This window comes from Kitasatospora viridis (genome assembly GCF_007829815.1).
GTDB lineage: Bacteria > Actinomycetota > Actinomycetes > Streptomycetales > Streptomycetaceae > Kitasatospora > Kitasatospora viridis.
In genome coordinates this window covers 4,472,230-4,582,891 of record NZ_VIWT01000001.1, presented here as the reverse complement: position 1 = coordinate 4,582,891, position 110,662 = coordinate 4,472,230, and the positions used below count along the sequence as shown (strand labels likewise).

Annotated in this window: 105 protein-coding genes and 4 tRNA genes (2 of these 109 running past the window's edge); 56 read left to right on the top strand and 53 right to left on the bottom strand. The window is 73.9% G+C overall.

All coding sequences use genetic code 11. From position 1 onward, the window contains the following. From FHX73_RS20645 to FHX73_RS20630, 4 genes are all read right to left on the bottom strand, one after another. Positions 1-481: the beginning of a radical SAM protein gene (locus FHX73_RS20645; protein WP_145906408.1), read on the bottom strand. Its footprint begins 737 nt before the window's first position; 481 of the gene's 1,218 nt are visible here — the first part of the coding sequence; the start codon lies at positions 479-481; the stop codon falls past the left edge of the window. Beyond that, positions 478-1,485, bottom strand: a complete 1,008-nt coding sequence (locus FHX73_RS20640) for a CHAT domain-containing protein (protein WP_170304979.1) — start codon at positions 1,483-1,485, stop codon at positions 478-480. The genes FHX73_RS20645 and FHX73_RS20640 overlap by 4 nt, the downstream gene beginning before the upstream one ends. Before the next feature lie 89 nt (positions 1,486-1,574). Next, the gene (locus FHX73_RS20635) at positions 1,575-2,429 is read right to left on the bottom strand and encodes an MBL fold metallo-hydrolase (protein ID WP_246213615.1); all 855 of its coding nucleotides are present in this window, start codon (positions 2,427-2,429) and stop codon (positions 1,575-1,577) included. A 76-nt stretch (positions 2,430-2,505) separates the two neighbouring features. Then, positions 2,506-3,423, bottom strand: a complete 918-nt coding sequence (locus FHX73_RS20630) for a LysR family transcriptional regulator (protein ID WP_145906405.1) — start codon at positions 3,421-3,423, stop codon at positions 2,506-2,508. Between the two features lie 120 nt (positions 3,424-3,543). Here FHX73_RS20630 and FHX73_RS20625 point away from each other — a divergent pair, with 120 nt between their 5' ends. The 6 genes from FHX73_RS20625 (at position 3,544) to FHX73_RS20605 (ending at position 9,575) form a co-directional block, all read left to right on the top strand. Further along, complete coding sequence (locus FHX73_RS20625; RefSeq protein WP_145906404.1) at positions 3,544-4,593, top strand: NADP-dependent oxidoreductase; 1,050 nt, start codon at positions 3,544-3,546, stop codon at positions 4,591-4,593. Between the two features lie 291 nt (positions 4,594-4,884). Then, positions 4,885-5,043 carry a hypothetical protein gene (locus FHX73_RS44800; RefSeq protein WP_170304978.1) on the top strand — a complete coding sequence of 53 codons (159 nt, stop codon included), beginning with the start codon at positions 4,885-4,887 and terminating at the stop codon, positions 5,041-5,043. 161 nt (positions 5,044-5,204) lie between these two features. Next, positions 5,205-5,879, top strand: a complete 675-nt coding sequence (locus tag FHX73_RS20620; RefSeq protein ID WP_145906403.1) for a class I SAM-dependent methyltransferase — start codon at positions 5,205-5,207, stop codon at positions 5,877-5,879. 129 nt (positions 5,880-6,008) lie between these two features. Continuing rightward, positions 6,009-7,295, top strand: a complete 1,287-nt coding sequence (locus FHX73_RS20615; protein ID WP_145906402.1) for a hypothetical protein — start codon at positions 6,009-6,011, stop codon at positions 7,293-7,295. Positions 7,296-7,298: 3 nt separating this feature from the next. After that, positions 7,299-8,300, top strand: coding sequence for an N-acetylmuramoyl-L-alanine amidase (locus tag FHX73_RS20610; RefSeq protein WP_246213614.1), 1,002 nt, complete (start codon positions 7,299-7,301; stop codon positions 8,298-8,300). An 87-nt stretch (positions 8,301-8,387) separates the two neighbouring features. After that, positions 8,388-9,575 (top strand): DUF5336 domain-containing protein, encoded by a 1,188-nt coding sequence (locus FHX73_RS20605; RefSeq protein ID WP_145906401.1) that lies wholly within the window; start codon positions 8,388-8,390, stop codon positions 9,573-9,575. Positions 9,576-9,677: 102 nt separating this feature from the next. Here the strand turns inward: FHX73_RS20605 and FHX73_RS20600 are convergent, their stop codons facing one another. From FHX73_RS20600 to FHX73_RS20580, 5 genes are all read right to left on the bottom strand, one after another. Then, positions 9,678-10,757 carry a prenyltransferase/squalene oxidase repeat-containing protein gene (locus FHX73_RS20600; RefSeq protein WP_145906400.1) on the bottom strand — a complete coding sequence of 360 codons (1,080 nt, stop codon included), beginning with the start codon at positions 10,755-10,757 and terminating at the stop codon, positions 9,678-9,680. Next, positions 10,754-11,488 carry a class I SAM-dependent methyltransferase gene (locus FHX73_RS20595; protein ID WP_145906399.1) on the bottom strand — a complete coding sequence of 245 codons (735 nt, stop codon included), beginning with the start codon at positions 11,486-11,488 and terminating at the stop codon, positions 10,754-10,756. The genes FHX73_RS20600 and FHX73_RS20595 overlap by 4 nt, the downstream gene beginning before the upstream one ends. Positions 11,489-11,566: 78 nt before the next feature. Further along, the gene (locus FHX73_RS20590; RefSeq protein WP_145906398.1) at positions 11,567-12,889 is read right to left on the bottom strand and encodes a glycosyltransferase family 4 protein; all 1,323 of its coding nucleotides are present in this window, start codon (positions 12,887-12,889) and stop codon (positions 11,567-11,569) included. Between the two features lie 156 nt (positions 12,890-13,045). Then, positions 13,046-13,885, bottom strand: a complete 840-nt coding sequence (locus FHX73_RS20585; RefSeq protein WP_145906397.1) for a hypothetical protein — start codon at positions 13,883-13,885, stop codon at positions 13,046-13,048. A gap of 134 nt (positions 13,886-14,019) precedes the next feature. Next, complete coding sequence (locus FHX73_RS20580; RefSeq protein WP_145906396.1) at positions 14,020-14,739, bottom strand: Crp/Fnr family transcriptional regulator; 720 nt, start codon at positions 14,737-14,739, stop codon at positions 14,020-14,022. A gap of 282 nt (positions 14,740-15,021) precedes the next feature. Between FHX73_RS20580 and FHX73_RS20575 the strand changes: the two genes are divergently transcribed. The 3 genes from FHX73_RS20575 (at position 15,022) to FHX73_RS20565 (ending at position 16,162) form a co-directional block, all read left to right on the top strand. Next, complete coding sequence (locus FHX73_RS20575; RefSeq protein ID WP_145906395.1) at positions 15,022-15,165, top strand: LPXTG cell wall anchor domain-containing protein; 144 nt, start codon at positions 15,022-15,024, stop codon at positions 15,163-15,165. Between the two features lie 103 nt (positions 15,166-15,268). Continuing rightward, complete coding sequence (locus tag FHX73_RS20570) at positions 15,269-15,517, top strand: SCO4226 family nickel-binding protein (RefSeq protein ID WP_145906394.1); 249 nt, start codon at positions 15,269-15,271, stop codon at positions 15,515-15,517. Positions 15,518-15,556: 39 nt separating this feature from the next. After that, entirely contained in the window at positions 15,557-16,162 is a 606-nt protein-coding gene (locus FHX73_RS20565) for an HAD family hydrolase (protein WP_145906393.1), read from the top strand. Here FHX73_RS20565 and FHX73_RS20560 read toward each other — a convergent pair. Then, complete coding sequence (locus tag FHX73_RS20560) at positions 16,159-18,216, bottom strand: MFS transporter (protein ID WP_145906392.1); 2,058 nt, start codon at positions 18,214-18,216, stop codon at positions 16,159-16,161. The two genes, FHX73_RS20565 and FHX73_RS20560, sit on opposite strands and share 4 nt — an antisense overlap. Before the next feature lie 201 nt (positions 18,217-18,417). Here FHX73_RS20560 and FHX73_RS20555 point away from each other — a divergent pair, with 201 nt between their 5' ends. Next, positions 18,418-19,428: a peptidoglycan-binding protein gene (locus FHX73_RS20555; RefSeq protein WP_145906391.1), complete on the top strand. Its 1,011-nt coding sequence runs from the start codon at positions 18,418-18,420 to the stop codon at positions 19,426-19,428. A 7-nt stretch (positions 19,429-19,435) separates the two neighbouring features. Here FHX73_RS20555 and FHX73_RS20550 read toward each other — a convergent pair whose 3' ends face one another. From FHX73_RS20550 to FHX73_RS20535, 4 genes are all read right to left on the bottom strand, one after another. Beyond that, positions 19,436-20,020: a TMEM165/GDT1 family protein gene (locus FHX73_RS20550; protein WP_145906390.1), complete on the bottom strand. Its 585-nt coding sequence runs from the start codon at positions 20,018-20,020 to the stop codon at positions 19,436-19,438. 195 nt (positions 20,021-20,215) lie between these two features. After that, complete coding sequence (locus FHX73_RS20545; protein ID WP_145908415.1) at positions 20,216-20,935, bottom strand: ABC transporter permease; 720 nt, start codon at positions 20,933-20,935, stop codon at positions 20,216-20,218. A 62-nt stretch (positions 20,936-20,997) separates the two neighbouring features. Then, on the bottom strand, positions 20,998-22,566 hold the full coding sequence (locus FHX73_RS20540) for a dolichyl-phosphate-mannose--protein mannosyltransferase (RefSeq protein WP_145906389.1): 1,569 nt from the start codon (positions 22,564-22,566) through the stop codon (positions 20,998-21,000). 67 nt (positions 22,567-22,633) lie between these two features. Further along, a complete protein-coding gene (locus tag FHX73_RS20535; RefSeq protein WP_145906388.1) occupies positions 22,634-23,914 on the bottom strand; it encodes an MFS transporter in 1,281 nt (426 codons plus the stop codon). A 114-nt stretch (positions 23,915-24,028) separates the two neighbouring features. Here FHX73_RS20535 and FHX73_RS20530 point away from each other — a divergent pair, with 114 nt between their 5' ends. Together FHX73_RS20530 and FHX73_RS20525 are read left to right on the top strand one after the other, a co-directional pair. Beyond that, positions 24,029-24,571, top strand: coding sequence for a MarR family winged helix-turn-helix transcriptional regulator (locus FHX73_RS20530; RefSeq protein WP_145906387.1), 543 nt, complete (start codon positions 24,029-24,031; stop codon positions 24,569-24,571). Between the two features lie 92 nt (positions 24,572-24,663). Beyond that, positions 24,664-25,458 carry a VOC family protein gene (locus FHX73_RS20525; protein ID WP_145906386.1) on the top strand — a complete coding sequence of 265 codons (795 nt, stop codon included), beginning with the start codon at positions 24,664-24,666 and terminating at the stop codon, positions 25,456-25,458. A gap of 65 nt (positions 25,459-25,523) precedes the next feature. Here the strand turns inward: FHX73_RS20525 and FHX73_RS20520 are convergent, their stop codons facing one another. Then, positions 25,524-27,359, bottom strand: coding sequence for a glycosyl hydrolase family 18 protein (locus FHX73_RS20520; RefSeq protein WP_145906385.1), 1,836 nt, complete (start codon positions 27,357-27,359; stop codon positions 25,524-25,526). A gap of 449 nt (positions 27,360-27,808) precedes the next feature. On the opposite strand from FHX73_RS20520, the gene FHX73_RS20515 reads away from it, so the two are divergent. Genes FHX73_RS20515 through FHX73_RS20495 form a run of 5 tightly spaced genes read left to right on the top strand, consistent with a single transcriptional unit; the run spans position 27,809 to position 32,685 of the window. After that, a complete protein-coding gene (locus FHX73_RS20515) occupies positions 27,809-28,753 on the top strand; it encodes an ABC transporter ATP-binding protein (RefSeq protein ID WP_145906384.1) in 945 nt (314 codons plus the stop codon). Then, complete coding sequence (locus tag FHX73_RS20510; RefSeq protein WP_145906383.1) at positions 28,750-29,580, top strand: ABC transporter permease; 831 nt, start codon at positions 28,750-28,752, stop codon at positions 29,578-29,580. The genes FHX73_RS20515 and FHX73_RS20510 overlap by 4 nt, the downstream gene beginning before the upstream one ends. Before the next feature lie 37 nt (positions 29,581-29,617). Beyond that, positions 29,618-30,901 (top strand): sensor histidine kinase, encoded by a 1,284-nt coding sequence (locus tag FHX73_RS20505; RefSeq protein WP_246213613.1) that lies wholly within the window; start codon positions 29,618-29,620, stop codon positions 30,899-30,901. Further along, on the top strand, positions 30,898-31,563 hold the full coding sequence (locus tag FHX73_RS20500; protein WP_145906382.1) for a response regulator: 666 nt from the start codon (positions 30,898-30,900) through the stop codon (positions 31,561-31,563). The genes FHX73_RS20505 and FHX73_RS20500 overlap by 4 nt, the downstream gene beginning before the upstream one ends. Positions 31,564-31,581: 18 nt before the next feature. Then, positions 31,582-32,685, top strand: a complete 1,104-nt coding sequence (locus FHX73_RS20495) for a threonine aldolase family protein (RefSeq protein ID WP_145906381.1) — start codon at positions 31,582-31,584, stop codon at positions 32,683-32,685. A gap of 7 nt (positions 32,686-32,692) precedes the next feature. Here FHX73_RS20495 and FHX73_RS20490 read toward each other — a convergent pair whose 3' ends face one another. The 3 genes from FHX73_RS20490 to FHX73_RS20480 all read right to left on the bottom strand — a co-directional run bounded on the left by FHX73_RS20490 (position 32,693) and on the right by FHX73_RS20480 (position 35,055). Continuing rightward, complete coding sequence (locus tag FHX73_RS20490) at positions 32,693-33,292, bottom strand: hypothetical protein (RefSeq protein ID WP_145906380.1); 600 nt, start codon at positions 33,290-33,292, stop codon at positions 32,693-32,695. A 110-nt stretch (positions 33,293-33,402) separates the two neighbouring features. Next, positions 33,403-34,314: an undecaprenyl-diphosphate phosphatase gene (locus FHX73_RS20485; protein ID WP_145906379.1), complete on the bottom strand. Its 912-nt coding sequence runs from the start codon at positions 34,312-34,314 to the stop codon at positions 33,403-33,405. Positions 34,315-34,512: 198 nt separating this feature from the next. After that, positions 34,513-35,055, bottom strand: a complete 543-nt coding sequence (locus FHX73_RS20480; RefSeq protein ID WP_145906378.1) for a DoxX family protein — start codon at positions 35,053-35,055, stop codon at positions 34,513-34,515. Between the two features lie 194 nt (positions 35,056-35,249). On the opposite strand from FHX73_RS20480, the gene FHX73_RS20475 reads away from it, so the two are divergent. Beyond that, positions 35,250-35,891, top strand: coding sequence for a MarC family protein (locus FHX73_RS20475; protein ID WP_145906377.1), 642 nt, complete (start codon positions 35,250-35,252; stop codon positions 35,889-35,891). A gap of 37 nt (positions 35,892-35,928) precedes the next feature. Here the strand turns inward: FHX73_RS20475 and FHX73_RS20470 are convergent, their stop codons facing one another. Further along, positions 35,929-36,378, bottom strand: coding sequence for an Lrp/AsnC family transcriptional regulator (locus FHX73_RS20470; protein ID WP_145906376.1), 450 nt, complete (start codon positions 36,376-36,378; stop codon positions 35,929-35,931). Between the two features lie 154 nt (positions 36,379-36,532). On the opposite strand from FHX73_RS20470, the gene FHX73_RS45645 reads away from it, so the two are divergent. Both FHX73_RS45645 and kynU read left to right on the top strand, forming a co-directional pair. Continuing rightward, positions 36,533-37,381: a tryptophan 2,3-dioxygenase gene (locus tag FHX73_RS45645; RefSeq protein ID WP_145906375.1), complete on the top strand. Its 849-nt coding sequence runs from the start codon at positions 36,533-36,535 to the stop codon at positions 37,379-37,381. Next, complete coding sequence (kynU, locus tag FHX73_RS20460) at positions 37,378-38,613, top strand: kynureninase (RefSeq protein WP_145906374.1); 1,236 nt, start codon at positions 37,378-37,380, stop codon at positions 38,611-38,613. The genes FHX73_RS45645 and kynU overlap by 4 nt, the downstream gene beginning before the upstream one ends. A 107-nt stretch (positions 38,614-38,720) precedes the next feature. Here the strand turns inward: kynU and FHX73_RS20455 are convergent, their stop codons facing one another. Beyond that, entirely contained in the window at positions 38,721-40,091 is a 1,371-nt protein-coding gene (locus FHX73_RS20455) for a choice-of-anchor A family protein (RefSeq protein WP_145906373.1), read from the bottom strand. A 292-nt stretch (positions 40,092-40,383) separates the two neighbouring features. Here FHX73_RS20455 and FHX73_RS20450 point away from each other — a divergent pair, with 292 nt between their 5' ends. Next, a complete protein-coding gene (locus tag FHX73_RS20450; RefSeq protein WP_145906372.1) occupies positions 40,384-40,863 on the top strand; it encodes a hypothetical protein in 480 nt (159 codons plus the stop codon). Between the two features lie 61 nt (positions 40,864-40,924). Here FHX73_RS20450 and FHX73_RS20445 read toward each other — a convergent pair whose 3' ends face one another. Further along, entirely contained in the window at positions 40,925-41,902 is a 978-nt protein-coding gene (locus FHX73_RS20445) for an Lrp/AsnC family transcriptional regulator (protein WP_145906371.1), read from the bottom strand. 128 nt (positions 41,903-42,030) lie between these two features. Here FHX73_RS20445 and FHX73_RS20440 point away from each other — a divergent pair, with 128 nt between their 5' ends. Beyond that, a complete protein-coding gene (locus FHX73_RS20440; protein WP_145906370.1) occupies positions 42,031-42,816 on the top strand; it encodes an inositol monophosphatase family protein in 786 nt (261 codons plus the stop codon). 168 nt (positions 42,817-42,984) lie between these two features. Here the strand turns inward: FHX73_RS20440 and FHX73_RS20435 are convergent, their stop codons facing one another. Then, entirely contained in the window at positions 42,985-43,620 is a 636-nt protein-coding gene (locus FHX73_RS20435) for a nucleoside/nucleotide kinase family protein (protein ID WP_145906369.1), read from the bottom strand. 144 nt (positions 43,621-43,764) lie between these two features. Next, positions 43,765-44,712, bottom strand: coding sequence for a zinc-binding dehydrogenase (locus FHX73_RS47255; protein WP_145906368.1), 948 nt, complete (start codon positions 44,710-44,712; stop codon positions 43,765-43,767). A gap of 91 nt (positions 44,713-44,803) precedes the next feature. Between FHX73_RS47255 and FHX73_RS20425 the strand changes: the two genes are divergently transcribed. Together FHX73_RS20425 and FHX73_RS20420 are read left to right on the top strand one after the other, a co-directional pair. Then, entirely contained in the window at positions 44,804-45,688 is an 885-nt protein-coding gene (locus tag FHX73_RS20425; RefSeq protein WP_145906367.1) for an aminoglycoside phosphotransferase family protein, read from the top strand. A 6-nt stretch (positions 45,689-45,694) separates the two neighbouring features. After that, the gene (locus FHX73_RS20420; RefSeq protein ID WP_145906366.1) at positions 45,695-46,639 is read left to right on the top strand and encodes a serine hydrolase domain-containing protein; all 945 of its coding nucleotides are present in this window, start codon (positions 45,695-45,697) and stop codon (positions 46,637-46,639) included. A 69-nt stretch (positions 46,640-46,708) separates the two neighbouring features. Here the strand turns inward: FHX73_RS20420 and FHX73_RS20415 are convergent, their stop codons facing one another. The 3 genes from FHX73_RS20415 to FHX73_RS20405 are packed head-to-tail and all read right to left on the bottom strand — an operon-like array spanning position 46,709 to position 50,009. Next, a complete protein-coding gene (locus tag FHX73_RS20415) occupies positions 46,709-47,590 on the bottom strand; it encodes an SGNH/GDSL hydrolase family protein (RefSeq protein WP_145906365.1) in 882 nt (293 codons plus the stop codon). Continuing rightward, the gene (locus FHX73_RS20410) at positions 47,587-48,738 is read right to left on the bottom strand and encodes a glycosyltransferase (RefSeq protein WP_145906364.1); all 1,152 of its coding nucleotides are present in this window, start codon (positions 48,736-48,738) and stop codon (positions 47,587-47,589) included. Before FHX73_RS20410 ends, FHX73_RS20415 begins: the two co-directional genes overlap by 4 nt. After that, a complete protein-coding gene (locus tag FHX73_RS20405; RefSeq protein WP_145906363.1) occupies positions 48,735-50,009 on the bottom strand; it encodes a glycosyltransferase family 4 protein in 1,275 nt (424 codons plus the stop codon). Before FHX73_RS20405 ends, FHX73_RS20410 begins: the two co-directional genes overlap by 4 nt. Positions 50,010-50,263: 254 nt before the next feature. On the opposite strand from FHX73_RS20405, the gene FHX73_RS20400 reads away from it, so the two are divergent. Then, complete coding sequence (locus FHX73_RS20400; protein WP_145906362.1) at positions 50,264-53,110, top strand: penicillin acylase family protein; 2,847 nt, start codon at positions 50,264-50,266, stop codon at positions 53,108-53,110. Positions 53,111-53,177: 67 nt separating this feature from the next. Here the strand turns inward: FHX73_RS20400 and FHX73_RS20395 are convergent, their stop codons facing one another. Further along, positions 53,178-54,725, bottom strand: coding sequence for an MFS transporter (locus tag FHX73_RS20395; protein ID WP_145906361.1), 1,548 nt, complete (start codon positions 54,723-54,725; stop codon positions 53,178-53,180). A gap of 150 nt (positions 54,726-54,875) precedes the next feature. On the opposite strand from FHX73_RS20395, the gene FHX73_RS47250 reads away from it, so the two are divergent. Together FHX73_RS47250 and FHX73_RS20385 are read left to right on the top strand one after the other, a co-directional pair. Next, a complete protein-coding gene (locus FHX73_RS47250; protein WP_145906360.1) occupies positions 54,876-55,919 on the top strand; it encodes a GntR family transcriptional regulator in 1,044 nt (347 codons plus the stop codon). Positions 55,920-56,007: 88 nt separating this feature from the next. Next, complete coding sequence (locus tag FHX73_RS20385) at positions 56,008-56,715, top strand: DUF899 family protein (protein WP_145906359.1); 708 nt, start codon at positions 56,008-56,010, stop codon at positions 56,713-56,715. Between the two features lie 19 nt (positions 56,716-56,734). Here FHX73_RS20385 and FHX73_RS20380 read toward each other — a convergent pair whose 3' ends face one another. Together FHX73_RS20380 and FHX73_RS20375 are read right to left on the bottom strand one after the other, a co-directional pair. Further along, entirely contained in the window at positions 56,735-57,469 is a 735-nt protein-coding gene (locus FHX73_RS20380) for a polyprenol monophosphomannose synthase (RefSeq protein ID WP_145906358.1), read from the bottom strand. A gap of 155 nt (positions 57,470-57,624) precedes the next feature. After that, positions 57,625-57,696: transfer RNA gene (locus tag FHX73_RS20375), tRNA-Val, on the bottom strand. 163 nt (positions 57,697-57,859) lie between these two features. Here FHX73_RS20375 and FHX73_RS20370 point away from each other — a divergent pair. After that, on the top strand, positions 57,860-59,212 hold the full coding sequence (locus FHX73_RS20370) for a hypothetical protein (RefSeq protein WP_145906357.1): 1,353 nt from the start codon (positions 57,860-57,862) through the stop codon (positions 59,210-59,212). 29 nt (positions 59,213-59,241) lie between these two features. Then, on the top strand, positions 59,242-59,463 hold the full coding sequence (locus FHX73_RS20365; protein WP_145906356.1) for an FmdB family zinc ribbon protein: 222 nt from the start codon (positions 59,242-59,244) through the stop codon (positions 59,461-59,463). Positions 59,464-59,523: 60 nt separating this feature from the next. On the opposite strand, the gene FHX73_RS20360 is transcribed toward FHX73_RS20365, so the two are convergent. Genes FHX73_RS20360 through FHX73_RS20350 form a run of 3 tightly spaced genes read right to left on the bottom strand, consistent with a single transcriptional unit; the run spans position 59,524 to position 63,774 of the window. After that, positions 59,524-60,324 carry an HAD family hydrolase gene (locus FHX73_RS20360; RefSeq protein WP_145908413.1) on the bottom strand — a complete coding sequence of 267 codons (801 nt, stop codon included), beginning with the start codon at positions 60,322-60,324 and terminating at the stop codon, positions 59,524-59,526. Between the two features lie 5 nt (positions 60,325-60,329). Further along, on the bottom strand, positions 60,330-62,690 hold the full coding sequence (locus FHX73_RS20355; protein WP_145906355.1) for a phosphoribosyltransferase: 2,361 nt from the start codon (positions 62,688-62,690) through the stop codon (positions 60,330-60,332). Then, positions 62,683-63,774, bottom strand: coding sequence for an HpcH/HpaI aldolase/citrate lyase family protein (locus tag FHX73_RS20350; protein ID WP_145906354.1), 1,092 nt, complete (start codon positions 63,772-63,774; stop codon positions 62,683-62,685). The genes FHX73_RS20355 and FHX73_RS20350 overlap by 8 nt, the downstream gene beginning before the upstream one ends. A 334-nt stretch (positions 63,775-64,108) precedes the next feature. Between FHX73_RS20350 and FHX73_RS20345 the strand changes: the two genes are divergently transcribed. Next, complete coding sequence (locus tag FHX73_RS20345; RefSeq protein ID WP_145906353.1) at positions 64,109-65,092, top strand: TerD family protein; 984 nt, start codon at positions 64,109-64,111, stop codon at positions 65,090-65,092. Between the two features lie 31 nt (positions 65,093-65,123). On the opposite strand, the gene FHX73_RS20340 is transcribed toward FHX73_RS20345, so the two are convergent. Further along, on the bottom strand, positions 65,124-65,804 hold the full coding sequence (locus FHX73_RS20340) for a Tellurium resistance (RefSeq protein WP_145908412.1): 681 nt from the start codon (positions 65,802-65,804) through the stop codon (positions 65,124-65,126). Positions 65,805-66,156: 352 nt separating this feature from the next. Here FHX73_RS20340 and FHX73_RS20335 point away from each other — a divergent pair, with 352 nt between their 5' ends. Further along, a complete protein-coding gene (locus tag FHX73_RS20335; RefSeq protein WP_145906352.1) occupies positions 66,157-67,233 on the top strand; it encodes a DUF2637 domain-containing protein in 1,077 nt (358 codons plus the stop codon). Between the two features lie 72 nt (positions 67,234-67,305). Here the strand turns inward: FHX73_RS20335 and FHX73_RS20330 are convergent, their stop codons facing one another. From FHX73_RS20330 to FHX73_RS20310, 5 genes are all read right to left on the bottom strand, one after another. Further along, on the bottom strand, positions 67,306-68,430 hold the full coding sequence (locus FHX73_RS20330; RefSeq protein ID WP_145906351.1) for a DUF475 domain-containing protein: 1,125 nt from the start codon (positions 68,428-68,430) through the stop codon (positions 67,306-67,308). Positions 68,431-68,480: 50 nt separating this feature from the next. Further along, on the bottom strand, positions 68,481-69,065 hold the full coding sequence (locus FHX73_RS20325) for a TerD family protein (RefSeq protein ID WP_145906350.1): 585 nt from the start codon (positions 69,063-69,065) through the stop codon (positions 68,481-68,483). 267 nt (positions 69,066-69,332) lie between these two features. Beyond that, a complete protein-coding gene (locus tag FHX73_RS20320; RefSeq protein ID WP_145906349.1) occupies positions 69,333-69,908 on the bottom strand; it encodes a TerD family protein in 576 nt (191 codons plus the stop codon). Between the two features lie 160 nt (positions 69,909-70,068). Beyond that, positions 70,069-70,527 carry a peroxiredoxin gene (locus FHX73_RS20315; protein WP_145906348.1) on the bottom strand — a complete coding sequence of 153 codons (459 nt, stop codon included), beginning with the start codon at positions 70,525-70,527 and terminating at the stop codon, positions 70,069-70,071. Positions 70,528-70,780: 253 nt separating this feature from the next. Further along, positions 70,781-71,218 (bottom strand): DUF3052 domain-containing protein, encoded by a 438-nt coding sequence (locus tag FHX73_RS20310; RefSeq protein WP_145906347.1) that lies wholly within the window; start codon positions 71,216-71,218, stop codon positions 70,781-70,783. A 456-nt stretch (positions 71,219-71,674) separates the two neighbouring features. Here FHX73_RS20310 and aceE point away from each other — a divergent pair, with 456 nt between their 5' ends. The 3 genes from aceE to FHX73_RS20295 all read left to right on the top strand — a co-directional run bounded on the left by aceE (position 71,675) and on the right by FHX73_RS20295 (position 76,664). Continuing rightward, positions 71,675-74,425 (top strand): pyruvate dehydrogenase (acetyl-transferring), homodimeric type, encoded by a 2,751-nt coding sequence (gene aceE, locus FHX73_RS20305; protein ID WP_145906346.1) that lies wholly within the window; start codon positions 71,675-71,677, stop codon positions 74,423-74,425. 139 nt (positions 74,426-74,564) lie between these two features. Beyond that, positions 74,565-75,251 carry a TetR/AcrR family transcriptional regulator gene (locus FHX73_RS20300; protein ID WP_145906345.1) on the top strand — a complete coding sequence of 229 codons (687 nt, stop codon included), beginning with the start codon at positions 74,565-74,567 and terminating at the stop codon, positions 75,249-75,251. Between the two features lie 228 nt (positions 75,252-75,479). Then, entirely contained in the window at positions 75,480-76,664 is a 1,185-nt protein-coding gene (locus FHX73_RS20295; protein ID WP_145906344.1) for an alpha/beta hydrolase, read from the top strand. A gap of 21 nt (positions 76,665-76,685) precedes the next feature. On the opposite strand, the gene FHX73_RS20290 is transcribed toward FHX73_RS20295, so the two are convergent. Further along, positions 76,686-77,699 (bottom strand): aldo/keto reductase, encoded by a 1,014-nt coding sequence (locus FHX73_RS20290; RefSeq protein ID WP_145906343.1) that lies wholly within the window; start codon positions 77,697-77,699, stop codon positions 76,686-76,688. Further along, a complete protein-coding gene (locus FHX73_RS20285) occupies positions 77,696-78,136 on the bottom strand; it encodes a MerR family transcriptional regulator (protein ID WP_145906342.1) in 441 nt (146 codons plus the stop codon). The genes FHX73_RS20290 and FHX73_RS20285 overlap by 4 nt, the downstream gene beginning before the upstream one ends. 330 nt (positions 78,137-78,466) lie before the next feature. Here FHX73_RS20285 and FHX73_RS20280 point away from each other — a divergent pair, with 330 nt between their 5' ends. Beyond that, positions 78,467-79,300: a serine hydrolase domain-containing protein gene (locus tag FHX73_RS20280; protein ID WP_145906341.1), complete on the top strand. Its 834-nt coding sequence runs from the start codon at positions 78,467-78,469 to the stop codon at positions 79,298-79,300. Between the two features lie 22 nt (positions 79,301-79,322). Here FHX73_RS20280 and FHX73_RS20275 read toward each other — a convergent pair whose 3' ends face one another. Continuing rightward, the gene (locus tag FHX73_RS20275) at positions 79,323-80,336 is read right to left on the bottom strand and encodes a zinc-dependent alcohol dehydrogenase family protein (protein ID WP_145906340.1); all 1,014 of its coding nucleotides are present in this window, start codon (positions 80,334-80,336) and stop codon (positions 79,323-79,325) included. Between the two features lie 122 nt (positions 80,337-80,458). Between FHX73_RS20275 and FHX73_RS20270 the strand changes: the two genes are divergently transcribed. Both FHX73_RS20270 and FHX73_RS20265 read left to right on the top strand, forming a co-directional pair. After that, entirely contained in the window at positions 80,459-81,244 is a 786-nt protein-coding gene (locus FHX73_RS20270) for a helix-turn-helix domain-containing protein (RefSeq protein WP_145906339.1), read from the top strand. Positions 81,245-81,359: 115 nt separating this feature from the next. After that, positions 81,360-82,322, top strand: a complete 963-nt coding sequence (locus FHX73_RS20265; protein WP_145906338.1) for a hypothetical protein — start codon at positions 81,360-81,362, stop codon at positions 82,320-82,322. A gap of 11 nt (positions 82,323-82,333) precedes the next feature. Here FHX73_RS20265 and FHX73_RS20260 read toward each other — a convergent pair whose 3' ends face one another. After that, on the bottom strand, positions 82,334-83,173 hold the full coding sequence (locus FHX73_RS20260; RefSeq protein WP_145908411.1) for an imine reductase family protein: 840 nt from the start codon (positions 83,171-83,173) through the stop codon (positions 82,334-82,336). Between the two features lie 198 nt (positions 83,174-83,371). On the opposite strand from FHX73_RS20260, the gene FHX73_RS20255 reads away from it, so the two are divergent. Together FHX73_RS20255 and FHX73_RS20250 are read left to right on the top strand one after the other, a co-directional pair. Then, a complete protein-coding gene (locus tag FHX73_RS20255; RefSeq protein WP_170304975.1) occupies positions 83,372-84,157 on the top strand; it encodes an alpha/beta fold hydrolase in 786 nt (261 codons plus the stop codon). A 58-nt stretch (positions 84,158-84,215) separates the two neighbouring features. After that, entirely contained in the window at positions 84,216-85,016 is an 801-nt protein-coding gene (locus tag FHX73_RS20250) for a phytanoyl-CoA dioxygenase family protein (protein WP_246213610.1), read from the top strand. Here the strand turns inward: FHX73_RS20250 and FHX73_RS20245 are convergent. Next, on the bottom strand, positions 85,007-85,702 hold the full coding sequence (locus tag FHX73_RS20245) for a pirin family protein (protein ID WP_246213609.1): 696 nt from the start codon (positions 85,700-85,702) through the stop codon (positions 85,007-85,009). The two genes, FHX73_RS20250 and FHX73_RS20245, sit on opposite strands and share 10 nt — an antisense overlap. Before the next feature lie 351 nt (positions 85,703-86,053). Here FHX73_RS20245 and FHX73_RS20240 point away from each other — a divergent pair, with 351 nt between their 5' ends. The 5 genes from FHX73_RS20240 to fabF all read left to right on the top strand — a co-directional run bounded on the left by FHX73_RS20240 (position 86,054) and on the right by fabF (position 90,948). Then, entirely contained in the window at positions 86,054-87,202 is a 1,149-nt protein-coding gene (locus FHX73_RS20240) for a PucR family transcriptional regulator (RefSeq protein WP_145908408.1), read from the top strand. Positions 87,203-87,297: 95 nt separating this feature from the next. Further along, positions 87,298-88,242, top strand: a complete 945-nt coding sequence (locus FHX73_RS20235; RefSeq protein ID WP_145906336.1) for an ACP S-malonyltransferase — start codon at positions 87,298-87,300, stop codon at positions 88,240-88,242. Next, on the top strand, positions 88,239-89,273 hold the full coding sequence (locus tag FHX73_RS20230; RefSeq protein ID WP_145906335.1) for a beta-ketoacyl-ACP synthase III: 1,035 nt from the start codon (positions 88,239-88,241) through the stop codon (positions 89,271-89,273). The genes FHX73_RS20235 and FHX73_RS20230 overlap by 4 nt, the downstream gene beginning before the upstream one ends. Before the next feature lie 80 nt (positions 89,274-89,353). Then, entirely contained in the window at positions 89,354-89,602 is a 249-nt protein-coding gene (locus tag FHX73_RS20225) for an acyl carrier protein (RefSeq protein WP_145906334.1), read from the top strand. A gap of 80 nt (positions 89,603-89,682) precedes the next feature. Then, a complete protein-coding gene (gene fabF, locus FHX73_RS20220; protein WP_145906333.1) occupies positions 89,683-90,948 on the top strand; it encodes a beta-ketoacyl-ACP synthase II in 1,266 nt (421 codons plus the stop codon). Between the two features lie 80 nt (positions 90,949-91,028). Here the strand turns inward: fabF and FHX73_RS20215 are convergent, their stop codons facing one another. Next, on the bottom strand, positions 91,029-91,523 hold the full coding sequence (locus FHX73_RS20215; RefSeq protein WP_145906332.1) for a DUF3145 domain-containing protein: 495 nt from the start codon (positions 91,521-91,523) through the stop codon (positions 91,029-91,031). A gap of 373 nt (positions 91,524-91,896) precedes the next feature. Beyond that, positions 91,897-92,919 carry an NADP-dependent oxidoreductase gene (locus FHX73_RS20210; protein ID WP_145906331.1) on the bottom strand — a complete coding sequence of 341 codons (1,023 nt, stop codon included), beginning with the start codon at positions 92,917-92,919 and terminating at the stop codon, positions 91,897-91,899. A gap of 107 nt (positions 92,920-93,026) precedes the next feature. On the opposite strand from FHX73_RS20210, the gene FHX73_RS20205 reads away from it, so the two are divergent. Continuing rightward, entirely contained in the window at positions 93,027-93,479 is a 453-nt protein-coding gene (locus FHX73_RS20205; protein WP_145906330.1) for a MarR family winged helix-turn-helix transcriptional regulator, read from the top strand. Positions 93,480-93,511: 32 nt separating this feature from the next. On the opposite strand, the gene FHX73_RS20200 is transcribed toward FHX73_RS20205, so the two are convergent. Together FHX73_RS20200 and FHX73_RS20195 are read right to left on the bottom strand one after the other, a co-directional pair. Then, the gene (locus FHX73_RS20200) at positions 93,512-96,127 is read right to left on the bottom strand and encodes an HAD-IC family P-type ATPase (protein ID WP_281292692.1); all 2,616 of its coding nucleotides are present in this window, start codon (positions 96,125-96,127) and stop codon (positions 93,512-93,514) included. Beyond that, a complete protein-coding gene (locus FHX73_RS20195; RefSeq protein WP_145906329.1) occupies positions 96,120-96,479 on the bottom strand; it encodes an ArsR/SmtB family transcription factor in 360 nt (119 codons plus the stop codon). Before FHX73_RS20195 ends, FHX73_RS20200 begins: the two co-directional genes overlap by 8 nt. Positions 96,480-96,721: 242 nt before the next feature. On the opposite strand from FHX73_RS20195, the gene FHX73_RS20190 reads away from it, so the two are divergent. The 6 genes from FHX73_RS20190 (at position 96,722) to FHX73_RS20165 (ending at position 102,918) form a co-directional block, all read left to right on the top strand. Continuing rightward, positions 96,722-98,362 carry an FtsW/RodA/SpoVE family cell cycle protein gene (locus FHX73_RS20190; protein ID WP_145906328.1) on the top strand — a complete coding sequence of 547 codons (1,641 nt, stop codon included), beginning with the start codon at positions 96,722-96,724 and terminating at the stop codon, positions 98,360-98,362. A gap of 182 nt (positions 98,363-98,544) precedes the next feature. Further along, complete coding sequence (locus FHX73_RS20185; RefSeq protein WP_145906327.1) at positions 98,545-100,140, top strand: LCP family protein; 1,596 nt, start codon at positions 98,545-98,547, stop codon at positions 100,138-100,140. Between the two features lie 31 nt (positions 100,141-100,171). After that, on the top strand, positions 100,172-100,456 hold the full coding sequence (locus tag FHX73_RS20180) for a hypothetical protein (RefSeq protein WP_145906326.1): 285 nt from the start codon (positions 100,172-100,174) through the stop codon (positions 100,454-100,456). 69 nt (positions 100,457-100,525) lie between these two features. Then, positions 100,526-100,900, top strand: coding sequence for a BlaI/MecI/CopY family transcriptional regulator (locus FHX73_RS20175; protein ID WP_145906325.1), 375 nt, complete (start codon positions 100,526-100,528; stop codon positions 100,898-100,900). After that, positions 100,897-101,784: a M56 family metallopeptidase gene (locus tag FHX73_RS20170; RefSeq protein ID WP_145906324.1), complete on the top strand. Its 888-nt coding sequence runs from the start codon at positions 100,897-100,899 to the stop codon at positions 101,782-101,784. The genes FHX73_RS20175 and FHX73_RS20170 overlap by 4 nt, the downstream gene beginning before the upstream one ends. An 84-nt stretch (positions 101,785-101,868) precedes the next feature. Then, on the top strand, positions 101,869-102,918 hold the full coding sequence (locus FHX73_RS20165) for a C40 family peptidase (RefSeq protein ID WP_145906323.1): 1,050 nt from the start codon (positions 101,869-101,871) through the stop codon (positions 102,916-102,918). 7 nt (positions 102,919-102,925) lie between these two features. Here FHX73_RS20165 and FHX73_RS20160 read toward each other — a convergent pair whose 3' ends face one another. Both FHX73_RS20160 and FHX73_RS20155 read right to left on the bottom strand, forming a co-directional pair. Further along, on the bottom strand, positions 102,926-103,249 hold the full coding sequence (locus tag FHX73_RS20160; RefSeq protein ID WP_145906322.1) for a hypothetical protein: 324 nt from the start codon (positions 103,247-103,249) through the stop codon (positions 102,926-102,928). 250 nt (positions 103,250-103,499) lie between these two features. Further along, positions 103,500-103,573: transfer RNA gene (locus tag FHX73_RS20155), tRNA-Ile, on the bottom strand. Between the two features lie 235 nt (positions 103,574-103,808). Here FHX73_RS20155 and FHX73_RS20150 point away from each other — a divergent pair. Continuing rightward, positions 103,809-104,684 (top strand): trypsin-like serine peptidase, encoded by an 876-nt coding sequence (locus FHX73_RS20150; protein ID WP_246213608.1) that lies wholly within the window; start codon positions 103,809-103,811, stop codon positions 104,682-104,684. A 103-nt stretch (positions 104,685-104,787) separates the two neighbouring features. Continuing rightward, positions 104,788-105,546: a trypsin-like serine peptidase gene (locus FHX73_RS20145; protein ID WP_145906321.1), complete on the top strand. Its 759-nt coding sequence runs from the start codon at positions 104,788-104,790 to the stop codon at positions 105,544-105,546. Between the two features lie 74 nt (positions 105,547-105,620). Here the strand turns inward: FHX73_RS20145 and FHX73_RS20140 are convergent. Continuing rightward, positions 105,621-105,696, bottom strand: a tRNA-Asn gene (locus FHX73_RS20140). A gap of 47 nt (positions 105,697-105,743) precedes the next feature. After that, a tRNA-Asn gene (locus tag FHX73_RS20135) sits at positions 105,744-105,816 on the bottom strand. Positions 105,817-106,042: 226 nt separating this feature from the next. On the opposite strand from FHX73_RS20135, the gene FHX73_RS20130 reads away from it, so the two are divergent. The 3 genes from FHX73_RS20130 to gad all read left to right on the top strand — a co-directional run bounded on the left by FHX73_RS20130 (position 106,043) and on the right by gad (position 109,319). After that, on the top strand, positions 106,043-106,348 hold the full coding sequence (locus tag FHX73_RS20130) for a hypothetical protein (protein WP_246213607.1): 306 nt from the start codon (positions 106,043-106,045) through the stop codon (positions 106,346-106,348). 81 nt (positions 106,349-106,429) lie between these two features. After that, positions 106,430-107,866, top strand: a complete 1,437-nt coding sequence (locus tag FHX73_RS20125) for an FGGY family carbohydrate kinase (RefSeq protein WP_145906320.1) — start codon at positions 106,430-106,432, stop codon at positions 107,864-107,866. Between the two features lie 43 nt (positions 107,867-107,909). Further along, the gene (gene gad / locus FHX73_RS20120) at positions 107,910-109,319 is read left to right on the top strand and encodes a glutamate decarboxylase (protein WP_145906319.1); all 1,410 of its coding nucleotides are present in this window, start codon (positions 107,910-107,912) and stop codon (positions 109,317-109,319) included. 41 nt (positions 109,320-109,360) lie between these two features. Here gad and FHX73_RS20115 read toward each other — a convergent pair whose 3' ends face one another. Together FHX73_RS20115 and dnaG are read right to left on the bottom strand one after the other, a co-directional pair. Continuing rightward, positions 109,361-110,482, bottom strand: a complete 1,122-nt coding sequence (locus FHX73_RS20115; RefSeq protein ID WP_246213606.1) for an RNA polymerase sigma factor — start codon at positions 110,480-110,482, stop codon at positions 109,361-109,363. Positions 110,483-110,585: 103 nt separating this feature from the next. Beyond that, positions 110,586-110,662: the end of a DNA primase gene (gene dnaG, locus FHX73_RS20110; protein ID WP_145906317.1), read on the bottom strand. It continues 1,819 nt past the right edge of the window; only the last 77 of its 1,896 coding nucleotides appear in the window; its start codon lies off the right edge, out of view — the gene reads right to left on this strand; it ends in the stop codon at positions 110,586-110,588.

The following is a 110,662-nucleotide window of genomic DNA, read 5'->3' as shown; positions in this document are numbered from 1 at the left end:
CCCCGGTGAAGACCACGCCGCTGACGGTGCCGATGGCGGCCGCCACCTCGACGGCGCGCACGGCCTGGTCCCGGGTGAGCCTCGGCTCGTGCCGGATCCACTCCGTGAAGCAGAACACGCAGGCGCTGTCGCACTGCCCGCCGAGCGAGAGGGACAGCCAGCTGGGATCGGTGAGGTTCCCGAACACCGGCAGGGCCTGCCGCTGTTCGGCCGACGCGGGGCTGGCGGCCGGCCGCAGCCCGGTCGCCTCGAACCGGGTGAGCACCGCCGCGACCGCCTCGTCGGGCACGGCGTACGGGCGGATCTCGTCGCGGATCACCTGGACGGCCTCGCCGGACGGCAGAGCCGTGCAGGCCACCATCCGCCGATCCGGCGCGCCGCCCCCGGTGTCCGACAGGACGACGCACCGCAGGGCGTGCACGGGCACCAGGTGCAGCCGCCGGTCGGTGGCGGTCAGCAGCAGCAGCTCGTTCGCGGTCACGGGGAGCTCAACATCTGCGGCGCCCACTGCGGCATTCGATGATTGCCCACCAGCAGCACCCGGTCGCCGGACCGCAGGCCCGCCATGGCCAGGCTGAGGGAGCCCGCGAGGGGGTTGCCCTTGACGACCAACGTCCAGTCGTAGCTGTGGGTTTCCCGCGGCACCAGCCGTTCGGCCAACACGGTCGCCGCTGTCGCGACCTCCGCGAAGCGGTTCACCTCGACCACGAAGACCGCATCGGACTGGCGCATCCCGAGCTCCAGGAAGATCCGGTTCTCCTCCTCCGCGTGCCGTTGCGGCAGGCGGGTGGCCTGGTCGGACAGCAGCAGGAACTCGCACCCGTCCTGCAGCAGCCCCCGCAGCCGCTCCGGCACCCGCGGGTCCTCCGCCCGCCGGATGGAGATCGCGACGTCCGACGCGCCCGCCAGGACCAGCCTGGCCGGGTCGACCCCGGCGCGGTGGATCAGCTTGGGCACGTCCGCGTCGGGCAGACCGCGCACCGTCAGCATCGCCACCCCCTGGGAGAAGGCGTCCTGCACGGAGCGGCCGAAGCCCAGCGCCCGGTAGAAGCCGGCGGCGAACTCGACCGCCGCCGCGTCACCGACGGCGCTGGTCATGCCGATCACCGCGTCGGCGTGCTCCGCCAGCGACTCCGCCTGGTCGGCCGAGTAGCACGCGTTCAGCACCACGAGCTGGAGCCACTGGCGGAAGTGGGAGAAGATCGTGGCGAGTGCCGCCTGGCTCAACGGCCGGCTCGCGCCCGACGCCGTCTCCAGGATGATCTCGCCGGACTCGCCGTGGCCGACGAAGTGCACCACGTTCGGCTCGAAGGAGTTGAGCTGGTAGAGGAGTTCGTCGACGGTGACGGCCCAGGCCGAGCGGATGGTGAACCGGCCCGCGGCGTTGCTCTCGCGGATCCTCCCCTCGATCCAGCGGGCCTCTCTGCCGAGCCGCAGCGGTTGGGTGTCGCGTGGATTGGCGGCCAGGATCAGCAGCTTGATCAACGTACGTCCATCCTTCGAGCGCCCGAGCGTCAGCCGACAGGACTCTCAGTATCCCCTGCACCGTAAGCAAACTGACGATATGTCGGGTCTCACCACTGGTGCGCGGTGAAGTCCACCGGACGGGGTCGCAGTTCGGCCACCTGTGCGACCAACTCGGCCAGCCGCTGCGCCATCTGATCGGCCGGCAGCCGCTTGCGGTCGCCGTGGCCGGGCAGCACCCACTCGAACCGCAGCGACGGGGCGACCCGGGCCAGCGAGGCGGCCTGCTCCTCGATCGAGTACCAGGTGACGTGCTCCGCGACGGCCAGGCCGCCCTTGGCCCGCGACCAGTACAGGCTGTCCCCGCTGAAGCAGTAGGTGTCGTCGGCCAGGTAGAGCACGCTGCCCTCGGTGTGCCCGGGGACCGGGTGGGCGATGACGCCCTCGCCGATCTCCACCGGGTCCAGCCCGCGCAGCACTTGGTCGGCGTCCGGGGCCGCACTCAGGTCGCCCTCGTGGATCCACAGCCGCGCGCCGAACCGGTCGGCGTACCGGCGACCGTGCGCGGCGTGGTCCCGGTGGGTCAGCAGCACGTCCGTGACCTGGCCCGATGCCTCGTAGCGGTCGGCCAGTTCGGCCGACCAGCGGGGCGTGTCCACCATCATCTGGGTGCCGCCGGGCCGGCGCAGCAGGTAGGCGTTGGCCGCCGCGGTGTGCCGCGAGTTGTGGCCGCAGAGCAGCACGCGTTCGTCCAGGGCCAGCGCGAACGGGTCCGCCGCGCTGTCCAGCGGCTCGGCCAGCCGCCGGATCGAGCGGGTGTGGCAGGCGAAGGCGGCGGCGGCGACCTGCGCCTCCTCCTTCTCGTCGGCCGGCTGCCGGACCACCTCCGAGCGGCCGCCGACCTCCTCGATCAGGCCGGGCGCGAGCTGCCGCGCCACGTCGCAGTTGGTGCAACGGTCGTCCACGTACCAGTCATCGTGCAAAGCGGTGCCCCTCGATGCGGAAACGGGTGGGTGCTTCCAGGGGTACCCCGCGCGGCGGTCAAAGCGGAAGGGGGTTCGGGCCTTGTGCTTCGCCGGGCACCATGTTCCCCCGCACGGCGCGTAGTTCGCGCACCACCGCCCGCACCGCCGCCGACCCGGCCAGTTCCGGCGTGGTCACGTACCCCACCTGGCGCACCGGGCGGTCGGCGCCGAGGTCGGTGACGGCGACGGTCGGCGGGGCGTCCGCGAGCGAGAGGGCGGGCATGATCGCCATGCCGTGGCCGCCGGCGACCAGGGCGAGCACCGCGCCGTCGTCCTCGGCCTTGATCGTCGCGGCCGGGATCCAGTCCTGGGCCTGCCACCAACTGCGGGTGTAGGAGCCGCAGTTCTCGTCCCAGTCGATCAACGGCAGGGAGCGCGGCGCGGGGTGGCCCGGCGGGTGCGCGAGCGAGTAGGGCTCGTCGATCAGCACGGTGGAGAGCAGGCCGGGCGGCAGCGGGCTGGAGCCGGACACGGTGGCGATCGCCAGGTCGGCCCGGCCGTCGGCGACTTCGCCGGCCGTGCCCCGCCCGACCTCGCGGACGATCCGCACCTGCGGCTCCAACTCGGGGTAGCGGGCCCGCAGGCTGCGCAGCACGGGGGGCAGCAGGTGCAGGGCGGCGCTGCGGAAGGCCGCGATCCGCACCGGGCCGCCGACCTGCGTCGAGCGGGCCGGGTCGCGGGCCTCCGCGGCCATCAGCTCCAGCAGGTGCAGCACCCGCCGCGCGTAGCCGAGCACCCGCTCGCCCGCCGCGGTCGGCTTGGCGCCGCTGCGGCCGCGGTCGAAGAGCAGCGCGCCGAGCTTGCGCTCACTGCCCCGCACGGAGTGCGAGACTGCGGACTGGGTCAGCCCGAGCGCCACGCCGGCGGCGGAGAACCCGCCGCGGTCGGCGACGGCCACCAGCACCCGCAGTTCCTGCGGCGCGAGGTCATTCACGCGGCTCCGCCTTCCACTCGGGCTTCTCACCTCGAAGTATGAATGTCATTCATGGGACAGCATGACGGATGAACGAAAGCATCTGCCCGGCACCCCCACCCCGCGCCTAGCGTCGCAGCCATGAACAGCGCAGCCGCCGACACCACCGCCCGCACCGTCCAGCAGACCGCCCGCCCGCACGGCTTCCCGACCCCCGAGCACTTCGAGGTGGTCGAGCACGCCGTCCCCGAACCCGCCCCCGGCACCGCGCTGGTCGAGAACCTCTACTGGTCGGTCGACCCCTACCACCGGGAGATGATGGACGACCTCCCGGGCGCCTTCGACCTGCACGCCCCGCTGGAGGGCCGCACCATCGGCCGGGTCATCGCCTCCCGCACGCCGCAGTTCACCGAGGGCGAGCTGGTCTTCCACCGGCGCGGCTGGCGCACCCACTCGGTGATCGCCCCCGGCGAGGCCCGCAAGCTGCCGCACTTCGACGGCGTGCCGCTCACCACCCACCTCAGCCTGCTCGGCGGCACCGGCCTGACCGCCTACGTCGGCCTGACCCGGATCGCCCGCCTCCAGCCGGGCGACGACGTCTTCGTCTCCGGCGCCGCCGGCGGGGTCGGCACCGCCACCGCCAGGTTCGCCCGGCTGCTCGGCGCGGGCCGGCTGATCGGCAGCGCTGGCACGGCCGCCAAGGTCCGCCACCTGCTCACCGAGGTCGGCTACGACGCGGCCTTCGACTACCACGACGGCCCGGCCGCCGAGTTGCTGGCCGCGGCGGCGCCCGACGGCATCGACCTCTTCGTCGACAACGTGGGCGGCGAGCAGTTGGCCGCCGCCGTGGGGGCGCTGCGCGAGTTCGGCCGGATCGTCCGGATCGGCACGATCAGCCAGTACAACACCCCCGACGCACTCGCACCGAAGCTCCACTACCCGGACATCGTGGAGAAGAGCCTGCGGATGGAGGGATTCCTGGTGAGCAACCACCAGGACGCGCAGCAGGAGCTCTACGACTTCGCCGTCCCGCACCTGCAGTCCGGGCGGCTGACCGCCGACGAGACGGTGGTGGACGGGTTCGAACACCTCGTCAGCGCCTTCCTGGGCATGCTGCGCGGCGAGAACACCGGAAAGATCGTCATCCGGGACCACTCCGAAGTACCGGCCGGGGCTCGCGGCAAGCAGTGACACGCGCCGCGGGACGGAGGCGAACTGACACCCCGTCGCCACTGCTTCGAGTCCGAGCCTTGGCCAAAACGTTGCCGACAGGCCGTCGGAGCTGATCGTCCGTGAGGCGGACCGGTGGTTAGCCTTGTCCTGGTCGGCCAGTAGGGTGGCGGACCAACGGGGCGAGATCGTTCAGGCGCGGGAGACCGCACTGCCACGGGCGAGGACTCTCCCCGTGCCGGGCCCGGTCACGGCCGGCGGTGCCGTAGCGGCACCACAGACCTGCACCCACGCACGGAGAAGACGAGAACGATGTCCGAAAACCTCAACGAGACCAGCGACCACGGCGCCGACGAGGCCACCGCCGAGGACAACGGCCGAGGCCGGCACCGCGGAGTGCTCGCCAGCGAAGAGACGGCCGAGGCCGGCAACCCGCACGGCCGGCACCGGTTGGACGCGGCAGCCAACTGACGGCAGCCGATCAACCGCCGGCAGCTGACGGCGACCGCGCCGCGCGCGCATCCGAAGGGCCCGGCCCCGCACACCGCGGGGCCGGGCCCTTCGCTACCCGGGGGTAACCGTGGGTGCGAGGATGGCACCCCCACCCACCGCCAGCGCAGGGAGCAGCACCGATGACCCAGACCCAGCCCGGCCCGGCCGCCGCTCCCGCCCCCACCCCCGAGGTGCTGGCCGCGTTCGAGGCGGCGGACGGCTTCATGCCGGTGGACGAGGGCCTGGCGCTGTACGCGGCGGCCGTCGAGGCGGCGCAGCGGACCGGGCTGCCGGTGCTGGAGATCGGCACCTACTGCGGCCGCTCGGCGATCCTGCTGGCCGACGCGGCCCGGCGCACCGGCACCGTGGCCCTCACCGTCGACCACCACCGCGGCTCGGAGGAGCAGCAGCCCGGCTGGGAGTACCACGACCCGACCCTGGTGGACCCCGAGGTCGGCCTGATGGACACCCTCCCCCGCTTCCGCCGCACCCTGCACGAGGCTGGGCTGGAGCAGCACGTGATCGCCCTGGTCGGCCGGTCGCCGCAGGTCGCGGCGGTCTGGGGCGGCAAGCTCGCGCTGGTCTTCATCGACGGCGGGCACACCGACGAGCACGCCGGCGGCGACTACCAGGGCTGGGCCCCGCACCTGGCCGAGGACGGCCTGCTGGTGGTGCACGACGTCTTCCCCGACCCGGCGGACGGCGGCCAGGCGCCGTACCGGGTGTACCTGCGGGCGCTCGCCGAGGGCTTCGAGGAGGTCTCGGTGACCGGCTCGCTGCGAGTGCTCCGCCGTGCCGCCCGCGCCGCCGGGTAGCCCGGCCCGGTGCACCGGCGCGATTTTTACAGAGCCGAAGCCCTCCCCGACGGGTCCGGCCGGTACGGTGACGACGGGCAAGCGCGGGACCCGCGCGACCGACGGACCTGAAGGCGGGGGCCACTGAGCATGACGGACCAGGGCGACATGACACCTGCGGTCTGGGACCCGACCGCGAACGGCGGCGCGGGCGGCTGGGTGCGCCGCCCGGCCCCGGGCGCGCCGCGTCCGGCCGCGGCGCCGCCCGCCGCGCCGCCGCCCGCGCCTGCCGCTGCGCCGACCGCCGGACCGGTCCCGCCGAGCGCCGGGGCAGTGGGCGACCAGGGCCCGCCGCTCGGCGCCCGCCCGTACTTCCCGCCACCCGCGGCCCCGCCCACCGCCGCTCCCCCGCCGCCCGCGAACCCGCCGAGCATGCCGCCCACCGCCCCGCCCGGCTACGGCTACGGCTACCCGCCGCAGCCCGGGCCGCAGTCGGCCGCCGACGGCCCGGCCACCCAGGTGCTGCCGCCCTACCCGGGCGGGCCCGCCCCGGCCCACGCCCCGTACCCCGGCCACCCCGGCCACCCCGGCCCCGCCAACCAGCCGCCCCCGGGCTTCCGGCCGCCCCCCGCCTTCCCGCCCCCGGCGGGCCACGGGCTCGACCTGCCCGGCCAGTACCAGGACGACGCGGACGAGGACCGCCCCCGCCGCCGCGCCCCGCTGCTGATCGGCGCCGGGCTGGTGCTGCTGCTCGCGATCGGCGGCGGCGCCGTGCTGGCGACCCAGGACTCCGGCGCCAGCAAGCCCACCGCCAAGGCGGCACCGCCGACCGGCGCCGGCTCCGCCCGGCCCAGCCCCAGCGGCGGCGGCCCGGCCGACGGCGGCGTCCCGGCCGGCCCGGGCAGCGCGGCGAGCCCGAGCACCTCCGCGAGCGCCGGTGCCAGTGCCAGCGCCAGCCCGAGCGCCGGTGCGAACGCGCAGAGCGAGGCCACGGCGCTGGACGCCCTGCTGACCAAGGGCGAGTCGGCCAAGGCGCCGATCGGCAGCGCGGTGGCCCAGGTGGACAGCTGCCCGGCCAAGGCGGACGTCGACAGCGCCGCCCAGGTCTTCGACAGCGGCGCCCAGCAGCGCGACCAACTGCTCGCCACCCTCACCACCCTGAACGTGGCCGACGTGCCCGGCGGCGCGGACGCCGTGGCGAGCCTGAAGACCGCCTGGCAGACCTCCGCCGACATCGACCGCGCCTACGCGGCCTGGGCCCGCTCGGTGAGCGCCGGCGGCTGCGGCGGCAGCGCGCACGCACCCGACACGCCGGACAAGCAGAAGGCCGACCAGCTGAACCCGCAAGCCACCCAGGCGAAGCAGGACTTCGTCGCGAAGTGGAACGCACTGGCCCCCGCCTACGGCCTGGCGAGCCGGACCTGGGACAGGATCTGATCCGTGAACCGACGCACCACCACACCGAACCGCCTTACCCGCACCCGGGCCTCACGCACCGTCAGGTCGGCCGCCGCCGTGCTCGGCACCGTCCTGCTGGGTGCGCTGACCGGCTGCGGCGGCAGCGGCGCCGGCTCCAGCACGGCCGCCGCGGCGGACCTGGTGAGCACCGCCCCGGCCGGCCCGGCCACGTCGGCCCCGCCCGCACCCTCGTCCTCGGCCCCCGGCTCGGCCTCCGCCTCGCCGTCCGCCCCGTCCTCGGCCCCGGCGAGCCCCAGCGCCGCCGAGCCGCTGGCCGGCCGCACCATCGTGCTCGACCCGGGCCACAACCCGACCAACGTGGACCACCCCACCGAGATCAACCGCCAGGTGGACGTCGGCAACGCGCACAAGGAGTGCGACACCACCGGCACCGAGACGGACGCCGGCTACACCGAGGCCGACTACACGCTGGACGTCTCGCACCGGGTGCGCGACCTGCTCCAGGCGCTCGGCGCCAAGGTGATCCTCACCCAGGACGGCGACCGCCCCTACGGCCCGTGCGTCGACGAGCGGGCCGCGATCGGCAACCAGGCGCACGCCGACGCGGCGATCTCCATCCACGGCGACGGCGGTCCGGCCTCCGGCAGCGGCTTCCACGTGATCATGCCCGCCAAGGTGGTGGCCGGGAAGGCGGACAACAGCGCGATCGTCGACCCCTCGCACCGCTTCGGCCTGCTGCTGCGCTCCGCCTTCCACGACGCGACCGGCGAGCCCTACGCGGACTACGTCGCCGAGCAGGGCCTGGACACCCGCTCCGACCTCGGCGGGCTGAACCTGTCCACCGTGCCCAAGGTGTTCATCGAGTGCGGGAACATGCGCAACGCCGGGGACGCCCAGCGGATGACCGATCCGCAGTGGCGCCAGCGCGCCGCCCAGGGCATCGCGAACGGCTTCACGGCCTTCCTGACCTCGGGCGGAACCAATAACCTCGACTCCGCCGTCCCGAGCTCCGGGTCGTCATGAGCACCTCCGGCTGACCCGTCCAGCGCGGGATCAGTAGAATCACTGCCCGTTACGCCGACACGACACACCAGCGAGGGGACCGACTCAGTGAATCTGCGCGCTCTCACCAGGGGAGATGCCGCCATCGCCGGTGCGGCCGTCCTCCTCTTCATCTCATCGTTCCTGCCGTGGTACTCGATCACGGTGCCGGGCTGCCCGGCCTCGGAGTGCGGTGCGCTGACGGTGGGGGGTCACACCGTCTCCTCCAGCGCCTGGTCCACCGGCCTCTTCCCGGTGCTGCCCTCGATCTTCCTGCTCGGCATCGCCGCCGCGGCGCTGATCCTGCTGCAGCGCTTCCAGGGCGAGGCGGCCAAGACCCGGCAGATCCTGGGCCTGCGCCTGGACCAGTGGGGCACCGCCTTCTCGGTGGTCGCACTCTGGACCGCGCTCTGGTCGCTGGGCGCCGGCTCGGACCACTCCTGGGGCGCCTACCTCGCCCTGGTCTCCACCCTGGTGCTCGCGGGCGCCGCGGTGGCCGGTCCGCTGGTTCCGGCCCTGCAGGGTCCGCTGGTGAACGACAAGCCGGTGGCCCACCCGATGGGTGCGCAGGGCGGCTTCCCCGGTGCCCAGGGCTTCCAGCAGCCGGCCGGCTACGGCTACCCGGGCCAGCCGGGTCAGCCCGGTCAGCCGGGCGCGCCGTTCGGCCAGCAGCAGCCGGGCGGCTACGGCTTCCCGGCCCCGGTCCCCGGCGCGGGTCACCCGGGTCAGCCCGGTCACCCCGGTCAGCCGTTGCCGGGCCAGCAGGGCTTCGGCGGCCAGCCCGGTCAGCCGGGCGCGCCGTTCGGCCAGCAGCAGCCCGCGGGCGGCACCTTCGGCAACGCGGCCCCGGGCCTCGGCGCCGAGCCGCAGCCGCAGCCCCAGCCGCAGGACTCCTTCCCGGCGCCGGCCCCGGCCGCCGCCCAGGCCCCGGCCCCGGTCGCGGCGAACGCCGTGCCCGAGTCGGCCGCCGAGCAGACCGCGGTGCTGCCGCCCACGGTCGTCACCGACCCGGCGCCGGCCCCGGCCGCCGTCCAGGCCCCGGCGGCGGCCGCCGAGCCGTTCGCCCCGTTCTGGTTCGCCGTGCCGGCCCCGCGCCCGCTGGCCCCCAAGGACGGCTCGGCCGGCCCGCCGGTCGGCCACCTGGTGCCCGGCACCTGGTACCTGGCGGTGGAGCAGCGCGGCGCCGCCCTGGTCGCCCAGCTGCAGGACGGCTCCCAGGGCGTCCTGACGGACCTCTCGGGCATCCAGCGCGGCTGAACCGGCGGCAACGCCTGACAGCACGTCACAAGGGCCGTGGCCCGGTGGGATTCACTCCCCACCGGGCCACGGCCCTTTCCGAGCTGCGAACTTGAGCGGACGTCAGCAGCAGCCCGGCACGGCCAGTCCGCCCGGCAGCTTGCCGGCCGCGAAGACGGCGGTGGTGGCCGGGTCCCCGCCGAGCGCGGCGACCGCGAGCAGCAGCGCGCCGGCCGTCCAGGTGGTGCGCTCCTCGGGCCAGATGGCGTCGTCCTCGAAGACGTAGCCGGTCCAGTAGGAGCCGTCCTGGTGGCGCAGCCGGCCGAGCCCGCGCAGGATCCGCACCGCGTCCTCGCGCCGGCCCACCGCCCAGAGCGCGAGCGCGAGTTCGGCGCTCTCGCCGCCGGTGACCCAGGGCCGGTCGCTGACGCAGCGGGCGCCCAGGCCGGGCACCACGAAGGTGTCCCAGTCGGCGTCCAGCCGCCGCTCGGCGGCCTCGCCGGTGAGCGCGCCGCCGAGCACCGGGTAGTACCAGTCCATCGAGTAGCGGGCCTTGTCGAGGAACCGCTCGGGGTGCTCCGCGATCGCGTGCTGCAGCCGGCCGGCCGCCAACTCCCAGTCGGGCTGCGGGTCCTGACGGTGTTCGGCGATCGCCAGGCCGCACCGCAGGGCGTGCAGGATGCTGGAGGAGCCGGTGAGCAGCGCCTCCCGGGCGGGCGCGCCGTCCTCGTCGAGGCGCCAGGCTATCGCCCCGCCGGGCAGTTGCAGGCCGACGGTGAAGTCCAGCGCCCGGCGGACCACCGGCCACATCCGGTCCAGGAAGGCGGCGTCGCCGGTGGCCAGGAAGTGGTGCCAGCAGCCGACCGCCACGTAGGCGCAGAAGTTGCTCTCCACCGCGCGGTTGCTGACGCCGTCCGCGCCCTCGCCGTAGTAGCCGGCGAACCAGGAGCCGTCCGGGTTCTGCTGCTCGGCCAGCCAGCGGTAGGCCCGCTCGGCGGCGGTGTGCTCGCCGGCCGAGTCCAGCGCCATCGCCGCCTCGGTGTGGTCCCAGGGGTCCAGGTGCCCGCCGGTGAACCACGGGATGCCGCCGTCCGGCCGCTGCTCGGCGAGGATCGAGCGGACCGTGGCGGCCGCCTGCGCGGCGTCCAGCACGCCGGGCAGCAGCAGCGACTCGGGGGCGGCCACCCCCTCGGGGAGGGTCATGCGGCGGCCCGCTGCGGCTTGCTGGCGTAGGCCACGAAGCTCTTGCCGAGCACCGGGTTGAGCGCGGCCTCGGCGGCCTTGGTGACCTTGCTGATCACCGGGGTGCCGACGATGTCCCAGACCAGCAGCTGGTGGTAGGCGCGCACCGGCAGCGCCTTGTCGTTGTTGACGCCGACCGCGCACTTGATCCACCAGTAGGGCGAGTGCAGGGCGTGCGCGTGGTGGGTGCCGTAGGGCTTGAGGCCGGCGTCGGTCAGCTTGGCCAGCAGCTCGTCGCCCCGGTAGATCCGGATGTGGCCGCCCTCGACCTCGTGGTACTCGTCGGACAGCGCCCAGCAGATCTTCTCCGGCAGCCAGCGGGGCACGGTGACGGCGAGCAGCCCGCCGGGCTTGAGCACCCGGAACATCTCGGCGAGCACGCCCTTGTCGTCCGGGATGTGCTCCATCACCTCGGAGATGATGATCTTGTCGAAGGACTCGTCCTCGAACGGCAGCGCCAGCGCGTTGCCCTCGACGGCGACCGCGCTCGCCCCGGCCGGGGCCTCGCCGGCCTCGGCCATCGCGGCGAACCACTTGCGGACCTCGGCGATCTCCTCGCCGTTCTGGTCCAGCGCCACCACGTTGGCACCGCGGCGGTAGCACTCGAACGCGTGCCGGCCGCCACCGCAGCCCAGGTCGAGCACCCGGTCACCGGGCGCAAGTGGGAAGCGGGAGAAGTCGACGGTCAGCACTGCGGAGCTCCCATTCGTTGCGACGTCAGGCCGGTGCCCGACGCTGGATCAGGTGACGTGGAATCAGCCGACCGGCACTCAGACGTAGCGCCAGCCCGGACCGGACCTGGCACGCTGCCCGACCCCGGTGGCGATCGCGGCCCGGTACACCTCGGCGGTCCGCTCGGCGGCCCGCTCCCAGGTGAAGTGTGCCAGCACCCGCTGGCGGCCCGCGGCGGCCAGTCGGGCCCGCAGCTCGGGATCGTCCAGCAGCCGGCCGAGCGCGCCGGCCAGCGCACCCGCGTCGCCCGGCGGCACCGCCAGGCAGGTCTCGCCGTCCGGGCCGGCCACCTCGGGGATCGCCCCGCCCGTGGTGGCCACCAGCGGGGTGCCGGTGGCCATCGCCTCGGCGGCGGGCAGCGAGAAGCCCTCGTAGAGCGAGGGCACGCAGGCCACCTCGGCCGAGCGGTAGAGGTCCACCAGCTCCTGGTCGGTCAGGCCGGTGCGGAAGTCGATGTACGGCTCCAGGCCGAGCCGGCGCACGGCGTCCGCGATCGGACCCTCGCCCTGCTTCTTGCAGACCACCACCAGGTGCGCCTCGCGCTCGGTGCGGACCTTGGCCAGCGCCTCCACCAGGTACAGCAGGCCCTTGAGCGGCACGTCCGCGCTGGAGGTGGTGACGATCCGGCCGGGCACCACCGGCACCGCCGCCGATGGCGACCAGAGCCGGGTGTCGGCGCCGATCGGCACCACCTCGATGTGGCCCGCCGGGGTGCCCAGCTGCTCGGCGATGCCCGCCTTGGAGCTCCCGGAGACGGTGATCACGTGGTCCAGCCGGGCGGCCACCCGGCGCTGCATCCGGGTGAAGGAGTACCAGCGGCGCAGCGAGAGCCGGCGGCCCCGGGTGGCGGCCGCCGCCAGCTCCAGCCGGCGGTCCTCGGTGACCGGGTGGTGCACCGTGGTGACCAGCGGGAAGCCGTGCCGGGCCAGGCCGAGCAGGCCGTAGCCGAGGGTCTGGTTGTCGTGCACCACGTCGTAGCGGCCGCGGTTGCGGGCCAGGTACTGGCGGGCCCGCAGCGAGAAGGTGAGCGGCTCGGGGAAGCCGCCGGTCCACATCGTGGCGACCTCCAGCAGGTCCACCGGGCCGCGCAGTTCGGCGGCCTTCGGGGTGCGGAACGGGTCGTCGGCCCGGTAGAGGTCCAGGCTGGGCAGCTCGACCAGGCTCACCGAACCGGGCCCGGGCACCTCGTCCAGCACCGGGTAGGGCTGGGCGCCGATCACCTCGACCCGGTGGCCCAGCCGGGCCAGCTCGCGGGAGAGGTGGCGGACGTAGACGCCCTGGCCGCCGCAGAACGGGTCGCCGCGGTAGGACAGCAGCGCGACCCGCAGCGGCTGGTCGGCGGTCGGTGGCTGCACCGTCATGGGGTCGGCCCCTTCTGCCCACGCCCACCGGGCTTTGAGCGTGTGAACACCAGAGACCCTGAAGATTACCGGCCCGTAGCTTCTGCTTCGGAAGCCGGGCGAGGTGATTCACGCCACGCCCACGCCACGCCCGTCCGGCCCCCGCGCGCACGGTGGTCAGGGCTGTCCGCCCTCCCCGTTGGTGCTGATGGAGCCGATGCTGCCCGCGGTGATGCTGATGCCGGAACCGTGCCCGTCGCCCCGGACCCGGGTGGCGGTGACCGGCGGCACCGCGGGGGCCTCCTTGTCGGCGTCCCCGCCCTGCACCACCCGGCCGATCGCGCCGGCCGTCACGGTCACGCCGCTGCCGTGGTTGTCGCCGATCACCTCCAACCCCCGCTCGCTCCGGGCCTCCTCCCGGACCGCGGCCGTCGGCGGCTCCACCCCCGTGGGAGCCGCCGACGGGGCTTTGCCGGGAGCACCCATGAGCCGGAACCAGGCGGTCTGCTCCCCCTCGGGCAGGCGCACCGCCTGCGCCCGGTAGTGCTCCGGCTCGATCCACTCGACGCCCTCGCCCACCCAGTCCCGGTGGAGCGAGTCGCTGAGCGCGACCAGCAGCGGCGCGGCCGGCGCAGTGCGCAGCAGCCGCTTGGCCTCCTCGCTGTTGCCCAGCCGGCAGGCCAGGTCCACCGCGCGCCCGGAACGGCCGTGCGGATCGGCGGTCACCGGGCCGGCGTGCATCCCCACCCGCACCCGCAGGACGTCGCGCGCGTTCCGGTTGGCGTGCCGCAGGTTCTGGTACAGGTACTCCAACCACGGGCCGAGCACCACCTGCGGCGGCACGGTGGGCGCCAGCACGAAGAGGATGCCGTCGCCGCGGTCCTCCCGGTGCACCTGCGCGTCGGCGATCCCGGCCCGCTGCAGCGCGTCGCCGGTGACCCGGTAGAGCTCGGCCCGCATCGCCGGGCGCAGCGGGTCCGGCAGCCGCCCGGAGTCCTGCACGTCCAGATTGATCACGAACCCGAACCTCGCCTGCTCGCCCATCGCGCTCCCACCCGTTCCCGTCCGTCACCGGTCGTCCGTGTCCCAGCGTGCGCGGGGTCCGGGCCGTGCGCTGTAGCCGTTTACTCAGGCCCCGGCCCCCGCTTCGTTCAGTGCGCCCGCTCCGGCGGCTCCAGGCCCTCGGCCAGCAACCGCAGCGGCTCGGGTTCGAGCACCACCAGGGTGCCCGGGCCGGTCTGCACCAGCCCCTGCTCGCGCAGCAGCCGCAGCGCCTTGGCCACCGCCTCCCGGGTGGCGCCGATCGCCGCCGCCAGGTCGCTCTGCGCCATCGGCGGCCGGATCGTCACCGGCCCGCCGCCGGCTCCCGGGCCGGCCGGGCGCCCGGTCCGGTCGGCCAGCTCCACCAGCCGCCCGCAGAGCCGGCGCAGCACGGTGAGCGAGGCCAGCGCGAGCCGCTCGTGGTCCGCCCCGCGCAGCCGGTCGGCCAGCTGCGCCATCACCAGCGCGGCCACGTGCGGCCGCTGCGCGATGAACCGGCGGAACCGGTCGCCCGGCACCGACAGCGCCCGCACCGGGCCGATCGCGCTGACCGTGGCGCTGCGCGGGTGGTGCGGGTCCAGCGCGGCCATCTCGCCGACCAGCTCCCCCACCGTGCGCAGCCCGAGGATCACCCGGCCGCCGCGCTCGGTGGCCACCCAGACCACGCTCCAGCCGGTGAGCAGCACCAGCACGTGGCTGCCGCCGTCGCCCTCGCGCAGCAGCGGGCCGCCGGCCGGGAAGGCCCGCTCGGCGCCGAGGGCCCTCAGGGCGTCCCGGTCGGCGGGGCTGAGCCGGCCCAGGAAGGTCTGGCGTTCCCCGAACAGCGCCATGGTCGCGCTCCTTGCCGACGCACCGTCAGTTACCAGTGGACACACCGCCGCACGGCCCGCGACCCGGCGCGCGCGATCGGCACGCAGAGTGTAGGCGCGCCGGGCGGCCGCAGACAGGCGGATGCGCGCATCGATCCGATCACGCGCGCCGGGTCGAGCCCGTCCCGTTCGGGTCGGCGGCGGCGGTCCGGTTATTGTCGTGGGTGGCCGCGCCCGGCCCGGCCAGAGCGTCAGCGGGGAGTGCGGGCCGCCACGCTGTCCACCGAAAGGTCCGCGCTCGCCATGCCCGCTGCCTCCCGTATCGGCACCGCCCTGCTCGCCGCCGGCTCCTCCGGCCCGAACGTCTTCCTGATGGTCGGCATCGGCCTGGCGATCGGCATCGGCTACGGCTTCGTCCTGGCCAGGCGCAACAAGCGCCGCAAGTGACCCGCCCGCCCGGTTCGGCGGCCCCGCCCGCCGCGCGCGAGGATGGGAGGTGCCCCACGGCCCGGTGAGGCGCCGGGCCGGCGAACCGGACGGAGGAGCCACGATGGCCACCTTCATGGACGTCCACCACGGAATGAGCGGCATCACCGCGGAGCAGCTGGAAGCCGCCCACCGCGCCGACCTGGCGGTCCAGCAGTCGGAGGGCGTGCACTTCAAGCAGGCCTGGGCGGACCCGGCCTCCGGCACCGTCTGGTGCCTCTCCGAGGCGCCCTCGGCCGAGGCGGTGCAGCGGGTGCACGAGCGCGCCGGGCACAAGCCCGACGAGATCCACTCGGTGCCGTTCAGCGTCTGACCCTGGACAGGGCGGCCGGTCGACCGCTATCCAGGCTGGATGATCAGCGAACGAAGCTTCGACGCCGTGCTGTCCGACGTGGACGGCGTGATCCGGCACTTCGACCACACCGAGCTGAACCGGCTGGAGCTGGCGGCCGGCCTGCCCGCCGGCGAGACCCTGCGGACCGGCTTCGCCCCGGAGGTGGACGGCCCGCTGCTGCTCGGCCGGATCACCCGGGCCGAGTGGCGGGCCAGCATCGCCGAGCGGCTGGCCGAGCGGATACCGGAGCCGACGGCCCGCGAGCTGGCCGAGGTCTTCACCACCGCGCCGTTCAGCGCCGACCCGGAGGTGGTGGCGCTGCTGCGCGCCGTCCGCGAACGGGTGCCCCTGGTGCTGGTCACCAACGCCACCGTCTGGCTGGACGAGGACCTGGCCCGGCTCGGCCTGCTCGACCTGGCCGACGCGGTGGTGAACAGCGCCGAGGTGGGCGCGGTCAAGCCGGAGCCGGCGATCTACCGGATCGCCGCCGAACGGGCCGGCGTGGCACCGGAGCGCTGCCTGTTCGTCGACGACCGGGCCGAGAACGTGGCAGCGGCCGCCGCGCTCGGCATGACCGGCCTGCACTTCCGCTCGATCGCCGACCTGCGGGCCGTGCTCGGCTAGAAGGAGCGGCCCTCGCTGTGCGGCACGTGCGGCTGCGCCGTCGGGTCGGGGTGGTCGTGCGGGTCGCCGCACAGGTTCTCGGTCAGCCGGGTGAGCAGCTCGGCCAGGTCGGCGAACTGCTTCTCGTCCCAGTCGCCGAGCAGCTTGGCGAGCTGGCTGCGCCGGGCCGCGACCAGCCGCGCGGCCAGCCGCTCGCCCTCCTCGGTGAGCCGCAGCGGCAGCCCGTTGCGCTGCGCCAGCCCGCGCCCCTCCACCTCGCGGGCCGCCGCCTCGATCACCGCCGGCGGCACGATCCGGTGCTCGGCCAGCTCGGCGGGCTCCACGTAGCCCTGCCGGTGCATCTGCAACAGCAGCCAGCTGGAGGCGGGTTGCAGGTCGAGCCCGGCCTCGGCGGTGATCCGGCGGTAGAGGTCGCGGCGGGCCTCCCGGCTGTTCAGCACGGTCAGGGCGCGGGCGATCTCGTCCACCGAACTGCGCTCCACCGGGTTCATCCCGATCGACTCGCCGAGGTCGGGCGCGGTGACGGAGGCGCGCAGCGGCTGCTCGCGGATGAACAGCGCGAGCAGGAAGGCGGCGAAGGCGACCGGCGCCGCGTAGAGGAAGACGTGCGCGATGGAGCCGGCGTAGGCGTGCAGGATGCCGTGCGCGACGGTGGGCGGCAGGCCGTGGATCACCCGGGGGTCGGCGGTGATCTCCTTCGGGCTGAAGCCGGGCGGCAGGTGCAGCCCGCGCAGCGCGTCGGTCAGCCGGTGGTTGAGCCCGGTGGTGAAGATGCTGCCGAAGATCGAGACGCCGAAGGAGGCGCCGATCGAGCGGAAGAAGGTGGCGGCCGCGGTGGCCACCCCGAGGTCCTGGTAGCCCACCGAGTTCTGCACGATCAGCACCAGCACCTGGAGCACCAGGCCGAGCCCGAGGCCGAAGACCAGGAAGTAGAGGCTCATCACGGTGGTCGAGGTGGACTCGGTCAGCCGGGAGAGCAGCACCAGGCCGACGGTGACCACGGCGGTGCCGAGGATCGGGAAGATCCGGTAGTGGCCGGTGCGGGCGACGATCTGGCCGGAGCCGATCGAGGTGACCAGCATGCCGAGCACCATCGGCAGCATGTGCACGCCCGACATGGTCGGTGAGACGCCCTGCACCACCTGGAGGAAGGTCGGCAGGTAGGTGAGCGCGCCGAACATCGCGAAGCCGACCACGAAGGAGATCACCGCGACCAGGCTGAAGGTCCGCGAGACGAACAGCCGCGGCGGCAGCACCGGTTCGGCGGCCTGCCGCTCGACCAGCAGGAAGATGCCCAGCAGCACCACCCCGAGCACGCCCAGGCCGATCACCTGCCAGGAGCCCCACGGGTAGCTGACCCCGCCGAGCGAGGTCATCAGCACCAGGCAGGTGGCGACGGCGGCGATCAGCACGATGCCCGGGTAGTCGATCGCGTGCTCGCGCTTCACCTCGACGCTGTGCAGCACGATCGCGATGACGATCAGCGCGACCACGCCGATCGGCAGGTTGATGTAGAAGACCCAGCGCCAGGAGAGCTGGTCCACGAAGAACCCGCCGAGCAGCGGGCCGAGCACGCTGGTGGCGCCGAAGACGGCGCCGAACAGGCCCTGGTACTTGCCGCGTTCCCGGGGCGGCACCAGGTCGCCGACGATCGCCTGGGTGAGCACGATCAGGCCGCCGCCGCCCAGGCCCTGCAGCGCCCGGAAGGCGATCAGCTCGCCCATGTTCTGGGCCACCCCGCAGAGCGCGGAGCCGATCAGGAAGATCACGATGGAGGCCTGGAAGAACCGCTTCCGGCCGTACATGTCGCCGAGCTTGCCCCAGAGCGGGGTGACCGCGGTGGAGGCCAGCAGATAGGCCGTCACCACCCAGGACAGGTGCTCCAGTCCGCCGAGGTCGCTGACGATGGTCGGCAGCGCGGTGGAGACGATGGTCTGGTCGAGCGCGGCCAGCAGCAGGGCGAGCAGCAGGGCGCCGATCGGCACCCACAGGTTGTGCACCTCGCCCTGTTGCGGGGGCTGCGGGGGCGCGGCCTCGGTCACCGGATCCGCCATGGCCGGTCCTCCGTCTGATGGGGCGGCAGCTTCTGACACCTCATCGTGTCAGATTTGTCCTGGTTTGCGGCCCGGGGTTGCGCCATTCGCAACAGCGCGGAGCCGGGACCGGAGGGTCGGTCAGCACTGTTCGGCCGCTACGGTGTGCTGCATAATCGGGCCCGTTCCAGCCCCACCCGACAGCTTCAGGAGGACCGGCCCATGCCGGGATTCGCCCCGCCAGGATCCGGTCCGGCCGACTCCGGCCAGGCCGGCTCCGGTCACGACGCGGACTCGACCGAGACGGCGATCCTCCCGCTGACCGAGGGGCCCCCGCTGGTCCGCCCGTACGTGGCCGGGCCGCTGGCCGAACCGGAGCCCTACCCGGTGGCCGCCGACGGCTACCAGCCGCCGCAGGACCCGTACGCCACCGCCGTGCTGCCCCCGGTGACCGAGCCGTACGCACAGGAGCCGTACCCGCAGGAGCCGTACGCACAGGAGCCGTACGCACAGGAGCCGTACACACAGGAGCCGTTCGCGCCGGCGCAGCCGGAGCCGGCCCGCCCGGCCCGCGAGTTGGGCCTCTTCCCGATCGCCGCCGAGCCCGCCCCCGCCAGCTCGCGCGCCGCCGCCCGCAAGGCCCGGCAGCGGCGCACCGGCCTGGTCGTGGCGGCCGGTGCGGGAGCGATCGCGATCGGGGTCGGCCTGGCGTACGCGCTCAGCCCCACCGGCACGCCCGACCGCCAGGCGCTCCCGCTGCCGCTGCCCAGCGCCGTCACCAGCGCCCCGCCGACCGACGGAGCCCCGCCCAGCACCGCCCCCGCCCCCGAGAGCTCGGCCCCGCAGGCCCCGAGCACCTCGGCCAGACCCAGACCCACCCCGTCCAGAACCAGGGCCACCGAGCCCGCCCCGAGCAGCCCCGCGGCCGCCCCGCCCCCGCCGACCACCCAGGCGCCGCCGCCGACCTCCGCCGCCCCCACCAGCGCGGCCCCCAGCTCCGCCCCGCCCAGCCCCACCGCCGCGCCGTCCCCGGGCGACTCCGGCCCGGCCGTGGCCGCGCTCCAGCAGCAGCTGCGCACGATCGGCTGCGGCAGCGCCCACAGCGGCCGGTACGACAGCAGGACCCAGCAGGAGGTCGGCGACTTCCAGTCGGCCAACCAGCTCTGGCAGGACCAGTGGGGCTACGTCGGCCCGCAGACCCAGGCCGCCCTGGACGCCGGCGACACCTGCTGAGCCCGCGTCAGCCGGTGATCGCGCCGACCACGCTGATCCCGGCCAGCACCAGCATCGCGGCCGCCGCCACCCGGATGATCACCTTCATCGGCACCAGCGCGAGCAGCTTCTGCCCGCCGAGCACGGCCAGCCCGCCGACCGCGCAGAGCGCCAGCCAGGCGCCCAGGCCGACCGAGAGCGGGTCGGCGTACTTGGCGGCCAGGTTGGCGGTCATGATCTGGGTCAGGTCGCCGAACTCGGCCACCGCGACCACCAGAAAGCTCGCCCCGGCCACCTTCCAGAAGCCGCTGGAGGAGGGCTTGCGGCCCTCGTGGCCCTCCTCGTCGTCGTGCTTGTGCAGCAGCAGCATCACCGCGCCGGCCAGGAAGAGCAGTCCGCTCACCCCCTCGACCCAGCGGTGCGGCAGCAGCGAGAGCAGGCTGCCGGCCGCCAGCGCCAGCCCCACCTGCACCGCCATCGCGGCGGCCACCCCGGCGAAGACGTAGAGCGCGCGGTAGCGGGTGCCGAGCATCAGCGCGGCGAGCGCGGTCTTGTCCGGCAGTTCGGCCAGGAAGATGATGCCGAAGGTCACGGCGAAAATCGTCAGGTCCATCTGGAGCGTCTTCTCCACGGTCGGGCTGCCCGGCCGGCGGGCTCAAAAGAAAAGAGACCCCGGCCCGACAGCACTGGTGTTGGTCACAGCACTGCGGCCGAAGGTCTCGCCAACACCCTGTCAGGTGTCCCGGGCGCCGGGCGGGCTCACTGAGCCGGCCAGTATGTCGACGATCCGGTGGAGGGCTACTCCCCTTCAACCCCGCCAGTGTACCGGACGGCGCACCAGCCCCCGGCCGACCAGCTCCAGCACCGCCACGATCGCCACCGCCTCCACCGCGAGCAGCGCGACCAGCACGAACAGCTGCACTGCGCCGGCCTGCACGGGCGAGGCGCCGCCGAGCAGCATGCCGACGAAGGCGCCGGGCAGGGTGACCAGGCCGACCGTGCGGGTCTGGTCCAGGGCCGGCACCAGCGAGGTGGCGGCGGCGGTGCGGCAGATCTCCAGCCGGGCGTCCCGGTCCTCGAAGCCGAGCGCCAGCGCGGCCTCCACCTCGCCGTGACGCTGGGTCAGCTCGTCCAGCGCCCGGCGGCCGGCCAGCGAGGTGGCGGTCAGCCCGCCGCCGATCAGGATGCCGGCCACCGGCACGATGGTGATCCCCTTGCCGGGCAGCAGCCCGGTGGCGAGCAGCAGCACCAGCACCGGCAGCACCCCGCCCCCGATCGGCAGCGCCGCCCAGGCCCAGGACCAGCCGGGTTCGTCGGTGATCCGCCGCCCGGCCGTGCGCACCGCCACGGTGAACATCAGCAGCACGAACAGCGCGGTCAGCCAGAGCGAGTGCACCACCCAGGTGATCACCAGGGCGACGGCGGACAGCTGCACCACCGCCCGCAGCCCGGCCCGCAGCACCGCCTTGCCGTGCCCCAGCTGGCCGCGGCCGGCCACCGCGACGGCGACGGCCAGCAGCACCGCCATCAGCACCCCGAGCAGCGGGGTGACCTCCAACAGCTGGCCGGAGCCGGACGACCCCGCGGCGATCAGATCCAACTGGTGAACCACATGTGGTCCTGCCAGTCGGACATCGGGATCATCTGGGCGGTGTAGAGCGGCAGGAAGTAGAGGAAGCAGCCCATGATCGCCAGCACCAGCGCGCCGGCCACCCCGCCGCCCCAGGCCCGCCGCCGCACGCTCGCCCCCGCCGGGCCGACGATCGCGCCGAGCATCTGCGCGACGGCCAGACAGAGGAAGGGCACCAGCACCACCATGTAGAACGAGAAGATGGTGCGCTGCTGGAACTGGAACCAGGGCAGGTAGATCGCGGCCACCGCGCAGAGCACCGCGCCGGAGCGCCAGTCGCGGCGGAAGAACCAGCGCCAGAGCAGGTAGGCCAGCGCGAAGCAGGCGGTCCACCAGAGCAGCGGGGTGCCGAGCGCCAGGATCTGCTCGGTGCAGCCGCCGGACGAACCGCAGCCCTGCTGGCCGGCCGTGACGGTCTGCCAGTACATGCTCACCGGGCGGCCCTGGACCAGCCAGCTCCACGGGTTGGACTGGTAGGTGTGCGGCGTGGTGAGCGTGGTGTTGAAGTGCCACATCTCGGTCTGGTATTGCCACCAGGAGCGCAGCGGCCCGGGCAGGATGCCGCCGGGGTGACCGTCCGCCCAGTGCCGGTCGTAGCCGCCGGAGGTGGCGAACCAGCCGCTCCAGGAGGCCAGGTAGACGCCGGCGCCGACCACCACCATCGAGCAGAAGGCGGGCACGGCGTCGTGCCGCAGCATGCTGAGCATCGGGCGGCGGGCACCGGCCCGGCGCCGGCCGGCCTGGTCCCAGAGCACGGTGAGCAGGCCGAAGGCGGCCAGGATCTGCGCGCCGTTCCACTTCACCGAGCAGGCCGCGCCGAGCAGCAGGCCGGCGGCCAGGCGCCACGGACGCAGGCCGAGCCGCACGGTGTCGGCGTCGACCCCGTCGGCGAACAGCCGCTCCCGGGTCTTGTCCCGGTCGATCAGCAGGCAGCCGAAGGCGGCCAGCACGAAGAACATCAGCACGCCGTCGAGCAGGCCGACCCGGCTCATCACCAACTGCAGGCCGTCCACCGACATCAGCAGCGCGGCGGTGCAGCCGATCAGCGTGGAGCCGAAGAGCCGGCGGCCGATCCGGGCCAGCATCAGCACCGAGAGGGTGCCGAGCAGCGCCACCATCACCCGCCAGCCGAACGGGTTGAGCCCGAAGGCCGCCTCGCCGACGGCGATCACCCACTTGCCCAGCGGCGGGTGGGCGACGAAGGCCCAGGAGCTGTTCAGCGGAATGGACTGCGGGTTGCCCAGGATCGCCGTGTTGGCGTTGTCCGCCCACCCGCCCTCGTAGCCCTGCTGCAGCAGCGACCAGGCGTCCTTGGGGTAGTAGGTCTCGTCGAAGACGAAGGCGTGGGGGTAGCCGAGGTTCCAGAACCGCAGCAGTCCGGCGAAGACCGCGACCGCGAGCGGGCCGAGCCAGCCGCCGTGCCGCAGCACCCAGGGCAGCCGCCGGTCGATCCCCCGCAGCAGGGATGGACGGCCGGCCGGGCGGGGGTCCGCCTCGGCCGGCCGTTCGATGACTGCCGTGTCTGCCATGGCCCCACCGTCGTCGAGTCGTCGATCACCGCCGACTCCAGGCGGCGGGGTTTACCCCGTCACCCTCTCACGCCGCCGTCTGGAGCTCACGGACCGGCACGGTCACCGGACCGCCGGCCACCGCGTTGTCCTGGGCCGGGGTGAGGTGGCGGCGCAGCCGCAGGGCCGTGCCGACGATCAGCAGGGTGCAGCCGGTCATCGCCGCCAGGTAGAGCGGCCAGGTGCCGGAGCCGACCAGCAGCACACCGACCGCCGGGCCGACCGCGATCGCGGTCTGCTTCACCAGGGCGAAGGCCGAGTTGTAGGTGCCGAGCAGCCGGGCCGGGGCCAGGTCGGCGACGATCGGGCCGAGGGTCGGCGCCAGCATCGACTCGCCGATGCCGAACAGCACGTAGATCGCCACGATCGCCGCGGTGGCCAGCGCCGCCTCGCCGCGCAGCAGGCCGGCCAGCAGGGCGAAGGCCCAGGCGCCCAGCCAGATCACGCCGGTGGCGGCCATCGCGGTGGTGCGGCGGCGCCGGGCGGTGATCCGGACCATGAACATCTGCAGCAGCACGATGGTCAGCGCGTTGGCGCCGATCGCCAGGCCCAGGGTGGAGGGCGCGGTCTTCACCGTGTCGGTGGCGAAGGCGGCCACGCCGGACTCGAACTGGCCGTAGCAGGTGAAGAAGATCAGCCCGGCGAGCAGCAGCAGCCGCACCATCGCCTTGTCACCGGCCAGCGCACGCAGGCCGCTGCGCGGCTGCTCGTCGGTGACCAGCACCGGCGCCGGACGCGGGATGCGGGCGGTACCGGTGACGGCGGCCAGGCCGAAGAAGGTGAGCGCCTCGATGGTGAACAGCCGGGTCAGGCTGGCCGGGTCGGCGGTGTTCACGATCTGCCCGCCGACCAGCGCGCCCAGGCCCATGCCCAGGTTGATCAGGGTGAACTGGAGCGCGAAGGCGTGCGAGCGGGTCGCGGTGCTGGAGCACCGGACGATCATCGTGGCGAGCGCCGGCTGGCAGGTGGTGACCCCGCCGCCGAACAGGAAGACCGAGACCAGCAGCGCGGCCGTGCCGTGCGCCTGGCCGAAGGCGAAGGCGCCGGTGGCGGCCATCGCGCAGCCGGCCAGCAGCACCGGGCGCGGCCCGTAGCGGTCGATGCCGCGGCCGGCGAACGGCAGCACGGCGAGCGCGGCCAGCGCGAAGAGGGTGAAGACCATGGTCGCGGAGGCGGTGCCGAGCCCGCGCACCTGGTCCACGTACACGAACATGTACGGCATCGTGAACCCGCTGCCGAAGGCGCTCAGTGCGTTGCCGAGCTGGACCCGGCGCAGGGTGCCGTCCGCACCGTACTTCTGCTGCTTCATGGGAGACACCCCTTACTCTTTAGCTCGGAACATTTCGAAGCTAAACTCTACATACAGAAAGACTGCACTGTCAAAGCCTTAACGTTGGCTACAGAGCATGGGAGACTGAGCGCCATGAGCGCACGCAAGGCCGCCGCGGCGGCCGACCCGGCAGGCCCCGGCGAACTCGACATCGCCGAGCAGGTGGCGATCTACCAGCGCGAGTTCCCCACCGTGGACCCGCAGGTCGAGACGATCGTGTCGACCATGTCCCGGGTGGCCCGGCGGATGGCGGTGTCCTACGGGCGGCAGCTGACCGCGCTCGGGATCACCAGCGCCGAGTGGGAGGTGCTCAAGGCCCTGGTGGTGGCCGGCAGCCCCTACCGGCTCGGCCCCGGCGAGCTGGCCAAGCGGCTCGGCCTGACCCCGGCGGCGATGACCCACCGGATCGACCGGATGGTCGGCGAGGAGCTGGTCACCCGGGAGCGCGACGAGGCCAACCGGGTCCGGGTGATCATCGAACTCACCGAGAACGGCCGGGACAAGTGGCTGGAGTCGATGCGGATGGCCGCCGTCTTCGAGGAGGAGCTGCTCCAGGACCTCGTCCCCGAGGAGCGCACCGTGCTCTCCGGCCTGCTCGGCCGGATGCTGACCCGGGTCGAGTCCACCGCGCCCTGAGTGGCGCGTTGAGTGGCGCCGCCGCACGGTCGGCGGCAGGGTGTCTCCGGGGGGCAACGAGACGTCAAGTTCCGCCCTTGGAGGCGACACCCATGCCCGTGGTGAACGAACCGTACGCGCCCGGCACGCCGTGCTGGGTCGACCTGGCCGCTCCGGACCAGCAGGCGGCCATCGACTTCTACCGTGACCTGCTCGGCTGGCAGGGCGAGAAGGGCCCCGAGGAGTTCGGCGGCTACGCGATGATGACCCTCAACGACAAGCCGGTGGCCGGCATCATGGCCGCCGTGCCGATGGGCGACTCGCCGGCCCCGCCCACCGCCTGGACCACCTACCTGGCCAGCGCCGACGCCGCGGGCACCGCCGCCAAGATCGGCGCCGGCGGCGGCAAGCTGCTCTTCGACGTGATGACCGTCGGCACGGTCGGCAAGATGCTGATCGCCCAGGACCCGACCGGCGCCGTCTTCGGTGTCTGGCAGCCGCTGGACTTCTTCGGCGCGCAGGTGGTCAACGAGCCCGGCGCCGTGATCTGGAACGAGCTGAACACCAGCGACGTCGCCGCCGCCACCGGCTTCTACCGCACGGCGCTGGGCATCGACATCACCCCGATGGAGGGGCCGGAGGGCATGGGCGAGTACTTCTCGCTCAAGGTCGGCGGCAAGGACGTCGGCGGCGCGCAGAGCCTGGCCAACCACCCCGACGGCACCCCGCCGCACTGGGCCACCTACTTCGCGGTGGACGACGTGGACTCCACGTTCGACGCGGCGGTGCGGGCCGGCGGCTCGGTGCTGGTGCCGGCGATGGACACGCCGGTGGGCCGGATGGGCGGCCTGACGGACAACCAGGGCGGCGCGTTCTGGGTGATCAAGCCCCAGATGCCCGACGCCTGACGGACAGTGGGCCGTGCCCCCGGAGCGTGGTCGCTCCGGGGGCACGGTGTTTCAGGACGGGGGGATCAGCAAGGGCCGTTGTCGGTCCAGGCGCCCCACTGGCCGCTGAGCGAGGGGTCCTCGCCGGTGGTCCACCACTTGTTGGTGTAGAGGTGGCCCTTCCAGGAGACCTGGGTCGGGGTGGCGTAGACCGCGGCGGAGCTCCAGCTCGGGGCGGAGCAGCTGCCCGGGGTGCTGGTCACCGGCGGGGTGGAGACCGGCGGGGTCGTCACCGGCGGGGTGCTGACCGGCGGAGTCGTGACCGGCGGGGTCGTGACCGGCGGCGTGCTCACGGGCGGGGTGGAGACGGGCGGGGTGCTGACCGGCGCGCTGCTCGTCGGGGCGGCCAGGCAGCTGGCGGCCGAACCGTTGGTGTCGTTCGCCATGTCGTTGAAGAGCGTGGCGCTCGGGTCGTCGTACAGCGAGAAGGCGAACGAGCCGCCGAGGCCGTTGCAGTGCAGGTAGTCGGCCTTGGACTGGATCGACTGGGCGTTCTCACCGGACCAGAAGTTGGTGCCGTCGTAGAAGTAGGCGGCCTTGGCGGTGTCGTCCCAGTAGGTGTCCGCCGGGTTGTCGACGACGCCGGACAGCTCCTTGTACATCCGGATGCCGTTGACGTTGCCGGACATCGCGGCGCCCGGCGCTGGACCGGTGGCGGTCTGGAACAGGCCGTGGCTGCTGCCCGCCGGCACGCCGGTCCAGCCGCGGTAGTAGAACGGCACACCCATGTTGATCTTCTTGGCGGGGAAGCCGCCGGGGATGCCGTACTGCGGATCACCGGCCGTCCAGGCCTTGATCCCCTCGTCGATCGAGTACTTCGAGGTGCCCGGGGCGATCGGCGTGGCCGGGTCGCTCGGGTCCGAGTAGAGCGCGGCCTGGTGGTTGGTCGGCCCGGTGGCCTCCCAGCCGCCGTGCATGTCGTAGGTCATCACGTCGCCGAAGGTCAGGTACTGGCCGACCTTGTCGGTCTCGATGTTGGCGATCTTGTCCTGACCGGCCGGCAGCGCCGCGCTCAGCGCGTAGGTCTTGCCGTCCGTCTTGCCCTGGGCGTCCAGCTCGGAGCGGAACTCGGCGAGCAGCGCGGTGTAGTCCTGCTTGTCGTTCGGCGAGGAGTGGTTGCCGGTGTGGCCGCCGCCGCCCGGGTACTCCCAGTCGATGTCGAAGCCGTCGAAGATGCCGGCGCCGGTGCCCGGGCCGCCGTAGCCGGCGTCCGAGGGCAGGTTGCCCTTGATGAACATGTCGATGCAGGAGGAGACCAGCGCCTTGCGGGAGGCGTCGGTCGCGGCCGCGTCGGAGAAGTACTTGGAGTAGGTCCAGCCGCCGATCGACAGCAGGATCTTCAGGTTCGGGTTCTTCGCCTTCAGCTCCTTGAGCTGGTTGAAGTTGCCCGCGATCGGCTGGTTGTAGACGTCCGCCGTGCCGTTGACGCTGATGTCCGAGCCGAAGGACTTCTCGTAGTCGGCGAAGGCGTCGCCCGCGCCGTCGCCGGCGTTCGGGTCCGCGTCGTTGGTGTCCGCGGCCTTGGTGGCCTCGAAGCACTGCAGCGTGGTCGGGTTGATGTTGGCGAAGTCGTAGATCAGGTAGTCGAGTTTGCCCGCGGTCCCGGAGTCGTTGATGTTCTTCGGGTAGTAGGCGTTGGAGTAGATCGACCACTGGTCGAAGTAGGCCACCTTGATGCCGCCGCTGGTGGCGGCCGCGCCGGTGGTGTTGGTGGCGGCGGCGTGGGCGGTGCCGCCCGAGGTGAGCGCGAGCGAGGCGCCGAGCAACAGCGAGGCCGCGGTGCCGGCGGCGAGCGCGGCCAGGCCCTTGGGGCGGCGGCGCTGGTCCGGGGTCGTCTCCCGGGCGGTTGAACGGGTGAGCATGACGTGCGACTCCATGGTTGTGGGGGACCGTCATGCCCGTGGTGTGCAGGGACGCCCGGGGCGGGTGGGACCACCTCGGGCATGGGCATGACATCGGGGAATCGTGCGCGGTTGCCGGGCACCCCAGGACCGGCGTCAGTGGTTTGCACCACTGACGCCGGCTCAGGGGCTCCCTGCACCTGCGGATTAAAATGGACTAGACCAACAGGGGCGTCAAGAGTCCCTCGCCACACTTGAGTTGCCGTTAAGGTTGGTCGATCCGCCGCACCGCCGATGAGCTGCGGCTAAACCTCCGCACCCGAATCAAGGTCCGTCTCAAGATGTAGCCGCGCTGCATCTCGCGTCGCACCGGCCGCGGGTTCGAATCCTCCTGGCGCGGCTCGTTCCGGCCCCCGGCGCTGCCTAGCGTTGAGGATGTCACCACCCGCTCCCTCGTTTGAGGACCTCAGATGATCGAAGCCGTCGGCCTCACCAAGCGCTACGGCCCCAAAACCGCCGTCCAGGACCTGAGCTTCAGCGTCCGTCCCGGCATCGTGACCGGCTTCCTCGGCCCCAACGGGGCCGGCAAGTCCACCACCATGCGGATGCTGCTCGGCCTGGACACCCCGAGCTCCGGCCACGCCACCGTCAACGGCAAGCGCTACGCCGAGCACCGCGCCCCGCTGCGCGAGGTCGGCGCGATGCTGGAGGCCCGCGCCATCCACACCGGCCGGTCCGCCCAGAACCACCTGCTGGCGCTGGCCGCCACCCACGGCATCCCGCGCAGCCGGGTGACCGAGGTGATCGACCTGGTCGGCCTGCGCGAGGTCGCCCGCCGCCGGGCCGGCGGGTTCTCGCTCGGCATGGGCCAGCGCCTGGGCATCGCCTCCGCGCTGCTCGGCGACCCGGCCACGCTGATCCTCGACGAGCCGGTCAACGGCCTCGACCCCGAGGGCATCCTGTGGATCCGCAACCTGCTCAAGTCGCTGGCCGCCGAGGGCCGCACGGTGCTGGTCTCCTCGCACCTGATGAGCGAGATGGCGCTGACCGCCGAGCACCTGATCGTGATCGGCAAGGGCAAGCTGATCGCCGACACCTCGGTCGCCGAGTTCACCGCCGGCGCCTCGCAGGGCGGCGTGCGGGTGCGCACCCCGCAGGCCGACGAGCTGGCCGAACTGCTGCGCCGCAACCCGGAGATCACCGTCACCGCCGAGGACGAGGCGGACGTGCTCACCGTGGAGGGCGCGGACAGCGAGACGGTCGGCCGGCTCGCCGCCGACCACCGGGTGGTGCTCTTCGAGCTGACGCCGCGTCAGGCGTCGCTGGAGGAGGCCTTCATGGAACTGACCAAGGACGCCGTCGAGTACGACGCCGTGGTCGCCCCCCGCACGCTGGTCGAGGAGCACGCAGCATGAGCACCGCCACCCCCACCACCGCAGCGGCCCGCCCATCGGTCGGCGGCAAGGTCACGCTGCCCCGGGTGGTCCACTCCGAGTGGATCAAGTTCCGTACGCTGCGTTCGAGTTACTTCACGCTGCTGGCCGCGGTGGTCTTCATGGTCGGCTTCGGCCTGCTCGCCTGCTACGGCGCGATCGACCACCTGAACCACCCCGACGCGCGCGACCACGCCTTCTCGATCAACGCCGCCGACCGCAGCCTGCGCGGCTACCTGGCGGCCCAGCTCGCCGTCGGCGTGCTCGGCGTGCTGGTGGTCAGCGGCGAGTACAGCACCGGCATGATCCGCGCCTCGATGTCCGCCGTGCCGCGCCGCCTGCCGGTGCTCTGGGCCAAGGCGGGCGTCTTCGCCGCCGTCGTCTTCGTGGTGACCCTGGTCACCGCGTTCGTCGCCTTCTTCGGCGGCCAGGCGGTGCTCTCCGGCAACCACGTGCAGACCACGCTGTCGGCCGCCGGGGTGACCCGCACCGTCATCGGCACCTCGCTCTACCTCACCGCGATCGGCATCTTCGCGGTCGCGGTCGGCACGATGATCCGCAACACGGCCGGCGGCATCGCCTCGATCTTCGGCATGCTCCTGGTGCTGCCCACCCTGGTCGAGGTGCTGCCGTCCAACTGGAGCAGCCACATCGGCCCGTACCTGCCCGGCGCGGCCGGCCAGGCGGTGGCCACGCTCAACCCGGACCCGGGCACGCTCGCCCCGTGGACCGGCTACGGCGTGCTCTGGATCTACGTGGTGGCCGCCCTGATCGGCGCGGCCGCGGTGCTCAAGCGGCGGGACGCGTGAGACCAGCAGCCGGGCCGAACCGTTGCACAATGGCGCAATGACCTCGGCCGAGCTGTCCCGGACAGCCCTCGGGCGGTGCTTCCCCGGCGCCGCCCGAGGGCTCTCGGCGTTGCGCGCGCTGCGGCTCGGCGAGCGCCACCCGATGGTGCTGGACGGCGCGCTGGCGCTGCTGCTGTTCGCCGCCAGCGCCGCCGCCCACCAGCGCTTCCACCCGCACCACCCCTGGGAACTGCTGATCCAGGCCGGCCTGGCGCTGCCGCTGGTGCTGCGCCGCCGCCACCCGGTGACGGTCCTCGCGGCCGTTGCCGGCGTCGCCTTCGCGCAGTGGGCGGTCAGCTGGTGGGGCGGGACCAACGTGCTGCCGGCCGACTTCGCGGTGCTGGTGGCGCTCTACACGGTGGCCGCGCACCGCGCCTTCCGCTGGACCGTGGCCGGCTACGCGGTGGCCGAGCTGGGCGTGCTGCTGGCCGTCTACCGCTGGCCGCCCGACTTCCACGGCCGGCCGGTGCTGGAGAGCGCGCTGCGGATCGTCTTCCTGCTCTCCGGCGTGACCACCGCCGCCGTGGTGCTCGGGCTCAACGTGCGGGCCCGGCAGGCCAAGCTGGCCGCGCTGCACGAACGGGCCCGGGAGCTGGAGCGCCGGCGCGACGAGCAGTCGGCGCTCGCCGTGGCCGAGGAGCGCAGCCGGATCGCCCGGGAGATGCACGACATCGTCACCCACAACCTCTCGGTGATGGTCGCGCTGGCCGACGGCGCCGTCTACGCCAACGAGCACGCGCCCGAGAAGGCCACCGCGGCGATGCGCCAGTCCGCCGAGACCGGCCGGCAGGCGCTCACCGACATGCGCCGCTTCCTCGGCGTGCTGCGGGCCGACGAGCCGGACGCGCTGCGCCACCCGCAGCCGGGCCTCGGGCAGCTCGCCGCGCTGACCGCCCAGGTGCGGGCCGCCGGACTGCCCTGCGAGCTGCGGCTGGACGGGGAGCACGGCCACGTCTCCCCCGGCGCCCAGCTGACCGTCTACCGGCTGGTCCAGGAGTCGCTGACCAACACCCTCAAGCACACCGCGCCCGGCGCCCGGGCCCGGGTCACCGTGGACTGCGGCCCCGCCGCCCTCCGGGTGGAGGTGCGCGACGACGGGCGGGCCCGGCGCCGCCCCGCGGACGGACAGCTCGGCGCGGGCCACGGCCTGGCCGGGATGCGCGACCGGGCCGCCGCCTACGGCGGCGAGCTGACCGCCGGCCCGCTGCCGGAGGGCGGCTGGCGGGTGGCCACCACCCTCGACCTCGACCTGCCCGCACCCGCCGAGGAGGCGCTGTCATGACCATCCGAGTGCTGCTGGTGGACGACCAGCCACTGCTGCGGGTCGCCTTCACCCTGGTCCTGGACTCCCAGCCGGACCTCGCGGTGGCCGGCGAGGCCGCCGACGGCGCCGAGGCCGTCCGGCTGGTCGGCGAGCTGCACCCGGACGTGGTGCTGATGGACGTCCGGATGCCCGGGATGGACGGCATCGAGGCGACCCGGCAGATCGTCGAGACCTCGCCGGACACCAAGGTGCTCATCCTGACCACCTTCGACCTGGACGAGTACGCCTTCGCCGGGCTGCGGGCCGGCGCCTCCGGCTTCCTGCTGAAGAACGCCCAGCCGGCCGAGCTGCTCAGCGCGGTGCGCAGCGTGGCGGCCGGCGACGCGGTGGTGGCGCCGCGGATCACCCGGCTGCTGCTCGACCAGTTCGCCGCCGAGCTGCCGGCCGACGGCTCGGCGGACCGCTCGCGCAGCGCCGTGGAGTCGCTGACCGCCCGGGAGCGCAGCGTGCTGGCGCAGGTGGCCCGGGGGCTGTCCAACGCCGAGGTGGCGGCCGAGCTGTCGCTGGCCGAGGCCACCGTGAAGACCCACGTCAGTCGGATCCTGCTCAAGCTGGGCCTGCGGGACCGGGTGCAGGCGGTGGTGTTCGCGTACGAAAACCGTTTGGTCCGCCCGGCCTGACCGACCCACAATCGCCGGATGACCTCGAACGCCAGAGACCGTCGCCTCACCGCCCTCCGCGCCAGCGAGCGGGTCCTGAGCGGCAAGCGCCCGCAGACCGTCCGGGAGCAGCTCGACCGCCTCGCCACACTCGACGGGCTGGACGAACTCCCCGACTCCTACGGCGAGTTCGGCGCGATCGCGCGGCTGGAGCAGCGGGTAGCCGAGCTGCTCGGCACCGAGGCGGCCGTCTGGTTCCCGAGCGGCACCATGGCCCAGCAGGTCGCCCTGCGCTTCGGCGCCGAGCTGACCGGGCGGGACGCCGTGGCGCTGCACCCGATGAGCCACCTGGAGCGCTGGGAGCGCCAGGCCTACAGCCAGCTGACCGGCCTGCGCGCGCTCTGGCCGACCGCCGCCCCGCGCCCGTACACCGCCGAGGAGCTGGCCGGGCTCGGCCAGCCCTACGGCACGGCGGTGGTCGAGCTGCCGCTGCGCGACGCCGGCTTCCTGCTGCCCTCCTGGGACGAGCTGGTCGCGGTGGTCGAGGCGGCCCGGGCCGCCGGCGCCCGGGTGCACTTCGACGGCGCCCGGCTCTGGGAGTCGGCGCCGCACTTCGGCCGGCCGCTGCCCGAGCTCGCCGGGCTGGCCGACAGCGTCTACGTCTCGGTCTACAAGGCGCTCGGCAGCAGCCACGGCGCCCTGCTGGCCGGGAACGCCGCGCTGGACGGCTACGCCCGCAGCTGGCGGCACCGGCACGGCGGGCAGCTGTGGACCAACTGGGCGGCCGCGCTCGCCGCGCTGGACGGCCTGGCGACCGAGCTGCCCCGGATCCCCGGGTACGTCCGGCACGCCAAGCTCGTCGCCACCGCGCTGGCCGAGCTGCCCGGCGCCCGGATCAACCCCGCTCCCCCGCAGACCGAGAGCTTCCAGCTCTACCTGCCGCACCCCGCCGAGGCGCTGTCGGCGGCCAACCTGGAGCTGGCCGAGACCGAGCGCACCTGGTTCGCCACCGGCTGGACGGACGCGCTGCCGGGCCTGGCGATGGCCGAGATCCGGGTCGGCGCCGACGCCCTGGAGTGGACCGCCGAGGACGTGCTGGCGGCCGGCCTGCGGCTGCTGGAGCTGGTGGCGAAGCAGCGGTGACCCGCCGTCAGTAGCGGACGGCGCGCTCGACCGAGGCGTTCACCGTGCCGCTCAGCGAGCGGTTGCCGGTCGCCGTGGCGTTGGCGGACTGGCCGGCCGGCACCGGGCCGACGTTCAGCACGACGGTGTCCAGCAGCGAGCCGTTCTGGTCCTTGAAGTCGACCTGCACGGTGTAGCGCTTGGCGTCGGACTGCTGGTTGGTCACGGTGACCGGCACCTGCGCCTTGCCGTCGGAGCCGGTGGCCACCGTGCCGAGGCTCACGTCGCCCGTCGCGTCCAGCCCGCCGGTCGCACTGGCGAAGGCCGAGGAAGCGGCGGACTGGGCCGAGGCGACCGCCGAGGAGCCGAACGAGGCGGCGGCGGAGAGCGCCGAGGAGGCCGCCGAGGCCGCCTGCGAGGCCACCTGGCCGCCGATCGAGGAGAGCGCCGACTGGGCGGCACTGGCCGCCGAGGAGGCGGCCGAAGTGGCCTTGGAGCTGCTGGAGGAGGAGCAGCCGGCCAGCGCCAGGCCCAACGAGAGCGCCGCCCCGGTCGCGACGGCGACGGGGGCGGCGAGGGCGCGCGAACGGCTGGGCGCGGCGGCGCGGGGCGGGATGCGGCGGTCCATGGGGCCTCCAGGGTCGGGACGCTCCCGCCCACCCTCGGCGCCCGCCCGGCGCGCCGCCAGCGGGGCAGCGCAACCGGGTGACGGTCCGTCAGGCCGTCACGTGCTCGGAGTCACATGCTCAGGTAGATGGCGCTGCCGACGCCCGCGACCATGCAGTAGATCGCGAACGGCGTCATGCTCTTGTTCTCGAAGTACTTGGTGAGGAACTTCACCGAGACGTAGCCGGCCGCGAAGGCGCAGATCGAGCCGACGATCACCGGGCCGCGGATGCCGGTGTACTCGGGCTTGAGCAGCTCCGGCACCTTCAGCACCGCGGCGGCCGCGATCACCGGGGTGGCCAGCAGGAAGGAGAACCGGGCCGCGTCCTCGTGGTTGAGGCCGCGCAGGATGCCGGTGCTCATGGTGACGCCGGAGCGGCTGATGCCGGGCAGCAGGGCGAGGATCTGGGCGGCGCCGATCCAGACGCCCTGACGCAGGGTCAGCTTGGCCAGGCGGCGGTCCGAGGCGATCGCCGGGTCCTCGCCCGGGGTGTGCGCGGCATCCGCGCCGGCCCGTCGACGGCCGCCGCCACCGCGGCGCAGCCGGTCCGCGCCCAGCAGCACCAGGCCGTTCAGGGCCAGGAAGATCGCCGCCGGCAGCGGCTTGCCGAGTGCGCTGCGCAGCGCCTTCTCGGCCACCAGGCCGGCGACGCCGACCGGGATGGTGCCGACGATCAGCAGCCAGGCCAGCCGCTGCTCGACGCTCTCGATCCGCCGCTCGCGTATCGAGCTGACCAGCCCGCGGATCACGCGTATCCAGTCCTTGCGGAAGAACACCACCAGGGCCAGCGCGGTGGCCAGGTGCAGGCCGACCAGCACCGCCAGGTACGGCGAGTTGGGGGCGGTCATGTCCAGGTCCTTCTTGACCTGGCCGCCGAGCAGGGCCGGAACCAGGATGCTGTGCCCCAGGCTGGAGACCGGGAAGAGCTCGGTGACGCCTTGCAGCAGGCCCACGCCGATGGATTCCGGGTAGGTCAGGGACATCGCACACCCTCAGTCGCGGTACGGGTCTCGTGGAGCGGACAGCGTACCTAGCCGCGATGACGCAGCTTTCGGGCCCCTCCCCGCGAGAACGTACTACACCTGTGTAGACGTCAAGCGGGTCGGAGCCCGATGTTCACCTGCTGTTCGACTGGGTGTGGTCGCGGGCTCCCCGGGCCCGCGCGACGGCCGCGCCCGGCGTCACTCCGGCTCGGACTCGGCCGCCGCGATGGCCGCCTCGCGGACCCCCCGCTCGCGCTTGCCCACCACGCCGTAGGCACCGGCCGCCGCGGCGGCGAAGGAGAGCAGGCCGAGCAGCGGACGGTTGAGGGTGTGGCCGGTCAGCTCGTCCAGCGAGTACCGGCCGGGGCCGGCGATGGAGAGCGCCAGGCCGCAGACGCCGAGCAGCGCCGGGTACTCGTAGCCGCCCTTGGTGATGAAGAAGCCGTGCGGGAAGTGCACCGAGATCGCCCCGGCCATGGTGCCCGCCACCACCGGCCCGGCCACCGGGGTGGCCAGCCCGGCGACCAGCAGCGCGCCGCCGCCCGCCTCGCCCAGGCCGGCCGCCAGCGCGCTCTGCCCGCCGGGCTTGAAGCCCATCGCCTCCATCCCCTTCGCGGTGCCCTCCAGCCCGCCGCCGCCGAACCAGCCGAAGAGCTTCTGGGTGCCGTGCGAGAACAGCACCCCGCCGACGGCCGCCCGCAGCACGAACAGTCCCAGGTCCTTGCGGTTGACACAGCCCATGATGGTGTCCTCTTCAATCTCTCTGCCCCGAGAGCCCCCTGGATACCGTCCATCCCATCCGACGGCCGTCGCCCCCTCGACCCTGGCGCGGCCATCCGGGGGACCCGGGACGCGCTGGTGAGACGGTCGTCACGGTGGGCGACCCGCCGGTGCGGCGGCGGGTCGGGCGGGGGCGGCTCGACCATGCTGGGGGGATGTCGGTCCTGAACCTGAGCAGCGCGTTCGTCACCTTCTTCGCCGTGGTCGGCCCGCCCAAGGTGCTGCTCGCCTACGCGCACCTGAGCCGCACCCGCACCCACCGGGAGCTGGTGCGGCTGCTCGCGGTGAGCACCGCGCTGGCGGCCGCGGTCGGGGTGCTGATGTCCTCGCTGGCCGACGCGGTGACCTCGTTCTTCCACGTGAGCGACGAGTCGCTGCAGCTGGCCGGCGGGGTGATCTTCTTCCTCTACGCGGTCGGGCTGGTGCTGGGCGTGCACTTCGGCTCGGACGAGGAGCTGGACGGCGACGAGCTGAACAACCCGCTGGCCGAGGGCGTGCGGGAGCTGACCCTGCCGTACATCGCCAGCCCGCTGGCGATCACCGCCGTGCTGGTGGAATCGCTGACCAAGGACACCTGGGGCTGGCGGTTCACCGTCACCGGGGCGTACCTGGCGGTGGTGGCGATCAACGCGATCAGCGTGCTGCTGCTGGCGCCGCTGCTGCGGCGCACCCACCAGACCTCGCTGGAGGTGCTCTCCCGGCTGCTCGGGCTGCTGCTGGCGGCGGTCGGCGTGGAGCTCTTCCTGGACGGCCTGTCGGGCCTGGGGGTGCACCTGTCGAGCACCGGCGGGCATTGAGGTCCCGGGCGGGCCGGGCGGGCTGGGCGGGCGGGCGTCAGGCGTTCGGCGGCGGGTTCACCGGGCGCCAGGGCACCGGGCTGGAGAGGACCATCGAGCTCTCCGGGCGGCCGTAGGCGGCCAGCCGGTCGGCCAGCGCCTCGAACTCGGCCATCCCGGGGACCGCGACCAGCAGCACGCAGCAGGCGCCGCCGGTGACCCGGTGCAGCTGCAGCACCTCCGGCCAGTCGGCCACCTCCGGGTCGCGCAGCACGCAGCGCGGCCCGTAGCACTGCACCTGGACCAGCGCGGTGATCGGCAGGCCGGCCCTGGCCAGGTCGACGTGCGCGTGGTAGCCGCCGATCACCCCGTCCGCCTCCAGCCGGCGCACCCGCTCGGCGACCGCCGGGGACGACAGGCTGACCCGGCGGGACAATTCGTTGTAGGAGAGCCTGGCGTCGGCCTGCAGTTCGGCGAGCAGCCGGCGGTCCAGCGCGTCCAGTGCCATGCGGAGGGCCTTCCAGAACGACGGACGGGTGATTGCGGAAAAGTCCTTTCGATCGGAAGGCGATCCGTCCGATCGGGTAGTCGTCGCCCATTCAAGACGCCGGGGGACCCGCCGCACAATAGTCCGCACCGATCATCCGAGGGGGTAGCGGAACATGGCCCAGTCCACCGTCCAGGAACCGAACCTGGTCTTCGACCCCGACCTGGCGGCCGAGGCGGCCGGGCAGTCCGGCGCCACACCCTACGAGCGCTACGCCCGGCTCGACGTGCTGCACACCCTGCAGCAGCCGCGCAGCGAGGTGGACGCCGAGCTGTCCTTCATCATCACGACCCAGGTGATGGAGCTGCTCTTCGACCTGCTGCGCCACGAATGGACCGTGGCCCAGCGGGCGCTGCGGGCCGACGACCCGGCCGGCGCCCGGGCCGCGCTGCGCCGGGGCGCGCTCACCCAGGACGTGCTGAACAACTCCTGGGACCTGCTGGCCACCCTCACGCCGGTGGAGTTCAGCGCCTTCCGGCCGGTGCTGGGCGAGGCCTCCGGGTTCCAGTCCTCGGCCTACCTCAAGCTGGAGTTCCTGCTCGGCAACAAGTCCGGCCGACTGCTGGAGATGTACGCCGGCGCGCCCGAGGTGCAGCGCGAGCTCACCGAGGCGCTGCACGCGCCCACGCTCTACGACGAGGTGCTGGCCCTGCTGGCCCGGCGCGGCCTGCTGGCCGCCGCCCCCGCCGCGGGCCCGGAGCGGTACCGGGCGGACGCCGCCGTGCAGGCCGCCTGGCTGACCGTCTACACCGAACCCGCACACGCCGACCTGTTCGCACTGGGCGAGGCGCTGCTGGACACTGCGGAGCGGGTCACCCGGTGGCGTCAGCGGCACTACTCCTCGGTGAAGCGCACCATGGGCGAGAAGCCGGGCAGCGGCGGCTCCTCCGGGATGACCTGGTTGAAGAGCGCCGCCGACCAGGACGTCTTTCCGGAGCTGTGGACCGTACGAGGAGAGCTGTGACCGTCCCCACCACCCGTGAGCAGTGCGCGGCGCTCGACGCCGCCGATCCGCTGGGCCCGCTGCGCAAGGAGTTCACGCTCCCCGCCGACGCCGTCTACCTCGACGGGAACTCGCTCGGCGTGCTGCCGGTGCGCACCCCCGAGGTGGTCCGCCGCACCGTCGAGGAGGAGTGGGGCCAGGGCCTGATCACCAGCTGGAACGCGGCCGGCTGGACCGAGCTGCCGCACACCCTGGGCGACCGGATCGCGCCGCTGGTCGGCGCCGCGGCCGGCGAGGTGCTGGTCTGCGACAGCGTCTCGGTCAACCTGTTCAAGATCCTCACCGCCGCGCTGCGGATGCGCCCGGGCCGGCGCACGGTGCTCGGCGAGCGGGACACCTTCCCGACCGACCTCTACATCGCCGAGGGCGTCACCGGGCTGTTCGACGGCGCGCGCAGCGTGCTGCTCGGCTCGCTGGACGAGCTGGACGAGCAGCTGGCCGGCGGTGACGTGGCCGTCGTGCTGCTCTCCCACGTGGACTACCGCACCGGCGTGCTGCTGGACATGGCGGAGATCACCGAACGGGTGCACCGGGCGGGCGCGCTGATGGTCTGGGACCTGTGCCACTCGGCCGGCGCGCTGCCGATCGACCTGACGGCCTGCCAGGTGGACTTCGCGGTGGGCTGCACCTACAAGTACCTGAACGCCGGGCCGTGCGCGCCGGGCTTCCTGTACGCCGCGCCCCGGCACCACGCGGCGGTGCGGCAGCCGCTGACCGGCTGGTTCGGGCACGCCGAGCCGTTCTCCTTCAAGCCCGAGTACCGGCCGACCGAGGGGATCGGGCAGTTCCTCACCAGCTTCCCGCCGCTGCTGGCGCTGGCCGGGCTGCGGGCCACCCTGGAGATCTGGGAGCAGGTGGACCTGGCCCAGGTGCGGGCCAAGAGCCTGGCGCTGACCGAGCTGTTCATGGGCCGCTGCGCGCAACTGGGCCTGGAGGTCGTCACCCCGGCCGAGCCGGAGCGGCGCGGCAGCCAGGTGGCGCTCCGGCACCCGGACGGCTTCCCGGTGGTGCAGGCGCTGATCGAGCGCGGGGTGATCGGCGACTTCCGGGCGCCCGACCTGATGCGGTTCGGCTTCACCCCGCTCTACACCTCCTACACCGATGCCTGGGACGCCGCGGAGGCGCTGCGCGAGGTGCTGGCCAGCGGGGAGTGGCAGGCCGAACGGTTCCACCGGCGCGGCGCGGTGACCTGACGGGGCGTGGTCTGACGGGACGTCGTATGCGGGCCGCCCGCCACCCCGGAGAGGGGTGGCGGGCGGCCGTCGTTCTGCCTGCTGGCGTGATGTCAGCTGGCGTGGTGTCAGCTGTGGCGGCCGCGGCGGCGGGTCAGCTGGTGGCCGGCCAGGACGGCCGCGCCGCCGGCGATCAGCAGCCCGCCGACGGTGCCGAGCAGCGGACCGGTGTCGTCGGCGCCGGTGTCGGGCAGCTCGCCGCTGTTGCTGGAGGTGGGCCGGGGCGAGTGCGTCTCGCCGGTCTCGCTGGCCGAGGGGCTGGGGCTCACCGAGGTGCTGGCGGTGACGGTCTCGGTGGGCGAGGCGGTCGGGGTGGTCGGGCTCGCGGTCGGGGTGGTGGGCGACGGCGAGGGGGTGGGCGACTCGGTGGGGCTCGGGGTCGGGGTCGGGGTGGGCGTGGTGCCGCACTCCGGCAGGTCGCCGTCGAACGGGTAGGCGTGGATCTCGTAGCCACCGCCCGAGCTGGTCTGGACCAGGTTGCCGGCCAGGTAGACCCGGCCGTTGATGCCGGGCTGGGAGAGCGTCGTGGTGCCGGCCGGGTTGCCGGCCATGATCGAGCCCTGGAACTGCGCGCTGCCGGTGACGGTGGCGCTGCTGGCGGTCGGGAAGTTCCACAGCAGCTTGGGGCGCAGCTCGGTCAGCTGGTCGCCCGCCTGGCCGGTGCCGGTGTAGGTGTTGATCACCGGGGCGTCGGACAGCATGTTGACGATCACCGTGGCGCCGGCCGGGATGTTGGTGAAGACCAGGCCGATCTGGCCGCCGCTGGAGCTGGCCAGGTTCCCGGTGACGTTGAAGACCTGCCGGGCGCTGGTGCCGTCACCGGTGAAGGTGGCCTCGCTGTTGGTGACGGCCACGGTGCCGGTGGCGGTCTGCTGCGCGGCGCAGTCGGAGAAGGTGTGGATGGTGTCGCGCAGCGGCGCGTACTCGTCGCGCACGCCGGTGTCGTGCACCGCCTGTCCGGTGGGCTCGACGGTGATGTTGCCGGTGAGGGTGCCGCCGTAGCGCAGGTTCCCGTAGGCGTCGGGCCCGCCGACGATGATGTGGTTGCCCGGCCGGGAGGTGACGTTGCCGCCGACCGAGACGAAGTCGCTGCCGTTCGGCGGCGGGACCCGGGAGCCGACGCCGACCTCCCCCATGTTGAAGCCGCCGCCACCGCCGCTCTTGTCCAGCGTGAAATCGCCCAGGGTGACGATCCGGCCCTCGACCTCGGCGGCCCGGCCGGTCGCGTCGTAGTTGCCGCCGACGAAGACGTTGATGTTGGAGTCGCGGCCGGCGATGGTGCCGTTGTTCGGCGGCTGCCAGGTCGAGGGGCAGTCCGGACCGCCACAGGGCCCGAGTGGGGGCGGCAGCTGCACCGCCGCCGCGTGGGTGCCCGGCAACACCGCCAGTGCGGCCACCGCGACCGCCGCCAGCAGTGCGGATCTGCCTCTGTGCCTCATGCTCTCGCCTCCACCGATCGCTGGTCCCGCGGCCCTTGGGGTGCGCCGGGGACACACACCCGGGCCATCCAAGATCAGCGCGAGCGGCCGGGCGGGAGGCCATACCGTGACAAGTCGCAAAAACGATCAAATGTCATTCGAACGGCGCACTCCGGGACCGGGCGACGGGGCCCGATCGAGCGGGTGTTAGCGTGCCGGACGGTGCTGCCGTCCGCGGCGAGCCCGAGAACCACCCGTCGAGAACCACCCGTAGAGAACCACCCGTCGGACCAGTGCGAAAGCGGTCGATCCCATGGCCAAGTTCCTGTTGAGCCTGCATGTCCTGCTGGCCGTGATCGCCATCGGCCCGGTCACGGTCGCGGCGAGCATGTTCCCGCGCAAGGCCCGCGCCGCGCTGGGCGACGGCCCGGAGGCGGCCGGCGAGGCCGCCTCCGTGCGCACCCTGCACCGGATCACCCGGATCTACGCGGCCCTCGGCGTCCTGGTGCCGGTGATCGGCATCGGCACCGCCCAGGTGATGGGCATCATGAGCAGCCCTTGGCTGATCGCCTCGATGGTGCTCACCATCGTCGCCGCCCTGGTGCTGCTGGTGCTGGTCCTGCCCCGGCAGGACGCGGTGGTCGCCGCGCTGGCCGGCGAGGCGGACGCGGACGCCGGCCGGGCGCTCGGCGGCCTCAAGCTGCTCACCATGAGCACCGGGCTGTTCTCGCTGCTCTGGGCCGTGGTCACGGTACTGATGGTGATCCGCCCGGGCTCCACCACGCACGCCTGACGCAGCCTCAGGGCCCGGGCCGTCGGAATCCGGGCCGGTCAGAGCCCGGGCCGGTCAGAGGTCAGAGCCTGGGCAGCACCACCCGGGCGCCGGCCCGCTTGACCGCCCGGCCGACGATCGCCGCCTCCACCCGGTCGGCGCCCAGCGGGCCGAGCACCTCGGTGGTGAACCGGTAGAGCGACTCGTAGTCCGGGCAGAAGACCGCCGCCATCAGGTTGTGCGGGCCGCTGGTGGCCGCCACCCCGTGCGTCTGCGGATGGGCCGCGAGGGCTTCGCCCGCCTCCGCGAGCCGGCCGGGCGGCACCGAGAGCCAGAGGTTGGCATCCACCGCGAGGCCGAGCAGCCGCGGATCGACGGTCACGTGGGTGTGCAGCAGGCCGCCCGCCCCCAGTCGCAGCAGGCGCCGCCGCACCGTGGACTCGGGCGTGCCGAGCTCCGCGGCGAGCCCGCTCGCCGAGCGGCGGGCGTCCGGGGCGAGCGCGGCGAGCAGGGCCCGGTCCAGCTCGTCCAGCTCACCCGCCGTCAGCCGGACCGCGTCGGGCTCCGGCGCCACCGCCAGCGCGGCCTCCTCGTCGGGGCTGAGCAGCCCCGCCCGCCAGCCGCCGGCGTCCCCGAACAGGTGCAGCACGGCGTGCACCGTGGTCTCGGTCACCGCGTCGGTGCCCGGCAGCTGCCGGTAGAAGAGCCGGTCCCGGCCCGGCTGGTCGGTGACGAGCACCGCGCCCACCTCCTGGCCGCCGAGCATCACGTCCACGAAGGGCACGTCGAGGCGGGCGGCCAGCGCCTCCGCCACCGCCGCGACCCGGCCGCTCAGCACCCGCACCCGCAGCAGCAGGGCGCCGACCGCCTCGTCCTCCGCGCGGGGCATCAGCACCACCCGGGCCACCCCGGTCTCCCGCAGCCGGGCCAGCCGCCTGGTCACCGTGCGGACCGAGACCCCGAGCGCCGCGGCGATCCGGCCCGGCTCGGCCCGGCCGTCCAGTTGCAGCGCGCAGACCAGCCGCTGGTCGAGTCGGTCCAGGGTGGCCGGATTCGCCATCTCTTCAGGTGTCAATGTCCGATCTCCACCGTTCTCCCGTACACCGACGTCCTGGTCGGCCGCACTGACGGTACCTCTTGTCCTGTTGAAGCCACTGGGCGCACGAGGGGACGGGAACGATGGAGCACATGAGCGAGCTGCTGGTCCGGGTCGAGGCGGCGGTGCGCGAGACCGGCGCCCGGCTGACCGAACTGCACCGGCCCGAGCCGACTCGGGCGACCGACCGGCCTGCTGCCATGCGCGCCTTCGCCGAGCTCGACGCGCCGGCCGCCGAGTTGCTGCGCGAGCGGCTGTCCGCACTGCACCCGCAGGCCGGCTGGGTGGCCGAGGAGCTGGACACCGCCGTGCCGACCAGCGGCGACTGGTGGCTCTGCGACGCCACCGACGGCGCGATCCAGTACTTGCTCGGCCTGCCGCACTGGGCGGTGACGGCGACCCTGCTGCGGGACGGCGAGCCGCTGCTCGCCGTGGTGCACGCCCCGCAGTTGGGCCTCACCTACACCGCCCTGTGCGGCACCGGTGCCTGGCTGAACGGCCGTCCGATCGCGCCCTCGCGACGGGAGTTGGCCGCCGCCGTGGTGGCCACCAGCCAGCCGCCCACGGTGCCGGCGGACCCGACCGCCGTGCACCGGGCGGGCAGTTCGCTCAGCGCGGTGCTGAGCGGCGGGGTGCTGGCCGTGCGCAACCTCGGCCCCACCTCGCTCCAGGTCGCCCAGGTCGGCTCCGGACACCTGGACGCCTTCTGGGAGTTCGGCCTGGACGGCGCCAACCTCCTGCCGGGCGCACTGATCGCCGCCGAGGCCGGCGCCATGGTCACCGACCACACCGGGGCGCCCTGGCGGCCGGCGGAGTCCGCCGGCTTCCTGGCCGCCGGCCCCGGCACCCACGCCGAACTGGCGCGGCTGCTCAGCTGATTCCTACTCAGGTTGATTCCTGCTCAGGTTGATTGCCACTCGGCTGATTGCCACTCGGTTGATTTCAGCTCAGTTGATTCCAGCTGGAACCATGCTCCCGCGCCGCACGCACCACCGGTATCACCCGATCGGCTGACGGTTCGTAGCCGATCGGAGGATGAGGGGACGTCACACCACGTTCCAAGCTGGGTGCTTCGGGTCGTCCACCCGCACCACCACGTCCGCCGCCTCCGTCGGCCGCACCTCGGACTCGTACCGGGCGAAGGCGGGCAGCGTCCACTGCTCCCCCGGCCCGGTGCGGCGGGCCAGCGCGGCCGGCGAGAGCAGCAGGTGCACCGTCAGGTCCAGCGGGAACCAGCGCCCGAGCAGCAGCGCCCCGTCCAGCAGCAGCACCGTGCCGGGCGCCAGTTCGCGGTAGCCGCTGCGGGTGGACCGGTCGGTGCGCGGGTCCCGCAGGTCCGGCAGCACCCGGCCGCTGCCGCCCGGGTCGAGCGGCGTGAACACCTCGCGGAACAAGGCGTTGTCGTCCAGCCAGCGGTCCAGGTAGGCGTCCGGGTCCTGGTGGCCGTACTCCAGCCGCAGCGAGGCCGACCGCAGGAAGTCCACCGACCGGATCCGCTGCACCGCCCGGCCGCGCAGCCGCAGCTCGTCGGCCAACCGCTCGGCCAGCCGCTCCGGGTGCGCCGCCGACGCCCCGTCCAGTGCCACCCGGGGCCACTGCCCGCCGTCCTGCGGCGTCAGCCGCTCGATCCGGTCGGCGAGTTGGCCGGTGAGCCGGGGCCAGGAGATCGGTTGCAGCCGCATGATGCGGCCCATGCTAACCGGGCGCCCCCGGCGTCCCCACGGCGCTCACCGGACCCACCGCGACCCCGGACCCGCCGCGCCGGACGTCGCCCACCGCGCCCCCGAACCCTCCGCCCCGGACGTCGCCCGCACACCCGCAGGGCCTCACCGCCGCACCTCCAGCAGCGTCTTGCCGACCGTCGCCCGGGCCTCCATCGCCGCGTGCGCGGCCGCCGCCCCGGCCAGCGGGAAGCGCTGGCCGATCACCGGCCGCAGCCGCCCCGCCGCCGCCTCGGCCAGCGCGAACGCGGTCGCCGAGCGCAGCGCCGCGGGGCTGCGGTCCGCCGTCACCAGCTCCACCCCCCGCGCGGCCGCCGCCTCGGCCGGGACCGCCGACCACTCGCCGGCGGACAGCCCGTAGCTGGCCATCCGCCCGCCCGGCCGCAGCAGCTCGAACGCGGCCCGGCCGACCTCACCGCCCACCCCGTCCAGCACCGCGTCCACCGGCCCGGCCAGCTCCGTCCAGCCCGGCTCCCGGTAGTCCACCGCCAGGTCCGCGCCCAACTCCCGGGCCAGCGCCAGCTTGCGCGCCCCGCCCGCCGCCGCGACCACCTGCGCGCCGGCCGCCGCGGCCAGCTGCACCAGCAGCGAGCCCACCCCGCCGGCCGCCGCCTCCACCAGCACCCGCTCCCCCGCCGCCGGGCGCACCGCCCGCAGCTGCAGCACGGCGGTGCGCCCGTCGGCCAGCAGCGCCACCGCCTCGTCCAGTGCCAGCCCGTCCGGGACCAGGTGCAGGCCGGCCGCCGGAACGGCCGCCAGCTCGGCGTACCCGCCGGTGCCCGACAGGCTGCTCACCACGCGCCGCCCGAGCAGCTCGGCCGGCGCCCCCTCGCCCAGCGCGGTCACCGTGCCGCCCACCCCGTTGCCCGGGATGACCGGCAGCTCGACCCGGAACGGGCCGGCGCCGGTGGCCCGGAACTGGGTCTCGACGAACGTGGTGTTGGCGAACTCCACGGCCACCAGCACCTCGCCGGGGCCCGGCACCGGGTCGGGTGCCGCCCCGGGCACCAGCACCGAGGGGTCGCCGAAGGACCGCAGCCAGATGGCACGCATGGGAAAACTCCTTGATCGGTGGATCGTCCGGGGCCCATGCTCGTACCTCAAGCCGACTGGAGGTCAAGCCTTGCCGGAGTCGATCACCCCCATGCATCCCGACGAGCACCCGATCGACGCGGCGCTGGTGCGCCGGCTGCTCGCCGAGCAGTTCCCGCAGTGGGCCGGCCCGGAGCCGGTCCGGGTCCGGTCCACCGGCACCGACAACGCGATGTTCCGGCTCGGCGAGCGGCTGGCCGTCCGGCTGCCGCGGGTCGCCGACGCGGTGGGCAGCATCACCCGCGAGCAGGAGTGGCTGCCCCGACTCGGCCCGCTGCTGCCCCGGAGCGTCCCGCTGCCCGTCGCCACCGGCCGCCCCGGCGCCGGGTTCCCCTGGCCGTGGACGGTCTGCGAGTGGGCCGAGGGCGACAACCCGGTGGTCGGCGGGCTCGCCGAGCCGGACGGGCTGGCCACCGACCTCGGCGAGTTCGTCGCCGCCCTGCACGCGGTCCGGCTGCCCGGCGGCCCGCCGGCCGGGCGCGGCCGCCCGCTGGCCCGCCGGGACGCGGGGACCAGGGCCGCGCTCGACGAGGCCGTCCGGCTCGGCGAACCCCTCGACCGCGAGGCCCTGCTGACGATCTGGCAGGCCGCCCTGGACGCGCCCGGGTGGACCGGCCCGCCGGTCTGGCTGCACGGCGACCTGGCCCCGGGCAACCTGCTGCTCGACGCCGACCAACGGCTCACCGCCGTGATCGACTTCGGCGCGATGGGCACCGGCGACCCGGCCGTGGACCTGTACCCGGCCTGGAACCTGCTGCCGGCCGCCAGCCGGCCCGCCTTCCGCGCCGCCGCCGGCGAGGACGACGCGACCTGGGTCCGGGCGCGCGGCTGGGCGCTCTCGATCGCGCTGATCCAGCTGCCGTACTACCGTGACCGCAACCCGGCCCTGGCCGCGAGCTCGCGGCACGTCATCGGGCAGTTGCTCAAGGAGGACTGACGGACCGTGGACACCCGGATCCACCGCCTGCTCGCCGACGGGGTGCGCGACCGCGTCCACCCCGGGGCCGCCTGGGCCCACGGGGACGCGGGCAGCGTCCGGGGCGGCGGGGCGGTGGGGTCCGCCACCGCGGAGACGGTCTTCGACCTGGCGAGCCTCACCAAGATCGTCGCGGTCTGGGCGGTGCTCGGGACGCTCCGGGACGGGTTCGCGCCGGACGCACCGCTCGGCGGGTACTGGCCGGAGGTGTCCGGCCACCCGCTCGGCGCGGTGACGGCCCACCAACTGCTCACCCACACCGCCGGCGTCCCGCTGCACGCCGAGCTCGCCGAGCACTACGGCAGCGACCCGGCGGCGATCCGGGCGGGCGTGCTGCACGAGGCGCTGCACCGACCGCCCGGGCAGGCCGTCGAGTACACCGACCGGGCCGCCCTGATCCTCGGCTACCTGGCCGAACACCTCACCGGCCGGCCACTGGACCGGCTCGCCACCGAACGGGTGTGGCAGCCGCTCGGGATGCGCGCGACCCGCTTCGGCCCCGTCCCGCCGACCGGCTGCGCGCCCACCGAGGACGGCCTGCACGGCGTCGTGCACGACCCGTCCGCACGCCTGCTCGGCGGGGTCTGCGGAATCGCGGGCGTCTTCTCCACCACCGGCGACCTGGGCCGCTTCCTCGCCCAGCAGCTCACCCCGACCCCGTGGACCGAGCAGTCCCTCACCATCCGCACCGGTCGACTCGTCCCGCCGCGCGGCCTGTTCTGGCACCCCGCGCCCAACAGCCCACCGGCGCGCGACATCTGGACCCACTACGGCTTCACCGGCACCGCCCTCTGGCTCTCCCCCTCGCTGGGCCGCTGGGCCGTCCTGCTCACCAACAAGGTGCACTTCACCCGCGAGCGCGGGCCGATGAACCGGATCCGCGAGGCCTTCTGCGAGCTGGCGTTCGGGTGAGGCTCCGCACGGGTGACCTCCGCCTCGGACGGCTCCAGCTCGGATGACCCTGCCTCAACTGGCCCCGCTTCAGCCGGTCTGCGCCAACCCCGCCAACGCCGCCCGGGCGCCGGCCTGGGCCTCGGCGTCCAGGGCGGCGCTGCGGCCGCGCAGGTGGTGCAGCGTCTCGGTGGCCGCGAGGGCCAGCAGGCCGGGGAGCAGGTCGATGCTGCGGCGGGCGACCCAGGCGGTGCCGCGGGTGGCCAACCACCAGAGGTCGGCGGCACGGCTGGGGGCGGGCGGGACGAGGACGGCGGCGGGCGGGGGGCCGACCGGGTGGCCGGCGGTGGCCAGGCAGGTGTGGAACTCGCGGGCGATCAGCAGGTGGCCGGCCGGGCTGGGGTGCAGGCGGTCGGCGCTGAGCAGGGGGCGGTGGTCCAGCCAGGGCAGGTCGGCCAGGTGCAGGTGGATCGCCTCGTGGCGGTCGGAGAGCTCGTGCACCACGGTGTTGACGGCCGCCATCCGGCGGGCCAGCGGGCGGGCCAGTGGACCGGGCAGGCCGAGCAGCCGGCCCGGGTCGGGCAGGCAGGCGGTCAGCAGCACCGAGCCGGCGGCGCCGAGTTGACGCAGTGTGGTGTCCAGGGCGGCGGCGGTGCGGGCGATGTCGAAGTTGGCCCGCAGGGTGTCGTTGCCGCCGGCCACCACGGCCGCGACGTGCGGCCGCAGGGCGAGCGCGGCCGGGAGTTGACGGTCCGTCAGGTCGGCGCTGAGGGCGCCGCTGACGGCCAGGTTGCGGTGTTCCACGAGCTCGGGCGCGGTGGCCAGTGCGGGGGCCAGCAGGGCCGGCCAGCCGCACCAGCCGGGGCCGGCCGGGGCGCCGACCCCTTCGGTGACGGAGTCGCCGAGGGCGGCGAAGCGGATGGTGTCGTGGGGGGCGGCGGGGGCCGGGTGGGCGATGGTGGGGGCGGTCATGTCGTACTCCCGAGGCTGTGCAAGGTGGTGCCCTCGTGCACTGCGAGGAAGGCGGCGGTGGCCGCTTCCCAGGTGTAGCGCTCGGCCCGGTCGCGCGCGGCGAGGCGCCGCTCGCGCTCCGGCCGGGCCAGCAACTCCCGGACCGCTGCGGCGAATCCGGCTCCGCTGTCGTCCGCGACCGCGCCCGCCGGGCCGACGATCCCGGGCAGCGCGGAGGAGCGGCTGACCGCCACCGGCGTGCCGCAGGCGAGCGCCTCCAGCGCGGCCAGGCCGAAGGTCTCGATCGGGCCGGGGGCGAGCACCGCGTCGGCGGAGGCCAACAGGGCGCTCAGCTCGGTGCGTTCGGCGACGTGGCCGAGGAACCGGACCGGCAGCCCGGCCCGCCCCGCGCGAGCGGTGAGCCGCTCGCGCAGCGGGCCGGTGCCGGCCACCACCAGGGCGGCGTCGAGGCCGCCCCGGCGCAGCTCGGCCAGCGCCTCCAGGGCCCGCCCGGGCCGCTTCTCGGCGGAGAGCCGGGAGCAGAGCACCAGCAGCACCTGACCGGGCTGCGCGTACCGGTCCCGGACGGCCTGGTCGTGCCGCCAGGGGTGCAGCTCGGACAGGTCGACGCCGAGCGGCGCCTGCACCAGGTTGCCCGCGCCGAGCCGGTGGAACTCCTCGGCCGCCCAGGCGGTGGTGCAGATGACGGTGTCGTAGGCCCGCGCGGTGCGGGAGTTGAGCCGGTCGGCGAGCGGGCGGGCGAGCCGCTCCGGCAGGCCCCGGGTGCGCAGCAGGCCGGTGGCGCTCTCGTGCGAGACCATCGCGGCGGGCACGCCGTGCGCGCGGGCCCAGGCGCCGGTCCAGCGCAGCGTGGTGCGGTCGGAGACCTCCAGCCGGTCGGGGGCGAGCTCGGCCAGCAGCCGGGCGACGGCCTGCCGGTCGGTGAGCAGCCGGTAGCCGCCGCTGGCCGGCAGCACCGGGCCGGGCAGGGTCACCACCCGGCCCTGCTCGGTCAGTTCGTCCCGGTGATCGGGACCGGGGACGACCAGCACCGGTTCGTGGCCGGCGGCCAGGTAGCCGGCGCCGAGGTGGCGCAGGGCGGTGCGCAGGCCGCCGGAGACCGGGGTGACGAAGTTGGCCAGCCGGACGATGCGCAGCGGCCGGCTCATACCGGCTGCTCCTCGGCCGGGGTGGGCGCGACGACCGGCACCGGAGCGCCCCCGGGCGAGGCCGCCCCGGCCGCCGCCTGCGCCTCGGCCGCCCGCTCGACCGCCTCCACCTCCGGGTACCGCACCGCCGTCCCGTGGTGCTCCGCCACCGCCTCCGCGTAGTGCCGCAGCAGCAGGTCCCCGACCGCCTCCCAGGTGCGCGCGGTGACGTCGGCCCGGCCGGCCCGGCCGTAGGCGGCCCGCCGCGCCGGGTCGGCGGCCAGCTCCTCGACCGCCTCGGTGACGGCCCGTTGGTCCCGGGGTGCGACCAGCAGGCCGGTGCGCCGGTGGCCGACCAGGTCGAGCGGCCCGCCGGCCGCCGGTCCGACCACCGGGACCCCGCTGGCCATCGCCTCCTGGATGGTCTGGCAGAAGGTCTCCAGCGGGCCAGTGTGCACGAACAGGTCCAAGGTGGCGTAGCAGCGGGCGAGTTCGTCCCCGGTGCGGCGGCCGAGGAAGACGGCGCCGGGGAGCAGTTCGCGCAGTGCGGCGGCGCTCGGCCCGTCGCCGATCACCACCAGCCGCACGCCCGGCAGCGCGGCCACCCCGGCCAGTAGGTCGACCCGCTTCTCGGGCGCGAGCCGGCCGACGTAGCCGACCAGTACCTCGCCGCCGGGCGCCAGTGCCCGGTGCAGCGCCTGGTCGCGGTGGCGGGGGTGGAAGCGCAGCGAGTCGACCCCGCGCGGCCACAGGTGCACCCGGGGGATGCCGTGCGCGGTGAGGTCCTGGGCGGCCGGGGTGGACGGTGCGAGGGTGCGGGTGGCGGCCCGGTGGATGGTGCGCAGCCGGTGCCAGGCGGCGCCGGCGCCGAGGCCGCCGCCGACCCGGTAGGCCTGGGCGTAACCGGCCAGGTCGGTCTGGTAGACGGCGACGGCGGGCAGGCCGAGCCGGCGGGCCTCGGCCATGCCGCGGGCGCCGAGGATGAACGGACTGGCCAGGTGGACCAGTTCGGCCCGGTGCTCGGCGATGGCCGCGCCCAGCTTGGCGCTGGGCAGCGCGACCCGGACCTGGGCGTAGCCGGGGAGCGGGATGGACGGGATCCGGACCACCGGGATCTCGGGGGTCTGCGGACCGAAGGTCTGTTCCGGGCTGCTGGAGCCGCGGGCCGGGGCGGGGGTGATGACCAGGGGCTGGTGGCCTCGCCAGACCAGGTGCTCGGCGGTGCGGAGCACGCTGTGGGCGACGCCGTTGACTTCCGGCGGAAAGGACTCGGTGACGATGGCGACTCGCATGCCAACGTTGTTGCCGGGCTGGACGTGCGCTGGGCCAAAGGGATCTGTCGAACAGGCGAACTGGAGCCAGCGCTTTACCTCTCCCTTACTTCAGACCGACCGGCGGGGCCGCAGAGCCGATCAAGACATGTCAAAGAATCATGACAAAACCGCGCACAACCGCTAGCCAACCGGCCAGTAACCGCCTTACCTTCGACCTTCCCGATGCTGCACCCCCACCCTGCAGAGCGAGGAGCCCGAACGTGCCCCCACGCATGCCCCGCCGAAGGACCCGACGACCGCTCAGGACCGCGGCCGTCGGCGCCGTCGTCGCCGCCGTCTTAGCCGCCATGCCCGGCGCCGCGATCGCCGGCACCACGATCGCCGGCACCACGATCGCCGACGCCACCCCGGCCGCCGCCCGCGCGAACACCGCCCCCGCGAACAACGACTACTGCGCGGGCCAGTGCAACGACATCCTGCCGCCCGGCGAGAACGGCAACGCGACCCTCGCCGACATCCTCGCCAACAAGGTCTTCGGCACCCGCCCCGCGCACACCGACGACCAGCTCGGCCCGTACGCCGCGCTCGCCTCCGGCTACCCGGGCCTGACCGACGACCAGCTCGACAGCTTCTTCAACGACGCCTCGTTCGGCGTCCCCGCCGACCAGGTGGCCAGCACCACCAGCCCCCGCCCGGACGTCACCATCGTCCGCGACAAGGCCACCGGGGTGCCGCACATCACCGGAACCACCCGCTACGGCACCGAGTTCGGCGCCGGCTACGCGGCCGCCCAGGACCGGCTCTGGGTGATGGACCTGTTCCGGCACGTCGGCCGCGGCGAGCTCTCCGGCTTCGCGGGCGGCGCGGCGGCCAACCGGCAGCTGGAGCAGAGCTTCTGGCAGGCCGCGCCGTACACCGAGGACGAACTCCAGGCGCAGATCGGCTCGGTGGCCGCCTCCGGCCCGCGCGGCCAGCAGGCGCTGGCCGACGCCCAGGCGTACGTGGACGGCATCAACCAGTACATCACCCAGTCCTACAACGGCCGTTACTTCCCCGGCGAGTACGACCTGACCGGGCAGGTGAACGCGATCACCAACGCCGGGTCGATCCAGCCGTTCAAGCTCACCGACCTGGTCGCGCTGGCCTCGGTGATCGGCGCGCTGTTCGGCTCCGGCGGCGGCGGCCAACTCGCCTCCGCCGAGGTGAAGGAGGCCGCCGACGCCCGCTACGGGCCGGCCCTGGGCGACCAGGTGTGGAACTCGCTGCGCGAGGTGAACGACCCGGAGGCGGTCACCACCCTGCACGACGGCCAGTCCTTCCCGTACGCGGTGCCGCCGGCCGACCCGCAGGGCACCGCGCTGCCCGACCCCGGCTCGGTGGTGCCCGAGCAGCTGGTCTACGACGCGACCGGCTCGGCCGCCTCGACCGCCGCCACCGCGGCGCCCGGGGTGCTGCCCGGCAACCTGCTGACCGCCAAGCACGGCATGTCCAACGCCCTGGTGGTCTCCGGCAAGTACACCGCGAGCGGCCACCCGGTGGCCGTCTTCGGCCCGCAGACCGGCTACTTCGCCCCGCAGCTGCTGATGCTGGAGGAGCTGCAGGGCCCGGGCATCAGCGCGCGCGGCGCGGCCTTCGCGGGGCTGAGCTTCTACGTGGAGCTGGGCCGCGGCCAGGACTACGCGTGGAGCGCGACCTCGGCCGGGCAGGACATCACCGACACCTACGCGGTGCCGCTGTGCACCACCGACGGCTCGCCGGTGACCCTGGCCGCCCAGTCCTACCTCTACCACGGCGTCTGCACGCCCTTCGACAAGCTGGTGCAGACCGACGCCTGGTCGCCGACCACCGCCGACTCCACCCCGGCCGGCTCCTACTCGCTGGTGATGTACCGCTCCGACTACGGCCTGGTCACCGCCCGCGGCACGGTCGGCGGGCAACCGGTGGCCTTCACCGAGCTGCGCTCCAGCTACGACCACGAGGTGGACTCGATCATCGGGTTCCAGATGCTCAACGACCCCTCGGTGGTACAGGGTCCGGCCGGTTTCCAGCAGGCGGCGCAGAACATCAACTACACCTTCAACTGGTTCTACGCCGACTCCCAGCACACCGCCTACTACAACTCCGGTGACAACCCGGTGCGCCCGGCCGACGTCGACCCGAACCTCCCGACCTGGGCCCAACCCGCCTACGAGTGGCAGGGCTTCGACCCGACCACCAACACCGCCCAGTACACCCCGCCGGCCCAGCACCCGCAGTCGGTGGACCAGGACTACTACGTCTCCTGGAACAACAAGCAGGCGGCGGACTACGGTTCGGCCACCTACGGCAACGGCTCGGTGTACCGCGCCAACCTGCTGGACTCCCGGGTGAAGGCGCTGGTCGCCGAGGGCGGGGTGACCCGGGCCGAGCTGACCCAGGCGATGGAGGACGCCGCGGTGACCGACCTGCGCGGCGAGGACGTGCTGCCCGACCTGCTCAAGGTGATCGGCACGGCCCCGGTGACCGACCCCCAGCTCGCCTCCGAGGTGCAGCAGTTGACGGCCTGGCAGGCGGCCGGGTCCAAGCGCACCGAGACCTCGGCGGGCAGCCACGTCTACACCGACGCGACGGCGATCCAGCTGATGGACGCCTGGTGGCCGCTGCTGGCCGACGGCATCATGCACCCGGGCCTGGGCGACCAGGCGTACACCGCGCTGACCGGCGCGCTGCAGATCAACGAATCCCCCTCGGGCGGCCAGACCGGTGCGACCAGCGGCTCGACCAGCGCCAACGAGTCGATCCCGCACAAGGGTTCGTCCTTCCAGTACGGCTGGTGGAGCTACCTGGACAAGGACCTGCGCTCGGTGCTCGGCCAGCCGGTGGCCGGCCCGCTGGCCCAGCAGTTCTGCGGCGGCGGCTCGCTCACGGCCTGCCGCACGGTGCTGCTGACCACGCTGCAGCAGGCCGCCGCCGAGACCGCCGCCCAGGTCTACCCGGGTGACAGCAGCTGCTCGGCCGGCGACCAGTGGTGCGCCGACTCGATCATCCAGCGCCCGCTGGGCGGGGTGACCGACGCCAACTCGACCTGGCAGAACCGCCCGACCTACCAGCAGGTGGTGGAGTTCCCGAGCCACCGCTGACGCACCGGCACGAAACGGGGGTGGCCGTCCGCCGGACGGCCACCCCTCACCACCATCTGACGCACCGTCAGGCCGTGACGGCCTCCCGGGCGCTCTCCTCGGCGGCCGGCGCCCGCACCGCGAGCGACCGGCGGGCCGCCAGCGCCGCCAGCGCGCCGAGCGCCATCAGCACCGCGCTGACCAGCGCCGCCCCCTGCATCCCGCCGCAGAAGGCCTCCCGGGCCGCCGCCAGCACCGGGCCGCGGACGGCGGCGGGCAGCTGGGCGAGCACGCCCTCGGTGCCGCCGAGCGAGTCGCGCACCGCACCCCGCAGGGCGTCCGGCACGCCGGCCGGGCCCGAGCCGATCTTCGAGCGGTAGAGCGCGGTGCCCACGCTGCCCAGCACCGCCATGCCGAGCGCGCCGCCCAGCTCGGTGCCGGACTCCAGCAGGGCCGAGGCGGTGCCCGCTCGCTCGGTCGGCGCGGCGGCCATCACCACCTCGCTGACCTGCGACATCAGCGCGACGCCACCACCGGCGTAGATGCTCGCCGCGAGCAGCAGCTGCCAGAGCGCACCGTGCGCCCCGGTCGCCGTGAGCAGCCCGAACCCGGCCGCCATCAGCGCGAGCCCGCCGGCGATCACCGGCGCCTTGCCGAACCGCCGGCCCAGCACCGCCGCCGGCGCGGCCATCGCACCGACCGCCAGGCTCGGCAGTACGCTCCACAGTGCGGCGGTCAACGGGCTCATGCCGCGCACCAGTTGGAGGTACTGGGTGAGGAAGATGGCCATCCCGACCAGCCCGAACATGCCCAGCATGTTCAGCCCGATCGAGACGCCGAAGCCGCGGCTGCGAACCAGCGCGAGGTCGATCAGCGCGTCCGGGTGGGTCAGCTGGCGGCGGACGAAGACCAGGCCGACCAGCAGGCCGACGGCGATCGCGGCGCCGGACAGCGGCGCGAGACCGTTGCGGGCCAGCTCCTTGATCCCGTAGATCAGCGGCAGCACGGTGGCCAGCGAGAGCAGCGCGCTGAGCAGGTCGAACCGACCGCCGCGGATCCGCGGGGTCTCCGGCAGCAGCAGCGGGCCGAGGACGAGCAGCAGCACCATCGCGGGCAGGTTGATCAGGAAGACCGAGCCCCACCAGAAGTGCTCCAGCAGCAGCCCGCTGAGCACCGGCCCAACCGCGATCCCGCCGCTGGTCACCGCGGTCCAGACGGCGATCGCCTTGCCCCGCTCCTTCTCGTCGGTGAACAGGTTGCGGATCATGCCCAGGGTGCTGGGCATCAGGGTGGCGCCGGCCACGCCGAGCACCGCCCGGGCCGCGATCAGGGTGGCCGCGCTGGTCGAGTAGGCGGCCAGGGTGGAGGCGGCGCCGAAGCCGAGCGCGCCGAGCAGCAGCAGCCGGCGGCGGCCGATCCGGTCGCCGAGCGCCCCCATGGTGAGCAGCAGGCCGGCCAGCACGAAGCCGTACATGTCGAAGATCCAGAGCTGCTGGGTGCTGCTCGGGTGCAGGTCCTGGCTGATGAACGGGACGGCGAAGTAGAGCACCGAGACGTCCATCGAGACCAGCAGCAGCGGGAGCATCAGCACGCCCAGCGCCAGCCAGGGCCGGCGGGCGGCGGTGTGTCGGGTCATCAGGTCCCCCCAAGGACGGGCACCAGCCGGTGCACCAGTGACGCGTACGTCGTACGCTCGCTTCTGTGTACAGAGTACGCACAGTGCACTAGGCAGTGCAACGGCGAATTGGCGACCATCCGACACGGTCGCACTAGTACACTTGCCCGCATGACGACGCACCAGGAGCTGCCGCCCTACCTGACCATCGCCGCCGAGCTGCGGCAGCGGATCACCGACGGCGCGCTGCGCCCGGGCGACAAGGTGCCCTCCACCCGGCAGCTGACCAAGGAGTACGGGGTGGCGATGGCCACCGCCACCAAGGCCCTGGCCGCGCTGCGCCAGGAGGGCCTGGTGCGCTCCCAGCCCGGCTCCGGCACGGTGGTGGCCGGCGCCGCCCCCGGCCCCGGCGCCGCCGGACCCACCGCCGCCGGACCCACCGCCGCCGGACCCGCCACCCCCGGACCCATCCCGACCGGACCCACCGCGACCGGATCCGCCGTAGCCGGCGGCGAGCCGCGCCCGGCCCGGGACGGCGGCCCCGGCCTGTCCCGGCAGCGGATCGTCCGGGCCGCCATCACCGTCGCCGACGCCGAGGGCCTGGCCGCCGTCACCATGCGCCGGCTCGCCACCGAGCTGGGCAGCGCCCCGATGGCGCTCTACCGGCACATGGCCAACCGCGAGGACCTGCTCGACCTGATGGCCGATCAGGTGCTCGGCGACTACCCGATGCCCGACGCCGGCCTGACCGGCTGGCGCCCCCGGCTGGAGGCGCTGGCGCTGCGCCAGTGGGAGATCTTCCGCCGCCACCCGTGGCTCAGCGGCACCATCTCACTGACCCGCCCGACCCCGCTGCCCAACGCGCTGCGGCACGGCGAGTGGGTGGTCGCCGCGCTGGACGACTGCCCGCTGGACCCGGGCAGCAAGCTCTACGTGCACATCCTGATGTTCGCCTTCGTCCGCGGCATGGCGGTCAACCTGGACATGCAGGCCACCGACCGGCGCGGCGACCAGCTCACCGACGAGGAGTGGATGGCCGCCCAGGAGGGCCGGCTGGACGAGACCTTCGCGAGCGGCGAGTACCCCGCCTTCGCCGCGGTGCTCAGCCAGTTGGACGAGAACGGCTTCGACTACGACCTGGACCGGCTCTTCGCCTTCGCGCTGGAGCGCACCCTCGACGGGCTGGCGCTGTTCATCGAACGGGCCGGCAGCTGAGCTGCCCATAGCGCCTGACCCACCGTCAGCTCCCCCCAACGGCCGCGCACCGGTTGCCCGGGCCACCGGCCCGGCCGACGCTGGCCACATGCCGATCACGCCCTCCCCGTTCCACCCGCACGAGACCCGGCTGCCCGGCGAGACCCCCGAGTACCGCGCGGCGCGCGACGCGGTCCAGCTCGCCGAGATCGACCTGATGCGCCGTCGGGAGGGCGTGGCCGAGCTGCGCCGGGCGCTGCCGCCCGGGCCGGCCGTGACCGACTACACCTTCCTGGAGGGCCCGGCCTTCCTCGACCAGGGCGACCTGCCGGTGCAGCCGGTGCGGCTCTCCTCGCTCTTCACCGGCCCCGACCGACCGCTGCTGGTCTACCAGTTCATGTACGGCAAGCAGCAGGTCGACCCGTGCCCGATGTGCACCATGTGGCTGGACGGCTTCAACGGGATCGCCCACCACGTGCTGCGCAACGCCGACTTCGCGGTGGTCGCCGCGGCCGACCCGGAGCCGCTGCGCGCGCACGCCCGGCGGCGCGGCTGGGACCGGCTGCGGCTGCTCAGCTGCGGCGGCAACACCTTCAAGTACGACCTGGGCAGCGAGGACCGGGCGGGCCACCAGGACTCCACCGTCTCGGTCTTCACCCGCGACCCGGACGGCACCGTGCGGCACCGGTACTCGGTCCACCCGCGGCTGGACGCGGACCTGCCCGAGCGCGGCATCGACCTGCTGTCGCCGGTCTGGCACCTGCTGGACCTCACCCCGCGCGGGCGCGGCGAGTGGTACCCGGGGCTGGACTACTGAGCCCCACGGGCCCGTGCGCTCAGCGCCGCTTGCCGCCGCGCAGCTTCCAGAGCAGCCGCCACGGCATCCAGGCCGACTCCAGCTGGGTGCTCAGCGACATCTTCGACTCGCCGGCCTCGCGCTGGCCGAACCGGATCGGCACCTCGGCGATCCGCACGCCGCCCCGCGCCGCCAGGTACTTCATCTCGACCTGGAACGAGTAGCCGTTGGACTCGATGTCCTCGAAGCCGACCGCGTCGACCGCTTCCCTGGTCCACAGGTTGAAGCCCGCGGTGATGTCCGCCGCCGGCACCCGCAGGATGCTGCGCACGTAGAAGTTGGCCCACTTGGAGAGCAACCGCCGGTGGGTGCCCCAGGCGTCGTCCAGCGAACCGCCGGCGGTGTAGCGGGAGCCGATCACCAGGCCGGCGCCGGCCAGCGCCCGGTCGATCATCGCCGGCAGCGCGCTCGCCGGGTGCGAGAAGTCGGCGTCCATCTGCACGATCCGGTCCGCGCCGTCCGCGAAGGCCCGCTCGATGCCCGCCTGGTAGGCCCGGCCGAGGCCCTCCTTCTTGGTCCGGTGCAGCACCGAGACGACGCCCGGGTTGGTCGCCGCGAGCTTGTCGGCCACCTCGCCGGTGCCGTCCGGGCTCCCGTCGTCCACCACCAGGACGCCGAGTCCGGCCACCCCGAGTCCGAGGATCTCCTCGACGATCCGCGGCAGGTTCTCGACCTCGTTGTAGGTCGGGATGACCACGACTGTCTTGCCGGTCAACGTGCGCTCCGTTCCCCTGCGTCAACGATCGTCAGACCATACACCGCGATTCAACTCGAACTGCCCGAGGGCGACTTGACGCCCATTTCGGCCCGGAACAACGGTGGCCCGGCCCGGGTTCTCCGGGCCGGGCCACCGGGCCGGCTGTTCATCGGTGGGCGCGGACGGTTTCGAACCGCCGACATCCGCTTTGTAAGAGCGGCGCTCTACCACTGAGCTACGCACCCCCGTCGCACGGCGCGCCCGGGTGACCGGGGTCGTGCGGCGAAAGGCAAGAGTACCTGGTCCGGCCTCGGGCGTCGCGCACGGAGTGGGGGCGTGACTGGGTCCGGGGCGGCCGATCGGCGAGAATGAGGGGTCCGGTGTCGGCGGCGGAGCAGGGAGTGCTGGGTGAGGGCGGGTAGCAGGCACGGGTACGGGGCCCGGCTGGCGGCCGAGCTGGTGCTGGCGCCACTGGCCGTGGCCGGGGTGCTCGCGGCGGTGGCCGGATCGGTTACCGGCGGGGCCGGGCGCGGCTCCTGGTGGCGGCGCGGCGGGCAGGCCGATCGGGCGGAGGCGCTGGCGGCCCGGGACGCCGCCCAGCAGGCCTTCTACGACCTGGACTCGGCGCAGCGCGAGGTCGAGCTGGCGGTGGAGACGGTGCGGGCCGCCGAGGAGGCGGCGGCGGTGCGCCAGGCGCTGGCCGAGTTCCAGGACCTGACCGGCCGGATCAACCAGGTCAACCTGGCCTACTTCGCCGCGCTGGACGCGGTCGACCTGGAGGCCGCCGAGCTGCCCCCGGGCGCCGCCGCCGAGGCAAGGCGCCGGCTGGACCAGGCGCACCGCGAACTCACCTCCCAGCAGGCCGAGCTGACCTCCTACCTGGCCCGGCTGCAGCCGCTGGTCCAGCACGCGGAGGGGCGACTGGTGCGGGTCGCCCCGGCCGTCGAGCGGGCCCGGCGCGCCCTGCTGGCGGCCACCGCGGCACTGGACGCGACCCGCGCCGCGGGCCTGACGGCGCAGGAACCGGCCGCCCGGCTGGCCGCGCTCGGGCCGGAGCTGACCAAGCTCAACGAGGGCGCCGCCCGGCACGGCGTCGACCAGACCCTGCGGCGGGCCGAGCAGGTGGAGCGGCAGGCCGGGGAGATCGCCGCGGAGGCCGCCCGGCTGCCGGAGCGGGCCGGCGAGGTCGACCGGCGGCTCGCCAGCCTGCGCACCCGGGTGCAGGCACTGCGGACCAGGACGGCGAACGTCGAGCCGGCCCTGAGCGAACTGCGGCGCGGCTTCACCGCCGAGTGCTGGCAGGACCTCCAGCGGGTGCCGCAGCAGCTGGCCGAGGCGGCGCGCACCGCCGAGGCCCGGCTCGACGAGGCCGCCCGGGCCCGCGCGGAGCAGCGCTGGGCCGACGCCACCGCCACGCTGGGCGCCGTCCGCGCGCTGCTGGAGACGGCCGACGGCTCGGCGCAGGCGGTGGCCGACCGGCTGCGCCGGCTCACCGAGGTGGCCCGCGACCCGAGCGCCGAGCTGGAGCGGGCCCGGTTCGCGGTGCGCGACGCCCAGCGGCTGGCGATGGCCGGCCGCAGCACCCCGGATCCGCGCCACGCCGACCCGCTGGACGCAGCGGTGCTGCGCCTGGACCGGGCCCAGGCCGCGCTCGGCTCGGCCGGCCGCCACCCCGACTACTGGCACTACCTCGGCGAACTGGACGCGGCGCGCCGCTCGGCCGCGGAGGTGGTGGAGATGATCCGCGCGCAGGCGCGGTGACGGCGCCGACCCGCGGGTACGCTGCGGGCATGCCACGTTACGACTTCCGCTGCCGCTCCTGCGGGGCCACCTTCGAGCTGCGCCGCACCATGGCGCAGGCCAACGACCCGGCGGTCTGCCCCGAGGGCCACACCGACACCGCCAAGCTGCTCTCCACCGTCGCGCTGGGCTCCTCGGGCCCGGGCTCGTCCGCGCCCCAGCCGGCCGGCGGCGGTGGCGGTGGCTGCTGCGGTGGCGGCTGCTGCGGCTGACAGACCGTCACCCGGTCGCCTCGCCGCCGAGCACCCGGCGGGCGCTCGCGCGCCCGCCGCTCAGCCCCGCCCCACCCGGTCCAGCATCGCCGCGAGGATCGCCTCCGCCGCCCGCGCCCCGGTCTGCGGCAGCCCCAGCACGTGCGGCGCGTCCACCGGCGGCCGGTCCGCCAGCTCGCCGTGCGCCGGGTACCAGGCGGCGTCGGCGGCCCGCAGCAGGTCCTCGTCCAGCAGCGAGTCCCCCGCCGCGAGCACCCGGTGCCCGCCGCCCAGCCGTTGCCGCAGCTCCGCCAGGCCCGCGCCCTTGGTCAGCGCCGCCGGCACGGCGTAGACCTTGCGCCCCTGCTGCGAGACCCGCCAACCCCGCTCGCCGCACCACGCGGTGAGCTCGGCCAGCCACTGCGCGGGCAGCGCCGCCCGGTCCACCACCAGGTAGGCGAACAGGTCGTCGGCGGTGCGCCGCTTCAGCGTCCAGGCCGGGTCGGCCCGCGCGGCCAGCCAATCCGTCACCTCCGCCAGCGGCGCCCCGCCGGCGGCCAGCCGGGCGGTCACCGCCCGCTCCCACTCCCGGTCCGGCTCCCCGTCCACCAGCAGCCGGCCGCCGTTGGCGCAGACCGCCCAGCGCGAGCAGCCGGGCAGCGCGACCCGCCGGTACTGCGCCACGGTCCGGGTGGTCACCGGCACCACCGGCACCCGCCGGCCGAGCTCCAGCAGCAACTCGGCCGCCCGCTCGGTCAGGCAGGACATCGGCGCGCCGTCCTCGCCCCGCTCCACCACCCGCACCGGGACGCCGGCCCGGCCCCAGGAGGCGACGGAGTAGATCAGCGTCCGGTCCAGGTCGCTCGCCACCAGCCAGTCCATCCCGCTCACGCCCCCAGCGGGCGGATCAGCCCGACACAGGAGTACGGCAGCCCGGGCACCGGCTCCACCGGCACGTCCCGCTCCTTGGCCAGCAGCCGCACGTGCTCCAGGTCGAGGCCGGCCGCCGGGTCGACCAGCACCCGCCAGGGCACCCGGCGCAGCAGCACCCGGGTGGTCTCGCCGACCCCGGGCTTGACCAGGTTGACGTCGGCCAGCCCGTACTCGGCCCGGATCCGCTCCACGGCCGCCCAGCCGGCCCAGTCCGGCTCCCGCTCACGGTCCGTCAGCGCCGCCGACCGGGCCCGCGCCTCCTGACGCACCGTCGGGAAGTGCTCCGACACCGTGTCGGCGAACAGCGCGGAGACGTCGTGCGGGGCCAGCTCGGCGTAGCACTTGGCGCCGTGGAAGTCGTGCGGCCCGATCAGGCCGGGCCGCAGCACGGTGCGCGAGACCAGGCCGGAGACGGTCGAATTGAGGCAGGCCGAGGGGATCAGGAAGTCCTCCCGGGTGCCGAAGGTGCGCACGCAGCGGCCGGGGTCGGCCAGCACCGCCAGCGCGGGGTCGAACGGCGTGCCGGCCAGTGCGGCGGCCAGCTCCCGGGTGATCGCCCCCTTGCCGGTCCAGCCGTCCACGAAGGCGACCCGCTCCGGCCGGTGGTGGTGCGCCAGGTAGCGCAGCGCGGTGCGGTCGATGCCCCGCCCGCGGACGATGGAGACCGCGTAGTGCGGCACGTCCAACCCGTGCTGCTCGGCCAGCCAGCGGCGGACCAGCAGGCCGACGGGCGTGCCGGCCCGGGCCAGCGAGGCCAGCACCAGCCCCGGCCCGCGCTCGCGCAGCAGCGTCTCGGCGACCACGCCGACGGCCAGCGCCAGCCGGTGCGCCCCGGCGGCCAGCGCCTGCTGGAAGAGCTCCCGGTAGGCGGGGCCGGGCTGGTACTCGACGGGCAGCGACTCGGCGTAGTGCGCCCGCCCGGTCTGCACGGCCGCCTCCCGCTCGGCGGTCGGTGCCTCCAGCGCCACCCCGCTGAGGTCGGTGAGCAGCCAGCGCACCTCCTCGGCCCGGTAGGAGGAGAAGCCGGGCCCGCCCAGCGGCCGGGGCAGCGCACCCTCGCTGGGCAGCACGGCGAGCACCACCCGGTCGGAGACCTCGCGCAGCCGGGCCGGCGCGCCGTCCGGGCCGTGCAGGGCGGGCCCGTCGGCGACCGCGTCCACCACCAGCACCACGGCGTCGAAGCGCAGTTCGGGCCGCCGCCCGGGCGCCACGTTGTAGGCGTACCGCTCCCCGGGCCCGCCCTCGGGGGCGGTGAAGCGCAGCGCGGTGCGGATCGCGTACCCGTCGTCGTCCACCGCGAGCACCGGCGAGCGGGTGGTGCTGGAGAACCGCACCGCGGCGGTGGGCAGCGCCTCGGCGAGCGCACCGGCCAGGCGCAGCGGCGCGTACATCAGCTCCTCGCTGCCGAGCACCAGCACCCGCCGCCGGCCTTGTCCCACGGCGGCCGCCAGCCGCTCGCCCAGGGCGGGCAGCGCGGCGTCGAGCCGGCGGACCTGCTCGGCGGTGCACCCGTGCCGCGCCGTCTCCGGCACGCCCACCGGCCAGTCCAGGTCCAGCCGGACCAGTTCGCCGGGCCGGGCCGGGCCGCCGGCTCCGGCCGCCGCCGGCCGGACCGGCCAGAGCGCCCGGGTCGCCTCGACCGCGCGCTCCACCACGTCGTCCGGCAGCCGGAGTTCGCCGCCGGCCAGCGAAACCACCTGCACCTCGGCGCCCAGCTCGGCGGCGCACCGGGCCAGCTGGGCCCGGTCGGCGGGCCCGCGCAGGTCCACCAGGGCGGCGATCACGTACCGTTCGCGCGGCCGGTGCCGGTGCAGCGCCCGGATGGTGTTCAGCGCCGTTCGCCCGGTGGAGAGTTCGTCGTCGACCAGGACCAACGCGCCGTCTGCCGTGAGCAGTTCGGGGTCGCGCGGGAGCAGCAGGTGCGAGGTGGCGTGCGAGTGCTCCTCCTCGAAGCCGGCGGCCGGCCGGATCCCGGGCACCGCGCGCCGGGTCGAGTGCAGGCTGGGCGCCCCCAACTCGTCGGCCACGCACTGCCCGAGCCCGGTCGCGGTCTCCGCGAACCCGAGCACCAGGGCGGGCGCCGCGCCGTCCCCGAGCGCCTCCCGGACCCGCTCCCCGAGCTGCCGACCGGCCCGGTGCACCACCCGCGGGTCCTGCGGCAGGTGCTTGCCCAGCACCCGGGAGACCAGCAGCTGGGCCCGCCGCCCGTTGCCGGCCCGCAGTGCCAGCCCGAGCAGCTCGCGCAGTTCGGGCGGCCCGAGCCGCACCCCGAGCCGCCCGGTCACCCACTCCCCGTCCCAGACCGGCTCAGCCACCGCACACCGCCGGGAGCAGCTCGTCGAAGCCGACGCCCGCCCGGGCCACCCCGAAGGCGGCGGCCCGCCGCAGCGTCCGCTCGGCCCAGACCCGGTGCGGGCGGGCCTCGTTCATCTTGTTGCGGTAGCTGGACGCCAGCACCCCGCCCGCCTCCCTGCGCAGGATCACCCGCGCGTCGCTGTACTCCTCGTGACTGACCACCAAGCGGGCGTGCACCACCGGCAGTTGACTGGGGTGCACGCAGGTCTTGCCCAACAGGCCGTTCGCCAGGTCGAGTTCGAGCTCACGGCGGAGCCCGGCCAACTCCGGGCCCCAGCGCTGCAGCGGGAAGTACTCCCAGACCGGGCCGGTCACGGTGAACCCGGTGCCGTCGGCCCGGCCCAGCACGTTGACCACGTCGCCGATCACCGCGGCCACCACCGCCAGGTCGTAGGCGGTCAGCCCGGGCGGGCGGCGCAGGCCGTAGCCGGCGCACAGGTCGGTCACCCCGAGCCGCACCGCGAGCACCCGCTCCCGGTGCTTGGCCAGCAGCTCGGCCACGGCCAGCAGTTCGGTCCGGCGCCGCTCCAGGTGGGCCAGCTCGGGCGACTCCAGCACCGGCATGCCGTAGAGCCGCCGCCCGGTCAGCTCGGCCGCCTCGGCCAGCTGCTCCAGGTAGCGGGCCCCGACCGCCTCGGTGAACTTGGGCAGCACGTAGCCGCTGAGCAGCTCGGCGGCCGGCCCGAGCCGCCGGGTGAGCTCGCCGATCTGTTCGGGGGTGCGGACCCGGACGAAGAGCAGCGGGAGCTGCTCCGCCGCCGCCTCCCGGGCCAGCGCGGTGAGCTGGGCGACCAGGTTGTCCTCTGCCGCGGGCAGTTCGGCGTCGGCCACCGCGTCCTCCAGGCAGAGCACCATGGAGACCGCACCGCGGGCCGCCTGCCGGCGCACGTCGGCGGCAAGGCCCGCCCGGTCGGCGGGGCAGTAGAGGGTGCCGCCGAGCGCGGCGGCCAGCGCCGCGGGGTCGCCGCGGGGGTCCACCGGCTCCGGCTCGCGGTGGAAGAGCCGGCGGCGGACCGCGGCGTCGAGCTGGCCGAAATGGCGCAAAACACTCTCCCCCAGTGAGTTTCACGGGCCCGCCCGGAAGGGTTCCCCGGCAATGGGGCCGGGTATTCCGGGGGCCGCCCCGGACACCGGCCGCCGGGCACGTTCTCGCAGCTGGGCCCGGTACCGGCCGCCCATCGTACGGCCCGCCCGGAGCAATTCGGATACCCGCCGACCCGGAATTCGCTGAACTTCTCCGGCCCCCACCGGCGGCCCGTCCAGGAATCCGACAATCCATCAGTTGCGAAAGCGAGCAATCTTTCGGTCAATTCCGGCCGCGGACACACCCCCGCACCCGCGTTGTCCGGCGGGCGGGCCAGCAGGCAGGATTGCCGGTATGACGCACGTGATGGCGAAGGGCGCCAACATCTCGCTGGCCGCGGCAGCGGTCCGCGCCGTGCTGCGCTGGAACGCGGTGGCGGGCGCACCGGACGTGGACGCCTCCGCACTGCTGCTCGGCGCGGGCGGCAAGGTCCGCTCGGACGCCGACTTCGTCTTCTACAACCAGCCCCGGCACCCTTCGGGCGTGGTCCGCCACCTGCCCAAGCACCGGGTGCCGGGCACCGAGGAGATCGCCGACACGATCGAGGTGGACCTGGCCAAGCTGCCGGCCGGGATCGACCGGGTGGTGCTGGCGGGCTCGGCCGAGCCGGGCACCTTCCGCGGGGTCACCGGCCTGCGGGTGCTGCTCTACGACGCCGGCACGCCGGCCGGCGGCGCGCCGCTGGCCGAGTTCCCGGTGCACGAGGCGGATCCGGTCTCCGCGCTGGTCTGCGCCGAGCTCTACCGGCGCGACGGCGGCTGGAAGTTCCGCGCGGTGGGCCAGGGGTACGCCTCGGGCCTGGGCGGCCTGGCCACCGACTTCGGCATCACGGTGGACGACGAGCAGGCGCCGGCCGAACCGGCCCCGCAGCAGACCCCGCAGACCCCGCCGCCCGCCGCCGAGGAGCCCGCCGCCCCCGTGTCCGTACCGCCGCCCCCGAGCGTCCCGCCGCACACCCCGCCGACCCCCGCCCCGGCGGTGGCCGCGACCACCCCGCCCCCGCCGGCCGCACCGCCGACCGGGAGTTACGGCTACCCGCCGCAGCAGACCCAGCCCGGCTACGGCTACCCGCCCGCACCCCAGGCCCCGGCGGGCTACGGCTACCCTCAGACCATGCAGCCGCAGCACACCCCGCCCCCGCAGGCGCCGTCCCCGCAGTACGGCGGCTACGGCTACCCGGCCGCCCAGCAGCCCCCCGTGCCGCCGATGCCGCCGGCTCCCCCGCTGGACCCGAACTTCACCCTGCCCCCGCAGGGCCCGCAGTTCCAGCCGCGCTGACCCACCGTCGGCGAGCGCCGGGAGCCGGGCGCTAGTCCTCCTTGTAGCCGCGCTCCCACTGCATGCCGAAGCCGTAGAGCCGGTCCAGGTCCGCCTGGAACCCGTGCACGTAGCGGACCTCCCGACGGGCCATCAGCACCCCGCCCTCGTTCTCGATCAGCAGCACAGCGCAGGACCGGGCGGCCGCCTCCCGGCGGTCCAGGGTGACCTCCAGGCGCGGCCCGGTGGGCGGGATGATCTGTATCACCGCGTGGGTGCTGGCGAAGGCCGGCGTGCCGTCGTAGATGTAGACGAAGATCAGCAGTCGCTTGAACTGCTCCTTCTTCTCCAGGTTGATGAACATCGTCTCGCCGGACGGCGCACCGTACTTGTCGTCGCCGCTCAGCTTGATGTACGGCGGGTGGCTGAGGTCGCCGAAGAACTTGCCGAGCGGCTGCACCACGCCCCGGGTGCCGTCGGTCAGTTCGTACATGCAGGCGAGGTCGAGGTCCACGTTCTGCGGCGCGCCCTCCAGCCCGCCGCCCCCGCCGTCGGACTGCCGCAGCAGCCGGGGCTGCAGCAGCTTGCGGCGCAGCTGACCCTGCGAGCCCTGGTCCAGCCGGGCCGACCAGTGCAGGTTGACGTAGAGGTTGCCGGTCATCGGCCCCTCGGTGGTGATCGCGTGCGCGGGGCTGGACTTGGTCAGGGTGACCTTGCCGCCCTGACTCATCATCACCTCGGGCAGGTGCCGCTCCCCGCGCAGGAACTCCCAGACCGCGTTTGCCACTGTCCCGCCCCCAGCCCTCGACCGGCCGTCACCTGCCGTGACGCCCGCCTGACGCACCATTGTGCCCTGGATCCCCTACCCAGCGGTGGCTCTGAGCCACCGTCGGATCCGACGGTTCGTCACCGCACCGTCGGAGCACCGGAGCAACACCCGTCCAGCGGATGGTGAGCACAACCGCACTCCCGTACCATGGCCCCCCTTCGGACGCGATATCGTCATCGCGCACAGGTGTCCCCCGTCACCCGCGGGTACCCCTCCCACCTCCCGCCCGACCGCGGAAAGCAGAGGCTCACGCCGCATGTCACTCTCGTCCATACAGGTTGTCTGGGCCGTCGTCGGCGGCGCGGCCCTGGTCTTCACCGCCGTCCTGGTGGCCACCCTGCGCTTCAAGGCGTCCAAGACCGAGGAGAGCACGGACTCCTGGGAGCGCAGCGAGGAGCGCCGCCGCCGCAAGGAGATGGTCTACGGGATCTCCTCCTACGTGCTGCTGTTCGTGTGCGCCGGCGTGGCGGCCGCGCTCTCCTTCCACGGCCTGGTCGGCTTCGGCACCGAGAACCTGGGCCTGAGCAACGGCTGGCAGTACCTGGTGCCGTTCGGCCTGGACGGCGCCGCGATGTTCTGCTCCGTGCTCGCCGTCCGCGAGGCCAGCCACGGTGACGCGGCGCTCGGCTCCCGGATGCTGGTGTGGCTCTTCGCGATCGCCTCGGCCTGGTTCAACTGGGTGCACGCCCCGCGCGGCGGCGATCACAACGGCGCCCCGCAGTTCTTCGCCGGCATGTCGATCTCGGCGGCCGTGCTCTTCGACCGGGCGCTCAAGCAGACCCGCCGGGCCGCGCTGCGCGAGCAGGGCCTGATCCCCCGTCCGCTGCCGCAGATCCGGATCGTCCGCTGGCTGCGCGCCCCGCGCGAGACCTACGCGGCCTGGTCGCTGATGCTGCTGGAGAACGTGCGCAGCCTGGACGAGGCGGTGGAGGAGGTCCGCGAGGAGCGGGTCAGCAAGCTGGCCGCCCGCACCGCGGCCCGCAGCGCCGACCGCCGGGAGCGGGCCGAGCTGAAGGCGATCGCCCGGCAGGGCAGCCTGACCCGTGGCCGCGGCGGCCGCCAGGTGCCCGCCCTGACCCGCGGCGGCGCCGACGGCCAGCCCGCTACGGAGCCTGCGCTAGCGGAGTCCGCTGACGCACTGACCACCGAGGCCGACCCGCTGGCCAGGACCGGCCGCTCCGCGCTGGAGCCCGCCGCGCTCTCCGGCGGCCTGCGCCGCGCCGGCGCGATCGACCTGACCCCGGACGACGACACGCTGTCGATGCCGAAGCTGGACTCGCCCTTCGACTCGCTGGAGCGCAAGCTGCGGGCGATGGAGAAGAAGCTCGGCTGACCCCGCTCGACGCCGAAGGCCCCCGCACCCTGGTCCAGGGTGCGGGGGCCTTCGTCCGTGGCCGGGCCGGCGTCAGTGCCGGGTGCCGACCGATGACGACGAGGATGACGACGAGTCCTGCGCCGCCAGCGAACCCAGCGCCGCCTGGCGCCGGTTGCGCAGCACCGAGGAGCCGAGCGCGGCGCCGATGAAGGCGACCCCGATCAGGCCGGTGACGATCTCCGGGATCTTGTACTCGATGGAGACCAGCAGGATCGCGGCCAGCGCCCCGATCGCGTAGTGCGCGCCGTGCTCCAGGTAGACGTAGTCGTCCAGGGTGCCCTTGCGGACCAGGAAGACGGTCAGCGAGCGGATGTACATCGCGCCGATGCCCAGGCCCAGGGTGATCTGGAAGATGTCGTTGGAGATGGCGAAGGCGCCGACCACGCCGTCGAAGGAGAACGAGGCGTCCAGCACCTCCAGGTAGAGGAAGAGGAAGAACGCCGCCTTGCCGGCCACCTGGACCAGCGACCGGCCCTCCCGCTCGGCCTCCTCCTCCGCCTCCTCCTCGGCCTCGACCGAGCTCTCGAACACCCCCGAGAGCCCGTTCACCACCAGGTAGGTGACCAGGCCGAGCACGCCGGCCAGCAGCACCGTCTCGGCCCGGTCCCCGGCGAAGAAGCGCGCGGCCAGCACCAGCGAGACCAGCGCGATCACGCTGGAGAGGGCTTCGAGCTTGCCGAGCTTCTCCAGCGTCCGCTCGATCGGGCGAAGCCAGTGGTAGTCCTTCTCCGCCAGGATGAAGTCCAGGAAGATCATCAGCAGGAAGATCCCGCCGAACGCGGCGATCGCCGGGTTGGCGGCCTCCAGGTGCTGACCGTAGGTCAGGCCCTGGTAGGTGTGGCCGGTGTGCAGCGCCAGGTCGATCACGGTGCCCGGCCCGATGTGCGCGGTGAGCATCACGACCAGCAGCGGGAAGAGCAGCCGCATGCCGAAGACCGCGATCAGCACGCCGACCGTGAGGAAGATCTTCTGCCAGAAGGGGTTCATCCGCTTCAGGACCGTGGCGTTGACCACCGCGTTGTCGAACGAGAGGGAGATCTCCAGGATCGCCAGGATCAGCACCACGCCGAACCCGGTGGGTCCCCAGATCAGCCCTGCCGCCACCAACCCGGCGATCGTGGTCACGAAGGACCATCCGAATGTGCGGAGGAACACGCTATGACTACCTTTCGGCCTTCAGATCACATCATCTTTTGACGTGATCTTTACTGTACGTTGACCCCGAAATCCAGGGCGATCCCACGGAGCCCGGAGGCGTACCCCTGACCGACGGCGCGGAACTTCCACTCCCCCTGGTAGCGGTAGAGCTCGCCGAAGATCATCGCGGTCTCGCTGGAGGCGTCCTCGGTCAGGTCGTACCGCGCGATCTCCCCGCCGCCCTGCGTGTCGACCACCCGGATGTAGGCGTTGCGCACCTGGCCGAAGCTCTGCGCCCGCGCGTCCGCGTCGTAGATCGAGACCGGGAAGACCACCTTGTCCACCTGGGCCGGGACCAGGTCGAGGTTGACCACCACGACCTCCTCGTCCCCCTCCTCGCCCTCGACCCCGCCGACCAGGTTGTCCCCCAGGTGCTCGACGGAGCCCTCGGGGCTCTTGAGGTTGTTGTAGAAGACGAAGTACTCGTCGCCGAGCACCCGGCCGCCCGAGCAGAGCAGCGCACTCGCGTCGAGGTCGAAGGGCGCGCCGGTGGTGGACCGGGCGTCCCAGCCGAGCCCGATCTGCACCTGTGTCAGATTCGGTGCGGCCTTGCTCAGCGAGACGTTTCCGCCCTTGACGAGCGTCACACTCATGGTGGCTCTTCCTCCCACTCCCTGGCGGCCCGCACCGTGCTCCGGACGGGGCGGGTCGACTTCATGTCTACGCCCGCCCGCGGTCGAACAGTTCCGAACCGCCCACTGAACATGCTGAACTTGGAGAACCTATCAAGCACCCCGAGGACCGTTTCGCGCCAGAACGAGGCCGTCCCGCCAAGGCCCCCGGGAACGCCGACGGCCCGCCGCGCACGGGGCGCGACGGGCCGTCAGGAAACCGGGTGACCCGGGGTCAGACGGTGGGGGTCAGACGTTCACCCCGAAGTCCTGGGCGATCCCGCGCAGGCCGGAGGCGTAGCCCTGGCCGATCGCGCGGAACTTCCACTCCGCACCGTTGCGGTAGAGCTCGCCGAAGACCATCGCGGTCTCGGTCGAGGCGTCCTCGGAGAGGTCGTAGCGGGCGATCTCGGCACCGCCGACCTGGTTGACCACCCGGATGTAGGCGTTGCGCACCTGGCCGAAGTTCTGCCCGCGGGTCTCCGCCTCGTAGATCGAGACCGGGAAGACGATCTTCGCGACGCCGGCCGGCACGGTGGACAGGTCCACCTTGATCACCTCGTCGTCGCCGTCACCGGAACCGGTGAGGTTGTCGCCGGTGTGCTCGACCGAACCGTCGGCGCTCTTGAGGTTGTTGAAGAAGACGAAGTCGCTGTCCTTGGCGACCTTGCCCGCCTCGGTGCACAGCAGCGCACTGGCGTCCAGGTCGAAGTCCGCGCCGGTGGTGGTCCGGGCGTCCCAGCCCAGGCCGACCAGGACCGCGGTCAGGCCCGGCGCCTCCTTGGTCAGCGAGACGTTGCCGCCCTTGCTCAGGCTCACACCCACAGGTACCTCCAAGTGCTGTTCGTCGTGTCCCGTATCCGTGCGGGCCCTCGTTCGGCCAACGGCCCGATCGTACTGTCGGGTTCCCGTCCGCGAGGCGGAACGGCCCGGCGTGGCAGGCGTCCGCCTGCCGCACCGGGCCGTTCCGGGGGCCGGGAGGGGCTCAGAGCGCGTCGATCGCGGCCAGGTACTCCTTGGTGTCCCGGGCGTCCGGGAGGCCGTTGACGATGGACCAGCGGACCGCGCCGGCCTTGTCGATCACGAAGGTGCCGCGCACCGCGCAGCCCTTCTCCTCGTCGAAGACGCCGTAGGCGCGGGAGGTCGCACCGTGCGGCCAGAAGTCCGACAGCAGGGGGTAGTCGAGGCTCTGCTGCTCCGCGAAGACCCGCAGGGTGAACGGCGAGTCGCTGGAGACCGCCAGCACCTGGACGTCGTCGTTCTGCAGCCGGGGCAGCTCCTGCTGGATCTCGCAGACCTCGCCGGTGCAGACGCCGGTGAAGGCGAACGGGTAGAAGACCAGGACGACGTTCTTCTCACCCCGGAAGTCGGAGAGCTTGATCAGCTCGCCGTGCTGGTTCTTCAGCTCGAAGTCCGGAGCCTGGGTGCCGACCTCGATGGCCATGGTGAGGACCTTTCTCAGCGGAGCGCGCAGGGCGACCGGCGGCCGCCGCGGCCACATCCTTGCATCCGTCGGGGCCCCTTCGGCCGAACGGGTGAGCCAGGGGGTCCCTTCGGGCGGAGTTTCGCCCGGGGCGAACAGTCCCCCGGGCGGAGTGCACGAGTCCCGGCGGACAGCGGACGGCCCCCGCTGGAGGAAGCTCCAGCGGGGGCCGTCGACGCCGGTCACTGACCCGGCGGGCGGTTCGGCGCGAGACTCAGCGCTTGGGCTTCGCGGCCGACTTCGGGGTCGCCAGCCGGGTACCGGCCCAGTCGGCCGCCACGGTGATCGAGCTGGTCTGCGACAGCCCGGCGGTCTGCGCCGCCTCGGCGACCTCGTGCGCCTCGACGTGGCCGTCGCGCCCCTTCTTCGGCGTCAGCAGCCAGATCAGACCGCCCTCGACCAGGTACTCCTGGGCGTCGACGAGGGCGTCGGTCAGATCCCCGTCCTCCTCGCGGTGCCACAGCAGGACGGCGTCGGCGACGTCGTCGTAGTCCTCGTCGACGAGCTCCTCACCGGTGATCTCCTCGATGCCCTCGCGGAGGTCCTGGTCGGTGTCGTCGTCGTACCCCAGCTCCTGGACGATCTGACCGGGCTCGAAGCCCAGCTTGACGGCCGGGTTGGACTTGTCCGCGGGGTCCGCGGTCGCGCTCACGGGAATAACCTCCAGTATTTCGGCCCGGCGTCGGTGCCAGGCTGTGGCCGTAGTCCACACGGGCGCGGCGGTTCGCGCAAGTACCCGACCCCCGATCCCACCCAAAGGTTGACGTGTCGCCCCAAGACACGCCGTTGCCTGTGCCGGGAATCACACCGATTTGCCCTTTTACTGACCGTTCGCCCATGCTGCGGAGGCCCGTGGACGGGAGCCGCGATCCGGCCCGACCGCCCGCGATGCGAACGGCATTCGAGAGCAGCTCGATCACCGGCGTAGAGTCTCCTGTTGGCCCTCACTCCGGCGGGCCAAGCGGACCGCCGGCCGCACGCCACCTAGAACCGGAGCCCTGACCAGGGACGACGGTTACCGATCGGTAGAGATGACGGATCTCCGAACGCGGTAGCACGATGGAGGCGGCGCGACACACCCCCATTCGTCCGACAGTGAAGGAACAGCGTGGCTTCCGGATCAGATCGCAACCCGATCATCATTGGCGGCCTTCCGAGTCAGGTCCCGGACTTCGATCCCGAGGAGACCGCGGAATGGCTGGAGTCGCTCGACGCGGCCATCGACGAGCGCGGTCGTGAGCGCGCCCGCTACCTGATGCTCCGGTTGATCGAGCGCGCCCGCGAGAAGCGTGTCGCCGTGCCCGAGATGCGCAGCACCGACTACGTCAACACGATCGCCACCAAGGACGAGCCGTTCTTCCCCGGCAACGAGGAGATCGAGCGCAAGGTCCTCAACGCGACCCGCTGGAACGCGGCCGTCATGGTCTCGCGCGCCCAGCGCCCCGGCATCGGCGTCGGCGGCCACATCGCCACCTTCGCCTCCTCCGCGTCGCTCTACGACGTCGGCTTCAACTACTTCTTCCGCGGCAAGGACGCCGACGGCGAGTCCGGCGACCAGGTCTTCTTCCAGGGCCACGCGTCCCCCGGCATCTACGCCCGCGCCTTCCTGCTGGACCGACTGAGCGAGCAGCAGCTCGACGCCTTCCGGCAGGAGAAGTCCAAGGCTCCCTACGGCCTCTCCAGCTACCCGCACCCGCGGCTGATGCCGGACTTCTGGGAGTTCCCCACCGTCTCGATGGGCCTCGGCCCGCTCGGTGCGATCTACCAGGCCCGGATGAACCGCTACCTGGAGCACCGCGGCATCAAGGACACCTCCGCCTCGCACGTCTACGCCTTCCTCGGCGACGGCGAGATGGACGAGCCGGAGTCGCTCGGCCAGCTGTCGCTGGCCGCGCGCGAGGGCCTGGACAACCTGACCTTCGTGGTCAACTGCAACCTGCAGCGCCTGGACGGCCCGGTCCGCGGCAACGGCAAGATCATCCAGGAGCTGGAGTCGCAGTTCCGCGGCGCCGGCTGGAACGTCATCAAGCTGGTCTGGGACCGCACCTGGGACCCGCTGCTGGCCCAGGACCGCGACGGCGTCCTGGTCAACAAGCTGAACTCCACCCCGGACGGCCAGTTCCAGACCTACGCCACCGAGTCCGGCGCGTACATCCGCGACAACTTCTTCGGCGGCGACCTGCGGCTGCGCGCCATGGTCGAGAACATGACCGACCAGCAGATCCAGCACCTGGGTCGCGGCGGCCACGACCACAAGAAGGTCTACGCGGCCTTCAAGGCGGCCCGCGAGCACAAGGGCCAGCCGACCGTGATCCTGGCCCAGACCGTCAAGGGCTGGACCCTGGGTCCGAACTTCGAGGGCCGCAACGCGACCCACCAGATGAAGAAGCTGACCGTCGAGGACCTCAAGCGGTTCCGCGACCGGCTGCACATCCCGATCACCGACAAGCAGCTCGAAGAGGGCTACCCGCCCTACTACCACCCGGGCCGCGACTCGGAGGAGATCCAGTACATGCACGACCGCCGGGAGGAGCTCGGCGGCTACGTGCCCACCCGCAAGGTGCGGCCGCGCCGGCTGGAGCTGCCCGGCGACGACGCGTACAAGGCGGTCAAGAAGGGCTCCGGCCAGCAGACCATCGCCACCACGATGGCCTTCGTCCGGGTGCTCAAGGACCTCATGCGGGACAAGGGCATCGGCAACCGCTTCGTGCCGATCGCGCCGGACGAGTACCGCACCTTCGGCATGGACTCGCTCTTCCCGTCGGCCAAGATCTACAACCCGCTCGGCCAGACCTACGAGTCGGTCGACCGCGAGCTGCTGCTGGCCTACAAGGAGTCGCCGACCGGCCAGATGCTGCACGACGGCATCTCCGAGGCCGGCTGCACCGCCTCGCTGATCGCCGCCGGTTCGTCCTACGCGACCCACGGCGAGCCGCTGATCCCGGTCTACGTCTTCTACTCGATGTTCGGGTTCCAGCGCACCGGCGACCAGTTCTGGCAGATGGCCGACCAGCTGGCCCGCGGCTTCGTGATCGGCGCCACCGCCGGCCGCACCACGCTGACCGGTGAGGGCCTGCAGCACGCCGACGGCCACTCGCACCTGCTGGCCTCGACCAACCCCGGCGTGGTCGCCTACGACCCGGCCTACGGGTTCGAGATCGCCCACATCGTCCAGGACGGCCTGCGCCGGATGTACGGCTCCTCCGCCGAGCACCCGCACGGCGAGGACGTCTTCTACTACATGACGGTCTACAACGAGCCGATCCGGATGCCGGCCGAGCCCGAGAACGTGGACGTCGAGGGCATCCTCAAGGGCCTGTACCGCTACCAGGCCGGCACCGCCGGCCAGGTCCCGGCGCAGATCCTCGCCTCGGGCGTGGCGGTGCCGTGGGCCCTGGAGGCCCAGCGCATCCTCGCCGAGGAGTGGAACGTCAAGGCGGACGTCTGGTCGGCGACCTCCTGGAACGAGCTGCGCCGCGACGCGGTGGAGGCCGAGGAGTTCAACCTGCTCCACCCCGAGGAGCCGCAGCGGGTGCCGTACGTGACCCAGAAGCTGCACGGCACCGAGGGCCCGGTCGTGGCCGTCTCCGACTGGATGCGCGCCGTGCCGGACCAGATCTCCCGCTGGGTGCCGAACCAGTACCAGTCGCTGGGTGCCGACGGCTTCGGCTTCGCCGACACCCGCGGTGCGGCCCGCCGCTTCTTCCACATCGACGCCCAGTCGATCGTGCTCGGCGTGCTGACCGAGCTGGCGAAGCAGGGCAAGGTCGAGCGTTCCGCGCTGAAGGAGGCGCTGGACCGCTACGAGCTGCTGGACGTGGCCGCCGCCCACCCGGGCGAGGCCGGCGGCGACGCCTGATCCACCGCCAGACCCACCGAGGGCCGGCTCCCCGCACGGGGGCCGGCCCTCGGCCGTGCCCGGGCCCGGTGGCGGCAGAACATGGCAGCGGCTGACAGGACGTCGGTGAGGGGTGGGACGGGCGCGCTATCGTGAGGTCATGGGCCAGACCTCCCCAGCCCCAGCCGCCGGACCGGGCCTGCGCGAACGCAAGAAGCAGCGCACCCGGGACGCCCTGGTGGACGCCGCGCACCGGCTCTTCCTCAGCCACGGGTACGAGCGGACCACGGTGGACGAGATCGCCGCCGCGGTGGACGTCTCGCAGCGGACCTTCTTCCGCTACTTCGCCAACAAGGAGGAGGCCGCCCTCGCCGTGCTGGCCGACAGCGAGGACTACTTCATCGAGCGGCTGGCCGAGCGCCCCGCCGGGGAGCCCCCGCTGCAGGCGCTGCGGATGGCCGTCTGCGCCTCCTGGCGCGACCTCAGCGCCGCCCACCACCAGGGCGGCCGGGGCGTCACCGCGGCCCTGGAGCTGGTCCAGCTGATCGAGAACACCCCGACCCTGCTGGCCGCCCAGCTGCGCCGCTCGGCCGAGCAGGAGCGGCGGGTGGCCGGGATCCTGGCCGAGCGGGAGGGCCTGGACGTCGCCGCCGACCCGCGCCCGCGGCTGCTCGCCGCGCTCTTCGGCGCCGCCGTGCGCAGCGCGCACCTGGCCTGGTCCACCGGCCCCGGCGCGCCGGACGGGCCCGAGGGGGCCGGGCAGGACGGTCCGGAGGGGATCATCACGGTGATCGAGCGGCACCTGGACCAGCTGGGGCCCGCGCTGGTCGACGGGCACTGGAACTGACCGGCCGTCAACCGGTGTCTGACACTCAGTCGGGTGACCTTAGCAGCAGCGCGCGGCCCGGCGAGTCCTGCGGGTGCGAAAGCTCCAGCTCGGCTCCACTGTGATTCAACCCACAGTTTGGCGCGGCTCCATCGCCCCGCCGCAGGCCATACGCTGGCCGACTGTACCCAGACGTCCCCCCGGGCCGGCGGTCCCCGACCGCCCGTCGTACCAACAGGAGTTGACGCGATGCAGCGCAGGCGGCTGAAGCGCCTCATGATCGGCGCTTTCGCGACCTGCGCGGTGCTGGCCGACGCCGGGGCCGCCGCGGCACAGGCCGCCGCCGCCAACGAGCAGGTGGCGATCACCACCCCGCCGGCCGGCTCCGCCGCCTGGGTCCAGGACCACTCGCTGGACCGCACGCTGCCCGACCCGGCCACCGCCGACGCCGGCACCGTGGCCGCCTTCTTCGCCTCGCTCACCCCGGCCCAGCAGCAGCAGCTGGTGCGCGAGTACCCGCTGGTGGTCGGCAACCTGGACGGCGCCCCGCTGCAACTGCGCTACCAGGCCAACCGGATCGCCATCCAGAACGAGATCGACCGGGCCCAGGCCGAGAGCACCGACCCGAAGACCGACTCCGCGCGCCGCGCCGCGGACGCGATCCGGGTGGACAACACCCGCCCGCTGCTCGACCCGGGCCGGCAGGTCCTCGCCTTCGACCCGCGCGGCCGCGGCCTGGTGGCCGAGGTGATGGGCGACCTGGCCACCGCCAAGCGGATCGCCGTGGTGGTGCCCGGTTCGGACAGCGACCTGAGCCACCACGACAACGGCGAGCACCCGCTCCAGTTCTCGGCCGGCATGGCCCGGGCGGTGCGGGCCGAGGAGCAGCAGCTCTCCCCCGGCACGCCCACCGCGGTGATCGCCTGGACCGACTACGTCAGCCCGGTGGGCCTGGGCCCGGACGCGGTCACCTCGCGGCTGGCCGTGGCCGCCGCACCCCGGCTGCTGCGGACCCTGGACGGGCTCAGGCAGACCACCTCCCCGGTCGCCCCGCCGGCCCTGATCTGCCACTCCTACGGCAGCGTGGTGTGCGGCGAGGCCGCGCCGAAGATGCGCGGCGAGACCACCGACATGATCGTGCTGGGCAGCCCCGGCATGAACGTGGACAGCGCCGCCGGGCTGGGCACCGGGGTGCACGTCTGGGCCACCTCGCGCAACCCGGCCGACTGGATCGGCAACGTGCCCTACGTGGAGGTCGGCGGGATGGGCCACGGGGCCGACCCGACCAGCCCGGACTTCGGCGCCGAGGTGGTCTCCTCGACCGGCGCCGTCGGGCACGCCGGGTACTTCGACCCCGGGACCGCCAGCCTCTACAACTTCGCCGCGATCGCGCTGGGCGACTACCAGGACGTCAAGTACCAGCAGCCGTCCTGACCCGGCGGACCCGGCGGACGGTCACTCCTTGCCGTCCCGCACCAGGCTCATGTCCGCGTAGCGGTCGCCGGTCACCTGGCCGGCGATCGGCTCCAGCTCGGCCAGCTCCTGCGCCGTCAGCTCCAGGCCGGCGCCGGCCACGTTCTCGGCCAGCCGGGTGCGCTTGCGGGTGCCGGGGATCGGCACCACCGCGGTCAGCCCGAAGACCTCGGCCCGGCCGTGCAGCCAGGCCAGCGCGACCTGGGCCGCGGTGACCCCGCGCGCCGCCGCGATCCGCTGGATCGGGGCGATCAGCTCGGCGTTGGCCCGGCCGGCCTCGCCGCTGAACCGCGGCTGGCTGCGGCGGAAGTCGCTCGCGTCCATCTCGCCACTGCTCGGGAAGTTGCCGGTCAGGAAGCCGCGGCCGAGCGGCGAGTAGGGCACCAGGCCGATGCCCAGCTCCGCGGCGACCGGCACCACGCCCTGCTCCAGGGTGCGGGTGAAGAGCGACCACTCGGACTGCACGGCGGCGATCGGGTGCACCGCGTGCGCCTCGCGCAGCTCGCTGCCGGTCACCTCGGACAGGCCCAGGTGGCGCACCTTGCCGGCCTGGACCAGCTCGGCCATCGCACCGATCGACTCGGCCAGCGGCACCTCCCGGTTGCGGCGGTGCATGTAGTACAGGTCGATGACGTCGATGCCCAGGCGCTTCAGCGAGGCGTCCACGGCGCTGCGGATGTACTCCGGGTCGTTGCGCACGCCGCGGTAGGCCGGGTCCTCGGCCTTGCGCTCGATGGCGAACTTGGTGGCGAGCACCACCCGGTCGCGGTTGGCCCGGACGAACGGGCCGATCAGCTCCTCGTTGGCGCCGCTGCCGTAGATGTCCGCGGTGTCGAAGAGGGTGACGCCGGCCTCCAGGGCCGCGTCGAGGGTGGCCAGCGCCTCCGTGGTGTCGGTGGGGCCGTAGAACTCGCTCATGCCCATGCAACCGAGGCCCTGCTTGCCGACGACCGGGCCGTCGGTGCCGAGCTGGACGGTGGGGAGGGTGGTGCTCATGCGCTTGTTTCCTTCCCAGGAGTGCAGGAGGAGCCGGACTGCTCCGCGTAGAGGTCGATCTTGTGGTCGAGCACCGCGAGGGTGGCGTACAGGTCGGCGATCCGCTCCCGGACCTCGGAACGGTGGGCGATCAGCAGCTCCCGCCGCTCGTCCAGGGTGCCGGTGCCCTGCCGGACCAGCTCGATGTAGCGCAGCATGTCCGCCACCGACATCCCGGTCAGCCGCAGCCTGCCGAGGAAGTCGAGCCGGGACAGGTCGCCGTCGCTGTAGAGCCGACGGCCGCCGTGGGTGCGGTTCACCGGGTCGAGCAGGCCGATCCGCTCGTACCAGCGCAGCGTGTGCGCGGTCAGACCGGTCAGCTCGGCGACCTCGCTGATGCTGTGCCGCAGCGTGCCGGTGCGCTCGTCCTGGCCGGACCCGGCGGGTTGTGCGCTCATCGGTGGGTTCCCCCTCTGCTGCGGTGCGACGGGTACGACGCTATCGAGTTGGAGTGCACTCGAAGCAAGCCGAATCCGGGAATCCCACCGGCTCGCATCAAGACCGACCGGCAAATGGTGGGTGGAGGAAGGAGCGGGTCGAGAGCCGAGTCTGGGCGGCGCCGACGATGGGGGTACCTCCCGGCCGAAGGCTGGGGGCGAGTCCATGCGGAGCATTGGCGACTGAGGAGAAGCCGTCCTGGGGGCACCTCCCGGCCGAAGGCTGGGGGCGCGAGAGCTATCGGCCCGCGACGCCGCCCACCATTTGCCGGTCGGTCTAGAGTGCTGGCCATGGAGAGCTTGCGCTTGATCGAGGACTGGCCGGTGGACACGGCCGCGGCGGTGCTGGTGCGCGGTGCGGACGGCGCCGTGCTGGGAACGGCCGGGCCGCAGCGGCACCGCTTCCAGCTCGCCTCGGTGACCAAGCCGCTGAGCGCCTACGCGGCCCTGGTGGCCGTCGAGGAGGGCGTCTTCGAACTGGACGACCCGGCCGGCCCCGAGGGCTCGACGGTGCGCCACCTGCTGGCCCACACCTCCGGCCTGGGCTTCGACGAGGCCCGGGTGATGGCCGCCCCCGGCACCCGCCGGCTCTACTCCAACGCCGGTTTCGACGCGCTGGCCGACGCGCTGGCCGCGGCCGCCGGCATCCCGTTCGAGAAGTACGCGGCCGAGGCCGTCTTCGCCCCGCTCGGCATGGCCGACACCGCGATCGACCCCGGCCACCGCACCCCGGCCGGCGCGGGCGGCGTCTCCACCGCGGCCGACCTGGCCCGGTTCGCCGCCGAGCTGCAGGCGCCCCGGCTGCTGCACCCGTCCACGGTGGCCGCCGCCACCCGGGAGGTGGCCTTCCCTGGGCTGAGCGGGGTGCTGCCGGGCTTCGGCCACCAGAAGCCCAACGACTGGGGGCTGGGCTTCGAGATCCGCGACGGCAAGGCCCCGCACTGGACCGGTGCCACCAGCGCGCCGACCACCTTCGGGCACTTCGGCCAGTCCGGCACCTTCCTCTGGGTGGACCCGGTGGCCGGGGTGGCCTGCGCCGCCCTCACCGACCGGGCCTTCGGCCCGTGGGCGGCCGAGGTCTGGCCGGCCTTCACCGACGCGGTGCTGGCCGGGCTGCGCGGCTGACGGCCCGTCAGCCGGGCGCCCGTCAGTCGATCTCGACCACCACCTTGCCGAAGGTCCGCCCCGCCCGGAAGTGGCCGTAGGCCTCGCGGGCCCGGTCGAACGGGAAGACCGAGTCGATCACCGGACGGACGCCGAACGCGTCCACCGCCCGGACCAGGTCGGTCAGGTCCTCCCGGCTGCCGACGAACACCCGGCGGATGGTGGCCATCGTGCGGGCGTAGGTCGCCACCCGGATCCGCAGCTCGGGTTCGGCCGCGCCGCCGCCGACGAAGACCACCTCGCCGTACAGGCCGACCGCGCGCATCGACTGCTCGAAGGTGACCGGGCCGACCGTCTCGACCACCAGGTCGACGCCCTCGCCGGCGGTGAACTCCCGCACCCGTTCGCTCCACTCGGGGCCGGCGGCGGTGTCGACGACCAGGTCGGCGCCGAGCGCGGTCAGGCGCCCGGCCTTCGCCGGGTCGGTGGTGGTGACGACCACCCGGCAGCCCATCGCCTTCGCCAGCTGCAGGGCGAAGAGCGAGACGCCGCCGCTGCCCAGGGTCAGCACGGTGGCGCCGGGGCGCAGCCCGCGGCCGCCGGTGAGCGAGGTCCAGGCGGTGACCGCCGCGCAGGGCAGGGTGGCCGCCTCGACCCAGCTCAGCGACTCGGGCACGGCGACCGCCCACTCCTGGTCGAGCACGGCGTACTCGGTGAGCAGGCCGTCCACGGTGTTGCCGAGCTGGTCGTAGAGCCCCTGGTGCAGCCGGCCCGCCGTCCAGCGGGGCCAGTAGCTGCCCACCACCCGGTCGCCGGCCCGGAACCGGGTGACCCGCTCGCCCACCGCCACCACCTCCCCCGCGCCGTCGCTCAGCGGGATCACGCCGGGGCGCGACGGCAGCGGGTAGCGGTCGTCGAGGATGAGCGTGTCGCGCCGGTTGAGCGCGGCGGCCCGGACCCGGACCAGCAGCTCGGTGGGGCCGGGCCGCGGCACGGGGTGCTCGCTGACGGTCAGTCCGTCGAGGCCGCCGGGGGTCCGCAGGTGGTAGGAACGCACGGTGGGTCAGCTCCCTGGTAGGTGTCGGTGGTTCGAACGGGATCCTCGGCGCGGCGGGCGGGGCGCGGCAATTCCCCGCCGGGAATGGCCCGGTGGCCGCGCGACGCGCTAGAACTCCTCGGGTGACCACGACCACGAGCACCGCCGCCTTCCCCGCCGAGCTGCGGCGCTGGCGGGCCAACCGCCGGCTCAGCCAGCTGGAGCTCGCCGACCGGGCCGGCACCACCCAGCGGCACCTCAGCTTCATGGAGTCCGGCCGCTCGCACCCCGGAGCGGCGATCGTGCTGCGGCTGGCCGAGTCGCTGGAGTTGGGGCTGCGCGAGCGCAACGCGCTGCTGCTCTCGGCCGGTTACGCGCCGCGCTACCCGGAGTCCGGGCTGGGTGCGCCGATCCTGCGGCCGGTGCGCGAGGCGCTGGACCGGATCCTGGCCGGCCACCTGCCCTACCCCGCGCTGATCGCCGGCCCGCACGGCGAACTGGTCGCCGCCAACCCGGCGTTCGACCTGCTCACCGAGGGTGCGGCGGCCGAGCTGCTGCGCCCTCCGGTCAACGTCTACCGGCTCGCCCTGCATCCGGACGGGATGGCCCGCCGGGTGGTCAACCTGGCCGACTGGGGCCGCCACATCACCGAGAACATGCACGCCCGGGCCCGCCGCCGGCAGGACCCCGAACTCGCCGCGCTGGCCGCCGAGCTGGCCGCCCTGCTGCCGCCCGCGGCCGCCGCGGGCGATCCGCTCGGCTTCGCCGTCCCGCTCCACCTGCGCACTCCCGCCGGGGACCTGCGCCTGCTCACCACGCTCACCACCTTCGCCACGGCCACGGACGTGACGGTCGCCGAGCTCCACCTGGAGGCCTTCCTGCCGGCCGACGAGGCCACCGCGGAGCTGCTGCGGGCCCGGTACGACTGACGCACCGCCGGGAGACCGGTGTCGCGATTTGGTCTCTAGTTCGGGACAACCGGTGTGCGCCGGGCCCGAATCGGCCAGAGTATTCGTCAACTGGTCACATCGATGGGGGGATCGGATGACCTCGGGCAGCGGTCCGGACCTGGTCGGCGCGGTGGTCCAGGCGCTCGCGCGGGCGGTCGGCCAGACCGGCGGGAACCCGGCCGCCGTGCTCGGCGCCGACCTGCTCGGCCAGGCCTGGCAGCGCCTGCTCGCCCAACCCCGCTGGGCGCCCGCCGCCGACCAGTTGACCCGCACGCCGAACGACCCGCAGACCCTGCGCAACCTCTCCCTCGCGGTCGGCGAGCTGCTGCTCTCGGATCCGCTGCTGGCCGAGGCGCTGCGCACCCGGTGGGCCCCGTTCGTCCCGCCTGCGCAGTTCGCCGGCACGGTGGCGGGCCGGGTGCCGGCGCCCGGTCGGCGCGGGCGCAACGCCGCCATCGCGGCCGGGGTGCTGGTCGTGGTGGGCGGCCTGATCGCGCTCGGCCAGGTGTTCGGCTCGAACCAGCTGGCCGGCCACCACGCGACCCCGCTCGGCCAGGCCCAGGTCCAGCAGGTGCTCCCGGTGCTGGCGGACCTGCCGGCGAACGGCTGGAGCGCGGGCGACGACCCGGCGGACGTGCACGCCCCGGACTGCTCCGGAGGCGGCACCGCGCAGCTGACGGCCGCCTGCAAGGTGATCACCGACGTCGGCACCGTGAGCTTCAAGGACCCCGGGGGCACCGCCATCGGCTTCTCGGTCTTCGCGACCGGCAGTTCGGCCCAGGCCCGGCAGGTCTACGACGCGCTGCTCTCGGCCGGCACCAGCGAGAGCGCGGCCAGCGCCAGCCCGATCGCCTTCCCGACCGTCGGCGAGCGCTCGGTCGCCTACGCCTCCGCGCAGTCGGTCGAGGTGATCACCGAGGTCGGCACCACGGTGCTGGACATCTCCTACGCCACCGGCCGGACCGACGCCGGCTACCTGGCCCCGTACGCCCGGTTGCTCGTCAGCCGCTCCCAGCAGGCCCAGGACGGCAAGACCCCGGACGCCACCGTGCGCTGACCCGGCCGGGCTCACGTGGTGCGGATGAACTCCACCAGGCGGGCCCAACTGTCCTCACCGTGCCCGGCGCTGATCGCCCGGGTGGTCAACTCCCGCAGCAGCTGCGGGAAGTCGGCGGAGAGTCCGCGCAACTCGCTGGCGTGGGCCAGGATGTCCATGGTCGAGGAGTGCAGGCTGAGCGGGAAGCCGTCGCCGGGGTAGTGGGCGGCGTCGATCTGCGGGGCGTAGCCGCGCATGAACGCGCGCACCGTGGTCAGCCAGCGGTCGGCCACCTCGGTGAAGCTGGTCGCCGGGACGCCGCCGCCCGGGCCCTCGGCGCCGAGCAGGGCCGCGCCGTGCAGCCAACCGGTCAGCGTGCCCCACATCAGGCCGAGCAGCGCGGTGTCGTAGACCGGGGCCAGCGCCGGGTCCTCGCCGAGGTGGAGCGGCTCGCCGAGCGCGGCCAGCGCCGGGCGGGCGGAGTCGAAGGCCGCGCGGGGGCCCGCGTAGAGCTGGAGCACCTCGGGCCGGCCGATCCCGGGCGGCGTCGTCATGATCACCCCGTCCAGGTGGGCGACGCCGTGCCGGTCGGCCCAGTCCGCGGTGTCCCGGGCGTCCAGCGGCGAGCCGGAGGTCAGGTCCACCACGGTGCGGCCGGCGAGCTGCGCGGCCAGCGGGGTGAGCGTCTCGCGGACCGCCTCGTGGTCGGACAGGCAGACCACCACCAGCTCGCTCGCGGCCACCGCCTCGGCGGCCGAGCCGGCCGGCACCGCGCCGCGCTCGGCGAGCGCGCCGGCCCGGCCCGGCGTCCGGTTCCACACCGTGGTCGGGTGACCCGCCGTCAGGAAGGCGCCCGCCAGCGCGCCACCCATCGCCCCGAGCCCGATCACCGTCACCCGCGCAGTCGTCGTCACGGCACGAGGGTAGGCACGGACCGGCGGCGCGCCGGGCGCGAACCGCCGTGGGGTGCCCGGCGCGGCTCGCGGATTCACTTGACCGGCACCACCCGCGGTCCGGATGCTGGACGAACCGATCTCCACCGCGACCGCCCGAACCGAGGAGCCCGACCGATGACGCACGTGACGGTGTGGCAGGAGCGTTCCGGCACGGACCGCGTCGTCCTGGTGCACGGCACGATGACCTGGGGCACCGAGTGCTTCGCCGGGCAGCGCCCGCTCGCCGCCGACCACCGGCTGGAGCTGATGGACCGTCGGGGCTTCGGCGGCGCACCGGACACCGAGCGCAGCGACTACGAGGTGGACGCCGCCGACCTGCTCGCCCTGCTCGACACCCCCGCCCACCTGGTCGGCCACTCCTACGGCACCGGCGCGGTGATGCTGGCCGCCGCCGAGCGCCCGGCGGCGGTCCGCTCGCTGACCCTGGTCGAGCCCTCCGGCTTCGCCACGGCCGAGCACCAGGTACCCGAGGTGGCGGCGGCGCTGGGCCGGTTCCGGGCCGCCTTCGGGGCCGCGCGCGAGCCGATGGACCCCGAGGAGTACCTGCGCCGCTCCACCGAGGAGTACGGCCTGCCGATGCCGGAGCTCACCCCGCGGCGGCTGCGCGCGACCGCCTCGGCGATGGCGGAGCGGGTGGTCTGGGAGGCCGTGCTGCCGCTGGAGCCGCTGGCCGCCGGCGGGTACCCGAAGCTGGTGGTGAACGGCGACTGGAGTTCGGCCTCCCCGGAGTACCGGGCGTTCAGCGGCGAGGCGTTCCTGGCCTTCGGCGTCTTCCTGGCCGAGCGGATCGGCGGCCGGCGGGTGCTGGTGCCGGGCACCGACCACTCGCCGCACCAGGACCGGCCGCAGGAGTTCAACCGGCTGCTCGGCCGGTTCTGGGCCGGCTGCCCCGCCGAGTAGGCCGCCCCGCCGGGAAACCCGGTTGCCCGGCCGGCGTCGGCGCGCCCAGAATCTCCACGTGCGAAACGTGCTGACGCCGGATCAGATCGAGCAGTTCACCACCGAGGGCTTCGTCCGCCTCCCGGCCGCGTTCCCCCGCGAGCTGGCCGAGGAGTGCCGGGCGTTCCTGTGGCGGGAGACCGGCTTCGACCCGGCCGACCCGGGCGGCTGGACCGAGCCGGTGGTCCGGCTCTGGGGCTACGGCACCGAGCCGTTCCAGCGGGCCGCGACCACCGAGCGGCTGCACGCGGCCTTCGACCAACTGGTCGGCCCGGGCCGCTGGGTGCCGCGGACGGGGCTCGGCACCTTCCCGATCCGGTTCCCGCACCCGGAAGACCCGGGCGACACCGGCTGGCACATGGACGCCAGCTACACCCCCGAGGGCGAGAGCGGCTACTGGCTCAACCTGCGCTCCCGGGAGCGGGCACTGCTGATGCTCTTCCTCTTCTCCGACGTGGACGAGGCGCACGGCCCGACCCGGATCAAGGCCGGCTCGCACCTGGACGTGCCGCGCTACCTGGAGCCGTTCGGCGAGGCGGGCGTCGACGGCTTCGAGCTCTGCGGCCGGATGGACCGGGACGGCGTGCTGGACTCCCCCGAGCGGCCCACCGTGCTGGCCACCGGCGAGGCCGGCGACGTCTACCTCTGCCACCCGTTCCTGGTCCACGCGGCCCAGCCCAACCGGGGCAGCACCGCGCGGTTCATCGCCCAGCCGCCGCTGTACTCGGCCGGCCCGCTGGAGCTGGACCGGCCGGACGGCGCCTACTCCCCGGTCGAGCGCGCCGTGCTGCTGGGCCTGGGGCGGCCGGTTCACCCGTAGCGCAGCCCGGAGTGCATCTCCCAGAGCAGCAGTTGGGCGCCCTGCTCCCCCGCGACCGGCGCGGCGAACGCCTCCCCGGTGATCCGCACGCTGTCGCCCGGGGCGAGCGAGCGGCCCTGTCCGCGCGGGCCGGGCAGGGTGCGGTAGCCGAGCGAACCCGCCGTCAGGTGGGCGTACCGGAAGGGCGCTTCGGGCAGGTCGGGCAGCGCCTCCCCGGGCCCGGCCTCGGCCAGCCAGAGCGCCGCGTCCGAACGGCGCAGCCGCAGCGCCTCGGTGTCGGCGTCGCGGACCAGCCCGGAGGCCAGCAGGGTCAGCCCGGGGCCGGCCGGCACCCGGCGCAGCCCGTAGGCGGGGTCGGTGCCGAAGACGTCCGGCTGCAGCCACATCTGCACGAACCGCACCGGGACGTCGGCCCCGGCGACGTTGCGCTCGGTGTGCGCGACGCCCGAACCGGCGCTCAGGTGCTGCACCATGCCGGGGCGCACCACCCCGGCGTGCCCCTCGGTGTCGCGGTGGGCGAGTGCGCCCTCCAGCACCCAGGTGAGGATCTCGGTGTCCCGGTGCCGGTGTTCGTCGAAGCCCGCGCCCGGCGCCAGGGTCTCCTCGTTGCACGCCAGCAGCGCGCCGAAGTGCAGGTTCTTCGGGTCGTAGTGGCCGGAGAAGGAGAAGGCGTGCCGGGTCAGCACTCCGGCGCTCGGCTCGGAGGTATACCGTTCAGCGGTACGGCGCAGGTCGGCCCGTGGGCGCGCAGGGTCGGTCACCTGACCCACCGTAGCGGCAGAGCTGCGGGGGGCGTGCGCAGGCACCGCGCGCGGTGAGGCAGTCTTGTCCCTGTGCCCGACCCCTCTGATCCAACCGTGAAGGCCGCGGCCGCGAAGGCCGCGTCCGACAGGCCGTCGCCCGACCGAACGGCAGCCGAGAAGCCCGCCGCCGACAAGCCGGCCCGGCCGTCCGCCGCCGCCCAGCGCCGGGTCCGCCAGACCGCCACCTCCGGCGGCACCGCCGTCGAACGCAAACTCGCCGCCGAACGCGCCGAGCTGCGCTCGGCCACCCTGAAGCGGCTGGAGAAGGCGTCCGGCAAGCTCGCCACGGCCGCGATCGCCCGCATGGACGACCAGTTGGGCTGGTACCGCCGGATGCCGCCGGAGCACCGCTCCTGGATCGGCCTGGTGGCGCAGGCGGGCATCGCCGCCTTCACCGAGTGGTACCGCCACCCGGAGGCCCCGCAGGCGATCAGCACCGACGTCTTCGGCACCGCCCCGCGCGAGCTGACCCGGGCGATCACCCTGCGCCAGACCGTGGAGCTGATCCGCACCACCATCGAGGTGATGGAGGAGGCGATCCCGGAGGTCGCCGCGCCCGGCGACGAGGACGGCATGCGCCAGTCGGTGCTCGTCTACGCCCGGGAGATCGCCTTCGCCACCGCCCAGGTCTACGCCCAGGCCGCCGAGGCCCGCGGCGCCTGGGACGCGCGGCTCGAAGCCCTGGTGGTCAACTCCCTGCTGTCCGGGGACGCCGACGAGGGTGTGCTCTCCCGCGCCGCCGCGCTCGGCTGGGGCCAGCCCAGCCAGGTCCGGGTGGTGATGGGCAGTGCGCCGGACGGCGACAGCGAGGCCGTGGTGGAGGCGATCCGCCGGGCCGCCCGGTACGCCCGGCTGCACGTGCTCACCGGTGTGCTCGGCAAGCGGCTGGTGGTGGTGGTCGGCGGCGACAAGGAGCCGGTGCACGCGGCCCGGGCGCTGATCGGCCAGTTCGCGCCCGGCCCGGTGGTGGTCGGCCCGACCGTCGGCGACCTGCTCTCCGCGACCCGCTCGGCGCACGCCGCCGCGACCGGCCTGAAGGCGTGCGCCGCCTGGCCGGACGCCCCGCGCCCGGTGCTCGCGGACGACCTGCTGCCGGAGCGGGCGCTGGCGGGGGATCAGGTGGCCCGTCGTCAGTTGGTGGAGGAGATCTACACACCGCTGGACGAGGCCGGCTCGGCACTCCTGGAGACGCTGAGTGTCTACCTGGAGCAGGCCTCCTCCCTGGAGGGCGCCGCCCGGATGCTCTTCGTCCATCCCAACACCGTGCGCTATCGGCTGCGTCGTGTGACAGACGTCACTGGCTACGCTCCCTCGGACGTGCGTTCCGCCTTTACGCTGCGTATCGCACTGGCCCTCGGTCGCCTGGAGTCCACCGCGGACTGATTCAGCCGCCCTGTAGGGACCCCACAATCCGAGGTGCTTTTCTTCGTTACCGTCGCCTACCCGCCCACGGGCGTCCGGCGAGAGAGGGTTGAACCGTGCTCGTTATCGTCGCCCCTGGACAAGGTGCTCAGTCCCCCGGAATGCTCTCCCCCTGGCTCGAACTGGACGGCGTGGCCGACCGGCTGCGCGGCTGGCAGGACGCGGCCGGGATCGACCTCGTGCACTACGGCACCGAGGCCTCGGCCGAAGAGATCAAGGACACCGCGGTCGCCCAACCGCTGCTGGTCGCCACCGGTCTGATGACCGCCCGGGAGCTCTTCCCGGACGAGGAGCAGGCCCGCCGGCTGGTCGGCGCGGTGGCCGGTCACAGCGTCGGTGAGATCACCGCCGCCGCCGGCGCCGGGGTGTTCGGCGCCACCGACGCCCTCACCTTCGTGCGCGAGCGCGGCCGGGCGATGGCCGCCGCCGCGGCGGCCACCGAGACCGGCATGATCGCGGTGCTGGGCGGCGACCCCGAGGAGGTCGCGGCCAAGCTGGCCGAGCACGGCCTGGTCGCGGCCAACAACAACGGCGGCGGCCAGCTGGTCGCGGCAGGCTCGCTGGAGGCGCTGGAGGCGCTGCGGGCCGACCCGCCGGCCAAGGCGAAGCTGGTCGCCCTCAAGGTGGCCGGCGCCTTCCACACCGAGTACATGGCCCCGGGCGTGACCCGGCTGGCCGAGCTGGCGCCCTCGCTGAAGGTCTCCGACCCGCGGTTGAGCCTGCTGTCCAACAAGGACGGCGAGGTGGTCACCAGCGGCGCCGAGGTGCTCGACCGGCTGGTCACCCAGGTGGCCAACCCGGTGCGCTGGGACCTCTGCATGGAGACCATCGCCCGCCTGGGCGCGACCTGCGTGATCGAGCTGGCCCCGGCCGGCACGCTGACCGCCCTGCTCAAGCGCAACGTGAAGGGCGTGGCGACGCTGGCCCTGAAGACGCCGGCCGACCTGGAGAAGGCCCGGGAGCTGATCGCCGAGCACGCCACCGAGGAGACCAACGGATGACCGCCCCCCAGATCCGCCCCGCTACCGGGGCCAGCTACTCCCGGATCCACGGGGTCGGCGGCTACCGCCCGGTCCGGGTGATCCCGAACACCGAGGTGCTGGAGTGGATCGAGTCCTCGGACGAGTGGATCCGCACCCGCTCCGGCATCACCGAGCGCCGCTGGGCCGGCCCGGAGGAGTCGGTCACCGAGATGTCGGTGCAGGCCGCCGGCAAGGCGATCGCCCAGGCCGGGATCGACCCCGAGCAGATCGGCGCGGTGGTCGTCGCGACCGTCTCGCACTTCAAGCAGACCCCCGCGGTGGCCACCGAGATCGCGCTGAAGCTGGGCTGCCCGACCGCACCGGCCTTCGACATCTCGGCCGCCTGCGCCGGCTTCGGCTACGGCCTGAACCTGGCCGACGGCATGATCCGCGGCGGCAGCGCCGAGTACGTGCTGGTGATCGGCGTGGAGCGGCTCAGCGACCTCACCGACATCCACGACCGCTCGACCGCCTTCATCTTCGGTGACGGTGCCGGCGCGGCCGTGGTGGGCCCGTCCGACACGCCCGGGATCGGCAAGGTGGTGTGGGGTTCCGACGCCACCCAGAAGGACCTGATCACCCAGACCGAGGCCTGGGACACCGCCTTCGCCAAGCCGGACGCGATCAACGGCACCGAGGGCGCCGAACCGCACTGGCCCGCGCTGCGGATGGACGGCCAGCCGGTCTTCCGCTGGGCGGTCTGGGAGATGGCCAAGGTGGCCCAGCAGGCGCTGGACGCCGCCGGGGTGACGGCCGATCAGCTCGGCGCGTTCATCCCGCACCAGGCCAACATGCGGATCACCGACGCGATGATCAAGGCCCTGAAGCTGCCGGCCTCGGTGCCGGTGGCCCGGGACATCGCGGAGACCGGCAACACCTCCGCGGCATCCATCCCGCTGGCCATGGAGCGGATGCTGCAGACCGGCGAGGCCAAGAGCGGCGACCTCGCCCTGATCATCGGCTTCGGGGCGGGTCTGGTCTACGCCGCGGCAGTCGTTACCCTCCCCTAGGCACACAAACGCCTTAACCACCGTCAAACGGCGCACCGCACCCCGCGGAGCGCCGCCCACACCGATGAGGAGCAGCCAAGATGGCTACCCAGACCGAGGTCCTGGAAGGTCTCGCCGAGATCGTCAACGAGATCGCCGGCATCCCGCAGGAGGACGTGGCCCTCGAGAAGTCCTTCACCGACGACCTCGACGTCGACTCGCTCTCCATGGTCGAGGTCGTCGTGGCCGCCGAGGAGCGCTTCGACGTCAAGATCCCGGACGACGAGGTCAAGAACCTGAAGACCGTCGGCGACGCGGTGAACTACATCCTCACCAACGCCGAGGCCTGACACACCCTGCCGGCGGGGCGGTCCGTCCGCCCCGCCGGCTCCCCCTCCCCCGCACCGCACACGTTGAGAGAAGACAACCAGTGACCACTGAAACCCGCACCGTGGTAGTCACGGGTATCGGCGCCTTCACGCCGCTGGGCGGTGACGCCGCGTCGTCCTGGGAGGGGCTGCTGGCCGGCCGCTCCGGCGTGCGCCGGCTGGAGGAGGACTGGGCGCAGGACCTGCCCGTGCGGATCGCGGCCCGCGCCGCGGTCGAGCCGGGCGAGGTGCTGCCCCGCCCGCTGCTGCGCAAGCTCGACCGCTCGGCGCAGTTCGCACTGATCGCCGCCCGCGAGGCCTGGGCCGACGCGGGCTTCGAGCAGGCCGCCACCGCCGAGGGCTCCCCCCTCGACCCCGAGCGGCTCGGCTCGGTGATCGCCTCCGGCATCGGCGGCGTCACCACCCTGCTGGACCAGTACGACGTGCTGCGCGAGCAGGGCGTCCGCAAGGTCTCCCCGCACACCGTGCCGATGCTGATGCCGAACAGCCCGTCCGCCAACGTGGGCATCGAGGTCGGCGCGCAGGCCGGTGTGCACACCCCCGTCTCCGCCTGTGCCTCCGGCGCCGAGGCGATCGGCTACGCGATCGAGATGATCCGCAGCGGTCGCGCCGACGTCGTGGTGGCCGGCGGCACCGAGGCCGCGATCCACCCGCTGCCGATCGTGGCCTTCTCCAACATGATGGCGATGTCCAAGCGGAACGAGGAGCCGGAGCACGCCTCCCGTCCGTACGACAAGGCCCGCGACGGCTTCGTGCTCGGCGAGGGCGCCGGCGTGGTCGTCCTGGAGTCGGCCGAGCACGCCGCCAAGCGCGGTGCCCGGGTCTACTGCGAGGCGGTCGGCCAGGGTCTGTCCTCGGACGCCCACCACATCGCCCAGCCCGAGCCGACCGGTTCCGGCGTGGCCCGCGCGCTGGCCCAGCTGTTCGCCAACAACGACCTGGACAAGGCCGAGGTGGTGCACGTGAACGCGCACGCCACCTCCACCCCGCAGGGCGACGTGGCCGAGATCAAGGCGCTGCGCAAGGAGCTCGGCGAGCACCTGAACCACGTGGCGATCTCCGCGACCAAGTCGATGACCGGCCACCTGCTGGGCGGCGCCGGCGGCATCGAGACCGTCGCCACCGTGCTGGCCCTCTACCACCGCCAGGCCCCGCCCACGATCAACGTGGACGACCTGGACGACGAGGTGGACGCGGACGTGGTCCGGTTCGAGCCGCGTGCGCTGCCCGAGGGCCGGATCGCCGCGCTGAACAACTCCTTCGGCTTCGGCGGCCACAACGTGGTGCTGGCCTTCCGCACCGTCTGACGCGCCGCCGCCTGACGCACCGTCCGCCGCAGGGCCTGCCGGAGTCTCCGGGAGGCCCTGCGGCGTTCGGTGACGGCCGGTCAGACCACCTGGTGCAGCCAGCGCACCGGAGCGCCCTCGCCGGCGTAGCGGAACGGCTCCAGCTCGTCGTCCCAGGGCTTGCCGAGCAGCCGGTGCAGCTCGGCCTCCAGGTCGGCGCCCTCGCTGCGGGAGCGCAGCAGCACCGCGCGCAGCCGGTCCTCGGGGATCAGGATGTCCCCGTGGATGCCGGTGACGGCGTGGAAGATGCCCAGGCCCGGGGTGCTGGAGTAACGCTCGCCCTCGGCGGTGGAGCAGGGCTCGCTGGTCACCTCGTAGCGCATCAGCTGCCAACCGCGCAGCGCGGAGGCCAGCTTGGAGGCGGTGCCCACCTCCCCCTGCCAGGACAGTTCGGAGCGCCACTGGCCGGGCGCGGCCGGCTGGCGGATCCAGTCAAGGTTCACCCGCACGCCTAGTACGCCCGCCACCGCCCATTCGACGTGCGGGCACAGCGCGCGGGGCGCGGAGTGGATGTACAGGACTCCACGTGTCGTCACCGGGACCTCCAGGCTGTGGACGAGGGTCGCCTTCCCCAGCTGCCTCGTGCCGGTGGCCGTCGGTCCTGGGCGCCACTTGGCTCGATCCCTGCCCGGTTTCTGTTCAGGTTAATCGACATTAAGTGACTAACTTGAGCAAATCGGACAGGCTTCACCCCATGTTAGTCAGTTCGCCGGTGAGGTCTACCCCTGATCGGGATCTCTCCCCCGAACGGCCCCATCGGGCGGTGCGGTCACGCTATCGCGGTGCGCCGGACGGGGTCTGACGATTGCTCGGATGCAGAGGTGACGGCCCATCAGGGGTCGCGCGCGACAACGCCGCGCGCCCCGACGCAGGACGATCCTCCGCCGGGGCGCGCCCGCTGACGGACGGTCAGGCCAGCTTGACCACCATCTTGCCGGTGTTCTCGCCGCGCAGCAGGCCGACGAAGGCGTCCATGGTGTGCTCCACGCCCTCCACCACGGTCTCCCGGTAGCCCAGCCGGCCGTCCGCCAGCCAGCCGGCCACCTCTTCGGTGAACTCCGCCTGCAGCCCCTGGTGGTCGTTGACCAGCATGCCCTCAAGCCGCAGCCGCTTGCCGATGGCCAGCGCCAGGTTGCGCGGGCCGACCGGCGCGCCGGTCTCGTTGTACTGCGCGATGGCGCCGCAGAGCACCGCCCGGCCGCGCACCTTGAGCGCGCCGATCGCGGCCTCCAGGTGGTCGCCGCCGACGTTGTCGAAGTAGACGTCGATGCCCTCCGGCGCGGCGGCGGCCAGCTGCTCGGCAACCGGCGCGTCCTTGTAGTTGAAGGCCGCGTCGAAGCCGTACTCGTCCAGCAGGGTGGCCACCTTGGCCGCCGAGCCGGCCGAGCCGACCACCCGGCCGGCGCCCTTCAGCTTGGCGATCTGGCCGACCAGCGAGCCGACCGCGCCGGCCGCGCCGGAGACGAAGACCGTCTCGCCCGGCTGCAGCGCGCCGACCGCGAGCAGGCCGGCGTAGGCGGTCAGGCCGGGCATGCCGAGCACGCCGAGGTAGTAGGAGAGCGGCACCTTGGCGCCGTCCACCTTGACCGCGTGCGCCGCCCGCAGCGTGGCGTACTCGCGCCAGCCCTGGCCGTGCAGCACCGCGTCGCCGACCTCGAAGCCCTCGGCCGCGGAGGCGACCACGTAGCCGACCGCGCCGCCGTCCATCGGCCGGTCCAGCTGGAACGGCGGGACGTAGGACTTCACGTCGTTCATCCGGCCGCGCATGTAGGGGTCCACCGACAGGTAGGCGTTGCGGACCACCAGCTCGCCCGGCTCCGGGGCCCGGACCGGCGCCTCGACCAGCTCGGCGTCGGAGGCGACCGGCCAGCCGTTGGGTCGGGCCTTGAGGTGCCACTCGCGGGCGGTGGCGGGCAGCGGCTGCTCGGCCATGGGGTGCTCCTTCAGCGTGGGCGGGGTCACCTGAAAGGTTGACCAGGTGAACCAAACACTGGACCTGAAAGGTTCAGCATGTCAAATGTTCAGGTACCCTGGCGGGCATGGAGACCCAGCCCGCCCCGCAGACCGCTCCGGACGACCAGCTCACCCGGGACGTGGTCGATCTGATGGCCGGTCTGGTGGCCATCTTCCACCGCGAGTACGAGGAGGCCGCCGCCGCCCGCTCGCTCACCGGCGCCCAGGCCAAGGTGCTCGCGCTGCTGCGCCGCGGGCCGCTGCCGATGCGGCAGATCGCCCAGACGCTCAGCTGCGAGCCCTCCAACATCACCGGCATAGTCGACCGGCTGGAGGGCCGCGGCTTCGTCACCCGGGAGGCCGACCCGCAGGACCGCCGGGTCAAGCTGGTCGCCGCCACCGAGGCCGGCCAGGCCGCCACCGCCGAGCTGCGCGAGTCGCTCAACTTCGCCCGCGAGCCGCTCGCCGCGCTGGACCCCGCGGAGCGCGAGACCCTGCGCGACCTGCTGCGCCGGATGCTCCAGCACGCCCAGGCCTAGGACGCCCAGGCCTGAGGTCCCCCCGCCCGGGCTCAGCCCCGGCGACGCCGCCGGTCCCGCGCCGCCAACCGCCGCCAGAGCCCGCGCGCGGCCAGCAGCATCGCCAGGTAGAACAGCACCACCAGCGCCAGCGGCCCGTAGGCCACGGCCGGCAGCCCCTCGAAGCCGAGCAGCCCGCCCAGCGGCAGCAACGGCAGCAGCACGCCCACCAGCGCCAGCGCCAGCGCCGCCACCCAGACCGGGCGCGGCGGCCGCCGCCGCACGCTGGCCAGCCCGTACAGCACCGGCAGCGCCAGCGCCTGGGTGACCAGGTTCTCGGCGAACCAGGCGGTGTGGAACATGCCCTCCGCCGACCGCCCGGCGAACCCGTCGGTGACCCACCGCATCGCCACGAACAGCGCGATGTCGGAGAGCGAGTTCAGCAGCCCGAACACCACCGAGAAGGCGGCCAGCGCACCCCAGCGCAGCCGCACCGGCCCGGTGCCGCGCCCGTCCAGCATCGGCGGGCCCGAGACGGCGAACGAGAGCTGCGCCGCGTCGAAGAAGATGTTCTGCAGCAGCACCTGGGCCGGCAGCATCGGCAGGAACGGCAGCAGCACCCCGCCGGCCAGCATCGACAGCGCGTTGCCCAGGTTGCAGGAGAGCGCGATCCGCAGGTAGGCGGCGACCCGGGCGACCGCCTCGCGGCCCGCCGCCAGGCTCGGCCCGAGCTGCCCCGGCCCCGCGCCGCCCAGCTGCACGTCCGCCCAGGCCCGGGCCGCGCCGACCGCGCCCGGGGTGGCGAAGCCGACGTCCGCCGCCCGCAGCGCGGGCACGTCGTTGACCCCGTCGCCGAGGAACCCGACGGTGTGCCCGGCCCGGCGCAGCGCCCGCACCACGGCGGCCTTCTGCTCCGGGTCGCAGCGGGCGAAGACCGCCCCGCCGCCGGCCGCCGCCGCCAGCTCCTGCTCGGTCAGCCCGGCCAGCTCGCCGCCGAGCACCACCCGGTCGGTGGCCAGCCCGAGCAGCTCGCACAGCCGCAGCGCGGTGGCCGGGTGATCCCCCGTCAGCACGGTGAGCGCGGTGCCGGCCGCGGCCAGTTCGGCCAGCGCCAGGTCGGCGCCGTCCACCGGCCGGTCGCGCAGCACCACGAAGCCGAGCAGCCGCAGCCCAGCCTCGTCCGGGCCCTCGGCCACCGCGAGCAGCCGCAGTCCCCGCCCGGCCCGCTCGGCCACCAGCGCCAGGGCGTCGTCCGGTGCCGCGCAGCGCGCCAGCACCTCCTCCGGCGCGCCCTTGACCACCAGTCGGCGACGCAGCGGCCCGTCCGCGAAGACGGCGCCGCCGGTGCGCCGCACCGGGTCGAAGGGCAGCACCTCGCCGGCGCCGGGCGGCTCGGTGCCGTCCAGCAGTCCGGCGGTGTCGGCGGCCACCAGCAGCGCCTCGTCCAGCGGGTCGGCCAGCCCCGGCTCGGCGACCAGCAGCGCGGCCTCGGCCACCAGGGCGGCCCACCGCAGCGGCTCCGGGTCCGGCTCACCGGCCGGGTCCAGACCGCCCAGCACCTCGGTCTCACCGCTGGTCAGGGTGCCGGTCTTGTCCAGGCAGAGCACGTCGAGCGCGCCCAGCTCGCCGATCACCGGCAGCCGGCGGACCAGCACCCCGCGCCGGCGCAGCCCGGCGCTGCCGCCGGCCAGCACCGAGCTGACCACCACCGGCAGCAGCTCGGGGGTCAGCCCGACCGCGGCGGCCACCGCGAACGGCAGCAGCCCGCGGCTCCAGCCGTGCAGCAGGGTGTCGGCCAGCACCGTGGCCGGCACCGCCGCGACCATGAAGAGCACCAGCGCCCGCACCGCGCGGCGCACCCCGCGCTCGACCGCCGAGCGGCCGGGGGCGGGCGCGCCGCCCGGCCGGTGGGCGGCGCCGAACCGGGTGCCGGCGCCGGTGGCCAGCACCAGCGCGGTGGCGCTGCCGGTGACCACGGTGCTGCCGGTGAAGCAGAGGTGCGGTTCGTCGAACGGGCTGTCGGCGGGGCCGGACGGCGGCAGGTCGGGGGCCGAGCGGGGCGTCGGCTCGCTCTCGCCGGTGAGCGCGGACTGATCCACCGTCAGCCCCTCGGCGCGCAGCAGCCGCAGGTCGGCGGGGACGGCGTCGCCGGCCGCCAGCCGCACCACGTCACCGGGCACCAGCTGCTCGACCGGCAGCTCGCGGGCGAGCGGCTCGGCGGTGCCGGCCCGGCGCAGCACCGTGGCGGTGCTGGGCAGCAGGGCGCGCAGTTCGGCCAGCGCGGCGGCCGAGCGGTGTTCGTCGGCCAGCCGCAACGCGCAGGCGGCGCCCACCAGTACGGCGAGTATCGCGGCGCTGCCCCAGGAGCCGATCAGCGCGCAGACCGCGGCCAGCCCGGTGAGCAGCGCGGTGAAGGGGTCGCCCAGCGCGGTCCGCAGCCGGCGGGTGCGGCCGGGTTCGGGCGGCGGCAGCACGGTGTTGTCGCCGTGGTCGACCAGCCGCTGCTCGGCCTGCGCCTCGGTCAGGCCGCGCGGGGTGCTGTCGAGCGCGCGCAGCACCTGGAGCCGGCTGAGCCGGGCCGGGCTGCCCAGGGCGGCGACCGGGCCGGACGCGCCGCGCCCCGCCCGGGAGCCGGGCAGCGGGAGCAGGCGCGCCCCGCCGTCAGACACCGCTGCCCCGGAGTCGGCGGACCTCGCCGAACGCCGTGGGCTCGGCGGCGTCCAGCTTCTCGATCATCAGTCGGACCAGGGTGGCGACCTGCGGGTCCTCGACCTCGTAGACCTGGCGGCGGCCCTCGCGGCGGTTGGAGACGATGCCGGCCAGCTTGAGCTTGGCCAGGTGCTGGCTGACCGCCTGCAGGGTGCCGCCGACCCGGTCGGCGAGCGTGCCGACGTCGGCCTCGCCCTGGCTGAGCACCCAGACGATGTGCAGCCGCATGGTGGAGGCGAGCAGCCCGAAGGAGGCGGCGGCCTGCTGCAGCAGCTGCGGCGAGGGGTCTTCGAGCCTGTTCCAGCCCGTCATCCGTACTGCCCCTCTCCTGGTCGGCCGGCGGCTCAGTCTAGCCGCGCCGCCCCCCGGCGCGAAGGGCCGGGCGCACGCCCCGGCGGCGCGGGCCGCTGGTCGGTCGCGGAGGTCCGGCGTGCGAGAATTCGCCGGTCCAGTGTGCCGTGCGGTGGGGAGTTCGTGTGATAGGCAGCCAGCGGGCCGACCAACGGTCGGAAGGGCGTCGCGGTGCCCAGCGGCGGCGCAACGTGGAGCTGGCGATGCTGCTCTTCGCGCTGGCGGTCTGCCTGTTCGCCTACATCGACGCCGACCTGGCGATGAACGACAAGATGCCGCCCGGACTGATGGTCTACGGCGTCTCGTTCACCGCCCTGGTGCTCGGCGCGCACCTGGTGATGCGTCGGTTCGCGCCCTACGCCGACCCGTTGATCCTGCCCTGCGCGGTGCTGCTGAACGGGCTCGGCCTGGTGCTGCTGAACCGGCTGGACGAGTCCTACAAGATCGCCTTCGCCGGCACCTACCAGAAGTACCCGACCGCCCCGTCCCAGGTGCAGTTCCTCTTCATCTCGGTGGCGGCCGCGATGGCGATGATCGTCTTCGTCAAGCACCACCGGTTCTTCCAGCGCTACGTCTACATCGTGATGGTCGGCGCGCTGGTGCTGCTGGCCGCGCCGGCCTTCTTCTCCAGCGACAGCTTCGGCGCCAAGCGCTGGATCAAGCTGCCCGGCCTGCCGCAGGTGGAGCCGGACGAGTTCGTGAAGCTGGCGATCTGCATCTTCTTCGCCGGCTACCTGATGATGAGCCGGGACGCGCTGGCCCTGGTCGGCCGCAAGGTGCTGGGCCTGAGCCTGCCGCGCGGGCGCAACGCCGGCCCGGTGCTGGCGATCTGGGTGATCAGCCTGCTGGTGCTGATCTTCGAGCGCGACCTGGGCACCTCGCTGATCTTCTTCGGCGTCTTCATCGTGATGCTCTACGTGGCGACCGAGCGGACCAGTTGGACCGTCCTCGGCATGATCATGGCGGTCGGCGGCGCCGCCGTGGTCGGCACCCTGGAGCCGCACGTGCACGGCCGGGTCGAGGCCTGGCTGCACCCGCTGGACATCTACAAGCAGCACCACAACCCGGCGCTGATCTCCAACCAGCCCGCCGAGGCGCTGTTCAGCTTCGGCACCGGCCACCTCACCGGCACCGGCCTGGGCCTCGGCCGGCCCTGGCTGATCGGCTTCGCCGGCCGCAGCGACTTCATCTTCACCACCGTCGGCGAGGAGCTCGGCCTGGCCGGCGTCACCGCCGTGCTGCTGGTCTACGGGCTCTTCGTGCAGCGCGGGCTGAAGACCGCGGTCGCGCTCTCCGACCCGTTCGGCAAGCTGCTCGCGACCGGCCTGGCCAGCGCGGTGGCGCTGCAGGTCTTCGTGGTGGTCGGCGGGGTCAGCGGCCTGATGCCGCTGACCGGCAAGGCGCTGCCGTTCCTCGCCGCCGGTGGTTCCTCGACGCTGGCCAACTGGCTGCTCACCGGGCTGATGCTGAAGCTCAGCGACGCCGCCGGGCGCAACGAGCTGGAGCCGGAGTTCGAGTCCAACGGGACCATCGCCCCGCCCAAGCCGGCCGCGGTGCCGGCCCAGGCGGCCGGCGAGCCGGAGTCGGCGCACGAGCGGCGGGACACCGACACCATGTACCTGCGGGCCACCCCGCCGGCCGGGGCGGGCAACCCGCCGCCGTACGGCTCGCCGACCGTGCACGGCCGGGCGACCCTGCACGGCGGCCCGCGCCCCGGCGCCGAGACCGGCTACCCCACCGCGGGCGGCTACCCGGCGCCGGACGCCGAGCCGGCGCCGCGGCAGGGCTTCGGGCCCGCTGACGGACCGTCAACCGGGACCGTGCCGGACGCCCCCACGTTCTGACTGATTTCCTGCGCCGAATAGCCGTATCCAGCCCCGATGCCGTTGTCGGGGCTGTGCGGCGTGCCCAATGCTTGCTAAATTGCGCAAGTGTGCAACCAGATCGGCGGTTCGCTGTGTCCTCCTGATCGGCCCCAGGAGCCACCGGGTCGCCGCTGAGCCGGCAACCGCACGGAGACGACCCCATGACCGACCCCGAGGCCCGCCCCGGGAAGCAGCACGAGCGGCGGAAGGCGCAGGAGAAGGCGGAGGAGAACGCGGAGAACACCAGCGTAGGGCCTGACGCGCCCTCAGCCCACCCACGGCGCCGCCGATTGGCGAAGACCGCCGGGGTGACGGCGGCTGCCCTGGTGCTGGCCACCGCCGGAGCGGGCTTCTGGTTCTACGAGCGGCTGGACGGCAACCTGTCGATCTTCTCCAGCGCCGGCGTGGCCGGCACCCGGCCGCCGGTGGGGCCGGCCGACCCGTCCGGCAACACCCCGGTCAACGTGCTGCTGCTCGGCTCGGACAGCCGGGCCAACGGCAACGACCAGCTGGCCGGCGGGGACATCGGGGTGGGCAACTCGGACACCGCGATCCTGCTGCACGTCTACGCCGACCACCGGCACGCCGTCGCGGTCTCGATCCCGCGCGACTCGCTGGTGGACATCCCGCCCTGCCTGCTGCCCAGCGGCCGGTGGACCGAGCCGCAGCACGACCAGATGTTCAATTCGGCCTTCTCCCTGGGCGCCGCCCCGAACGGCAACCCGGCGTGCAGCCAGAACACCGTGGAGGCGCTCACCGGGCTGCGGGTCGACCACACCGTCGTGGTGGACTTCAAGGGCTTCGCCGCGATGACCTCGGCCGTCGGCGGGGTGCGGGTCTGCGTGCCGAACGAGGTGGACTCCTACGGCATCCACCTGAAGAAGGGCCTGCAGACCGTCAGCGGGCAGTCCGCGCTCGACTTCGTCCGGGCCCGGCACGGGATCGGGGACGGCTCGGACATCGGCCGGATGCGCCGCCAGCAGGCCTTCCTGGCCGCGCTGGCCCAGAAGGTGCAGGACCAGGGCTTCGACCTGACCACCCTGCTGCCGCTGGCCGACGCGGCCACCCGGTCGCTGACGGTGGACCAGGACCTGGGCAGCCCGATGAAGCTGGCCTCGTTCATCCGCTCGCTGCGCTCGGTCCGGCTGGCCGACCTCGCCTTCGTCACCGCGCCCTGGCGGTACGCCGGGGAGCGGGTCGCGCTGGTCCACCCGGACGCCGACACGCTCTGGACGATGCTCCGTCAGGACCGCACGCTGGACGGGCGGAACACCGGACGGCAGGGCCCCGGCACCCCGGCACCGGCCACCGCGAGCCCGGGCGGCGACCTGTCCGTGCCGATCACCGTGCAGAACGGCAGCCGCACCCCCGGGCTCGCGGTGCAGGCCGCGCAGGAGCTGCGGGCCAAGGGCTACCAGAACGTGACGGTCGACCCGGACGGGATCCAACGGGCCGTCACCGGGATCGGCTACCAGGCCGGCCAGCAGGCCGCGGCCGAGCAGCTCGCCCGCTACTACCCCGGCGCCGAACTGCGGGCCGACCCGGCGGTCACGACGCTGACCCTCACCCTGGGGGCCGACTACGCGGCCACCACGGCCACCACCGCCACCACCGCCCCCGGCGCCGGAACGGGGACCGAGGGGACCGAGACGCCCAGCCCGACCGCCACCACCCCGACCGGGTCGGTGCCGAGCGGGATCACCCAGAACCTCCGAGCGGCCGACGCCGACCCGTGCGCCGGACTCAGCTACGGCTGAACCGCTCCACCGGAAAGGAACACCACTGACCATGCCCTGGGGGGACCGCCGGTCCACCGACACCGCGGACTCACTGCGACTGGCCGCCGCCGTCGCCGAGGTCGAAGGGCTGCACGCCGCGCTGCAGCACGCCACCGATCCGGCCCGGCACCGGCGGCTCCGGGCCGACCTGGCCCGCGCCGCCGCCCGGCTGGCCGGGCTCGCCGCCGCGCCGCCGGGCCGGATCCCGGCCCAGGCGCGGTTCAACTCGCGCCGCGCCCGCCGCCGGGCGGCCCTGGTGCGCGGCGCCCGCTGGCTGGCCGAGCGCCTAGGCTGAGCCCGGTTCGCGGGTGCGGGTGAGTGCGGGTTCGGTGCGGGTCCGGGAGTGCGGAGAGGAGCGGCCGCGGTGCAGGGGCTGGGGCAGTTGGAGGCCGAGATCATGGAACGGCTCTGGGACCGGGAGCGGCCGACCACCGTCCGCGAGGTGGTGGACGACCTCAACCGGACCCGGCCGGTCGCCTACACCACCGTCAACACGGTCGCCGACATCCTGCACCGCAAGGGGCTGCTGCGCCGGCACAAGGAGGGCCGGGCCTGGTTCTACCAGCCCGTCCGCACCCGGGCCGAGCACACCGCGGCCCTGATGCGCGAGGTGCTCGGCGAGGCCCCCGACCCGCGTGCCGCGCTGCTGCACTTCGTCGACGCCATCACCCCCGCCGAGGCCGCCGCCCTGCGCGCCGCCCTCGGCGAGCACTCCGAAGCGGAGGGCGGCGCCCGGTGACCGTGCTGCTCCTGCTGGCCGGTTACGGGACGGTGCTGGGCACGGCCGCGCCCCGGTGGCTGGCCCGGGCCCGCTGGGTGGCGCGGGCGCCGCGCACCGCGGTGGTGCTGTGGGCCGGGCTCTGGCTGGGGCTGGCCGGCGCGCTGGCGATGACGGCGCACGTGCTCAGCGAGCCCGGGCACCTGGCCGGCCCAACGGTCCACTGGCTGGCCCGGGACGCCGAGCAGACCGTGGAGGGCCCGGCCGGGCACTGGCGGGCGCTGCTGCTCGGCGCGGCGGTGCTGGGCGCGGCCGGCGCGGTGGTGGCCACCGGCTGGCTGCGGGCCGCCCGGGCCCGCGCCCGGCACCGGCTGGTGCTCGACCTGGTGGCCCGTCAGGAGGCGGGCGCCGGCTGGTGGACGGTGCCGGACGAGCGGGCCGCCGCCTGGTGCGTGCCCGGGCGGGGCGGGCGGATCGTGTTCTCCAGCGGCGCGGTCGCGTTGCTCGACCCGGCGCAGCGCTCCGCCGTGCTGGCGCACGAGCGGGCCCACCTGAGGGGCCGTCACCACCTGCTGAGCGGCGCCGCCGGGGCGCTCGCCCGGGCGCTGCCCGGCCTGCCGCTGGCCCGGGCCGCGGCGGAGCAGGTGGCGCTGCTGGTGGAGATGGCGGCCGACGACCGGGCGCTGCGGCAGTGCGCCCCGCGCACCCTGGCCACCGCCCTGTACACGGTGGCCGCCGGCCGTGCCCCGGGCGGCGCGCTGGCCGCCGGCGAGGTCGGCGCGGTCGCCCGGGTGCACCGCCTGCTCGCCGCCGCGCCGCCGCTGTCCGCCCCGCGGCGGGTCGGCTGCTGGGCGCTGGCGGGGCTGCTCCCGGCGCTCCCGGTGCTGCTCGCCTGCGGTCCCTGACGGCCCGCCTGACGACCCCTCTTGCCGGACCCCACTCTCCATCTACTAAGTTACTAAGTAGCTTAGAAGAAAGAGGTCGTCGCCGTGGGAACCCGCCGCAAGCCCAGGCCCACCACCGCCGGTCCGCTGCGGCGCGTGCTGCTCGGCACCGCCGCCGCCTCCACCGCCGCGCTGGCCGCGGCCGTCCCGGCCCGCGCCGAACCGGCGCCCACGGTCGCCGGCGTGAAGCAGCAGGTGGACCAGCTCAACGAGCAGGCCGAGTCCTCGATCGAGAAGTACAACGGGCTGCGCGAGAAGCAGGACCGGCTCCAGCAGACCACCGGCCGGCTCCAGGACCGGGTGGCTGCCACCCAGCAGAAGACGGACCAACTGCGCGGCGGGCTCGGCGCCTTCGCCGCCCAGCAGTACCGCGGCGGCGGCATCGACCCCTCGGTGCAGCTGCTGCTGAACGCCGCCCCCGACGAGTACCTGGAGCGCGCGGCCACCCAGGACCAGGTCTCCAGCACCCAGGCCGGCCTGCTCCGCCAGCTGGCCCGCGAGCAGCGCTCGCTCGACCAGGACCGCAAGGAGGCCACCGACCGGCTCGCCGAGCTCGACGCGGCCGGCAAGCAGCTGGCCGAGGAGAAGCGGCAGGTCCAGGCGAAGCTCGACCAGGCCCAGCAGCTGCTGAACCGGCTCACCCCCGCCGACCGGGCCGCGGTCAACGCCGCCGACCCGACCTCGGGGACCGGCGCCCGCGCGGGGCGCTCCGCGGACCGCCCCGACACCCCCGCCGTGCCCGCCGGCGGCCGGGCCGCGGCGGCCGTCCAGTTCGCCTACGCCCAGCTCGGCAAGCCCTACGTCTGGGGCGCGACCGGCCCCGGCTCCTTCGACTGCTCGGGCCTGACCGGGGCCGCCTGGCGGGCCGCCGGCGTCTCGCTGCCCCGGGTCTCCGAGGACCAGTGGAACGCCGGCCGGCGGATCGCCCGGGCCGACCTCCAGCCTGGCGACCTGGTCTTCTTCTACGGCGACCTGCACCACGTGGGCATCTACATCGGCAACGGCCAGATGATCCACGCGCCGCGCACCGGCAAGAACGTCACCGTCCTGCCGATCGACGCGATGCCCTCCTACATGGGCGCGGTCCGCCCCTGAGCACCCGTCAGGACGCCCAGAAGCTGCCCACCCCGGTCACGTGGGTGCCGTAGTTCGCGGGCAGCTCGCCGATCGAGCCGGTCAGCGGCAGCGAGGCGGGCAGGGTGCAGAACGGGTCGGCGAAGACCTTGATGGTGCCGTCGGTCTCGTTGGAGAGGGTGTGCGCGGTGGCGGGCACCTGGTTGCACCCGTGCGGGTTGTCGTAGACCTTGAGCGGCGTCAGTTCGTTGGAGAAGACCACCACCTTCCCGGTGGCGGCCTGAGCGGGCGCGGCGGCGACCCCGACCAGGGTGGCGGCGGCGATGAGCAGCGTGAGAGCGGTACGTCGCATGCGCCCAAGATCACACACCGCGACCATCCGCATACAACTCGATCCCGGAAAGATCACCCGTACGGCGGTGGTCACCCCGTTGTCCACGGCCCCTGCGGCGCCACCGCGTCCGCCCTGTCGGCTGTACGGGTGAATCTGCGCCCGGGCGACGCCGTGCGGCCCCCGTCATGCCCTAGGATCTGCGCCAGAGGTGAGGGTGTTCTCGCTGGTCAACCCCAGGATTTCGCTGACGACCCCTCAGGATCTTGAGTAGGGCGGGTGGGACTCGAACCCACGACCCAGGGATTATGAGTCCCCTGCTCTAACCGGCTGAGCTACCGCCCCACACCTCGTCCGCAGTCGGGTCCCGACCACCACAGTGGTGGGTCCGGTGCAGCACAGACGGCCCCGCAGGGCCGCCTCGGGCAGCATATCCGGTCGATCAGCCGTGGTGCGCGCCGGGGGCGCACCACGAGTGCGCTCCCGGGTCCGGGTGCCGGTGACCGTGGGTGCACGGATGGCACCGGGGGTGGGGGCGGGTGAAGCTGGGCGCGGGGTACGGGGCCTGAAAGGACGTCGCATGACGGTGCGCAGGACGGCACTCGCGCTGACCGCCGCGCTGCTGCCGCTCGCCGGCTGCGGCACGGGCGGGATCACGAGCAGCGGGCCGGTCAGTGGGCAGGCGACCGGCGCGAGCGCAAGCACCGTCCACTCCGCCTCCCCCGGCGGTGGTCCGAGCCACTCGGCCGGCTGGAACCGGCAGCGCTTCCTGGCCGCCTTCGACAAGCACAAGGACACGACCAGGACCGCCTCCCCCACCACGCAGAACGCCCTGGTCGGCGCGGTCTTCACCAACAACGCCGGCGGCGACCACTTCTGCACCGCGAGCGTGGTGGACAGCGCGGGCCAGAACCTGATCGTCACCGCCGCGCACTGCGTCTACGACCCCGGCGTCGGCCAGCGCGACGACCTGGTCTTCGTGCCCGGCTACCGCGACGGCGACGCGCCCAACGGGGTCTGGCCGCTGGCCGCGATCACCGTCGACCAGAGCTGGGCCGACAGCGGCAACCAGGACCTGGACGTGGCCTTCGCGATCGTCCAGCCGCAGGGCGGCAAGCAGGTGCAGCAGGTGCTGGGCGCCAACAAGCTCGGCACCGACCAGGGCTACCAGCTGCCGGTGAAGCTGACCGGCTACCCGAGCAGCGCGGACGTGCCGATCACCTGCATGAACGCCACCACCGAGCAGAGCCCGACCCAGCTGCGGATCGACTGCCCCGACTACACCGGCGGCACCAGCGGCAGCCCGTGGGTGACCGGCTTCGACCCCGCCACCCACACGGGCACCGTGATCGGCGTGATCGGCGGCTACCAGCAGGGCGGGGACACCCCGAACACCTCCTACAGCAGCTACTTCGGCGACGCCGTGCAGGCGCTCTACGACCGGGCGACCGCCTGAACCACCCCGGGGCTGGTGCGCGGACGGTCGATCCTGGTAGATCTTGGGGCCGACCCGTGCGCACGGACGTGCCGGGCGCACCCAGGAGACCCGGGGGGAACGGATGGCGCGGCGGCTGCGGCGCGCGGCGGGCACCGGCGCCGCCCTGCTCGGCGTCCTCGCCGCCACCGGGTGCGGTGCGATGGGGGCCACCGCCCGGCCGCACCCCGGGATCACCGCGGTCACGGCCGGCTCGGACGGGGTGAACGCCCGGATCGGCGTGCTGCGCCTCACCGACCAGGGCGATGCCCGCTCCTGCACCGCCAGCGTGGTGGACAGCCCGAACCGCGACCTGCTGGTCACCGCCGCGCACTGCGTCTACCAGTCCGGCGAGGGCCCGATGGGCGACCTCGCCTTCGCCCCCGGCTACCGGGACGGCTCCGCCCCGCTCGGCGACTGGCACGTCAGCAAGGTGACGGTGGACCAGCACTGGCAGGACGACGCCGACCCGGAGTACGACGTGGCCTTCCTCACCGTCGACCCGCTGGGCGGCCAGCAGATCGAGGACGCGGTGGGCGGCGGCACCCCGCTCGGCGTCAACCGGGGCTTCGACCTCTCGGTGACCGTCACCGGCTACCCGTACGACCACGAGGAGCCGATCACCTGCACCACCCGGACCACCGCGCAGAGCGCCACCCAGGAGCGGTTCGACTGCGCGGGCTTCTCCGACGGCACCAGCGGCAGTCCCTGGCTGAGCGCGGACGGGCAGCTGGTCGGCGTGATCGGCGGCTACCAGCAGGGCGGGGACACCCCCGACACCTCCTACAGCGTCAGCTTCGACGGCCGGGTGAGCTCGCTCTTCCAGCAGGCCGTCGGCGGCTGACCCGCCCCGGCTCCCGGTCGGCGCCCCGGAACGCCGGAAGCCCCCCGGCCACCGGCCGGAGGGCTTCCACTCGCTGGCTCCCCCAATTGGACTCGAACCAATAACCTGCCGATTAACAGTCGGCTGCTCTGCCAATTGAGCTATGGGGGACCGCTTCACCAGGGCCGAACCGGGTGATCCCGGACCGGCTTCCTGAGCTCCCGCATTTGGACTCGAACCAAAAACCTGCCGGTTAACAGCCGGCTGCTCTGCCAATTGAGCTATGCGGGATTGAGTTGGGTGCCGCTCGCGCCGCGCGGGCGCTTGCTGCGGGACATACATTAGCGCATCCCGGGGGGTGGTCCGCCAATCGCTTCCGCGGCGGAACGGCTGCGCACCAGGTCGGCGCGCCCGTCGGGCGACCGGGCCCGGCGCCGGGGATGCTGGGTGACGAACGGCCGTGGTTCGCGGGCGGCCGGGAAGGGTAGGGCACCGCGGCAGGTGCCCGGAGACGAGGGTGGAGGCCGAGAACATGTGGAAGGTGTCGTTCATCGTGGGGGCCGCAGCCGGGTACGTGCTCGGTGCCCGGGCCGGCCGGCAGCGCTACGAGCAGTTGGCCGCGGCCGCGCAGAAGGTGGCCCGGCACCCCGTGGTGCGGGACGCCACCCAGCGGGCCCGGGAGTCGGCCGGCGCCGCGGCCGGGAAGGCGGTCGGCGCGGTCACCGGCAAGGTCGGCGAGAAGCTCCCGGACGCGATCACCGACCGGGTGCCGTACTTCAGCCGCGGCCCGGAGGACGACAGCTGGGGCACCGTCCGCTCCTGACCGCCTACGGTCTGTACCGAGTGGGCAACACTTGGCCGGGGCGCCCGGAACCGCCGCCCCGGCTGCGGCATGATCTCTTCCATGGCCATCGTCGCGGGCATCGACAGCTCCACCACTCGGACCAGGATCGTCGCGTGTGACGCGGACACCGGCGAGGTGCTGCGTTCGGGCAAGGCCGCGCACCCGGACTCCGAGGCGTCCCGGGCCCGCAGCACCGAGGCGGATCCGCAGTCCTGGCTGCACTCGCTCGGCGAGGCGGCGCACGGCGGGCTGCTGGAGGGGGTCCGGGCGATCGGCGTCTCCGCCCAGCAGCACAGCCTGATCGGGCTGGACGCGGGCGGCGTGCTGGTCCGCCCGGCGCTGCTGTGGACCGATCCGCGCTCCTCCGGGGCCGCCGCCCACCTGACGGACGCGCTCGGCGGCCCGGCGGCCTGGACGGCCGCGATCGGCGCGGTGCCGGCCGCCACCTACACCATCGCCAAGCTGCGCTGGCTGGCCGAGTTCGAGCCGGCCAACGCGCGCCGGATCGCCGAGGTGCTGCTGCCGCACGACTGGCTGGTCTGGCAGTTGCTCGGCCACCCGCAGCGCCGCACCACCGACCGGGGCGACGCCTCCGGCACCGGCTACTGGTCGCCGATCACCGGCGAGTACCGGCAGGACCTGGTGGAGCTGGCGCTCGGCCACGAGCTGTCCCGGCTGCCCGAGGTGCTGGCGCCCAACGAGCCGGCCGGGCACACCCCGGAGGGCCTGTTGATCTCGGCCGGCACCGGCGACAACATGGCCGCCGCGCTGGGCCTGGGCCTGCGCCCGGGCGACGCCGTGGTCTCGCTCGGCTCCACCGGCACGATCTTCGCGGTGCACGACGAGCCGGTGATCGACCCGGCCGGCACCGTCTCCTCGTTCGCCGACGCGACCGGGCGGCACCTGCCGATGGTCGGCACGCTGAACGCGGCCCGGGTGCTGCGCTCCACCGCCAACCTGCTCGGCCGCGACCTGGAGGGCCTGAGCGAGCTGGCCCTGCGCTCCACCCCCGGTGCCTACGGGCTGGTGCTGCTGCCCTACCTGGAGGGCGAGCGCACGCCCCGGCTGCCGCACGCCGCCGGCACCCTGACGGGCCTTCGGGCCGAGGCGATGCAGCCCGAGCACCTGGCCCGGGCCGCCGTCGAGGGCATGCTCTGCAACATCGCGGACGCGCTGGACACCCTGCGCGCCCAGGGGGTGACGATCCGTCGGGTCTTCCTGCTCGGCACGGTCGGCCGACTGCCCGCGGTGCGCGAGATCGCCTCGCTGGTCTTCGACGTCCCGGTGGTGATACCGCCGGCCGGCGACCACGCGGCCCGCGGCGCCGCCCGGCAGGCCGCCTGGGCCCTGGCCGGCACGCCCGAGCCGCCGCAGTGGGAGCTGCCGGACGCCACCGTGGTGGAGCCCGAGCCGGACCAGCCGTTCGGCAAGGCGATCCGTCAGCAGTACGGCGTGGTCCGCGATCAAGTGCACCCGGAGATCGCCGAGATGGCCTAGCGTGGGGAGGATCAAGGACCTCCCCACGAAGGGCATCCGAGGAATGGCGCCGCTGCACAAGGGAACGAGCTCCGACCGCCGACTGTCCGTCAACGCCCTGCTGGGCGAGGCCGATCCGATCGGCGCGATGCGCCAGGCCCCGCCCAAGCACAAGCTGCACCACCTGCCGCTGCCGCCGCACGTCGCCTACCAGCTGATCCACGACGAGCTGATGCTCGACGGCAACGCCAAGCTCAACCTGGCCACCTTCGTCACCACCTCGATGGAGGCGGAGGCGGACAAGCTGATGGCCGAGTGCCTCGACAAGAACATGATCGACAAGGACGAGTACCCGCAGACCGCCGAGCTGGAGCGGCGCTGCGTGGCGATCCTGGCCGACCTCTGGCACGCGCCCGACCCGGACCGGGCGGTGGGCTGCTCGACCACCGGTTCCAGCGAGGCCTGCATGCTGGCCGGCCTGGCCCTCAAGCGCCGGTGGATGCGCCGCAACCAGGAGCGCTACGACGCCGGCGCCCGGCCCAACCTGGTGATGGGCGCCAACGTCCAGGTCTGCTGGGAGAAGTTCTGCAACTTCTGGGAGGTGGAGTGCCGGCTGGCCCCGATGGAGGGCGAGCGGTTCCACCTGGACGCCGAGTCCGCGCTCGCGCTGGTCGACGAGAACACCATCGGCGTGGTCGGCGTGCTCGGCTCCACCTTCGACGGCTCCTACGAGCCGGTCGCCGAGATCTGCGCCGCCCTGGACGACCTCCAGCAGCGCACCGGCCTGGACGTCCCGGTGCACGTGGACGGCGCCTCCGGCGGCATGGTCGCGCCCTTCCTGGACAGTGACCTGGTCTGGGACTTCCAGCTGCCCCGGGTGGCCTCGATCAACACCTCCGGCCACAAGTACGGCCTGGTCTACCCCGGCGTCGGCTGGGCGCTGTGGCGGGACGAGGAGGCGCTGCCCGAGGAGCTGGTCTTCAAGGTCAACTACCTGGGCGGCGACATGCCCACCTTCGCGCTCAACTTCTCCCGGCCGGGCGCCGAAGTGGTCGCGCAGTACTACCAGTTCCTGCGGCTCGGCTTCGAGGGCTACCGGGCGGTCCAGCAGTCCTGCCGGCACGTGGCCCGGCACCTGGCCCGCGGGATCGAGCAGCTCGGCAGCTTCCGGCTGCTCACCCGCGGCGACGAACTGCCGGTCTTCGCCTTCACCGTGGCCGACGGGGTGACGGCCTTCGACGTCTTCGACGTCTCCCGCCGACTGCGCGAGCGCGGCTGGCAGGTGCCCGCCTACACCTTCCCGGAGAACCGCACCGACCTGTCGGTGCTCCGGGTGGTCTGCCGCAACGGGTTCAGCCTGGACCTGGCCGACATGCTGCTGGCCGACCTGACCCGGCTGCTGCCCGAGCTCCAGGCGCAGCCCGGGCCGGCGAGCCGGCTCGGGATCGACGGGGAGAGCGCCTTCCACCACTGACGGCCCGTCGGCACTGACGGCCGGTCGGCACTGACCGGCCGTCAGTCCAGGTAGCCGCGCAGCTGGTCGGCGAAGGCGTTGGCGCGCAGCTTGGCCAGCGTCTTGGACTCGATCTGGCGGATCCGCTCCCGGGTCACGCCGAACAGCACCCCGATCTCCTCCAGGGTGCGCACCCGGCCGTCGGCCAGCCCGTAGCGCAGCTCCACCACCTTGCGCTCGCGCTCGCCGAGGGTGGCCAGCACGGCCTCCAGGTGCTCGCGCAGCAGCAGGAAGGTGGCGCTCTCGGCGGGCTCGGCGGCGTCGGCGTCCTCGATCAAGTCGCCGAGCGCCACGTCCTCCTCGGTGCCGACCGGCACGTGCAGCGAGATCGGCTCCTGGGCCAGCCGCAGCACCTCGCGGACCCGGGCCTCGGTGAGTTCGAGCAGCCCGGCCACCTCGGCCGGGCTGGGCTCGGTGCCGCGCTCCTGGAGCAGCGCGCGCTGCACCCGCAGCACCCGGTTGATCAGCTCGACCACGTGCACCGGGACCCGGATGGTGCGGGCCTGGTCGGCCAGCGCCCGGCTCATCGCCTGCCGGATCCACCAGGTCGCGTAGGTGGAGAACTTGTAGCCCCGGGTGTAGTCGAACTTCTCGACCGCCCGGATCAGGCCGACGTTGCCCTCCTGGACCAGGTCGAGCATGGTCAGGCCGCGGCCGACGAAGCGCTTGGCCACCGAGACGACCAGGCGCAGGTTGGCCTCGATCAGCCGGCGCTTGGCGGTGCGGCCGAGCACCACCAGCTGGTCCAGCTCGTCGGCCAGCGGGCCCTGCGGCAGGCCGTGCCGCCGCAGGTGCTGCTCGGCGAACAGGCCCGCCTCCACCTGGCGGGCCAGCTCGACCTCCTCGGCGGCGGTGAGCAGGCGGATCCGGCCGATCTCGCGCAGGTACTGGCGGAACAGGTCGGCGGCCGGGCCGCTGCCCTCGTGCGCCGCGGGCACGGCTTCCGAGGGCCCCGACTCGTCCGCATCCTCCTCCGGCTCCTCCTCGGACCGCTCGTCCGGGAGCCGCTCCGGCGGTTCGTCACGGTCCTCGGCCGACCGCGGTCCAGGCACTCCTCGGCCGAGGACCGGCTGGTCGGGCGCTGTCTGGTCGAGCACTTCGGCGGCCGTTCTGGCGATCTCCAAGTGGCCCACCCTCCGCGGACCGTGGGGCCCGACGCGTGACGGACTGAGACCCTTTCAGTGTGGCCCTTCCGGTGTGCGCCGCGCCACACCGGTGCACGGCCCGCTAGAGGCCGGAGGCGCCGCGGGTGCGCAGGTTGTCGTCGTACTGCTGAAGGGCCCACAGCTCCTGCTGCACCGGGG

What these genes read in the sequence shown, in the direction of transcription:
- FHX73_RS20575 (WP_145906395.1), top strand. Translation starts at nt 15,022, where the DNA reads ATGCCCGCTGCCTCCCGTATCGGCACCGCCCTGCTCGCCGCCGGCTCC.
- FHX73_RS20425 (WP_145906367.1), top strand. Translation starts at nt 44,804, where the DNA reads ATGCATCCCGACGAGCACCCGATCGACGCGGCGCTGGTGCGCCGGCTG.
- FHX73_RS20615 (WP_145906402.1), top strand. Translation starts at nt 6,009, where the DNA reads ATGACGGACCAGGGCGACATGACACCTGCGGTCTGGGACCCGACCGCG.
- FHX73_RS20560 (WP_145906392.1), bottom strand. Translation starts at nt 18,216, where the DNA reads ATGGCGGATCCGGTGACCGAGGCCGCGCCCCCGCAGCCCCCGCAACAG.
- FHX73_RS20520 (WP_145906385.1), bottom strand. Translation starts at nt 27,359, where the DNA reads ATGCTCACCCGTTCAACCGCCCGGGAGACGACCCCGGACCAGCGCCGC.
- FHX73_RS20515 (WP_145906384.1), top strand. Translation starts at nt 27,809, where the DNA reads ATGATCGAAGCCGTCGGCCTCACCAAGCGCTACGGCCCCAAAACCGCC.
- FHX73_RS20435 (WP_145906369.1), bottom strand. Translation starts at nt 43,620, where the DNA reads ATGCGGCTGCAACCGATCTCCTGGCCCCGGCTCACCGGCCAACTCGCC.
- FHX73_RS20255 (WP_170304975.1), top strand. Translation starts at nt 83,372, where the DNA reads ATGACGCACGTGACGGTGTGGCAGGAGCGTTCCGGCACGGACCGCGTC.
- FHX73_RS20410 (WP_145906364.1), bottom strand. Translation starts at nt 48,738, where the DNA reads ATGAGCCGGCCGCTGCGCATCGTCCGGCTGGCCAACTTCGTCACCCCG.
- FHX73_RS20185 (WP_145906327.1), top strand. Translation starts at nt 98,545, where the DNA reads ATGACCGACCCCGAGGCCCGCCCCGGGAAGCAGCACGAGCGGCGGAAG.
- FHX73_RS20415 (WP_145906365.1), bottom strand. Translation starts at nt 47,590, where the DNA reads ATGACCGCCCCCACCATCGCCCACCCGGCCCCCGCCGCCCCCCACGAC.
- FHX73_RS20160 (WP_145906322.1), bottom strand. Translation starts at nt 103,249, where the DNA reads ATGCGACGTACCGCTCTCACGCTGCTCATCGCCGCCGCCACCCTGGTC.
- FHX73_RS20280 (WP_145906341.1), top strand. Translation starts at nt 78,467, where the DNA reads ATGGAGAGCTTGCGCTTGATCGAGGACTGGCCGGTGGACACGGCCGCG.
- FHX73_RS20590 (WP_145906398.1), bottom strand. Translation starts at nt 12,889, where the DNA reads ATGACGGTGCAGCCACCGACCGCCGACCAGCCGCTGCGGGTCGCGCTG.
- FHX73_RS20125 (WP_145906320.1), top strand. Translation starts at nt 106,430, where the DNA reads ATGGCCATCGTCGCGGGCATCGACAGCTCCACCACTCGGACCAGGATC.
- FHX73_RS20490 (WP_145906380.1), bottom strand. Translation starts at nt 33,292, where the DNA reads ATGGACCGCCGCATCCCGCCCCGCGCCGCCGCGCCCAGCCGTTCGCGC.
- FHX73_RS20180 (WP_145906326.1), top strand. Translation starts at nt 100,172, where the DNA reads ATGCCCTGGGGGGACCGCCGGTCCACCGACACCGCGGACTCACTGCGA.
- FHX73_RS20625 (WP_145906404.1), top strand. Translation starts at nt 3,544, where the DNA reads ATGAACAGCGCAGCCGCCGACACCACCGCCCGCACCGTCCAGCAGACC.
- FHX73_RS20450 (WP_145906372.1), top strand. Translation starts at nt 40,384, where the DNA reads ATGGCCAAGTTCCTGTTGAGCCTGCATGTCCTGCTGGCCGTGATCGCC.
- FHX73_RS20195 (WP_145906329.1), bottom strand. Translation starts at nt 96,479, where the DNA reads ATGACGGGCTGGAACAGGCTCGAAGACCCCTCGCCGCAGCTGCTGCAG.
- FHX73_RS44800 (WP_170304978.1), top strand. Translation starts at nt 4,885, where the DNA reads ATGTCCGAAAACCTCAACGAGACCAGCGACCACGGCGCCGACGAGGCC.
- FHX73_RS20535 (WP_145906388.1), bottom strand. Translation starts at nt 23,914, where the DNA reads ATGAAGCAGCAGAAGTACGGTGCGGACGGCACCCTGCGCCGGGTCCAG.
- FHX73_RS20620 (WP_145906403.1), top strand. Translation starts at nt 5,205, where the DNA reads ATGACCCAGACCCAGCCCGGCCCGGCCGCCGCTCCCGCCCCCACCCCC.
- FHX73_RS20295 (WP_145906344.1), top strand. Translation starts at nt 75,480, where the DNA reads ATGCAGCGCAGGCGGCTGAAGCGCCTCATGATCGGCGCTTTCGCGACC.
- gad (WP_145906319.1), top strand. Translation starts at nt 107,910, where the DNA reads ATGGCGCCGCTGCACAAGGGAACGAGCTCCGACCGCCGACTGTCCGTC.
- FHX73_RS20360 (WP_145908413.1), bottom strand. Translation starts at nt 60,324, where the DNA reads ATGGACTGGCTGGTGGCGAGCGACCTGGACCGGACGCTGATCTACTCC.
- FHX73_RS20405 (WP_145906363.1), bottom strand. Translation starts at nt 50,009, where the DNA reads ATGCGAGTCGCCATCGTCACCGAGTCCTTTCCGCCGGAAGTCAACGGC.
- FHX73_RS20455 (WP_145906373.1), bottom strand. Translation starts at nt 40,091, where the DNA reads ATGAGGCACAGAGGCAGATCCGCACTGCTGGCGGCGGTCGCGGTGGCC.
- FHX73_RS20555 (WP_145906391.1), top strand. Translation starts at nt 18,418, where the DNA reads ATGCCGGGATTCGCCCCGCCAGGATCCGGTCCGGCCGACTCCGGCCAG.
- FHX73_RS20190 (WP_145906328.1), top strand. Translation starts at nt 96,722, where the DNA reads ATGCTGCTCTTCGCGCTGGCGGTCTGCCTGTTCGCCTACATCGACGCC.
- FHX73_RS20365 (WP_145906356.1), top strand. Translation starts at nt 59,242, where the DNA reads ATGCCACGTTACGACTTCCGCTGCCGCTCCTGCGGGGCCACCTTCGAG.
- FHX73_RS20315 (WP_145906348.1), bottom strand. Translation starts at nt 70,527, where the DNA reads ATGGCCATCGAGGTCGGCACCCAGGCTCCGGACTTCGAGCTGAAGAAC.
- FHX73_RS20505 (WP_246213613.1), top strand. Translation starts at nt 29,618, where the DNA reads ATGACCTCGGCCGAGCTGTCCCGGACAGCCCTCGGGCGGTGCTTCCCC.
- FHX73_RS20385 (WP_145906359.1), top strand. Translation starts at nt 56,008, where the DNA reads ATGCCGATCACGCCCTCCCCGTTCCACCCGCACGAGACCCGGCTGCCC.
- FHX73_RS20210 (WP_145906331.1), bottom strand. Translation starts at nt 92,919, where the DNA reads ATGGCCGAGCAGCCGCTGCCCGCCACCGCCCGCGAGTGGCACCTCAAG.
- FHX73_RS20500 (WP_145906382.1), top strand. Translation starts at nt 30,898, where the DNA reads ATGACCATCCGAGTGCTGCTGGTGGACGACCAGCCACTGCTGCGGGTC.
- FHX73_RS20150 (WP_246213608.1), top strand. Translation starts at nt 103,809, where the DNA reads ATGACGGTGCGCAGGACGGCACTCGCGCTGACCGCCGCGCTGCTGCCG.
- FHX73_RS20335 (WP_145906352.1), top strand. Translation starts at nt 66,157, where the DNA reads ATGTCACTCTCGTCCATACAGGTTGTCTGGGCCGTCGTCGGCGGCGCG.
- FHX73_RS20550 (WP_145906390.1), bottom strand. Translation starts at nt 20,020, where the DNA reads ATGGACCTGACGATTTTCGCCGTGACCTTCGGCATCATCTTCCTGGCC.
- FHX73_RS20525 (WP_145906386.1), top strand. Translation starts at nt 24,664, where the DNA reads ATGCCCGTGGTGAACGAACCGTACGCGCCCGGCACGCCGTGCTGGGTC.
- FHX73_RS20495 (WP_145906381.1), top strand. Translation starts at nt 31,582, where the DNA reads ATGACCTCGAACGCCAGAGACCGTCGCCTCACCGCCCTCCGCGCCAGC.
- FHX73_RS20285 (WP_145906342.1), bottom strand. Translation starts at nt 78,136, where the DNA reads ATGAGCGCACAACCCGCCGGGTCCGGCCAGGACGAGCGCACCGGCACG.
- FHX73_RS20470 (WP_145906376.1), bottom strand. Translation starts at nt 36,378, where the DNA reads ATGGCACTGGACGCGCTGGACCGCCGGCTGCTCGCCGAACTGCAGGCC.
- FHX73_RS20565 (WP_145906393.1), top strand. Translation starts at nt 15,557, where the DNA reads ATGATCAGCGAACGAAGCTTCGACGCCGTGCTGTCCGACGTGGACGGC.
- FHX73_RS20480 (WP_145906378.1), bottom strand. Translation starts at nt 35,055, where the DNA reads ATGGGCTGTGTCAACCGCAAGGACCTGGGACTGTTCGTGCTGCGGGCG.
- FHX73_RS20445 (WP_145906371.1), bottom strand. Translation starts at nt 41,902, where the DNA reads ATGGCGAATCCGGCCACCCTGGACCGACTCGACCAGCGGCTGGTCTGC.
- FHX73_RS20580 (WP_145906396.1), bottom strand. Translation starts at nt 14,739, where the DNA reads ATGGCGCTGTTCGGGGAACGCCAGACCTTCCTGGGCCGGCTCAGCCCC.
- FHX73_RS20540 (WP_145906389.1), bottom strand. Translation starts at nt 22,566, where the DNA reads ATGGCAGACACGGCAGTCATCGAACGGCCGGCCGAGGCGGACCCCCGC.
- FHX73_RS47250 (WP_145906360.1), top strand. Translation starts at nt 54,876, where the DNA reads ATGACGACGCACCAGGAGCTGCCGCCCTACCTGACCATCGCCGCCGAG.
- FHX73_RS20290 (WP_145906343.1), bottom strand. Translation starts at nt 77,699, where the DNA reads ATGAGCACCACCCTCCCCACCGTCCAGCTCGGCACCGACGGCCCGGTC.
- FHX73_RS20345 (WP_145906353.1), top strand. Translation starts at nt 64,109, where the DNA reads ATGACGCACGTGATGGCGAAGGGCGCCAACATCTCGCTGGCCGCGGCA.
- FHX73_RS20485 (WP_145906379.1), bottom strand. Translation starts at nt 34,314, where the DNA reads ATGTCCCTGACCTACCCGGAATCCATCGGCGTGGGCCTGCTGCAAGGC.
- FHX73_RS20400 (WP_145906362.1), top strand. Translation starts at nt 50,264, where the DNA reads ATGCCCCGCCGAAGGACCCGACGACCGCTCAGGACCGCGGCCGTCGGC.
- FHX73_RS20205 (WP_145906330.1), top strand. Translation starts at nt 93,027, where the DNA reads ATGGAGACCCAGCCCGCCCCGCAGACCGCTCCGGACGACCAGCTCACC.
- FHX73_RS20530 (WP_145906387.1), top strand. Translation starts at nt 24,029, where the DNA reads ATGAGCGCACGCAAGGCCGCCGCGGCGGCCGACCCGGCAGGCCCCGGC.
- FHX73_RS20230 (WP_145906335.1), top strand. Translation starts at nt 88,239, where the DNA reads ATGACCGCCCCCCAGATCCGCCCCGCTACCGGGGCCAGCTACTCCCGG.
- FHX73_RS20395 (WP_145906361.1), bottom strand. Translation starts at nt 54,725, where the DNA reads ATGACCCGACACACCGCCGCCCGCCGGCCCTGGCTGGCGCTGGGCGTG.
- FHX73_RS47255 (WP_145906368.1), bottom strand. Translation starts at nt 44,712, where the DNA reads ATGCGTGCCATCTGGCTGCGGTCCTTCGGCGACCCCTCGGTGCTGGTG.
- FHX73_RS20260 (WP_145908411.1), bottom strand. Translation starts at nt 83,173, where the DNA reads ATGGGTGGCGCGCTGGCGGGCGCCTTCCTGACGGCGGGTCACCCGACC.
- FHX73_RS20225 (WP_145906334.1), top strand. Translation starts at nt 89,354, where the DNA reads ATGGCTACCCAGACCGAGGTCCTGGAAGGTCTCGCCGAGATCGTCAAC.
- FHX73_RS45645 (WP_145906375.1), top strand. Translation starts at nt 36,533, where the DNA reads ATGGCCCAGTCCACCGTCCAGGAACCGAACCTGGTCTTCGACCCCGAC.
- FHX73_RS20440 (WP_145906370.1), top strand. Translation starts at nt 42,031, where the DNA reads ATGAGCGAGCTGCTGGTCCGGGTCGAGGCGGCGGTGCGCGAGACCGGC.
- FHX73_RS20325 (WP_145906350.1), bottom strand. Translation starts at nt 69,065, where the DNA reads ATGAGTGTGACGCTCGTCAAGGGCGGAAACGTCTCGCTGAGCAAGGCC.
- FHX73_RS20265 (WP_145906338.1), top strand. Translation starts at nt 81,360, where the DNA reads ATGACCTCGGGCAGCGGTCCGGACCTGGTCGGCGCGGTGGTCCAGGCG.
- FHX73_RS20145 (WP_145906321.1), top strand. Translation starts at nt 104,788, where the DNA reads ATGGCGCGGCGGCTGCGGCGCGCGGCGGGCACCGGCGCCGCCCTGCTC.
- FHX73_RS20600 (WP_145906400.1), bottom strand. Translation starts at nt 10,757, where the DNA reads ATGACCCTCCCCGAGGGGGTGGCCGCCCCCGAGTCGCTGCTGCTGCCC.
- FHX73_RS20545 (WP_145908415.1), bottom strand. Translation starts at nt 20,935, where the DNA reads ATGGCGGTGCTGCTGGCCGTCGCCGTCGCGGTGGCCGGCCGCGGCCAG.
- FHX73_RS20300 (WP_145906345.1), top strand. Translation starts at nt 74,565, where the DNA reads ATGGGCCAGACCTCCCCAGCCCCAGCCGCCGGACCGGGCCTGCGCGAA.
- FHX73_RS20475 (WP_145906377.1), top strand. Translation starts at nt 35,250, where the DNA reads ATGTCGGTCCTGAACCTGAGCAGCGCGTTCGTCACCTTCTTCGCCGTG.
- FHX73_RS20510 (WP_145906383.1), top strand. Translation starts at nt 28,750, where the DNA reads ATGAGCACCGCCACCCCCACCACCGCAGCGGCCCGCCCATCGGTCGGC.
- FHX73_RS20340 (WP_145908412.1), bottom strand. Translation starts at nt 65,804, where the DNA reads ATGATGAGTCAGGGCGGCAAGGTCACCCTGACCAAGTCCAGCCCCGCG.
- FHX73_RS20570 (WP_145906394.1), top strand. Translation starts at nt 15,269, where the DNA reads ATGGCCACCTTCATGGACGTCCACCACGGAATGAGCGGCATCACCGCG.